This is a genomic window from Polynucleobacter sp. IMCC30063 (assembly GCF_021395235.1).
Classification (GTDB): domain Bacteria; phylum Pseudomonadota; class Gammaproteobacteria; order Burkholderiales; family Burkholderiaceae; genus Polynucleobacter.
The window spans coordinates 1-114,509 of record NZ_JAJVCQ010000001.1 but is presented as its reverse complement, the minus strand read 5'-3'; the positions used below and the strand labels follow the sequence as shown (position 1 = coordinate 114,509).

The following is a 114,509-nucleotide window of genomic DNA, read 5'->3' as shown; positions in this document are numbered from 1 at the left end:
GGGCCAATGATATTCGTCAGGTAGTAGAACGGGTTTTAAAGGCCTTAAGTCATCAGCAGCAAGAAACCCACGATGTCTTGGCTCCAGAAAATGTGTTTAGTGCTGCCATTATTGTGGCGCATGATATCGCACCACATGACATGTTGCGTTTTAAAAATACCCGTTTTTTAGGGTTTGTGACCGACTTAGGAGGTAAAACTTCGCATACCTCAATTGTGGCGCGTAGCCTTGAAATACCAGCAGTCTTGGGCGTTCGGCACGCAAGTGAAATGATTCGGCATGGCGATTGGCTCATCATTGATGGTGAACGCGGGTTTGTGGTGGTGGCGCCAGATGAAGGTTTATTAATCGAGTATCGTGCTCTACAAGCAAAGGCGATCGAAAATAGCCAAGCATTACAAACTTTAAAGTTTTCACGAACGGTTACCGAAGATGGCGTGCCAATTAAATTATTTGCCAATACAGAACTGCCAGAAGATGCAATTCGAGCAATTGAATTGGGCGCCATTGGCATTGGCTTATTTCGGTCTGAATTTCTATTTATGGATCGTAATCAAACTCTACCCGATGAAGAGCAGCAGTATCAAGAGTACCGACGAGTAGTTGATTTAATGCATGGTTTACCAGTCAATATTCGCACCATCGATATTGGGGCAGATAAGCCACTTGGCGATAGCAATGACTTATTGCAAACGGGGACGTCACCACTTGGGTTAAGAGCAATTCGCTGGTCATTGGCTGAGCCAGAAATTTTCCTAGCGCAATTACGCGCGATTTTACGAGCCTCTGCGCATGGCCAGGTACAAATTATGATTCCCATGCTAGCTCATGCCAAAGAAATTCATGAAACATTTCGTTTGATAGAAAAGGCTAAACAACAACTTGTTGCTCGCGGTCAACTCTTTGATCTGCAAATTCAAGTAGGCGCCATGATTGAAATTCCTGCTGCAGCCTTAGCTTTACCCCTCTTTATTCGCTACTTTGATTTTATTTCCATTGGCACGAACGATTTAATTCAATATACCCTTGCGATTGATCGGGCAGACCATGCGGTTGCTCACCTTTATGATCACTTACATCCAGCCGTACTCTATTTACTAACTCATATCATTAAGCAGGCACAACTAGCCAAAATTCCAGTTTCAGTTTGCGGGGAGATGGCCGGTGACCCCGAATTAACCAAGCTCTTACTGGCCATGGGCCTAACTGATTTTTCAATGCATTTTAGTCAACTATTGTTGGTTAAGCGGGAAATTTTGCATGCCAATGTTGGCAAGTTGAAAGCGCATCTTGCTCCCGTTTTAGAGGCTTTAGAGATGGATGAACAAGCCCTGGCCATGGCACAGTTGATGGCAGCTTAGCAAGTCTTTGAGCTAAATTAAATTCGGTAAAACGCACACGGGGCAAGCACCATTTTTACTTACTTGCACTTCGTCAATGCGAGTATTCAAGGCATTCCATAGCAGTAGACGGCCAACTAAAGGCTGACCAAAGCCGATTAATAGTTGGAGCGCTTGAGCGGCCTGCAAGCAACCAATAATGCCAACCAATGGTGAAAAAACACCCATGGTGGCACAGTTAGTTTCGCTTGGATTGCTATCGGGAGGAAAGATACAGGCATAGCAAGGTGACTGGGGATTTTGGAAATCAAAGACGCTAACTTGCGCATCAAAGCCTAAAGCAGAGCCAGAAACTAAGGGTACGTGATGCGCAAAACACGCTTGATTAATTTGTTGGCGCGTAGCGAATTGATCCGTGCAATCGAGCACTACATCAACCTCTGGCAGTATTCGCGCCAGCCAAGATGGAGTTGCTTTTTCAGCATAGGTTTCAATAATTGTGTCGCTATTCAGACGACTTAAAAACGCTTTGCCAGAAGCAACCTTCAGCTTACCAATTTGATCTTGGTTATGCATTACTTGGCGCTGCAGGTTGCTAAGCTCTACCGTATCGGGGTCAATTAAGGAAATGCGGCCAATGCCAGCAGCGACTAAGTAAGGAGCAGCAGCAGAGCCCAGGCCGCCCGCCCCAATTACCAGTACATGCGCTGCCAAGAGTTTTTCTTGGCCCTCAATATCAATTTCTTCTAGTAGAAGGTGGCGCGAATAACGCAGTAACTGCTCGTCGTTCATACTAATAAAGTGGGGGGCTTATTCGAGCTTGGAAGACGAACGAATTACCGATTTGCCATTTAGAAAGGCTAAAGCCTGTTGCAACATAAAATCGTCACTACTACCTAATTCGGTGGGTTTTTTCAATTTATCTTTGTCGCGTTCAGCAGGTGTTTTAGTGGCATTTTTTTCTTCAATGCGTTGCATTTCTTCAAGGCGACGTTTTTCACGATCTTTAATTAAGGCATCCTCTGATGATTGTTTATTGCGCAAATGTTTTTCACTATCTACTTCGCGGGTAATTAAAACATCGTCTGGATCACCATCTTTATTTTGATCAACCGGAATATCGGGCTTAATACCAAAGCCCTGAATTGAGCGACCATTCGGGGTGTAGTAATAAGCCGTGGTAATTTTTAAGGCAGAATCATTGCTTAAGGGACGTACCGTTTGTACCGAACCTTTACCAAAACTAGTCTTGCCAATAATAGTAGCGCGTTTGTAATCTTGTAAAGCACCCGCAACAATTTCTGAAGCGGAAGCTGAGTAAGCATTCACCAATACAACCATGGGTAATTTTTTAAACATCGCAGGCACTGTAGCTAGGGGGTCGGAGGCTTCATTGAGCTTATACGTATCTGGAGTCGCATTAAAAATTTGCTTTGAATCTGCTGCCTGACCTTTGGTTGAAACAATCACTGCACCTGCAGGCAAGAATGCAGCAGCAACCCCTACAGCCCCTTGCAATAGGCCACCACCGTTATTTCGTAAGTCGAGAATTAAGCCTTTTAATTTAGGGTCTTGAATACTCAGTTCAGTTAAGCGTTTAGCTAAATCAGGCACAGTACGCTCTTGAAAGCTGGTGACTCGAACCCAGGCAATATCGTTATCTAAAATTTTAGTTTTAACCGACTGCACTTTAATTTCTGCCCGCGTGATGGTAACTGGAAAAGTACGGTCTTCACTTTTACGAAACACTGTCAAGGTAATTTTGGTGCCAGGTGCGCCACGCATGGTGCGCACCGCTTTATCTAAAGTCATACCGCGCACGGGTTTGTCATCAAGGCGAGTGATTAAATCACCTGCCTGCAGACCAGCACGGGCAGCAGGACTATCTTCAATGGGGTTAAGTACCTTTACCAAACCATCCTCTGAGGTGATTTCAATACCTAGGCCGGCAAATTTGCCGGTAGTTTGCTCTTGCATTTCAGAAAAATCTTTTTTATCCAAATAAGATGAATGCGGATCAAGACTACTAACCATCCCTTTTACGGCATCTGTTAATAGTTGTTTATCTTCAATGGGCTCGACATATTCACGTTTAATTTGTGCAAATACATTTGACAGGGTGCGCAACTCGTCGAGTGGTAAGGCAGTATTTTGTTGAGCAGTTGCCGAGAGCTGAATCGTGGCGGCAATACCTGCGATAAGTCCAATTAGAATAAGGGCAAGATTTTTAAATAAACGGCGCATAGTTTGGTTTAGGAAATCAGTCTAGTAAGAGGCGTGCGGTTGAAATAGAGCATCTATTTTGCTCTACTCTATATAAAAATGTTGTAGTGCTTGCAAGTCATCATTTAGCTCATACACAATCGGCTTGCCATTGGGGATATTGAGCTCCATGATGGCTTCAGCAGATATGTGATCGAGGTGCTTCATTAAGGCGCGGATGCTATTGCCATGAGCAACTAGTAACACCCGTTTGCCCAACTTCAGGGCCGGCGCAATCGATTCATGCCACAAAGGCAAAACCCGTGCAATGGTATCTTGCAGGCACTCGCCCTGTGGAATTTCCTTGGGATCGAGCTTGCGATAACGCACATCGAGATGGGAGCTACGTTCATCTTCGAGCGCTAATAAAGGCGGTCGAGTAGCAAAAGAGCGCCGCCAAATATGCACTTGTTCAGCCCCATATTGGGTTGCGGTTTCAGCTTTATTAAGCCCAGTTAGTGCGCCGTAATGGCGCTCGTTTAGCCGCCAGCTATGCACGGTTGGCAGCCACATCAAATCCATGGCATCTTGTACTTGCCATAAAGTCCGAATGGCGCGGCGTAAAACTGAGGTGTAGGCAATATCAAACTCATAACCTGCCTGCTTTAGCGCATTTCCAGCAGCAAGTGCTTGGTCGATGCCATTAGGGGTTAGGTCAACATCCACCCAGCCAGTAAAACGGTTTTCCAGGTTCCAAGCAGACTCCCCGTGGCGAATAAGGACAAGTTGTTTCATAGAGCCATTCTATAATCAAGCGATGAACTTTTTAATGCAAACCGACAATTTAGCACTTATCGGCGTGATGGCGGCCGCAGGCTTGGCGCTATTGATGCCTACTATCTCGACTTTAATCAGTGGGGTTGGGCTTTCTGTAGCTGAAGCAACCACCTGGATTAATCGGCGTAAGGCGGTAGTACTCGATTTAAGGGCCCCAGCTGATTTTCAGGCGGGGCACCTGCCCAATTCCAAAAGCCTACCCTTTAGCAAGCTTTCAAGCGATCTCGAGCGGCTGAAATTAGATCGTAAATTACCGCTCATCTTGGTATGTCAAAACGGTAATGAATCACGTAGGGCTGCTCAGCAATTGAGAAAAATGGGCTTTGCTGAAGTTGGTTTGCTCGATGGTGGATTAAAAGCCTGGCAAACGGCTAATTTACCTTTAGTCAAGTAAGGAATTAAGGTAAAAGCCATGTCGCCAGTAATCATGTATAGCACTCAAGTTTGCCCATATTGCGTCATGGCGGAAAAGCTATTACAAAAAAAAGGGGTTCATCAATTACAAAAAATTTTGATTGATGTTGACGCTCTGCAACGCGATGAAATGATGTCACGAACCGGTCGACGCACAGTGCCACAAATTTTTATTGGCGAACGACATGTCGGTGGCTATGATGATTTAGTAGCCCTCGATCGAGCTGGCGAACTTGATGACTTATTGAAATAATTAAACAAACGGAATACATAATATGAGCGAACAAAACTCGACTGAACCCTCTTTTCAAATTCAGCGCATTTATTTGAAAGATCTATCGCTTGAACAGCCAAACACCCCCGCAATTTTGTTGGTACAGGCTGAACCACAAATGCAAGTTGAGGTCGATATAGGAATTGCGCGCTTAAGTGATGAGTTATTTGAAGTCATGTTATCGGGCACGATTACGGCTCGCGTAGAAGGCAAGACACTATTTTTAATAGAAGCAAAACAGGCGGGCATTTTTGAATTTAAAAATATTCCCCCTGAGCAAGTTGAGCCGATGTTAGCCATCGCCTGCCCAACCATTTTGTACCCCTATTTACGTTCCAATATTGCCGATATTGTGAGTCGTGCAGGGTTCCAAGCAATTCATTTGGCGGAGATTAATTTTCATGCTATGTACGAGCAACGTTTAGCCCAAACAACTGAAGCGGAAAAAGGCGCTGCTGCGAGTAATGTCGATGCCGAAAAGAGCAAAATTATTCTCCCCAACTAATTCCTTTTGAAGTTAAGCTTATGAAGCTAACTGTCATTGGAGCTGGTGCTTGGGGTACCGCCATCGCTGTGCAAGCGGCCCGATACTTGTCTGCCGGGGCAGTCTGCTTATGGACCAGAAATGCTACCCAGGCTCAGGCTCTTCGTCAGCATCAAGAAAATCGCTCTCACTTGCCTGGGGTCGCATTATCTAAAGCCATTACCATCAGTGATGATTTTGAATCGGCGATACAGCGACTGGGACCAGAGGATTTAATTGTCATTGCTACGCCTATCAGTGGCCTAGCTGAATCAGTGCAGCGCATAGCAGCAATAGCCTCTAGTCCTTTGCAGTTCGTATGGTTATGCAAGGGGCTTGAACCCACAACAGCGTTACTACCGCATCAATTGGTGGCCCGAGAGTTGCAAGTGCATGGACGCGGTATTCCACATACTTATGGATCGTTGACGGGTCCGAGCTTCGCGGGCGAAATGGCCCTAGGTTTGCCTTGCGCTCTTACCATTGCCAGCACATCAAAAAGCTTATGTACTCAGGTGCAAAAGGTATTTCATCACGACCATGTGCGAATTTATGCTAGCGAAGATTTAATTGGTGTTGAGCTTGGTGGCGCAGTAAAAAATGTGATTGCGATTGCAGCGGGTATTGGTGATGGGCTTGGCTTAGGCCTAAATGCCCGTGCAGCATTATTAACGCGTGGTTTAGCCGAAATGATGCGTTTAGTAAAAGCGGCAGGAGGTCAGCCAGAAACTTGCATGGGCCTAACAGGCGTAGGTGATTTAATTTTGACCGCAACAGGTGATTTATCCCGTAATCGGCGAGTCGGTTTGTTGTTAGCTGAAGGAAAATCTTTGCCAGCTATTTTGGCTGAGCTTGGGCACGTAGCAGAAGGTGTTTTATGTGCATCAGCGATTGTAAGCTTGGCTGAGCGCCTTAATGTTGAAATGCCCATTACCAGTAATGTGAGTGACGTATTGTTGGGCAAGCAAACCTTGGCGGTCGCATTGCAAGGGCTGATGGGACGTGATGCCAAACCCGAGCATTGAGTTTTAAATACTGTTTTTAAAGTGTATTTGGCGCCACGCTTCATAAACCACTATGGCTACGGCGTTTGATAGATTGAGGCTGCGACTGTTTGCTTGCATGGGCAAGCAAACCTGATTGTCGACTGGCACGCTAGCTCGAACCTCCGCGCTCACGCCTTTAGTTTCAGAGCCAAAAACAAAATAGTCGTGTGGCAGAAGTTGTGCTTCATAAAACTTACACTGACTTTTGGTGGTCATTAAAAAAAGGCGCTGCAATGGGGGATTGTTCGCGACTAAGAAGGCTGGCCAGTTCGGATAAACGGCTAAGCTAGCGTACTCATGATAATCGAGCCCAGCCCGTCGTAGCTTAGCATCCTCAAGAGGAAAGCCGAGCGGCTCAATGAGGTGTAGATGCGCACCGGTATTAGCGCAAAGACGAATGATATTTCCCGTATTGGGCGGAATTTCAGGCTCAAAGAGCACCACATTAAACATCAGTCAATTGCCTCGGCGTGCGTAATAAAACCCAGTTGCGCACATGATATACGCCATGGTCCTTCAAGACTTTAGCAATTGCATTCAACGTTGATCCCGTAGTCATGACGTCATCGAACACAATAACGGTTTGCCGCGCTAGAAGGTCAGCATAACGGGGTTCAAAATAAAACAAACCATTTAAAGCCTGTTGACGTACCTGCCGGCCAGCAGAGATTTGATTCGATAGGGAATGGCGTCGACGCAAGGCATGCGGCAGCACTTTGAGATGTTTAGGTAAAGTCAAATGTTTGGCAATTTCCCAGCATTGGTTAAAGCCGCGCTCAGCCAATTTTTGACGGCTTAGGGGAACAGGCAAAAGGTAGCAAGGGGGTAATTTATCTAAGTGTAGGGTCATCAAACTATTCCATAGGTGAGCGAGCCCAGTAGCATAGGCAAGCCGTCGCTGGTATTTCAACTGATGCACAGCAGTTTTTAATTGCCCTTCGTATGACGCCAGACAAAAACTCAAGTCAAAAAACGGTGGTGTGACAATGCACTCACGACAACGTTGCCCTTCAGGCGTAGTCGATTTGTCTACTGCTTCGAGTAACTCAATGCCACAACAAAGACAAGCTAATTGCCCCTGCCGTCGCTGCTCTTGCAACTGTTGCATACAGGAGATACAGATTGTTGCTGCCTGCGAGCGATTACACAAAATGCAACAGCTTGGAAGTAAAGCGCTAATTAATCGCTGAAAATGACTCATGGGGCGCTGAGTATACTGAGTACATGACCCATAGCTTAAGATGGCTTTATACCGAAATTGCTTTACGCATGTTCCAGAAAATGGAAATCGTAAAGATTAAGCCCTGCGCTATTTTGATTGCGCCCGATTATCCAGGTGACCATTCCCGTTGGCTGGCGAAACGCTTTCCTGAGGCACGCATTTTTTTTTATAGCCGACCCAATTTATTAGCAATCGAGCGCATTCAATTGCGTTTGACTCGTTGGTTTTTGTCATGGCGAAGTGGTGGCAGTAAGAAGTTGAGCTTAAACCAAGAGGCGAATACGGTCACTTTTGCAGCCGCCCCCAATTCGTGTGAATTAGTTTGGAGTAATTTATGGCTGCATGAACGAAATAATCCTAAAACCATGCTGACTGAATTTTGGCGCCTATTGCGCGAAGGTGGCTTACTTAGTTTGAGTTATTTGGGCCCCGATACTGGTAAGGAATTACGTGCGCTTGACGGTGAGATGAAAACCCAATTAGGCTTTAAATCTCTCCCTAGTGCTTGGGATATGCATGATTTAGGCGATGCTTTAATTGAGCAACGGTTTGCTGATCCAGTGATGGATATGGAGTACCTCGATTTGCAATACGAGTCAGCGCAGTTAATGTTGCACGATGCCTATGCTTTAGGGTTGTTGGCCCACCCCATCAATCTACAAAACTGGCAGGGGAATGAGGCACTTTTACCTAAAAAAATAACTTTAGAAATTATTTATGGACACGCCTGGGTAGTGAATAAGCACCTATCAAAATCCCAGAATCACCAAACGTTTATTAGTCCCGACCAAATTCAAACAAAGAGGGCTAAGGATTAATTTAAATGTGAGCGCTTACTATCAATATAAGATATGTCATCATGTAAGTTAAATCCTACTTGGGCACATTCACGCCGCCTTATTTAAACCTATAATCTAGGGCTTGATAGCAAGATTCAATTGCATTTTTTGCATTAATAAGTGCTATTAGGGGTGTAAATTGTGCAGCACAACAAATAGAGAATGAAATGAATTTATTTGCAAAAGCCTTAAAGGTTTGGTTTTACTTAGGAGCGTTAGTAGCTATCGCTGTAACACCGGTAGTTCAGGCAGCTAATGGTGATATGCCCGGCGGTCCAAAAGTCAATCAACTCGACTTCCCTGCGCCAGCAACCAAAATCATGGCGGAAATTCATTGGCTCAATTGGTTCATGATCGTCATTTGCGCAATTATTTTTGTTGGTGTATTTGGCGTGATGTTCTATTCCATTTTGAAGCACCGTAAATCTAAGGGTGCTAAAGCTGCCTCGTTTCATGAAAGCACTACAGTTGAAATTATTTGGACAGTCATCCCTTTAATTATCGTCATTGCCATGGCCTTGCCTGCTACTAAAACGGTAGTAGCGATGAAAGACACGACCAATTCCGATATCACCATTAAAACCACAGGTTATCAATGGAAGTGGGGCTACGATTACATTAAGGGCGAAGGTGAGGGCATTAGCTTTGTGTCAACTCTCTCGACACCTCGAGCTCAAGTAAATAACCTAGAACCAAAGTCACTGACCTATTTAATGGAAGTGGACAATGAAATGGTGGTGCCGGTCAATAAAAAAATTCGTATTATTACCACTGCAAATGATGTGATTCATGCATGGGCCGTACCCGCATTTGGTGTTAAACAAGATGCCATTCCAGGCTTCGTGCGAGATACCTGGTTTAAAGCGGAAAAAATCGGTACCTTTCGGGGGCAATGCTCTGAGTTATGCGGCGCCCAACATGCCTTTATGCCAATTGTTGTTAAAGTCGTTTCGGCTGAGGACTACAGTAAATGGGTTGATGCTAAGAAAAAAGAAATGGCCGGTAATGCAGACGATCCAACCAAAACCTACACTATGGAAGAGCAAAAAGAACGGGGCGCGAAAGTCTATGCTGCGAACTGTGCTGCCTGTCACCAGGCTAATGGCGCTGGTGCGGGGGCCTTTCCTGCATTGGTCGGTAGCAAAGTAGTGCTGGGCCCTAAAGAGGGCCAATATCAAATTTTGCTGAATGGAAAAAATGCTATGCCCAAGTGGAGCGGGGTGCTATCCGATGGTGAGTTGGCGGCGGTAATGACCTATACGCGCAACACCTGGGGTAATAAATCCGGTGACGTGATACAAACCCAAGATTTTATTACGGCACGTACGGCGAGCAAATAATACCTTCGACCTATTCATTATTAATTTAATCGATCTTAAGAGAGTCATCTATGAGCACTATATCTACTACCCACGATAGCGTCCACGATCATGATCATGCCCACGATCAGCCGCACGGCTGGCGCCGCTGGTTATTTGCAACCAATCATAAAGACATCGGTACGATGTATTTAATTTTTTCATTTGTCAGCTTATTGGCTGGTGGTGTCATGGCCTTAGGCATTCGCTTAGAATTATTCCAGCCGGGTTTACAGTATTTTCGTCCTGAATTTTTTAATCAATTAACAACTATGCACGGTTTGGTCATGGTATTTGGGGCGATTATGCCGGCGTTTGTGGGCTTCGCTAACTGGATGATCCCCTTGCAAATTGGCGCTGCCGATATGGCATTTGCGCGGATGAATAATTTAAGTTTTTGGATTTTGCCAGTTGCAGCATTGTTGCTCTTTGGTTCTTTTTTAGTACCAGGGGGCGCCCCTGCTGGTGGCTGGACTCTCTATGCGCCCTTAAGCTTGCAAATGGGTCCAGGTATGGATATGGCGATTTTTGCCATTCATTTATTGGGCGCATCTTCCATCATGGGTTCAATTAACATTATCGTCACGGTCCTTAATATGCGTGCGCCAGGCATGACGATGATGAAGATGCCGATGTTTTGCTGGACTTGGCTTATTACTGCTTATTTATTAATTGCTGTCATGCCAGTATTGGCGGGGGTAATTACGATGGTCTTAACCGACCGCCATTTTGGTACCACTTTTTTCTCTGCAGTAGGCGGTGGTGATCCAGTGATGTTCCAACATATTTTTTGGTTCTTTGGACATCCTGAGGTTTACATCATGATTTTGCCTGCCTTTGGCATCATTTCAGAAATTGTGCCCGCTTTCTCGCGTAAAACTTTATTTGGTTATAGCTCGATGGTTTATGCCACCTCATCGATTGCGATATTGTCTTTTATCGTTTGGGCGCACCATATGTTTACCACTGGCATGCCAGTTACGGGGCAACTCTTTTTTATGTATGCCACGATGTTAATTGCAGTACCGACGGGCGTGAAAATTTTTAATTGGGTCGCTACGATGTGGCGCGGGTCAATGACATTTGAAACCCCCATGCTTTGGGCAATTGGCTTTATTTTCGTCTTTACGATGGGCGGTTTCACCGGCCTGATTTTGGCAATGGCACCAATCGATATTGGTTTGCAAGACACCTATTACGTGGTGGCCCATTTCCATTACGTCTTAGTAGCTGGATCATTATTTGCCATGTTTGCCGGTTTTTACTTCTGGTGCCCAAAATGGACTGGTCGCATGGCCAATGAGTTTCGCGGCAAAATTCACTTCTGGGGCTCCTTAATTTTTTTCAATCTCACTTTTTTCCCCATGCATTTTTTAGGCTTAGCAGGTATGCCACGGCGTTATGCAGATTACCCCACCCAGTTTGCCGATTTCAATATGATTGCTTCAATCAGTGCGTTAGGCTTTGGGGTGATGCAGGTGTACTTCCTGCTTTTTGTAGTTTTGCCAGCATACCGAGGTCAGGGTGTAAAAGCATCCGATTGCCCTTGGGATGGCGCTAAAGGCTTGGAATGGACGATTCCATCACCTGCACCTTTCCATACTTTTGAAACGCCACCACAGGTTGATTTTGATGCCCCGATGCATCCAAGTAATACGCCTGCCCATGCCCATTAACGATTAAGCCAGATAGAGCAAACTGCGTGAATAAGCCTAATCAAGCTAACCATAACAAGCGCTTGGCCTATATTCTTGCGAGCATTGCCCTAGTCTTTTTCTTGGGAATTGTGTTGAAAAGAGTTGTCTTGGCTTAATTACAGCTCTCGCCCAAATGCCAACCCATCTTCCTAACCTCAATCGTCAAATATTAGTAAAGCTAATATTGGTAGTGGTGTTGATGTTTGGTTTTGGGTATGCCTTGGTGCCAATGTATCAAGCCCTCTGTGAGGTGACGGGTATTAATGTACTAACCAATAAAAACGATTATGGAACGCGCGCTTTTCGGCCCAATAAATCAAGCAACACACAAATCGATTACTCACGCACAATAACCGTAGAATTTGATTCCAATAGTCGCGGCCCTTTTACTTTTAAGCCAATCAAAAATTACCTTGAAGTGCATCCCGGTGAAATGATTCAAATTATGTATGAGGTGGTAAATAATTTTGATCGCCCCATCATGGCGCAAGCGATTCCAAGCTATTCACCCAAAATTGCGACTGAGTACTTTACCAAATTAGAATGTTTTTGTTTTCAACAGCAAACCCTGGGACCGCATCAGGCAAAAGAATTACCAGTAGTATTTGTAGTTGATCGGGGTTTGCCAAGAGATGTTAAAACCATCACCTTGTCCTATACGTTTTTTGAAATTAATGCGGGTCAAAAGGCAGTAGCTCCGCCACCAACCAAGGCGTTAATTTAAGATGAAAAAAAATAGCAGCTTCTGGCAATCGATGCGCGCTGTTTTTTGGGCCTTTCTGGGAGTCCGAAAAAAATCGGGGTTGCAGGAAGATGTAGCGTCTTTAAGTTTTGTCCATATCGTGATTGCAGGGGTTTTGGGGGCCATGATTTTCATGGGTACCCTCCTCTTGATTGTGAGAGCCGTTGTTAGCCATTCTTAATTTTTTTTGATTACCCAGAGAGCAGACCATGTCGTCTAATTCCGTGCCATATTATTTCGTACCCAATCCTTCGCGCTATCCCGTTCTTCTAAGCATTGGTTTGCTTGGTTTTGGCGGCGGTATGGCAGCCTGGGTTAATCAGTCTGCTTGGGCTAGCATGGTGGTCTTAGGCAGCGTTTTATGGGTTTTATTTGTCTTGTATAACTGGTTTGGTGACACCATTGCCGAGTCGAATGCAGGAAAAAATGGCATTAATGTTGACATCTCTTATCGCTGGTCAATGGCCTGGTTTATTTTTTCAGAAATTATGTTTTTTGCGGCTTTCTTTTCGGCCTTATTTTATGCCCGCAATATTAGTCTTCCTTGGTTAGGCGATGTTGAAAGTAAATTACTTTGGCCTGATTTTTCTGCAGTGTGGCCCAATGACGGTCCAGCGGGTTTAATTCCCCAGTTTCAAACGATGGGCCCATGGCCCATTCCAACGATCAATACGGCTTTATTGCTTAGCTCTGGCGTTACGGTAACTTGGGCTCACCATGCGATGCAAGAAGGTAATCGGAAGCAAGCTATTTATTCTCTCTTTGCAACGGTATTACTAGGATTTATTTTCATTGGTTTTCAAGCTTATGAATATATTCACGCTTACCAGGAGCTAGGGCTTAAATTAACTTCCGGCATTTATGGCTCCACGTTTTTTATGCTCACTGGATTTCATGGTTTCCATGTGATGTTAGGCGCGCTGATGCTGGCGGTAGTATTACGCCGCACGATACGAGGAGATTTCACCCCTGAAAATCATTTTGCTTTTGAAGGTGCCTCATGGTACTGGCACTTTGTTGATGTGGTATGGCTCGGGCTATATATCGTCGTGTATTGGATGTAAACCGTTTTAATTACTGCCCAATTTTAATTCCCGTGGCTTGGATATAGCCCAGGGAGTGGGCTAGCCAAATGCCGGCAAAGAGGGCAATGGATAAACCAATGCGCAGCGCTAGCGAGCGAACCATTCTTGCGCTACCTCCCTTGTCTTTCATCATGAAGTATAGGGCTGAGCCTAGGCTCGAGATGATCAGAATAAGAGCAAGTAAGATAATCCATTTCATAATAGAATCCTACCATTGAATATATTTGAGCGTTTAGTAAAGCGGCGCATCGTTGCCACGGTGGCAATGCTTTTTGTAGTCACCTTAGCATGCGCTTTAGGGGCTTGGCAAATGCAACGCGCAGCTCAAAAAACCCAGCTAGCGCTCAATTTGCAATTGCAAGAACAATTACCCGTGCTAGATGCCAGTGCCAAGCACTGGACTCTTGCTGAAGCAAACCACCGCCGGATGCGTGCCTTAGGACGCTTTCTGCCAGACCAAGCAATTTGGCTAGATAATCGTCCACGCCCAAACGGGGGCCAAGCGGCAAACGGACAGTCAGGCTTTTATTTGCTAATGCCAATGCGTTTAGAGGGCGTACAGCAAAATATAGTTTGGATTAATCGGGGTTGGGTGCCACGGAATGCAGTAGAACGCACACAATTACCGCCGGTGCAAACCCCTAGCAATCTGGTGGAAATCGAGGGCACCGTATTTCCTTATGCCGATCGAGTGCTCGATTTAGCTGCCCAGTCTGAAGCTGCAGCCGCCTTACCCAAAGATCAAGTCCGCATTCAGCAAAATCTCGATCTTACCGCCATACAAGCAGAGCAGCAATGGAATCAGCTACCCTTTATTTTGCGGCAAGCAGAGCAAGCACAAAACGATGGTTTAGTGCGCAACTGGGCACCGCAAGCAGCAGGAGTTGAACGCCATTATGCTTATGCTTTTCAGTGGTTTGCCTTAGGCTTATGCGCGTTTCTATTTTGGTTGATTCATGGCTTAATGCAGCAGCGGCAGATCAGTCAAATGAACAAAGGCTCTAGTGAACGATAAGGAATTGTTGATACCGGCAACGCAAGCCGAGTTGCCGGGACCTAATCCGCAGACCCGACGTGGCCGGATTCAAATGATTTTGCTTTTATTGTTTTGTGCGGCACCAGTTATTGCCTCTTATTTAGCCTACTACGTTTTTAAACTAGAGGGTGGAAAAACGAATTTTGGTACCTTTGTTATCCCTCCTCAAGCAGTTAGCTCAGACTGGCTGGGGATTCCCTTAACTGGCAAGTGGACTTTATTAGTAGTTCGTCCAGCAGCAGAGTGTCGAGTCGGTAATGATGCTTGCGTGAAAACCTTATATCTGATGCGCCAAGTTCGCATCGCCTTGAGCAAAGAAAGTTCTCGCCTACGCTTGATATGGGTAGTGAGTGATGACAAACCAGTTGATCCAGAAATTCGACGCGCCTATGATCAAGCTTCGGCAGGCATGCAAATTTTCAACGCACCCACTTCACCAGCCCTTAAAGCGCAATGGGATCAATGGTTAAATCGTGAAAATGCCGGTCAGCAAATTCAACTCATTGACCCCCGAGGCGATAAGATGATGTGGTTTCCTGCGGAAGCATCGCCAGCTGATTTTGCCGCGATTCGAAAGGATTTAGATAAATTATTGCGGCTTAACCATAGCGGCGAAAGTTTACGATGAGTGACACCGTCATCCTTTGCTTAGAGTTAGGATTGATTGCCTTATTTTTTGCCGGCCTACCTGCTGCAATTTTGTTGTACCAGCGTAAATGGGGTCATTTTCAGCGCTTAAATTGGGCCTTGGTTTTTTTAACTTTTGATTTAATTATCTTTGGTGCCTTTACACGCTTAAGTGATTCTGGTTTAGGATGTCCAGATTGGCCTGGGTGTTATGGCACGTCGAACCCTTTGACAGCCTTAGCTGAAATTCGTTTAGCAGAAGCTGCTCATCCTGATGGCCCAGTAACAGTAATAAAAGCCTGGATCGAAATGATTCATCGCTATCTTGCCATGAGCCTAGGGGCACTTATTTTCTTGCAATTATTTTTGGCTTTTCGGCAGCGTCACAATTTAAGTAGCCATGCTATTTACGCTAGTCTTGGCTTGTTATTATTAATCAGCTTGCAAGGAGCATTCGGTGCCTGGACCGTAACCTTTAAATTACAGCCGATTATTGTTACCAGCCATTTAATCTTAGCGCTAATTTTTTTTGGTTCTTTGGTCTGGTATGCACAACAACCTTGGCCTCATTGGCAATGGCAGCAGTCGCGGCGGCACTCCATCATGTCCATGAAACTCATTGTGTTGGGCTTAGTAATACTCTTAACCCAAATTTTTTTAGGGGCTTGGGTTAGTACTAATTATGCGGTCTTAGCCTGCCCCGATTTTCCTCTTTGTAAGGGCGCTTGGCTACCACCCATGGACTGGCAAGGCGGCTTTACTTTTTGGCGCGAGGCAGGTCAGGGTAGTAATGGTACTTATATAACAGCCGAAACCTTAGTTGCGATTCATTGGGCACACCGATGCTTCGCGGTTTTGGCCCTGATTATCTTAAGCTGGGTGGCATGGCAGGGCTGGCATTTAGGGCGTTTACACCAATCGCCCTTGGCTCGGTGGGCGAGCGCTTTATTTATTATTCTCTTAACCCAAATCGGTACAGGCATCTCCAATGTTATTTTTCAATGGCCCTTAGTAGCAGCACTAATGCATACCGCAGGGGCTGCCGGCTTGGTATTGTGTTTAGTGCGGATGAGCTATTGGGCTAGCTGGTCTCCGCGCAACTTGCGTTTAGTAGCAACAGGGTGAGGGCTACTTGAAACCAGTATATAAAATGCCCAAGTGGCGCCAATATTGGGTTTTAACCAAACCTAGGGTGACGCAGTTAGCCGTTTTTTGTGCGGTGATTGGCATGTTTTTAGCAACTCCAGGTATGGTGCCTTACCGCATATTAATTGGCGGCGTAGTTGGCATTTGGTTATTGGCAGGAGCCGCCTTTGCAGTTAATTGCTTAATTGAACAAGTAGTTGATGCCAAAATGCGCCGTACGGCATGGCGCCCCTCTGCCACAGGTGAATTATCCCCTTATCAAATCATTGTCTTTTCAATTTTGCTAGGTTCTTTAGGAATGGTTGTGCTGTGGAATTTCACGAATCCTTTAACCATGTGGCTTACGGTCGCTACTTTTGTGGGTTATGCAGTCATTTACACTTGGCTGTTAAAGCCAGCCACCCCCCAAAATATTGTTATTGGCGGTCTATCCGGTGCAATGCCACCCGCACTGGGGTGGGCCGCAGTAACGAATTCTGTTTCAGCTGAGGCCTGGTTACTCGTATTGATTATTTTTGTTTGGACTCCCCCCCATTTTTGGGCACTTGCGCTGTATCGGCGCGAAGAATATGTACAGTCTGGATTACCAATGCTGCCAGTAACCCATGGCGAACGTTTTACCGTTCTTAATATTTTGTTGTATACCTTGATTCTCCTAGCGGCTACGGTATTGCCTTATTTATATGGCATGAGTGGTTGGGTTTATTTAATTGCGGCGCTCGGATTGGGCGGAATATTTATGGCTTATGCCATAGCGCTATTTGTATCCTATAGTGATGCGCTAGCGAAAAAAACCTTTCGTTATTCGATAACCTATTTAACATTATTATTTGCGGCGTTCCTGGTCGATCACTACATCAATTAAAATTTGTCATGCTTATTTTCTTACGCGCAATAACTCGAATTATTTTATTTTTCTCCTTGGCTTGGGTATTAGCAGCATGCGATTCAAAGCCGACCTTTAAAAATGTCGATATCACGGGTAGTAAGGCATTCGGTACCAATTTCGGCTTAATCGATACTGACGGTAAACTCCGCACACTTGCCGACTTTCAAGGTAAGGCGGTGGTGATGTTTTTTGGTTACACTCACTGCCCTGATGTATGTCCAACGACCTTAATTGAAATGCAAGAAGTGATGAGATTATTGGGTCCGCAAGCGGCTAAAGTGCAAGTGATTTTCGTGACACTTGACCCAGAGCGTGATACGTCTGAGGTATTAAAACAGTATGTACCTGCATTTAATCCAAGCTTTATCGGTTTACGGCCTGCCAATGAAGACGCTTTAAATCGGCTCACCAAAGAATTTAAAATTTACTATAAACGCGTTCCGGGCTTATCCCCAAATACTTACACCATCGATCACACTGCAGGCAGTTATGTCTTTGATCAAAAGGGACAGCTACGGCTTTATATTAAACATGGTCAAGGGCCTGAAGTATTGGCCCAAGATTTAAAGACGATCTTGCAATAGCGTGCGCATTTTTTTTAATGCTGCACCTTCAATTTGACGTACCCGTTCGGCAGAGATGCCATATTCATTTGCAAGCTCATGAAGCGTTTTCGCGCCATTGCCCTCGGCATTAACAGCCAACCAACGCGCTTGCACAATATCCCGACTGCGTTCATCAAGGCCCTGCAAGGCCTTTTCTAGTTTTGGCCCTTGCATGGCATGGGTCTCAGCTTGAGCCATGACGGCAGTGGGTTCATGACGTTCGTCACTAAGCCATTGAATAGGTGCATAAGCTTCATCATCTTTATCGTCGCCATCCAGTGCGACATCGCCACCAGCTAAGCGCATTTCCATTTCTCTGACATCTGCCCCCCGCACGTCAAGGGACTTCGCTAGAGCTTCGATTTCGCTGGGCGACAAGGCATTGAGGGTTGGTTTATTGCTACGTAAATTAAAAAATAATTTACGCTGCGCTTTGGTTGTGGCTAGTTTTACCAAGCGCCAATTTTTCAAAATATATTCGTGGATCTCCGCTTTAATCCAGTAAATGGCATACGATACCAGCCGTGCACCTTGATTAGGATCGTAGCGCTTCACCGCTTTCATCAGCCCCACATTACCTTCCTGAATTAAATCGGCGTGGGGAATACCATAGCCTAAATATTGGCGCGCCACCGAAACCACTAAACGTAGGTGAGATAAGACTAAGCCACGAGCGGCATCCACATTTTCAGTTCGACGGTAGTCTTGGGATAAATGCAGTTCTTCAGCAGCGCTTAACATTGGCAAGCGATTAACGTAACTTATATAGGCATCTAATGTGCCAACACCCAGGGTTGGTAAGGTAGAAAAAGCAGCAAAGTTTGAGCCAACCCGAGGTATGGGTTGCAGCGCTTCACTAATCGGCGTGGTACGTTTTTTATAGTTCATCGTTACTTGAATATAGCCTTCAATAATACTCCATTTTAGCACTCTTGGCAAGCGAGTGCTAGCCTGAAAATATCATGATAAGTACTTGATTTAATTGAATAATTCAGCAGCATAGTGAGCAGCGTTAAAGACCACTAGATCGCCAAGGCTTTCGCCTTTACCAAGCCCTAAGAGGCGGGGTTTTTCTGGGCCTTGCAATAAATGGGCTAAGGCACAAATGACCCCGCCTTTAGCCGTTCCATCTAGCTTCGTAATAATTAAATCGCTTAAGCCCAGCGCAGCATGAAAGGCCTTTACCTGGCTAAGCCCATTTTGACCCGTATTGCCATCCAAAATTAAGAGCGTATGGTGCGGTGCCCCAGGTAAGATTTTACCAATGACCCGTTTAATTTTTTTCAGCTCGGCCATGAGGTGATCTTGAGTTGAAAGTCGTCCGGCCGTATCAATCAGCAGAACGTCAGACTGGCGAGAAAGCGCCGCCTGAATTGCATCATGAGCGACTGCGGCTGCGTCTGCGCCATCTTGGGTAATAACATCAACGTGATTACGCAAACCCCACTCCTGTAATTGCTGACGTGCGGCCGCCCGAAAGGTATCACCAGCCGCCAAGAGAATGGATTTACCTTGGTTTTGAAAGTGATGACACAGTTTGCCAATGGTGGTGGTTTTTCCAGCGCCGTTAACCCCAACAATTAACCAAACTTCAGGATGAGCAATAGACGACGAAGTGAGTAGGGGATTCGAGTTAGGCTCTAAGGTTTTGAGTAGCTCGGCCACCAATTGAATTAATAAAGCTTGAAGTTCGGCTGTAGAAGCCGTTTTTTGTAATTTAGCTGCGCGTCGAAGAGCGACCATCAGGGCTTCAGTGGTAGGCAAGCCCACATCACTTTGCAGCAAGGCTTCTTCCAGGGCCAAAAACCAAGCTTCATCAGGCTGATTTGCTTTGAATAAAGCGCCAAGGGTTTTACGTAAATCAAACATAATCGATACAATCTAAAAGATGCATCTTATCAATTTAATCTCTGGGATCGTGAATTAATCGATGCGCTACCTAGTATCAAAAATTTATTTAGTCTGCATTTTATTCCTGTTTAGCCCATATTCTGTGGCGCAAGCTACGCCCCCCAGTGTAGAAACCCATGAATTTAACTTGAGTAACGGCTTGCGGCTCATTGTGCGCGAAGACCATCGGGCGCCTACCGTAGCTCATATGGTGTGGTATCGCGCAGGCTCAATGGATGAAGTGAATGGTAAAACCGGCGTGGCCCATGTGCTTGAGCACATGATGTTTAAAGGCACAGATAAGGTCAAGACGGGAGAATTTTCCCGTTTAGTTGCAGCGGTAGGCGGTCGTGAAAATGCGTTTACTTCGCTTGATTACACGGCCTATTTTCAACAAGTTGAACAGTCTAAATTAGCGACCGTCATGCAACTTGAGGCAGATCGCATGAGCAATCTCAATTTTGACGATGCCGAATTTAAAAAAGAAATTCAGGTCATTATGGAAGAAAGGCGTTTGCGAACTGAAGACAATGCCAACGCCATTGTGAACGAGACCTTAATGGCTACTGCTTTTATGAGCTCGCCATACCGTCACCCTGTTATTGGCTGGATGAATGATTTAGAAAACATGCAAGCAGTGGATGCGCGCAATTGGTACACCAATTGGTATGCCCCCAATAATGCCATCGTAGTGATTAGTGGTGATGTAGACCCCGCTAAAGTCCGCGTTTTAGCTGAACAGTATTACGGCCAACATCCCGCAAAAACTTTACCCGTACGTAAGCCTCAAATAGAACCGATACAAATTGGCATTAAAAATGTCCTTGTTCAGGCACCGGCCGATACCCCACAGATTACGATGGCATGGAAAGTGCCCCATTTAGACCCCAGTAAGCCCGACCAAATAGAGCCATTTGCCTTAGAGGTTTTAGGGGGAGTATTAGATGGCTATGACAATGCCCGCTTAACTCGTGCCTTAGTAAAACAACAACGTTTGGCAGATGGCGTGGATGCAAGCTACGAATTGATTTCACGCGGTCCGCAGTTATTTCAAATTAGCGCCACTGTAGCAAAAGGAAAAACCATTGCTCAGGTGCAAGTGGGCATTCGACAGGTATTGCAAGAGTTAATTACCCAAGGCGTTACTGAAGCAGAGCTAAAGCGCATTAAAGTACGTATCTTAGCGAATCAAATTTATAAGCGGGACTCGATTTTTGGTCAAGCAATGGAAATTGGCAGCGCAGAAATCGCTGGGGTTTCATGGCGCGAATTAGATAGTTTATTAGCACAGGTTCAAGCGGTTACTTCGGCGCAAGTTCAAGCCGTGGCAAAACGCTACCTCGTGGATGCAGGTTTAACAGTAGCTGTATTAGATCCGCAGGTACGTAAGACTAAATTAGCCAACCCAGTTGGCATGCCAACAGGTAATCTACAAATTGAGAAAAGGGCACAAAGTCAATGAAGTTGATGCTCAAGATCTTCACTCTCATCATCGTGAATGTCCTTATTTTGCTACCCTGCGCATGGGCAACTCCACCAATTGAAACTCTCACCTTAGCTAACAACGCTCGCGCATACTTAATCCAAACTAAAGGGCTGCCAATCATCGATATTGAAGTCACTATCGACGCCGGCGAGCGTTATGATCCAACCAATAAAAAAGGTTTAGCTGCTCTTACGGCTGGCCTATTAAGCCTTGGTGCACAGAGTGGCAAGAGGACATTGAGTGAGGCTGCAATTGCGGATGAAATAGCCGACTTGGGAGCCAGTTTATCAGTCGCAGCGGGTGGTGAAAGGGCTTCACTGCGCATCCGTAGTCTCAGTCGCGCCGACCTGCGTCAACGGGTGGTTGAATTGGGCGCAACGATTTTGGCGCACCCTAGTTTTGAGCCCAACATTGTAGCGCGCGAAAAGCAACGCTTAATTGCTGCGTTATTAGAGGCAGAAACGAAGCCGGAATTTATTCTGGAGCGGCGTTTTAAAAAAGCAGTCTATCGTGACTATCCGCTCGGATCTTTTGCTACACCCCAGTCGATTGAGAAAATTCAAGTGAGTGATCTCAAACAATTTCATCAACTGTTTTATCGCAGTGATCGCATGACAGTTAATTTGGTTGGCGATCTTAGCCCCCTAGAGGCTACGCAAATTGCTCAGGCGCTGATCTTGCAATTGTCACCCACCGGTCCAGCTATCCCAGCTTTACCACTACTGACTGAATCACCTGTCGAGCCAGCCACGGCAAGAGAAACCCAAATTGCCTTCGATGCGCAACAAACGCATATTGCGTTGGGTATGACGGCAGTGCCGCGCAATGATCCCGATTATTTCCCCCTACTTGTTGGGAACTATGTTTTAGGAGGTGGTGGTTTTGTGTCCCGCCTAATGAATGAAGTACGAGAAAAACGCGGCTTAGCTTATAGCGTGTCTAGTTACTTTATTCCGGGCAAGAGCAATGGTATTTTCCAGGCCGGCTTACAAACGCGTAATGATCAGGCTGCCCTCGCTTTGGAAGTGGTGCGTGAGACGATTGCGCGTTTTATTATTGAGGGTCCGAGCCCAGCCGATCTATTAGCAGCAAAAGCAAATTTAAGTAACGGCTTTCCCTTGCGAATTGATAGCAATCGTAAATTGCTCGACAATCTATCGGCAATCACGTGGAATAATTTACCGCTTGATACCTTGGAAACTTGGACGAAACAGCTGGAGTTGGTTACAGTTGAACAAGTTCGTCTAGCGTTTCAAAAACATTTAGCAATGAATCGCATGCAAACAGTTGTAGTTGGGGCGAGCGTCACACCCAAAAAATAAGTGCAAGTGACTGATATAAGGCAATCAATTTGATTAAATCGCCCCGCGCCTTACCGCAGCAAATTAGAATTATTGGCGGAGTTTGGCGCAGTCGCCAAATTAAAGTAATTAGCCAAGCTGGCTTGCGCCCCAGTACTGATCGCTTACGCGAAACCTTATTTAATTGGTTGGGCCAAGATTTAAGTGGCTTGCGTTGCCTCGATGTATTTGCGGGCTCGGGCGCTTTAGGATTTGAGGCGGCGTCGCGCAATGCCGCCCTAGTAGAATTAATTGAAAAACACAAAAACACTTTTTTGAATTTGACGCTCAATCTTCAAAATCTGAATAGTTACCCAGCGGCTGGAAAAGTTACATTACTAGAGGCTGATGGTTTACAGTTTTTAAAAGCCCAAACAACAGCATCTTGGGATTTAATTTTCCTTGACCCCCCTTTTCAAGATTCACAACTGCTCTTGGCTGCCGCCAAAGAGGCTGGACGAGTTTGTCAGTCTGGTCCCCAGGGCGCAATATACATCGAGTGCCCAGTAAGTACCGCTAAAGCGAGTCTCATCTCTGGCCTGCAGAATTGGACTTGTGTCAAAGAGTTAGCTATCGGGCAGACCTTAGCATTGCTGTTTCGGGCCACTTCAGGCTAAACTGCGGTCTACTCATAGAGAGTGAAGTAATAATAAAAGAGGGGGAAGTATGGCAGTCGCTGTTTACCCAGGTACCTTTGATCCTTTCACCCGAGGGCATGAAGATTTAGTCCGTCGCGCTTCGAGTATTTTTGGCGAAGTCATTGTCGGGGTTGCTGATAGTCGCAGCAAAAAGCCTTTTTTTAATCTTGAAGAGCGTATTGCCATTGCCAAAGAGGTTTTAAACCACTATAGCAACGTAAAAATAGTCGGTTTTACAGGCCTGTTAAAAGATTTTGCTCGTGAGCATCAAGCACGGGTCATCGTCCGCGGTTTGCGCGCCGTATCCGATTTTGAATACGAGTTTCAAATGGCTGGTATGAATCGCTATTTATTACCCGATGTCGAAACCCTATTTTTAACGCCCTCCGATCAATATCAATTTATATCAGGCACCTTTGTACGAGAAATTGCTTTGATGGGCGGTGACGTCAGTAAGTTTGTTTTTCCTTCGGTAGAAAAATGGTTAGCGAAAAAATTAGCTGAGCAAAAACCATAAAATAAGACTGACCAATGGCATTAATGATTACCGATGACTGCATTAATTGCGATGTTTGCGAGCCAGAATGCCCAAATGATGCCATTTTTATGGGCCTCGAGATCTATGAAATCAATCCCACAAAGTGCACTGAGTGCGTGGGTCATTTTGATGCCCCTCAGTGTCGGCAAGTCTGTCCAGTAGATTGCATTCCGCTCAATCCCGCTTTTGTCGAGACCCCAGCAAAACTCTTATTGAAGTATCAGCAATTAAGCGCTGTAGTTACTGCAGTTACTGAGATGAATAACGAAAAGGTTAAGCCTTAGCAGCTTGTATGCAATGCTTGAGTCGCATTTTGCATATCACCGTCAAGTATTAATGGAATTACACCTAGGGCCTGATCTAGCGCAGATTCAAGCAAGACCTGCTCTTCTTTGCGAGGTTTTTTTAAAACATAATCAACCACTTCAATAGGCTTGCGCTCACTAGCAAGGTCGCGTGGATGGCCAATGCCAATGCGTAAGCGCCAAAATTTAGCACTACCTAGATGAGCCTGAATATCTTTAAGCCCATTGTGACCACCCGTACCGCCACCAAACTTCAGGCGCGCCACCCCTGGCTTGAGATCAAGCTCATCGTGGACCACTAAAATAGACTCGGCCGCTATTTTGTGAAAATGACAGCATGCGCCAACTGATTGGCCACTTAAATTCATATACGTATTAGGCTCCAGCAGATAGCGTTCAAGCCCCTTGAATTTGGTTTTAGCCACATATCCGAGAAAACGTTTTTCGTACTCTAGGTGAATTTTCAATTGGGCTGCTAAGGATTCGACAAACCAAAAGCCAGCATTATGCCGATCTTTTTCATGCTCCTCGCCTGGGTTGCCCAGACCTATAATTAACTGAATCATGGCGTTAATGTAGCTGAAGCTGGAAAAAATGTCATCGACAGACTTAAAAAAAAAGAAAACCCGCGCTCAGCGGGCTTTCTTGAATGACAGTTTACCTTAAGCCTTTGCGTCTTTATCTTTGTCTTTATCTTTATCTTTAGCCGCATCTGCTGCTGCAGGGGCTGCCTCAGTAGCCACAGCAACGACTGTTTCGGGTTCGGCTTTAACAGTAGGGATACGCGCATTAGCAAGCACAGGATTTTCTTGTTCAATGTGCAAGACCAAGGTTACACCTTTGGGTAAGACCACGTCTTTCGCATGAATTGAATGACCTACTTCAATTTTACTGAGATCAACTTCGATGAACTCAGGTAAGTCGGCTGGCAAGCAGGTAATTTCCAGATCATTAGCAATATGACTAATTACCGCACCACCCAATTTAATTGCGACGGATTCTTCTGCACGCGTAAAGTGCAAGGGAATGCGCATATGAATTTTTTCAGTGGCTGAGACGCGTTGAAAATCAATATGTAAAACAAGTGGTTTGAAGGGATGCATTTGGTAATCGCGGAGCAGGGCTTTTTGAGTCTTTCCCCCAATTTCAATTTCCAAAATAGACGAGTGAAAAGCTTCTTTGCGTAAGGCATGAAATAACGCGTTATGGTCTAGTTCAACCACTTGAGGCGTTTTTTGACCGCCATAAATAATGCCCGGAGTTTTACCGGAGTTGCGTAGGCGGCGGCTCGCACCCGTTCCCTGCACGCTTCTTTCAAAAGCAACGACTTTCATAAGGACTCCCAATGTAGGTTAATTTCCGTTCGCGACCAAACAGAAAAGCCTCAAATTATAGCTTGCTTGGGGTTTGAGAACAATGCCAAGAGCCTGAGCAGACCAAAAATAGCTAAAAGAGCCCTTTATTCAGCAAATAGCGACATCACCGAGTCGCCCTTGCTAATGCGCAGGAGGGTTTCAGCCAAAAGGGGGGCAACACTTAATTGGCGAATTTTCTTAACCTTACTTCCCTCTAAAGTCAGGGGAATGGTATCGGTCACAACGACTTCGTCGAGCTCTGAGGCGGCAATTCGAGCCATGGCGCCACCCGACAAAACAGCATGGGTACAGTAAGCAGTAACCCCCTTAGCGCCCCGCTGTTTAAGGGCTTCAGCGGCTTTACAAAGGGTGCCACCAGTATCAATAATGTCGTCCATGATGACGCAGTGGCGGCCTTCAACCTCACCAATTAGGTGCATTACTTCAGAAACATTGGCCTTGGGCCGGCGTTTATCAATAATGGCTAAGTCACAATCTAGTTGTTTGGCCATCGCACGGGCCCGCACCACCCCACCAATATCGGGAGACACCACCAGTAAATCATCGCCTTTTTTGTGTTGCAGGTCGGCTAGTAAAACGGGAGAGGCGTAAATATTATCAACTGGGATATCGAAGAAACCTTGTATTTGATCAGCATGCAGATCCATGGTTAAAACCCGTTCGATGCCCGCTACCGACTGCAGCATATTGGCCACAATACGCGCTGAAATAGCCACCCGAGCCGAACGTGGACGACGGTCTTGGCGGGCATATCCGAAGTAAGGAATCACTGCGGTTATGCGACTGGCAGATGCACGCTTTAGAGCGTCAATCATGACCATTAATTCCATTAAATTATCGTTTGTTGGCGCGCAAGTAGACTGAATTACAACGACATTTTTACCGCGCACATTTTCTTGAATTTCAACCTGAATTTCTCCGTCGGAAAAGCGTCCTACAAAGGCTTTACCGAGGGAGAGACTTAATTCTTGAGCTACTGCATTCGCTAGAGCAGGGTTGGCATTGCCAGTAAATAAGGTCAAGAAGTCGGAGTTCATAGGGGTAGATTTATTTAGGCTATGCAGTTATTTGGCAGGGGAGGAAGGATTCGAACCTTCGCATGCTGGAATCAAAATCCAGTGCCTTAACCAGCTTGGCGACTCCCCTGTAGTGTGTCATTTTGATGAAATCGCATTGTAAGCGGAATTTTGATTTAAACCCCCCACTACCCGTCCAACCCACCCCTGAGGCAGATGAGCACAAAGATCTGCAGCGCGAGATTGGGCATTGGCATCAGGCAGGGCAACATACACGCTGCTGCCAGAGCCCGACATGCGGGGTTTAGAAAAAGGTAGCATCTGTTCAATCCAATCTAAGGCTTGCTGAACTGCGGGGCAAATTTGTACGGCAACCGCCTGACAATCATTGCCCCATTTATTTTTCAATGCGGGAGAAGCTAAATAGTCATTGATTGTAATCGGGGCATGGTTACGGGTCAATTCAGGCGCCTGGAAAATCGTGCTGGTGGCAATCGATGCGCCAGGAAAAATAACTAAATAGCGTGTCGGTGGTAGTTCTATTTCCTGTAATCGTTCCCCAATACCTTCGACAAAAGCATTTTTTCTAAAGAGAAAAAAGGGCACATCAGCCCCTAGTTGGAGACCTAGTTGCATGAGTGTGGGCAAATCTAAATGTAATTTCCATAAATCGTTTAGGCCCAGCAGAACCGCAGCAGCATCTGATGATCCGCCACCTAGCCCAGCACCCACGGGGATATTTTTTTCTAAGGCAATGCTTACTCCCGCTTTAGTGCCACTAAAATTTTTAATGAGTTCAGCCGCCCTGACAACGAGATTGTGTGCCGCATCGATACCAGGTAGTGAGGTAGAAAGATGAACCTGTTGATCAGCAGCAAGTTTAAGGGTGATTAAATCGCACCAGTCGATCAATTGAAAAACCGATTGCAAAAGATGATAGCCATCATTGCGGCGGCCTACTATATGTAAAAATAAATTGAGCTTCGCCGGCGCAAAAAGTTGTATTGTCTTAGTTGCTGGCATAGTCAAAAACCAGCCGAACCTCAACGGAGCCTAGATTCGTATTGCGAATCATGGTCAGCTTTTCAAGTTTGTTGGGATTTAGCCAATCGTAACTTAAGGTCCACCCATCTTGTTTTATTTGGGTTACCTGTCCGTCACTATTGCGTTCAACACTCGCGCTACTTCCTGGTCTGGCCTGGGCTCGCATCCAGTCAGATAAACCGCGGGCGGGTAGGGCAAGACCCAGTGCATTCAATAATAAAGTATCCGCATCAAACGCTTTGAATATTTCGCCATTGCGCTCAAGCGTAGCTTCGCCAGGGGTAACAGTAATTTTGGCCAGCGCCCCACCAATAGGATTACGAATTTCCAAGACATCGCTTAATTGATTTTGGGTAAGGGTAAAGCCACCCGAGCCTCCTTGATTACGACCTTCTACACTACCTGTTACATTCACTGAGAAGCGTCCATCCCATTGAGCTGATTTAGTTTCATTGTGACTAACCCAATCTGGCTTCAGGCGCGCTAAGGTTTCGCGTAAGGTAGCATTATTCGCATCTAATTTTTCTGCTTGGCGCCACGAGACTTCAGCAGCACTCATTTGTTGCTGGCTCCACTGCACTTCGCCTAAATGGGCAGCAATATCTGCCTCTGGTTTAGTTTGCAGCGCTTGCTGTAATTGCTGGGTTGCTAAAACCGTATTGCCAAGGCGAAAATTAACCCACCCTAGACTATCTAAAATAAAAGCATCATTAGGAGAAAGTTGATGTGCCTTAGTGATGAGGACAAGCGCTTCGGGTAATTTTTGCTTGCGATCGGCTAAGGAGTAACCCAAGGCATTTAAAGCATTAACATCATTCGGATTTTGGCTCAAAATAATTCGCAAGACCTTTTCCATCACTTCGGGGTGACCTGCTTTATCGGCCGCCATGGAGTAAAGGAAAAGAATTTCTTTGTCTTGCGGTAGCGGATTGACTGCAGAAATAATGCTATAAAAAGCCCGCATGGCATTATCTTCATTAGCAGCCTTAGCAAACAGAGGCATGAGACGCTTAATAGTTGTTTCACGATCAGTCGGTTTTTGACTACGTAACAGAGCAATGGTGGGCTGTACGGCGTCAGGCCAGCGCTGGTTAAGCATAAGCAAGGTCACTAACACTTCTTTCGAGTTGCCTGGTGAGGCCCCCGCTAAACTGTCCCAGCTTTCAGCTGCCTCTAAGGCACTGTCAGGAGCGCCCGCAGCCAAAGCAATTTCCATTGCCCGTTGAGCCAAACGGGGGTCGCGGGTTTTGCGCGCTAAGCTTAAGTACGTTTGATACCCCAAGCCAAACTCGCCCCGTTGCACAGCGATTTCAGAGGCCAGTATTTCAAAAATAGCCTGCCCACCATCATTTTCAGCAACTGCTTGAGGGCGCTCATTAAAAGGCTCAGCAAGGACTGGCAGTGCACCACAGCAGTTTAGGCCAAGGGCGAAACTAAGCAATAAAAAAGGTTTCATAACCCCATTCTAATCGCGGAAACTACAATCTATTTATGCCCGAACTACCTGAAGTAGAAGTAACCCGTCTTGGTATCCAAGCCCACCTTGTGGGACGAAGCATCTCTGGCCTCGAAGTGCTTGATGGTCGGCTCCGCTGGCCAGTGATAAAAAATCTGGCTACCATCCTTCGCGGCCAACAAGTTCAAGCGATTGAACGCCGAGGCAAATACTTACTGCTGCGCTTAGATCGGGGTTATTTACTCATCCACTTAGGTATGACAGGTGTATTACGAATTTTGCCCACCCCTGACTTACCTAAACCACATGATCGAGTCATTTTTTATTTGGGCTCTCTCAGTTTGCGTTTACACGATCCCAGAAAATTTGGCGCCGTGATTTGGCATCCAAACAGTAAAGGGCCCGTCGCTTCGAATCCCCTGCTTAGTAAGCTGGGTGTAGAGCCACTGTCAGCAGACTTTGCTGGCGCAGCCGCAGCAGACCTGTTGTACCAAGCTTCGCGGGGTAGAACAATCGCAGTGAAGCAATTTTTGTTGGCTGGACAAGCCGTAGTGGGGGTAGGCAATATTTACTGTTCGGAAAGCCTATTTGAAGCCGGTATTCATCCTGCTAAAGCAGCTGGACGATTAACTCGCCCAAATTGTGTACGTTTAGCTATGGCCATTCGCGCGGTCTTAACGCGGGCCATTAAAGCAGGGGGGAGCTCATTGCGCGATTTTGTTAATAGCGCGGGTGAGCCAGGGCACTTTATGATGCAAACCAAAGTATATGATCGCCGTGATCTGCCCTGTAGGGTATGTCAAACCCCAATTCGTCAAATAGTGCAAAGTCAACGTTCAACCTACTACTGCCCAGTGTGCCAAAAACGCTAAATCGAGATCAGTTTGCAACAGTACTGTTGCGCTGGCATCAACAAGATGGTCGCGCCGGGTTGCCTTGGCAAAATTTACACGATCCTTACGCTATCTGGGTCTCTGAAATTATGTTGCAACAAACACAAGTCAGCACTGTGCTTGAACGTTATCCTAAGCTCATGCAGCGCTTTCCCACAGTTCAGGCGCTAGCTGCTGCCCCCTTAGATGAAGTATTGGCAGAATGGAGTGGATTGGGTTACTACAGTCGTGCACGTAATTTGCATGCTTGCGCAAAGCAAATAGAGCAGGATTATGGCGGGCAGTTTCCTCGCCAATTAGCGCAATTAGAAAAATTAGCAGGCATTGGTAGGTCAACCGCAGGTGCGATTGCTGCATTTGCATTTAATCTGCGTACGCCAATCTTAGATGCAAATGTGAAGCGGATTTTAGCAAGGTTATTTGGCGTTGCAGGTGCGGTACAAAGCAAGGCAGTTAGCGAGCAATTGTGGCAATTAGCCCAAACGCTCTTGCCACATGAGGCGAAATTCATGCCACGCTATACACAGGCTTTAATGGATTTTGGTGCCACATGGTGTACTGCGCGACAACCGATTTGTTTAAGCCAAAAAAATAGTCAAGAAAAAAAATGTCCATTCGAAAGTAGTTGTATTGCCAAACAACATAATCAAGTACTTGAGTTACCCAAGAAACTAGTCAAGAAAAAATCACCTGCATTTAACTGTGTGATGCTCATCATTCAAGCCCAAGAGCAGATTTTATTGCAACGTCGGCCAACCGAGGGTATCTGGGGTGGCTTATGGTCTTTACCTGAATCGAGTTGGCAAAAAATAACGCTAGATAGTGTTGTGCAGACGCCAAAAATAAAAAAAAATATTAGCACCAAAAAATTGCTGCAAATGATTTTTTCATCAGGCCACGTTGCAGAAAAAGTATTAGACCAATTGATTAAATTAAGTACTAAGCCAGTAGCAGGCTTAGTACTCAAGCATGTGTTTACCCATCGGGTATTGTGGATTCAGTCTTGGCGTATTCAATTGAGCAAGCCCATAGCCATAGCGGGAACAGATTACGCTTGGTTTAGGCTGAACGAACTAGATGCACTTGGCTTGCCGCAAGCAATCCGCCTTATTTTTCAGGATTGGAATCTAATTCGCGATGCCGATAAAGCAAATGAATAGGTAAGGTGCTGACTGCATTTTTTTCTAGGGCTTGGCCCAGTCGATTGATTAAGTAAACCGAGCGATGTTGTCCACCAGTGCAGCCAATGGCAATAGTTAAGTAACTACGACCATCAGCGATGTAATGGGGCAACCAATTTTGCACAAAGCGAATAATGTCATCGGCCATTGCATTGACTTCCGGAATTGCGCTTAAAAAGCGTTTAACTAGTTCATCCCTACCCGTTAAGGGGCGCAGTATTTTGTCGTAGTACGGGTTAGGAAGACAGCGCACATCAAAGACCAGGTCAGCTTCACCAGGCAAGCCTTTTTTAAAGCCAAATGATTCAAGGATGACGGTTAAACCCACTGGTTTATCCTTAATCAAATCTTGAATCCAAGAGCGCAGTGTATGGGCGGGCAGATTGCTGGTATCGATACTATGCGCTTCCTTACTAAGGGGTTCAAGTAGCTTGCGCTCGAGTTCTAGGGCCTCAATTAAGGTGCTTGCTAATGTCTGTTCAGAGTTAGCGCCCGCTTTAACTGAAAGGGGATGGCGGCGTCTGGTCTCAGAAAAACGCTGCACTAAGGTATTCGTATCAGCATTAATAAAAAGGACGCGTACTTGATGGTTAGCTTGTAATTGTTTAAGCAGTTGCGGTAATTGGGCAATCGAATCACCACGACGAGCATCAATGGCAACTGCAACCCGCTCCCTTTTTTCAGTTTCTAGGGTCGCAATTAAAGCTTCTAATAAAGATACCGGTAAATTATCAATACAGTCGTAACCAGCATCTTCGAAGGCTCGCAAAGCAACAGATTTACCAGAACCCGAAATACCCGTAATTAGGTGAATTTGCATTTTAAAGTAAACGCCCTTGCAGCTTACTATTTTCTGCGTCAGCGTTCATTTGGCTCCGCTGCCGTTCGATAAATTCTTTGAGGGTATCAATACCGCGTAATTGCAAAATAGTATTGCGCACCGCAGCTTCAACTAAAACAGCTAAATTACGGCCAGCAGCAACCTGAATTTTAACTGTACGAATTGGCACATCGAGTACGTTAATATGCTGAGCGTCAATGGGTAAGCGCTCAAACTCTCCGTCTGAGCGACGCACGAGTTGAACGATTAAACGTAATTTCAGTCGCCGCCGAACCGCTGTTTCGCCAAAAATAGTGCGAATATCGAGCAAACCAAGACCGCGTACCTCCAACAAATCGCGTAAAATAATCGGGCATCGACCTTCGATGTAATCGGGGCCAAGCCTTGAAAAGTCAACGGCATCATCAGCAACTAAACCATGGCCACGGGAAATTAACTCGAGCCCTAATTCGCTTTTACCAAGACCCGATTCACCCATAATTAAGACGCCCAAACCTAGGATATCCATAAAGACACCATGCATGGTAATGCGGGGCGCGCCGATTTTGCTTAAGTAAGTACGCAAATTATCAATTACTGTTGCAGCAGAAACAGGGGTAGAAAATAGGGGGGTTGAAGAGCGCTGACAATACAGTTGTAGGTCGGGATCGGCCTCTTGACCATCGGCCACAATTACGCATGGGGGGTCTTTTGAAAGCATGCTAGCGAGCTGCATATGCCGTTGTTCTGGTGCTAGAGCAGCATGATAGGCAACTTCTTGAGTACCAAAAATCTGAATGCGACTAGGGTGGATGAGATTTAAGTGACCCACTAAGTCTGAGGAAGCAGAGGCGGCTAAGACAGCCTCGGACGGAAATTTACGCTCAGCACCTTCTAGACCACCAACCCAGGAGAGTTTTAAATCACCCACATTGTCATCAAAAATTTGTTGGGCGCTTAAGCTTTCAAGCAGTAATGACTGCGTCATAATTTAGGTCTTCCAATGGCATAGTAATTGGCACACTTTTTCAGGGTCAATTTCATTTTCTAATGCGACACGTGCCTTTGGGTCAGAGAGTACTTGAGCAATTGCAGAAAGTATTTCGAGGTGCTCTTGAGTAGCTTTTTCTGGCACCAAGAGAAAAACTAAAATACTCACCGGCAATTGATCTGGTGCGGCAAAATCAATTGGCGTTGCCACTTTAATGAAGGCTGCGCAAGGATGCTTAAGGCCTTTGACTCGACCATGGGGAATCGCTACCCCAGCACCTAGGCCAGTGGAGCCTAGTTGTTCGCGCGCATTCAAAAAACTACAGACTGTGTCAGCTGAAATGGGCTTGAGTTGTTCAGCAAATAAAGCGGCAGCAGCCGCAAATACCTCGCTCTTATTTTTAGCGGGGCTGTTAAGCGCAATACAGTTTGTAGTAAATAGGGGGCTGAGAACATTCATTCAAAAGGCTTTTCGTGCTGGTAGTCTTGGTGCTTTTCTTTATATTTCATTACTTGTCGTTCTAATTTGTCCACCACATTATCCATCGCATGGTATAGATCTTCGTGATGTGCTTGAGCAAACAGTTCTTTCCCTTTCAGATGCAACGTGATTTCAGCAGTTTGGCGCAGATTTTTCTCTTTAGCATTATCGATCATTAAAAATGCTGAGGCATCAATTACCTGATCAAAGTGCTTGAGAATTTTTTGCACTCCATTTTCAAGATGCATCCGAATTCCAGGTGTAATTTCAAGATGACGACTATTAATTTTTAGATTCATGAGCAAGTCCTCGATTATTTAAAGTCGGTTGTTGTCGCGACGAAACTCTAGGTTAGCAGTGATTCGAAGCAATTCCAAGGGTTTTACAATTTTTTCATTACATGCGGAAATTTTCACCCAAATAGACCCGCCTAACGGCATCGTTTTGAATAATCTCATCGGGCTTACCGGCTGCCAAGACGCTACCCTCACTAATAATATAAGCATGGTCGCAAATACCAAGGGTTTCACGCACGTTATGATCGGTAATCAGAACACCAATTTGGCGGTCTCTTAGAAAGCGCACAATGCGCTGAATTTCTCCAACCGCAATAGGGTCTACCCCAGCAAATGGTTCGTCGAGCAAAATAAACTTTGGCTGAGAGGCGAGGGCGCGCGCAATTTCAACTCGTCTGCGTTCACCGCCTGAAAGCGATAAAGCCGGGTTGTCGCGTAAATGGCTTATCTGGAGCTCATCCAGTAATTCATCGAGGCGCTGGCGAATTTCTTTTTTACCGAGCGCTTTGCCCCCTTGAACTTGCAGTTCAAGAACCGCTTGAATATTTTCGGCCACTGTTAGCTTGCGAAAAACGGAAGCCTCTTGCGGCAAATACGATAAGCCCATTCGCGCCCTCTCATGAATAGGTAAATGACTAATTTCCTTGCCATTAAGCTGAATCGTGCCATCATCAAATGGTACTAATCCGACAATCATATAAAAGGAAGTCGTTTTGCCGGCGCCATTGGGGCCAAGTAAACCGACCACCTCACCGCTTTTAACTTCAATAGTGACATCGCGTACAACTGCCCGTGAACCATATTTTTTTTGTAAATGCTGCGCTATCAGAATGGCTGGCAGATTACTAGCGGGAGAAGGGGATTTCATTTGATCGGAGTCTTACGGCGTGGCGACAAAATAGCCCGCGCTAGGGGGGGTGAGCTTAGCAGGGAAGCATCTGTAGTAGGGGGAATCACTAGATAGCGTTGCTGTTGATCATCGTACTGAATTTTCCAGCCAGATAAGTTATCAAGGGTTTGCATATTTAATAAACGCTTAAAGTTTGCCTCACCAATTAAGGTTAATACTTCATTTTTATTATCGTACAAAATTTCTTTACCACGTCCCTGCATAAATTCTTCTGCAGGGCCTTCACGTCGCTCGCGAATGCTGGCAACAAGCTCAGGCGTACCTTGAATTTGAATTGCTTGATAGCCCTCGGGGTCGATTTGAATCACACTATCTGCACCTGTAATCACAATACTGCCTTTAACCAACAAAATATCGCCTTTTAAGATGTAACGTTGGTCTACATCATCCACAGATACCGAATCAGCATTAAGAATTAAGGCTTTATCTCGATCCGCTTTTTCTGCGATCGCAAATGAAGAAAAAAAACCGTAGCAAAGACTTAGCAGGATGAAAAAAACACCATATTGTTTATTTCTCATTTCAGCGTTGACCCTGCTGTTCTCGCTCAATACGACCTTGTACTTTGCCAAATAAAGTCATGGTTTGAGTCACATTATTAAAGCTGCCTCCTTCATTTGAAGTCAAAATGGAGAGACCTTGCTCAAGGGTTAAGGGGTAGCGAGTGTTAATCAGATCTTCATTAATGAGCACTTGAAAATAATTAGATAGCGCAATCATTTGCGATGCCGCTTTTTGAGTTTCGAGGGCGGGTTGAGCAGGACGAAAAATTTCTGCGTTTCCAGACAAATCGAGGATCGAAATATCGCCATCTAAGTGACCTACATTCGCTTGCACGGTAACTGGTACTTTTGGGGGTTGAAAGGAACGCATGCGTGGTGCCGTAATATCAATGGTGGCATCGTCTTCATAGTGAATTAATTGTTTACCGATGACCCGATTTTTTGTTTCGCCTAATTCATTTAAGGTTGAGAGCGCGCCATTGGTAATAGTGTAATCAGGCACATGCAAACGCGCAGGAGCGCTAGCAGGTAGCGTAGCGGGGCTATTTTTTTCAACTAACCAATAGGTTGCGAGGGTCAGGCCTAACATTAATACCAGCGGCGTGAGGCCCAACAGCGTGCGCAAAATACCCATTTTGACCCGCTGTAAATTCCATTCCATCATCTACTTACCAGCCTTCTTTAGCAGGGCTTCGTAGCGATTTTGGGCTTGTAAAATGAGATCACATAGCTCCCGTACAGCGCCATAACCACCGGCTCGTTCAGTAATTAAATGGGCCTGTTGTTTAACGCCAGCATGGGCCGAGGCTGGGCAAGCAATCAGGCCTGCCTGATGCATCATTGGCAAATCAGGCCAATCGTCACCCATTACTGCTATATGATCGCGTTCGAGATTGAGCGTGGTTAATAGTTGCTCGAGGGCGATAGTTTTTTGAGTTACACCCATAAAAAGATGGGCGATACCGAGCTCAGCACAACGAGCGCTCACAATGGGAGAGCTTCTGCCAGTAATTACTGCACAGGGAATACCGCATTGTTGTAATAGCTTAATTCCCAACCCATCTTGAATATCAAAAGCTTTGGCTATTTCTTGGCCATCGGCTCCTAAATAAATTTGCCCATTCGTAAGCACGCCATCCACATCTAATACGAGTAGTTTGATGTGCGTCGCCCGCTCCCAAGCTTGGGGAAAGCGACTCAATGCATTGCTAACCGGCGTATTAAAAGCGTTAGACATAAATAGAAAAAAATTCAATTACCCTGATCACGGCGGCTTAAATTACCTTTGCAGCAAATAAATCATGCAAATTAAGCGCGCCCAATAAACTGCCATCTGGGGCAGTCACCACCAAATGATTAATGCGAAATTTTTCCATCATCTCAATGGCCTCTTCTGCTAAAAGCTCAGGGGGGATGGTATGGGGTTGATTAGTAATCGCGGCTTGCAAAGAAATACCGCTTAAGTCGATTGACTTTTCAAGTAAACGACGCACATCACCATCGGTAAAAATACCAACAATTTTTTGTTGGTGATTCAAGACAATAACCATACCCATTTGTTTAGCGCTCATCTCGAGTAAGGCTTCTGGCAGAGTGGCATCAATGTTAATTTGGGGAGTTTGATTCAGGGGTCGCATGACTTCGCTAACATAGCTAAATTGTTTTCTGCCTAAGCGCCCACCAGGATGGGAGCGAATAAATTCTTCCGCTTGAAAACCCTTAATATCAAGTAAAGCTACAGCTAGGGCATCCCCCATTGCTAAAGCTGCCGTTGTACTGCTGGTAGGCGCTAAATTGAGAGGGCAGGCTTCTTTTGCTACGCTCGTATCTAAATGTGCATCAGCCAACTGTGCTAATGAGGAATTCGGGGCGCCGGTGAGGGCAATGAGTTTTGCCCCAGTGCGTTTAATGATGGGCAGAATCGTAAGCAATTCATTCGTTTCGCCGGAATTAGATAGCGCTACAAAAACATCATCGCGGGTCACCATTCCTAAATCGCCATGGCTAGCTTCAGCAGGGTGCACAAAAAAAGCGGGTGAACCGGTAGAGGCAAAGGTAGCTGCAATTTTACGGGCAATATGACCCGATTTCCCAATACCCGAGACCACAATGCGTCCCTTACAGTCGTGTAGCAATTCAACTGCTCGAATGAGGGTTTCAGCATTTGCGCCTTCTAGGCGGTCGCGCATGGCCTGCAAGGCTTCGGCTTCGATGGTGAGGGTATCACGGGCCAGCATTAGGGTTCGGTCACGGGTCTTCGCTATCATGGGATCAGTATATGCCGTCAGTCCTTCAATTAACGCTCATTTTGTTAGGCTCTGGAGTAGCCGGGGTCCTTATTTTCCGCTATTTTGGTTTACCACCAATTTTGGGCTATTTATCCATTGGTATTTTAATTGGTCCCAATGCCTTGGCAGTGGCCAATGATTCGGCAACGGTAAAGTATTTAGCCGAGTTTGGCGTGGTTTTTTTGATGTTTTCCATTGGACTGGAATTTAATTTACATAAATTAAAGGCCATGCGGACGATCGTTTTTGGCTTGGGTGGCAGTCAAGTCATTATGACGATGCTCTTGGCCGTGCCGGCGAGCTTCTTAATCAGTTCGTTTTATCCCTTATCTTGGCATGCTTCAATTGCGCTTGGTGGCGCATTAGCGATGTCTTCGACCGCTATTGTGACTAAATTACTAGCCGACCGTGCAGAGTTAGAAATGGAGCATGGCCGCAATGTGATTGGCATTTTATTGTTTCAAGATTTGGCAGTGGTTTTTCTCTTAATTTTATTACCATCGCTGGGTAAAAACCCCCATGACTTATTCGAAGCATTATCGCTAACCGCAATCAAGCTAACAATAGCGTTAGTGTTGATATTTTTTATTGGCCAAACTCTAATGAGTCGCTGGTTTAAATTAGTGGCGCGTTTACGTTCGCAAGAACTGTTTATGCTCAATTTACTTTTAATTGTTTTGGGAATGTCAGCGTTAACAGCCTATTTTGGTTTGTCATTAGCCTTAGGCGCTTTTTTAGCGGGAATGTTAATTTCAGAAACACCCTATCGTCACCAAGTTGAAGATGATATTAAGCCATTTCGCGATGTTCTTTTAGGCCTATTTTTTATTTCTATTGGGATGTTATTAGATTTGCAAGTGCTGGTTGTTCAGTGGCATCTGGTATTGCTTTTATTGATAGCCCCCTTAGCTTTGAAGTTTATAGTGATTACTGTTTTAGCGCGCCTGTATGGTTCCAGCCCTGGGGTTGCCATCCGCACGGGTTTATGTTTGGCGCAAGCGGGAGAATTTGGCTTTGTGTTGCTAACTCAAATTGACGGCTTAGATTTAATTGACCCGCTACTGAGTCAAGCGGTGCTGGCGGCGATGCTGTTGTCAATGCTAGGGGCGCCTTTTTTAATTCAATTTAGTGAGCGGCTTGCAATGCGCTTTGCGAGTACAGAGTGGCTTTTGCAGTCGCTTGCCATCACGCGTGTAGCTGCACAAAGTATGCGCAATGATCAACATGTGCTTATTTGTGGTTTTGGGCGCTCGGGCCAAAGTTTGGCACGTTTATTGGATCAGGAAAAAATTCCTTATCTGGCCTTAGATCTCGATCCCGATCGTATTGCCGAAGCTGTATCAGCTGGAGATCGAGTGGTCTATGGAGATGCGAGCCGTGAAAACTATTTAGTTGCAGCAGGTTTAGTAAGGGCAAAGGCTGTGGTAATTACCTTCGCCGATACGATAGCGAGTTTAAAGGTACTGCATCAGGTTGAAAAACTGCGGCCTGGAATGACAGTCTTAGTTCGCACTACCGACGATGCGGATTTGGGAAAATTACAAGCCGCAGGAGCCACTGAAGTAATCCCCGAGTTAATCGAGGGCAGCCTCATGTTAGCTTCACATGTCTTACTCATTATGGGGGTGCCAATGCGCAAGGTGGTTAGAACAATTACGGCAGCTCGTGAAGCGCGTTATAGCTTATTGCGGGGATATTTTCGGGGCTCTACTGACGAGGATTTTAGTGAAAACGAAGCTTGGCGCTTACATACCGTCACGCTGATGCCCGGCGCACTGAGTATAGGCAAGACTTTGGCAGAGCTACATTTTGAGTTAGATGGCATTACAGTGCAAGCAGTCAGACGGAAGCTGATGGGCGCTGATTACACCAAGCTAGACCTCAAGCCCGACTTACACTTACAAGCGAACGATATTTTAGTTTTATCGGGTAATTCTGAAGCGCTTGAAATAGCCGAAGCTAAGCTTATTTAGACTACTTAATGGCTTCGGCAAAGGTCTCAACTGCCGCTTTAGATTTATTCTTGTTAAGCGGCGCAGTCTTACGCGGTGTTTTGGGTTCTTGGCCTTTTTTTAATAAAGGCGCTAAATATTGACCTGTAAAGCTGGCCGCGTTTTGGGCTACCTCTTCAGGTGTGCCCGACGCAATAATTTGTCCACCGCCTGCCCCGCCTTTAGGACCTAAATCAATAATCCAATCAGCGGTTTTAATCACATCTAAATTGTGTTCTATTACCACGATGGTATTTCCCTGTTTTTTTAGCGTATGAATGACCGTCAGTAATAGTTGGATGTCATGAAAATGAAGTCCCGTAGTGGGCTCATCTAAAATATAAAGTGTTCTGCCCGTATCCCGCTTGGAAAGCTCAAGTGACAATTTGACGCGTTGTGCTTCTCCGCCCGATAAAGTTGTAGCACTTTGACCTAGCTTCACATAACCTAAACCAACATCGAGCAAGGTTTTTAATTTACGCTTAACTACAGGAACAGCGGCAAAAAATTCATGGGCTTGTTCAATTGTCATTGACAGTACCTCATGAATATTTTTGCCTTTATAGCGAATATCTAGGGTCTCGCGGTTATAACGCTTACCATGACAAACGTCGCAGGGCACATAGACATCGGGTAAAAAATGCATTTCTACTTTTAAAACGCCATCACCCTCGCAAGTTTCGCAGCGTCCACCTTTCACATTAAAAGAAAAGCGACCTGCTTCATAGCCGCGCTCACGGGCCGCAGGCACCCCAGCAAACAACTCTCGAATGGGGGTGAAAAGACCAGTATAGGTAGCAGGGTTAGAACGCGGAGTTCGCCCAATGGGCGATTGATCAACGCTAATAACTTTATCAAAATGATCTAGCCCTTCAATGCCATCATGGGCTGCAGGCTCTGCACTTGAGCCATATAAATGCTGCGCAACTGCGAAGTGCAAGGTATCGTTAATCAGGGTTGATTTACCAGAGCCCGATACTCCGGTAACACAAGTCATCAAACCTATTGGAATAGAAGCATTAACCGCTTGTAGGTTGTTACCACGAGCACCTAAAATGGTGAGAAAGCGCTCGCCTACTGGAATGCGTTTATCTGGTACCTCGATGCGTTCACGCCCGGCTAAATAATCGCCAGTTAGCGAAGCGGGATTATTTTCAACATCAGTTGGGGTACCAATTGCCACGACTTGCCCGCCATGCACCCCAGCGCCTGGACCAATATCTATAACATAGTCAGCTGAGCGAATCATATCTTCATCATGCTCAACCACTAAAACACTATTACCTAAATCACGCAAATGCTTCAAGGTGGTAATTAAACGATCGTTATCACGTTGATGCAAACCAATGGAAGGTTCATCTAGTACATACATTACCCCAGTCAAGCCAGAACCAATTTGTGAAGCCAAACGAATTCGCTGAGCCTCTCCGCCAGACAGCGTATCAGCGCTGCGCTCAAGCGAAAGGTAGTCGAGTCCTACATCATTTAAGAAGCGTAAGCGGGAGCCAATTTCTTTAACAATTTTGTCAGCAATTTCTTTTTTAGCGCCTTTGAGTGCTAGGTTTTCAAAATAGTCTTTAGCTTCGCGAAGTGGCAGGGCACTAATTTCATAAATTGCGCGCGCTTGTTGCCCATCACCCACTTTCACAAAGCGTGCTTCACGACGTAAGCGAGTGCCATTGCAATCGGGACAAGAGCATATATTTTGATAGCGCGCAAGCTCTTCACGCACGGTCATTGAATCGGTTTCGCGATAGCGTCTTTCAAAGTTTGCCACAATTCCCTCAAAGGCATGTTCGCGCACACTTAACTTGCCGCGTTCATTTAAATATTCAAAGGGAATTTGAATTTCTCCGGAACCAAATAAAATCAGCTCTTGGGCTTTTTTAGGCAAATTTTCAAACGGTTTTTCAAGATCAAAGTTTGCATGCTTAGCGAGGGCTTGTAACAGTTTGAAATAAAATTGATTCCGACGGTCCCACCCTTTAATTGCACCCGATGCCAGCGATAAATCAGGATGTGCCACAATTCTTTTAGGATCAAAAAAGGAAATATGGCCGAGGCCGTCACAGGTAGGGCATGCCCCCATAGGATTATTAAAGGAGAATAAACGCGGCTCCAATTCTTGTAACGAGTAGGCGCAAATCGGGCAGGCAAATTTACTGGAAAAAATAGTTGTTTCACCCGTATCCATATTCACGACCATCGCTTTACCCTCAGCTAAGCGCAAGGCCGTTTCAAAAGATTCCGCTAGACGTTGCTGAATATCAGGGCGAACTTTAATTCGATCAACAACAACTTCAATTGAATGTTTGTCATGCTTTTTTAACTTAGGCAGTAGATCAACTTCAAAAATTTCCGCTTTGGCCGTATTGGTCGTGCCACCACCAGAGCGAACCCGAAAACGTACAAAACCTTGGGCCTGTAAGTCTTGAAACAGATCAACAAATTCACCTTTACGTTCGCTCACAACGGGCGCTAAGATCATTAACTTGGTATCTTCCGGCATGGCTAAAACGGTATCAACCATTTGCGAAACACTTTGGGCGGCAAGCGCTAAATTGTGATCAGGACAATGGGGCGTGCCAGCACGGGCAAACAAGAGGCGGAGGTAATCATGAATTTCAGTTACGGTACCCACGGTAGAGCGGGGGTTATGGCTAGTGGCTTTTTGCTCAATTGAAATTGCTGGCGATAAGCCCTCAATGACATCAACGTCTGGTTTTTCCATTAACTGTAAAAATTGCCGCGCATAGGCCGATAGCGACTCGACATAGCGGCGCTGACCTTCGGCATAAAGCGTATCAAATGCCAGTGAGCTTTTGCCCGAGCCAGACAAGCCAGTAAGGACTACCAGTTTTTCTCGGGGTATATCCAGGTTGATATTTTTGAGGTTGTGCGTGCGTGCGCCGCGGATCTTGATTTCAGTATTCATGTTTTTTTAGCGTAACTTGTTAATATAGCTCTTTCTCATGAATCCTTCAGAACTTCGCTCCACTCTCGCTTTAGCAGGCATTTTTGGCCTGCGGATGCTGGGCCTATTCCTTATCTTGCCGGTCTTTAGCCTGCATGCCCGCGATTTACCGGGGGGCGAGCATGCCTTTTGGGTCGGCCTATCTTTAGGCATGTTTAATATTGTTCAGGCGTTTTTTCACATTCCCTTAGGCGCCTTATCCGACCGCATTGGACGCAAGCCGGTAGTCGTTTGGGGGTTAGCCTTATTTGTGGTTGGGGCCATCATCGCTTCAAGTCACGATGATTTGCTCTGGATTGGTATTGGCCGCGGCATTATGGGCGCTGGAGCCATTTCGGCTGCTATTTCTGCTTGGGTGGCAGACCTCACCCGCGAGCAAGTAAGAACCGTGGCAATGGCGATAGTGGGTGGCAGTATCGCCTTGTCGTTTGCGCTATCACTGGTCATTGCTGCGCCAATTTATCGACTCATCAATTTAAATGGCATGTTTATGCTCTTAGCAGTAATGGGTTTTATCGCTATATTGGTGGCCCTCTTCGTCGTGCCAAGCACCCCTGTCAAGCCACCTTCACAGCCAGTTCCCTTAATAAAAATATTTCTCCGACCTGAATTAGCGCGGCTTAATATCGGTGTCTTTATTCTCAATGCAACGCAAGTGGCCATGTTTTTTGTAGTTCCACGCCTTTTAGTGCAGGCAGGCTTTCCACTAGCAAATCACTGGTTGGTGTATTTGCCAGTGGTGCTCATTTCATTTATCTTAATCGCACCTTTATTAATTTACGGAGAAAAGAAACAGTGTTTACGCCTTTCAGTTTTACTCAGTATTGGGTTTTTGTTGGTATCCCAATTTATCTTTATTGAGGCCGCCACCGTTTTAATGATTGCCATTGCCTTGCTCACCTATTTTGTGGGTTTTAATTTACTGGAAGCATTGCAGCCCGCCTTAGTGTCTAGGTGGGCCAAAGAATCGAAAGGCGCTGCTTTAGGAATTTATAACACCACGCAGTCGATTGGTTTATTTGCTGGTGCAGCTATTGGCGGATGGATTACGGAACACCATGGTGAGCACGCAGTTTTTATTTTGGGTGGGGCCCTCTTAATCGGCTGGCTTATAATTGCATGGCCGATGCAAGAGCCGCCTGCGAAACCTAAAAAATCGCCTCTAGGCTCGGTTCCATCCAGTTCTTAAGCAGACATTTGCTGGTTTTACTATTAGCACAGCGGTATTTTATTGATGTTCAGTGAGCTGTAATTTTATAAATTCATTTTCTTCGGGAGACAACATGGCTTCGGTAAATAAGGTCATCATCGTAGGTAACGTTGGGCGCGATCCAGAAACACGTTACTTGCCCAGTGGCGACGCAGTAACCAATATTTCAGTAGCAACTTCAGATCGTTACAAAGATAAACAAACTGGCGAAATGAAAGAAACTACCGAATGGCATCGGGTGGCTTTTTTCGGTAAGTTAGCCGAGATTGCGGGCCAGTATTTAAAAAAAGGTTCGCAAGTATATGTTGAGGGTAGTTTACGCACGCGTAAATGGACCGATCAAAGTGGTCAAGAAAAATACTCCACAGAAATTCGAGCTGAAACCATGCAAATGTTAGGCTCTAAAATGTCTGGTGCGAGTAGCGAAGGAAGTGATAACGCGCCTCGTACTAAACCGAGTGATGCTGGCGCTAACCCAGCAGCCTCGGCAGGGGCACTTGGTGCAATGGACGACGATATTCCGTTTTAAGAATGAGCCCTACTGCCTGGCATGCCGAACATTGGCTGGCCAGGCAGCATTGTAATCAGCACGAAATGGGTTAATGTCTAAACCACCGCGGCGGGTATAGCGCGCAAAAACTGCTAATTTTTCTGGCGCGCAGCGCTCTTTAATGGCACAAAAAATAGTCTCTACGCAGTCCTCATGAAACTCCCCTAGCTGGCGAAAGCCAATGAGGTAGCGCAATAAACCTGCTTCGTTTATAGGCCTGCCAAAATACCGGATTTGAATGCTAGCCCAGTCTGGTTGTCCGGTTACTGGGCAGTTCGATTTCAGTAGATGAGAAACTAGGCATTGTTCAATTGGTGCCGCAGTAATATCGGCACTGAGTAGCGCTGCATCAGCAGCAAGCGAATGGTCAACATCAAGATCAAGTCGATCCAGTAAATCGCCTGTTAATTCATGAATACCATGAGTAGCAGCTTCTTCAGGCTTAATAATACGAACTTGTACTGGCGCTTCTGTAACTAGTGATAAATCAGTTTGAAGTTGCAGGCCCAGCTCTTCTGCCGAATTAAAGCGCTCATTATTTAAGCTATTTAAGTAAAGCTTAAATGATTTAGATTCAACCATCTTGGGTGAATCTGCAGGAAAAATAAATTCCGCTAAAGCAACTTGTGGTTTGCCTTTAGCATTAAGCCAGCTTAATTCATAGGCATTCCAAATATCAACGCCAAAAAAAGGCAGCGTTTTCTGAGTGGGCTGCAACAATTTAGCCCGTTGTGTTGCGCGGTCAATTGGAAACAGTAAGCCAGGATCATAGTGAGTGGGGTAAGCTGTTTGCTGCCCAAGTTGAGGTCTTAAATTAATTAAAGCCATAAAAATAAAAAGAATAAATAGTAAGAAGGTTAACTTGAGCGCAGAACCATTTCATTGGTCTTTTTGGGAATAAAAAAGAGCCACCAAATGCTGAATAAAACCGAAATAACACCCCAGAGAATATAAAGCGTTTGATGATAATGAATGTTAGGAAAGCCAACAATCCATTGTCTGAATAGCGGACTAAATTCAGGAGTGTACCAACACAAAAATTGTAAAGCAGCATTATTTTCTAAACAGCTTGCTAGGTCGCGCACACTAAATAGAAAACCTTGGATACAAACCCAAAAACTCCACAATATCGTTGACAGCAGAACTAGGCGAGTTTTGAAAGAGAGCTCAGCTAAACAAACTCCATAAGCTAAAAGTAAAGAGGCGGGGATACAGGCGAGTAAAAAAAACCGAGGTCCCCAAAAAAAACCACCATACCAAGACCACCAGTTAGCGTAAATTAATATCATGCCAAAAACAAAAACTAATAGTGCATCGATGAGTAAAAATAATTTTTGGTCGGCGCTGGTGTGCGGTTTTATAAAAAACCTAAGAAAAATTGCTGGGATAAAAAATAGCAAGCCCTTGCCAAAAGAAAATAGAATTGAGATAAATCCTAAAACAAAGGGGTAACTAAAACCTGCTTTTCCAGAATACGGCAATATCGTGACAGTGCCTTGATCTGCCACGAGATAGGGTGAAGCAAAGATGGCGCCAGACTTGACATAGTTTTCAAAGATGATTGCACTAGCTGGCATTAGGATGATGAAGAGATAAAGGGGTTTGCGTAACTTTAGGGCTAAAAAAATGAGCGATAAAACAAGTGCAGGCAAGGTTGCTGGTGTTTGCACTACGCCAATACTCAATAAAACTACTGCTAAAAAAAGCCGCTCTTTTAAGAGCGCAATGATTCCTAATGTAATTGCGCTAGCAGTCAGTGTCTCACCATAGTAAGTCATGATGTGATTGGGGAACATGGAGGTAGCAAGCATAAAAATAGCGACAAAAAATTGCATTGTGCGAGTTGGCATTGCGCGCACGAGAAATAATAAAAGCAGGCAAAAAATAAGCGGATTGAACCAGGCGGTAGTAAGCTTCGCTTTTTCAAAAAAAGCGCCTACCCAATAGAGCGGGAAGGAGATGATGGCATGAATAGTAGAGAACTTACTCGTTGGAGATTGCCCGTTAATCAATGCCAGTAAATCATTAAATCGATCTACGCCATCTCCATCAATAGCTGGGTGCAGGCATTTATAAAGAAGAAATAAGCCCAAAAAAATCCACAGGGCCATTAATTTATTGCTGTCAAATCGAATGTGCCAGCGCGCCATTGCTTGTCGTTTTCTAGTTTTGGCGATTCGCAATACCCGAAACTACGTGCCCAGTCGGCGCTACTGTAGCTGCGGCTTGGCAGTGGCCCGTTTGGTCATCAAAAAAGAAATCAGGCTCGAATTCGCGCAAGAAATCACTTTTTGATAAGCCACCCAAAAACATGGCTTCATCAACTTCTATGCCCCAATCCATCAAAGTTCTAATTGCTCGTTCGTGAGCTGGTGCAGACCGAGCAGTAACCAGGGCGGTACGAATCCGCATGCCCTTTTCACCCGATTGGTTTTGTAAGCGGTGGAGCGCCTCTAGCAAAGGTTTAAAAGGACCCGGTGGTAAAGGCACAGACACTTTTTTACTCTCATGGTCAACAAAAGCCTCTAAGCCCTTATTTTGAAATATCTGTTCGGCTTCATCAGAAAATAAAACAGCATCGCCGTCAAAGGCAATACGAATTTCATCGGGATGTGATTCAGCGCTGGTATTGGATTCCGGATAGACTCGAGCTGCTGGAAAGCCCGCATCAATTGTGGCCCGCACATCTTCTTCATTAGCGGATAAAAATAAATTGGCATGCAGTGAGCGTAAGTAATGATAAGGCGGGCGCCCGCGGGTAAAAACCCCCCGCTCTAAATGTAAGCCATGGTGGACTGCTGAACGGAATACCCGTAAACCACTGACGGGATCATTACGCGAGAGGATAACGACTTCTACTCGCTGTTCCTCACCTGAATTAAAAGCCAATAATTTTTTTACAAGGGGGAAGGCGACACCGGTGCGCGCAGGAATTGACAGCCTCTCCAATTGCAGTTTCATGTACGCACTGTCATCGCTTGACTCAAACAGATTATTCTCCTCCTCAAAATCAAACAAGGCGCGCGATGAAATGGCCACGACTAATTTTCCGGAGAGACTGTAGGCCATCTTATTTTAAAAAGAGTTGATAGGCTGGATTTTTACTTTCGTTCCAATGGGGATATCCCAAAGTGATGAGAAAGTCTTGGAATGCTTTTTGATCTGTTTTTGGTACTTGAATACCGACCAAAATCCGGCCATAGTCGGCCCCATGGTTACGGTAGTGAAACAAACTAATATTCCAATTGGGTGCCATGCTGGTTAAAAACCGCATCAGCGCCCCCGGTCTTTCGGGAAACTCAAAGCGATAGAGGAGTTCATCTTTAGCTAAGGGTGAGTGGCCCCCGACCATATGACGTAAGTGTGATTTTGCTAATTCATCATGGGTCAGATCAATGGTAGAAAAGCCTGCCTGATTAAAGTGTTTGGCAATCGCCGTACTATCTTGCGCCTTTAAAGTAGAAATACCAACAAATATATGCGCCTCACGTTGATCAGCAATGCGGTAATTAAATTCGGTTACATTACGCTTACCTAAAAGTTCACAAAAACGCTTAAACGAGCCGCGTTCTTCAGGGATGGTGACAGCAAAAACAGCTTCACGAAATTCTCCAACATCGGCGCGTTCAGCAACAAAGCGCAAGCGACTAAAATTCATATTTGCGCCACAAGCAATTGCCACAAACGTTTTCTTTTTAATTTTCTTGTGGATGACATATTTTTTTAATCCTGCAATCGCTAAGGCGCCTGCAGGCTCAAGAATGCTGCGGGTATCACTAAATACATCATTAATGGCGGCGCAAATTTCATCGGTATCTACAGTCACAATTTCATCCACTACTCGTTGGCAAATCCGAAATGTTTCTTTACCCACCAGTTTTACGGCTGTGCCGTCCGAAAATAGACCAACCTCTTTTAGTTCCACGCGTTTGCCTGCTTTGAGAGAGCGTCTCATCGCATCTGAATCTAGCGCCTGGACGCCGATAATTTTGGTCTTAGGACTCACGGCTTTGGCGTATTCCCCAATACCTGAAATTAAACCCCCGCCGCCAATGGCAACAAATATGGCATCAATTGGGCTTTGGCATTGTTGAAAAATTTCTTGGGCAATCGTTCCTTGGCCTGCAATTACATCAGGATCATCAAAAGGATGCACAAAAGTAAGCCCACGTTTTTTTTCTAGTAACTGGGCATGGGCGTAAGCATCGCTATACGAGTCGCCGCATAAAATCAACTCAACCCAAGATTTGCCATGGGCTTTAACTGCATCAATCTTAACGTTTGGCGTGGTGATGGGCATCACAATCACGGCTTTACATTTCATTTTGGCGGCAGCTAAAGCAACTCCTTGGGCATGATTACCAGCCGAAGCAGCAATGACGCCCCGTTTTAGTGCAGCAGGGGGTAAATGGGCCATTTTGTTGTAGGCCCCGCGTAATTTAAAGGAAAAAACGCTTTGATTATCTTCACGTTTCAGCAAAACTCGATTTCCGAGGCGTTGCGATAGCTGGGGTGCGAAATCGAGCTCAGTTTCACGAGCGACATCGTAGACCTTGGCGGCGAGAATTTTTTTTAGGTAGTTGGTTGCCATCTAATGAGCGTACCACGGATGGGTCTTAAGCCCTTATTTTGGAAGGGGTTACTGCTTTTCACTAAATACTGTCAGGATCGGCTCTGGCTCAATTAAAATAACTATTTATTCAAGTTTGTCCCATGAATGCTCCCCTCGGACTTAATCAGATACTCGCTGCTGAAACTGATTTACCCCGTTTGCGCGAAATACCCTACAACTACACCTCATTTTCTGATCGTGAGGTCGTCATTCGTCTATTGGGTGAGCAAGCTTGGCAGGCCTTAACAGAATTACGCGCTAGTCGACGCACAGGGCGCTCTGCCCGAATGTTGTTTGAGGTTTTGGGCGATATTTGGGTTGTACAACGCAATCCCTTTTTGCAAGACGATTTATTAGATAACGCTAAACGGCGCCAACTATTAGTGGATGCCTTGTGGCATCGCTTAAAGGAAGTAGAAAAACGCGTGACTGCCGATTCGGCCGAACAAGTTAGTATTTTGTTAAATGCCGCGCGGGGTGCAGTTGAGCGCTTTGAAGCTGAATTTATTACGGTTGCCGAACTGCGCAAGAAAGCGCAAAAAATATTTAGTCGGTTTACGGCTAATGACAATATTACGTTTGATGGTATCTCGCGGGTCGCGCACGTAACCGATGCTACCGATTGGCGGGTGGAATATCCCTTTGTAGTGTTGAAGCCCGATTCCGAAGCCGAAATACCTAATTTAGTCAAAGCCTGCATTGAATTAGGCCTCACCATTATTCCCCGTGGGGGCGGTACCGGCTATACCGGCGGAGCAATTCCGTTGTACGCCATGTCGGCAGTTATCAACACTGAAAAGTTAGAGCAGATTGGCTTAGTTAATTCAGTAAGCTTGCCTGGGCTCAGTACCTCAACCCCAACCATCTTTACTGGCGCCGGAGTAATTACCCGACGAGTAGCCGATGCAGCCGAGCAGGCTGGCTTGGTATTTGCAGTTGATCCAACTTCCGCTGACGCTAGTTGCATTGGCGGTAATATTGCCATGAATGCTGGAGGTAAAAAGGCCGTACTCTGGGGTACGGCATTAGATAATTTAGCCAGCTGGCGTATGGTAGATCCCCAAGGCAATTGGCTTGAAGTGAGACGCCTTGACAATAATCTGGGCAAAATTCATGAGGTTGAGTTAGCTCGGTTTGAGTTGACCTGGTCAGATGGGTCGGATGCCCCAGGCAAAAAAATTCTGCGCAGTGAGTTACTTGAGGTTGCCGGAAAACGGTTTCGCAAGACGGGTCTTGGCAAAGATGTAACCGATAAATTTTTAGCAGGCTTACCAGGCATTCAGAAAGAGGGTTGTGATGGTTTAATTACTAGTGCTACCTGGATACTTCATCAAATGCCGCAATTTATGCGCACAGTTTGCTTAGAATTTTTTGGGCCTGCCCGTGAAGCTATTCCCAGTATCGTCGAAATTAAAGCTTACATTGATCAGTTAAGTAGCCAAGGGGGCCCCATTTTGGCTGGCTTAGAACACCTCGATGATCGGTACTTAAAAGCAGTTGGCTACGCTACCAAATCTAAGCGCCATGGCTTACCCAAGATGGTTTTAATCGGTGATATTGCGGGTAATGATGAAGCTGCAGTGGCCGCTGCCACTAGCGAAGTCGTACGCATGGCTAATTTACGGGTGGGCGAAGGATTTGTCGCCGTTAGTCCCGAGGCACGAAAGAAGTTTTGGCTTGATCGCGCCCGTACTGCAGCGATTGCTCGTCATACCAATGCGTTTAAGATTAATGAGGATGTGGTAATTCCCCTGCCACGCATGGGCGAGTACACCGATGGTATTGAGCGTCTTAATATCGAACTTTCGCTTAAAAATAAACTGCAATTACTCGATGCTTTAGAGCACTATATAAAAAAAGAAAATTTGCCCTTAGGTAAAGAAGAAGATGAATTTGCAATACCTAGCGCAGAATTATTTGGCGATCGTCTTGAGCAAGCCAGCGATTTAATTGCCAACGTGCGGGCTCGATGGGCTTTGTGGTTGAGTGAGATCGAAAAATATTTTCCGCAATTACAAACCTATCAACTCCGTGCCTCATGGAAAACTGAAGTCAAGGCCGAACTAGAGACTATTTTTAGCGGGCTGGCATTTGAACCAATTAGACAAGAAATTATCGCTATTCATCAACGCATTTTGCGTAAACGCGTTTTTATTGCTTTACACATGCATGCGGGTGATGGCAATGTGCACACGAATATTCCAGTGAACTCCGATGATTATGAGATGTTGCAAGATGGCCATCTTGCTGTCGCTCGGATTATGGCTTTAGCCCGATCATTAGATGGGGTCATCTCTGGAGAGCACGGTATTGGTATTACTAAGCTTGAATATCTCACCGATCTAGAGCTGCAGGATTTTCGCGCCTACAAAAATACAGTCGATCCCAATGGGCATTTCAACAAAGGAAAATTAATGCCCCATGCCGATTTATCTCAGGCCTATACACCTAGTTTTGGATTGATGGGACATGAATCGATCATCATGCAGCAAAGTGATATTGGTGCCATTGCTGACAGTATTAAAGATTGCTTACGTTGTGGAAAATGTAAGCCCGTGTGTGCCACGCACGTACCGCGCGCAAATTTGTTTTATAGTCCCCGCGATAAAATTTTAGCAACCTCATTATTAATTGAAGCTTTTTTATATGAGGAGCAAACACGCCGTGGTATTTCTATTCGCCATTGGGATATGTTTGACGATGTTGCCGCTCATTGCACGGTTTGTCATAAGTGCTTAACGCCTTGTCCGGTGAAAATTGATTTTGGTAATGTGACCATGAATATGCGGAACTTACTGCGTAAAATGGGGCAACAACGTTTTAATGCAGGCACTACTGCCTCGATGTTTTTTCTCAATGCTACTGATCCCGAGACTATTCGCTTAGCCCGCAAGAGCATGATCGAGTGGGGCTATCGCCTGCAACGCATGGGTAATACCCTGCTCAGCAAATGGGCCGGTAAGCAAACGCTACATCCACCTGCAACACTAGGTAAGCCGGCTATTAAAGAGCAAATTATTTTCTTTGTTAATAAAAAAATGCCGGGCAATTTGCCCAAGAAAACAGCGCGCGCTTTGCTCGATATTGAAGATGCGAATTACGTGCCGATTATTCGTGACCCCGTAACGACTACGGCCGATACTGAGGCGGTATTTTATTTTCCAGGTTGCGGTTCAGAACGGCTTTTTTCACAAGTTGGCTTAGCGACCCAAGCCATGTTATGGAATGTTGGCGTGCAAACCGTTTTGCCCCCAGGCTATTTGTGTTGTGGCTACCCACAAAGAGGAACTGGCGACTTTGCGCGCGCTGACCAAATGATTACCGATAATCGCGTTTTATTTCATCGGGTGGCTAACACCTTAAATTATTTAGACATCAAAACAGTAGTTGTTTCCTGTGGCACTTGTTATGACCAATTGGCGGGTTATCAATTCGACTCAATCTTTCCAGGCTGTCGCATTATTGATATTCATGAATATTTATTAGAAAAAGGCGTGCATTTAACGGGGGTCACTGGCGTTCAGTATATGTATCACGATCCCTGCCATTCGCCGATGAAGCTCCAAGACCCATTAAAGACTGTAAATGAATTAATTCAAACTGAAAGTGGCGAGTTAATTCAGAAAAATGAGCGTTGTTGCGGTGAATCGGGCACCTTGGCCATTACTCGTCCTGATATTGCTACGCAAGTGCGGTTTCGCAAACAAATCGAGATGGAAAAGGGCGCCAAGGCCCTGCAGGAGAATTTCACAGGCACAGTCAAGGTTTTAACCAGTTGCCCCTCTTGCCTGCAGGGGTTATCACGCTTTGATGCAGACAGTGACACCAAAGCAGATTACATTGTGGTAGAGATGGCTGAACGTTTACTAGGGCACAATTGGATGCAAGACTATGTGACAAAAGCTAATCTGGGCGGTATTGAAAGGGTATTGGTTTAATGATTCCAACAAATGTGGTGTTGCATCAACAATCGAAGGTCTTAGAACTCGCCTATGAAGGCGGCAAGACCTTTTGTCTGCCGTTTGAGTTTTTGCGGGTTTTATCACCCTCTGCCGAAGTGAGAGGGCACGGCCCTGGCCAAGAAACACTACAAACAGGCAAGCGGGCGATACTAATTAGTAAGATTGAGCCGGTCGGCCATTATGCCCTCAAGTTTACTTTTTCCGATGGTCACGATTCTGGTTTATATGCTTGGGATTTCCTCTTTCATTTGGCCGAGAATCAAGAAGCCTTATGGGCAGAACATTTGCAAAAATTGGCTGATGCTGGCATTGACCGAGATACCCCAATGGGTCAAAAAGGCCATAGCTGTAGCCACTAATTGCTAAGCACTAATAACCTTATTAATAACGATGTTTACTTCTTAACTACCAAGTCATGACAAAAACCCACTTTGGTTTTGAAGACGTTGAGGAGGCTGAAAAAGCGACGAAGGTTGCTCAAGTGTTTCATTCGGTGGCGAATAAATATGACCTAATGAATGACTTCATGTCATTTGGATTACATCGGGTGTGGAAAAAATGGGCTATTACTTGTGCGCAGGTGAAGCCTGGACAAGTTGTTTTAGATATTGCTGGGGGCACCGGCGATTTGGCTGCCGCCTTTGCCCGTGCGGCTCAGTGGGGAAATAATCCCTCTGCCGAAGTTTGGCTTAGCGATATCAACGCCTCGATGCTGGGTACAGGACGCGATCGATTGCTAGATCAAGGATTAATGCTGCCCTGTGTGCAATTTGATGCTGAAGCCATTCCTTTTCCCAGCAACCATTTTGACGTCTTAAGCGTCGCCTTTGGCCTACGTAATATGACCCATAAAGAAGTGGCCTTAAGTGAAATGCTCAGGGTGATTAAGCCAGGGGGTAAGGTGCTAGTGCTGGAATTTTCACAACCTGATCGTTTCCTGCAACCGTTGTATGATGTTTATTCTTTTAAGGTCTTACCTTGGCTGGGCGAGAAAATTGCCAAAGATGCCGCTAGTTATCGTTATTTAGCTGAATCCATTCGCATGCATCCTGATGCAAAGACGTTAAAAGCCATGATGTTAGGCTTGGGTTTTGATGAGGTTGATACACACAGGTTGAGCGGAGGTATTGTCGCTTTACATATTGGGGTGAAATATTAGAACCCCTAGTTTATTAAAGGAGAAATTAACATGAAAATGCAAAATCTAAAATTGATTTTTGGCAGTTTGGTTTTACTCTTTGCTTTTATTGGGCAAGTTGATGCAGCCCGTTTAGGCGGGGGCAAAAGTATGGGACGTACCCCAACTGCGCCAATGCAACGCCAAGCTACCCCAGCACCGGTAGCCAAGCCTCCACAAGCCGCACCAGCACCAACCCCAGCAACTGCACCGGCAGCAGCGCCTAGTCGCTTTGGCGGATTTGGTGGAATACTGGGCGGTTTAGCAGCAGGACTTGGTTTAGGTTATTTATTTTCACATTTAGGCATGGGTGACATGGGCTCAGGTATCGCCTCCTTAATTACCGGTGTGTTAATTGCCTTTTTAATTGGTATGGTGGCGCTATTTATTCTGCGTCGCTTTGTACCTGCTTTTTCTAAAACCAATGTTGCGCCTGTTGACGGCGGTATGCAAAGAGCTAGCTATGGAGCAACTCCTCGTCAGCAAGAGCCTACTTTTGCGCCGGTTGCAAGTGCGCCAGTGGTCGAGGCGCCTCTCGATATGCCCCCTGGTTTCGATGAGCATGGTTTTTTGGAGAATGCCAAACAATACTTTATTAAATTACAAAAAGCCTGGGATGTTGGCGATTTAAATTCTTTACGAGAATTTGCTACACCAGAAATGTATGCAACGCTGCAACAAGATTTACAGGCTCGCTTTGAAGCCTCAAACCAAACCGATGTTGTTACCTTAGAGGCGCGTCTTTTGGGAATAGAAACTACAGCGGGTAGCTATCTATGCAGCGTACAGTTTTCAGGCTTAATTCGCGAACAGGTTGGCGCTCCAGCAAATTCATTTTCCGAAATTTGGAATTTATCGAAGCCAGTAGAAGGGCCTGGAGGTTGGGTTTTGGCGGGAATTCAGCAAGTTATTTAATCATGGAAAAGTGGGCTTTTAGGCCTTCAATTTGGAGCGCAAAAGCACTATCTAAGGCTATTAATCACGTCCTCAGTAAAGAGTCTTGGGCGCGCGCCGAGTTAGCAAGCCATGCTGGTAAGCAAATTCAACTGAGCTTACCAGTGGCGCAGGTGGCCTTCATGATTGACGATGTAGGTTATGTTGAGGCGCTTGATGCAACTGCGGTCTTAGACAATTGCAATTTAATCTTAAGTATTTCCCCTGGCGTGTTAGCAGAGGTACTTGCTACGCAGGGCGAGCTTCGTGAAAAAGCCTTTAAAGCCGTGAAAATAACTGGCGATGCCGACTTAGCGCAACTAATTGGACGCTTAGCGGGTCAATTGCGCTGGGAATATGAAGATGATTTAGCGCGCTTCATCGGTGATGCGCCCGCTCATTTTCTGGTGAAGCAAGTAAAACGCTTACATGAGGCAGGACAATCTGCAAGGCGTGACTTAATGGGGAACGTAGTTGAGTATCTCAGCGAAGAAAAGCAGGTACTTATTAAGCAAGCAGATTTTGCACTACATAAGTCTGCGGTCAATGAAACCCGCGATGCACTCGAGCGCTTAGAAAAGCGTATTCACCGTTTACAGCAAGGGACTGCGTAAATAGTGAGCCGCATTGTTCGTTTAAGTAAAATATTTTTTACTGCTTGGCGCTTTGGCTTACTGCCGCTCTTGCGCGATAGCCTTAAACCAGGGCTTCGCCGTTCTTTGTTAAGTGTTTTATGCTGGTTCTCGCCCAACACTTTGCCGCGCGGCGAACGCATTCGTTTGACTCTCGAAGCACTAGGACCCATTTTTGTTAAATTTGGGCAGGTACTTTCTACGCGCCGTGATCTCTTGCCAGAAGATATTGCCGATGAATTAGCTAAATTACAAGATCAAGTACCGCCATTCTCAAACGCCAAATCGCGTGAAATTATTGAGTTGGCATTAGGGAGTCCAATTGAAGATGTGTTTCTTAGTTTTGATGCCACTCCCGTAGCGAGTGCATCAGTAGCACAGGTTCATTTTGGGGTTTTGCGTGGCAATGAACAGCATCCCGAGTGGCGTGATTATTTAGTCGCAGTGAAGGTATTACGCCCTGAAATATTACCGATCATTGAAGGTGACATTGCCTTAATGTACGACCTGGCTAAGCTAGTTGAGCGTAGCTCAGAAGACGGTCGGCGTTTAAAGCCCCGCGAAGTAGTGGCTGAATTTGACACGTATTTACATGATGAGCTTGACCTCATGCGCGAAGCGGCAAATGCAAGTCAGCTACGCCGATATTTTGCTGATTCTGATAAGTTAATGATTCCTGAAATGGTCTGGGATCTCTGTCATACCAACGTCATGGTGATGGAGCGGATGCATGGTATTTCGATTGGCAGAATGGATGAGTTACGTGCTGCGGGTGTCGATTTCAAAAAATTAGCGGTTGATGGTGTCGAAATATTTTTTACTCAAGTCTTTCAGTATGGGTTTTTCCATGCCGATATGCATCCAGGCAATATTCTCATTAGTCTTGAGCCCGATACATTCGGGCGTTACATTTCACTTGATTTTGGAATTGTCGGCACCTTAAGCCAGTTTGATAAAAATTATTTAGCACAAAATTTTTTAGCCTTCTTTAACCGCGACTATCGCCGCGTAGCAGAACTGCACGTTGAATCGGGGTGGGTGCCAAGCGAAACCCGCATTGAAGATTTAGAGGGTGCGGTGAGAGCGGTGTGTGAACCCTATTTTGATCGACCCCTCAAAGAAATTTCTTTAGGTATTGTGTTGATGCGCTTATTTCAAACATCACGACGCTTTAAAGTTGAAATTCAACCGCAGTTAACCCTTTTACAAAAAACCCTCTTAAATGTTGAGGGTTTGGGTCGCCAACTTGACCCAGACCTTGATTTATGGAAAACCGCAAAACCAATCTTAGAAAAATGGGTTAGTCGGCAGCTGGGTTGGCGTGGGCTCCTCGAGGGTCTCAAGGAAGAGGCGCCAAATTGGGCTAAGCTACTACCAACCTTGCCGCGCTTAATAGCTGAAAGTCTGGCGCAGCGCCCCCAACAAGACCGTAGCTTAGAACTCGAGGTGCTCAAGACCATATTAGATGAGGAGCGTCGCACCCGGCGTTTGCTAGCTGGCGCCTTGCTTTTCTTGGGTGGTTTTCTGGTCGGCGCCTTCCTGATAGCCTTGCAGTTACATTAATCTCCCGTTGCCGCTTCCAAACCGTTAAAATCATGGGTTGGGCATATTAATCAGATGAAAAAATACTTTATAGCTGGAATATTGGTGTGGGTGCCGATTGCGGTTACCGTTTGGGTAATCACATGGGGTCTCGGGCTGTTGGATGGCGTGTTTGGCTCAGTCATGCACGTTATTATTGCGGTTTTTCCGCGTCAATTTACCGCTGATCTCGAATACTTCCGTGCTTTGCCAGGGGTTGGTGTAGCCATCGTCGTGTTGGTTATTATCATCACGGGTCTCATGGCCATTAGTTTCGCAGGCCAATGGTGGGTGCGGTTTTGGGATAAACAGATGACCCGTATTCCCATTGTGCGCTCCATTTATCCTAGTGTTAAGCAAGTTTCATCAACCTTATTTTCAGGTAGCGGACAAGCATTTCGTAAGGCCTTATTAATTCATTATCCACATGCCAATTCCTGGGCAGTAGCATTCCAAATTGGCTCGCCTACCGAAGAGATACAAAATAAACTCGGCGGCGATTATGTCAACGTATTTTTACCTACCACCCCAAACCCAACCTCTGGTTTTTTTATGATCCTCCCCCGTAGTGAAGTCATTGAATTAGATATGAATGTTGAAGAAGCGCTCAAATACATCGTGTCAATGGGAACAGTACCTCCAATTGCTGCTAGTGCATTAAGCACAACACAGCTATCAAAGCCCTCTGCTTCATAGGAAATAAGTATGTCGATGCGAAGTCACACCTGCGGCCAAGTTACCGATGCTCTTATCGGCCAAGAAGTCACACTGGCTGGCTGGGTTAATCGCCGCCGCGATCATGGAGGGGTCATTTTTATTGATTTACGGGACCATCAAGGGTTTGTGCAGGTCGTTTGCGACCCCGATAGACCAGAGATGTTTAAGCTGGCTGAGCAAGTACGGAATGAGTTTTGTATTCAAATTATTGGTAAAGTACGAGCACGACCAGCTGGTACCGAAAATCTCGATTTAGCCAGCGGTAAAGTTGAAGTACTTTGTCATCGATTGCATATTTTGAATGCCTCTGTAACTCCACCTTTTTTGCTGGACGATGAAAACCTTTCTGAAACCACCCGTTTAACCCACCGCGTTTTAGATTTACGTCGTCCGCAGATGCAAAAGAATTTACGTTTACGTTACCAAGTTGCAATGGAAACGCGGCGCTATCTTGACGCTGCAGGTTTTATCGACATAGAAACTCCCATGCTGACCAAGAGCACACCTGAAGGCGCACGTGATTATTTGGTGCCGTCACGAGTTCACGATGGGCAATTTTTTGCTTTACCCCAATCTCCGCAACTATTTAAACAATTACTCATGGTGGCGGGTTTTGATCGCTATTATCAAATTACTAAATGTTTTCGGGATGAAGATTTACGCGCTGATCGCCAGCCTGAATTCACCCAGATTGATTGCGAAACTGCGTTTTTAAATGAAATAGAAATTCGCGAATTATTTGAAAAAATGATTCATCATATTTTTAAAGCCGTGATGCAAGTCGAGCTGCCCAAGCCTTTTCCCGTCATGCCGTATGCCGAGGGCATGGCTCGTTATGGTTCGGATAAACCTGATTTACGAATTGCGCTAGAGTTTACCGAGCTGACCGATGTCATGAAAGATGTCGATTTCAAGGTATTTTCTAGCGCTGCCAACCAAGCAGAGGGCCGCGTTGTCGCTTTATGTGTGCCAGGTGGAGCCCAAATAAGTCGGAGTGAAATTGATGATTACACCCAGTTTGTGACCATTTATGGCGCCAAGGGTTTGGCGTGGATTAAGGTGAACTCACGTGCGGAAGGCCGCAATGGTTTGCAATCGCCGATTGTAAAAAATTTACACGATGCAGCAATTAACGAAATTTTAAGTCGCACTAATGCACAAGATGGCGACATCATTTTCTTTGGCGCTGATAAAGCCAAAATAGTAAATGATGCGATTGGCAATTTGCGTTTACGAATTGGCCATTCTGCTTGGGGTAAAGAGCACGGTTTATTTACTGAAGGATGGAAGCCGCTCTGGATAGTTGACTTCCCTATGTTTGATTATGATGAAGGTGATGCTCGGTGGGTTGCTTGTCATCACCCTTTTACCAGCCCTAAAGATGAGCATCTATCTCTTCTCGATAGTAATCCAGGCCAATGTTTAGCCAAAGCCTACGATATGGTGTTAAATGGCAGTGAAATCGGTGGCGGTTCAGTGCGTATTCACCAAGAGGCAGTCCAAAGCCAAGTTTTTCGGGCCTTAAAAATTGGCCCAGAAGAGGCTCAGTCTAAGTTTGGTTTCTTGCTCGATGCCCTGCAGTATGGTGCGCCACCCCATGGTGGTATTGCCTTCGGCCTCGATCGTATTGTCACAATGATGACTGGTGCTGAGTCGATTCGCGATGTTATTGCTTTCCCTAAAACACAACGCGCTCAATGCTTACTTACTCAGGCTCCTAGCGCGGTTGATGAACGGCAGTTACGTGAATTACATATTCGCTTACGTCAGGTAAGCCCAGCGGGTTAACTTGAAAATACCAATTTCAGTATTGGTAGTTATTTACGATACCAGTGGCGCTGTTTTGCTAATTGAGCGCGCTGATCGTCAGGCGTTTTGGCAGTCGGTAACTGGCAGCCTCGATCATTTACATGAGCCATTAAAAACCGCAGCCGAGCGTGAAGTATTTGAAGAAACGGGAATTCAAGTGGCATTGTTAAACCCAACGGCATTACAAGATATGCATCACCAGGTTGAATATGAAATTTATCCACAATGGCGCCATCGTTACGCTGCTGGGGTTACACGCAATACAGAACATTGGTTTGCGCTTTTAGTTCCCCAAGCTAGCAAAATTACTCTGGCGCCTGATGAGCACATTGCCTACGAATGGCTGCCGCCCGAATTGGCTGCGTCTAAATGTTTTTCAGAGAGCAATCGTTTGGCCATTGAGACCTTATTTAAGCTATCCAATTGTGGTTAAGATAAGCGGATGAGACCAGCATCCCACCATCCAACGGACACACCTCCAGCAAACGCAAAGGGTGCTAGTGCAAAGCGCAGTGATTGGCGCGCCATCCGCGATTTATTACCTTACCTTTTAGAGCATAAGACCCGCGTTATCTTGGCTTTACTCTGTATGGTTGCAGCTAAATTTGCTAACTTGGGCATTCCCATTTTAATGAAGAGTTTAATTGATACGCTCAATATCAAAATTAGCACACCTCAAGCTGTATTAGCCGTCCCCCTAGCACTAATTATTGCTTATGGGCTATTACGGTTTTCTGCAGCTTTATTTAATGAATTAAGAGAGGGATTGTTCGCCCGGGTCACTCAAAATGCCGTACGTAAAGTAGCCTTGCAGGTCTTTGAGCACTTGCATGGGTTGGCTTTAAGCTTTCATTTGGCGAGACAAACCGGAGGGGTTAGTCGCGATATTGAGCGCGGTACGCGCGGTATTCAATCCTTAATTTCTTATTCCTTGTACAGCATTTTGCCTACGCTGATTGAGTTTGCTTTGGTGCTAGGATATTTTGCCTATAGCTATAACTATTGGTTTGCCGCGATAACATTAGTCGCCCTTGTTTTCTATATTAGCTTTACTGTCATGGTTACCGAATGGCGTACCCAATTTCGTCGCACCATGAACAAAATGGATTCGCGCGCTAATCAGAAAGCGATTGATTCGCTACTCAATTTTGAAACAGTTAAATATTTTGGTAACGAGCGCTTTGAGGCCCGCCGTTACGATGAAAATTTATTGCGTTATCAAACTGCAGCAATTCAATCGCAAAAATCGTTAGCCATACTTAACTTAGGTCAACAAAGTATTATTGGCGTTGGCTTAGTGCTTATTTTGTGGCGCGCTACATTAGGCGTTATTGATGGCACGATGACTTTAGGCGATTTAGTTTTAGTCAATACCTTGATGATTCAGCTCTACATCCCACTCAATTTCTTGGGTGTTATCTATCGTGAAATTAAACAAGCGCTCACAGATATGGATCGCATGTTTTCTTTACTGGAGACTGAAAAAGAAATCGCTGATATTCCAGGCGCGAAACCACTCGTAATCAATAACTATGCAACCGGTCCAAAAGTGCAATTTGAGCATGTTTCATTTAGCTATGAGGCGCGGCGAGAAATTTTGCATGATGTGAGCTTTACGATTCCTGCGGGCACCATCACGGCAATTGTTGGTCAAAGTGGTGCTGGTAAAAGTACGATAGCGCGGCTGCTATTTCGTTTCTATGATGTGCAGGCCGGCAAAATTCTAATTGATGGCCAAAATATTCAGTTAGTCCAGCAAACCAGTTTACGGAAAGCCATTGGTATCGTGCCGCAAGATACCGTTTTATTTAATGACACCATTGCCTATAATATTGCCTATGGCAGACCTGATGCAAGTATTACTGAGGTTCGTGATGCTGCTCGCGCCGCTCAAATTGATAGCTTAATCGAACGATTGCCTGATGGTTTTGAAACGCAGGTTGGCGAGCGCGGCTTAAAGTTGTCGGGCGGTGAAAAACAACGTGTAGCGATTGCACGCACCTTACTTAAACAGCCAGCCATGTTGCTATTCGATGAGGCGACGTCGGCGCTAGATTCTAAAACTGAGCGCGCCCTTCAAGAAGAGATGTTAGGGTTGGCGCGCAATCGTACGACTTTAATTATTGCCCATCGTCTTTCTACTATCGTGCATGCCGATCAAATTTTAGTGATGGATCAAGGACGTATTATTGAGCGCGGTACTCATCTTGAATTAGTTGAGTTCAACGGCAAATATGCGGAAATGTGGCAAATGCAAGAGCGCAGTGAAAATGCCGTACAAGATCACTAACTGAGCACATCAGCTAGTCATTGTTTAGAATTAGCTCATGATTAACAATACCCAAGCTATTTTGCAGCAAGCCTTTGCGGCTGCCTTACAACTAGCAGAACCACGCCATATCATGGCCGCTTGTTTAAAGCAGATTTTTCCTGCTGGTACAGAGCCGCAAGGCCGCTGCTTAGTGGTGGGCGCAGGCAAAGCAAGTGCTGCTATGGCAAGCGCCTTAGAGACTTACGCTGCATCAAGCTGGCCAAAGGCCAAGCTCGAGGGCTTAGTTTTAACGCGGTATGGTCATCGTGCGCCAACCCAAGCGATCCGCATCGTTGAAGCAGGTCACCCAGTGCCTGATCAAGCAGGTATGGATGGGGCAATTGAAATTCTACAGCGCGTGCAAGAACTGCAGGCCGGTGAGACACTCATCGTGCTGGTTTCGGGTGGCGGCTCGAGCCTTCTGACTTTACCCCAAACTGGTATCAGCATGGCCGATATGCGCCAAACCACTGAAGCCTTGTTACGGAGTGGCGCACCTATCGAAGAGATGAATATTGTGCGCAAACATCTTTCCGCCATTTTGGGTGGAAACTTAGCCCGTAGTGCGATGGCGCGCGGTGCACGGGTAGAGGCTTTATTAATTTCCGACGTCACTGGCGACCATCCTGCAGATATTGCCAGCGGACCTTGTGCAGCCGATTACTCTAGCTATGACAATGCGCTAGCCATTTTGGTTAAATACAATTTGAATGCGCGCAATTTACCGGCAAGTGTTTTACAACATTTGCAAGCTGGGAGCGAAGGGAAAATTCCTGAAACTTTAAAAGAAGCAGATTTAGTTGGGGCGCCAGTCCGTAATCATGTAATTGCAACTGCGCGCCAAAGCTTGCAAGCCGCTGCCAACTTCATCGCCAGTCAAGGCTATAACCCCATTATTTTAGGAGACACGGTTACTGGTGAAGCACATGATGTGGCTTTAGTTCATGCAGCTATTGCCCGCGAAATTATCCAGCATCAACAATGGGCCAAGTTGCCCGTAGCGCTTATTTCTGGGGGTGAATGTACTGTCACTATTCCGGCCGAGATGAAAGGTCGTGGTGGTCGTTGCAGTGAATTTCTTCTCGCCCTCTTGGCAGCGACGAGCGACTTACCCCATATCGCTGCTTTAGCAGCAGATACCGATGGCATTGATGGGAGCGAATCGAATGCTGGCGCTTGGTTTACGCCCGAGGTTCGCAAGCTGGCGAAAGAGCGGAACTTAAGTCCCACAGTATTTTTAATGAAACACGATTGTTATGGTTTTTTTGCAGAATTGAATGCTTTAGTCGATACTGGTCCTACACTGACTAACGTCAATGATTTCCGCATTATTTTGCTGGGGAAAAATTAAAGCCATGTCACTCAATTCGCTCGCCTCTATTAGTATGGTGAAACCAGACGACTGGCATTTACATATTCGCGATGGAGTGGTACTTAAAGACGTGTTATCGCATACCGTAAAGCAATTTGCGCGGGCAGTGATCATGCCTAATTTGCAACCGCCAATTACGACGGTAGCGCTAGCCCAAGCTTATCGTGAGCGCATCGAGTTGCAATTACAGCAACTAGCTACAAATCAATTTACACCGTTAATGACTTTGTACCTAACCGACAATACCGCGGCGACAGAGGTGCAAAAGGCCAAAGATGCGGGCATCGTAGGTATCAAGCTATATCCTGCTGGCGCCACCACCAATAGTGATTCTGGGGTGAGCAATTTAAAGCACTGCAGTGCAGTTCTTGAGGCAATGCAAAAAGCGAACTTGCCTTTATTAATTCACGGAGAAACGACTGACCCAAGCATTGACGTATTTGATCGCGAAGCAGTTTTTATTGATCGCGTTCTTGAGCCATTGCGGCGGGATTTTCCAGAATTGCGCATTGTCTTCGAGCACATAACTACATTGCAAGCGGCGCAGTATGTGCGCGATGCGCATACGGCGAATAAAAATATCTTGGGCGCTACTATTACCCCTCAACATTTACTGATGAACCGCAACGCTATTTTTTCTGGTGGTATTCGACCCCATCATTATTGTTTGCCAGTTTTAAAGCGAGAAGAACATCGTTTAGCATTGCTTGAAGTGGCTACGAGTGGAAATGCCCGTTTCTTTTTGGGAACCGATAGTGCACCCCATCCGAAGGGTTTAAAAGAAAATGCTTGTGGTTGTGCTGGGTGTTTTAGTGCTTTTAATGCCTTGGGTTTATATGCTGAAGCCTTTGAATCGCTTGGGCGGCTTGATCGGCTTGAAGCATTTGCCAGTTTTTATGGCGCCGATTTTTACGGTTTGCCGCGGAATACCGAAATCATTCGCTTACAAAAGCAGGCGCAGCTAGTGCCAACTGAACTACCTTTGGGTGATACCACCATCGTGCCATTGCGGGCAGGTGAAAGCATTGCGTGGTCGCTCACATAAGCGCTCTTATCCGCCCCAAGCTGAATTTACAATCTCATTTTTAAACTAAATTCTGGCGACTGCGTTAGACTTCAAGCGCAGAGTCAATTAGGCAATCGCCGCCTCTTTTAAGGAGGGGGAGGAAAGTCCGGACTCCATAGGGAAAGGTGTTGGCTAACAGCCATCCACGGCGACGTGCGGAATAGGGCCACAGAGACGAGCGTATTTAGTTACGGTGAAACGCGGTAACCTCCACCTGGAGCAATCCCAAGTAAGCAGACGATGAGGCGTCCCGCTGAGTCTGCGGGTAGGGAGCTTGAGCCGTCAGGTAACTGCCGGCCTAGAGGAATGATTGCCCCTAAATGAAAGTTTAGGCGACAGAATCCGGCTTATCGATTGACTCTGCACCTTCTCTCCATATAAATATGTTAGTGTGCGTTCACTTTATAAAAAAGTTAATTAAAACAGTAACTTATAGTTTTATTTCATTTAAAATCCGTGCAGCACATTTATAAGACTAGGGTAAACCCAAATAATTCTTGCAATGCACCATTACGCCAGATAGAATGAATTCATTGTGCGGTTTTTCCTTGTTTTCAAAAGGGGAATTACCGTCACTCCCAGTGTCTCCTCCACCCAAACAAAGGTGGATTTCAGCCCAGGACCTAGTCCTGGGCCTTTTTTTAGGTTAGAATTCAAGGCTTTACTAAATTATCGATCTAGCCAGCGGTAATGGTTTTACCAGTTAAGGTGCATAAAAACTGCGAGCCTGCAAACATAAGCAGGGCCAAGGTGAATGTAGTTTAGTTGGGGTAATAATGGCTATAACAATTAAAGAAAATCATGAAAACTTTTTCCGCAAAACCCGCTGAGGTAAAGCGTGACTGGTTCGTGATTGACGCTACGGACAAAGTCCTCGGTCGTGTCGCCAGTGAAGTGGCACTCCGTCTACGCGGCAAGCACAAACCCGAATTTACCCCCCACGTTGATACCGGCGATTTTATCGTCGTCATTAACTCTGCCAAGCTACGCGTTACCGGTACTAAGGGCTTAAACAAAATTTATTACCGTCATAGCGGATACCCAGGTGGTATTAGCTCGACTAACTTTGACAAAATGCAAGAGCGTTTTCCAGGTCGTGCATTAGAAAAAGCGGTTAAAGGTATGTTACCTAAAGGCCCACTCGGCTACGCCATGATTAAGAAATTGAAGGTGTACGGCGACGCCGATCATCCACATTCGGCTCAACAGCCTAAAGCGCTAGAGATCTAAGGACCCCATATGGCAACGAATTACGGAAATTGGAATTACGGTACTGGGCGTCGCAAGAGCTCAGTTGCACGTGTATTTATTAAATCAGGCAAAGGCGACATTATCGTTAATGGTAAGCCCATTGATGCTTATTTTGCACGTGAAACTTCGCGCATGATTGCGCGTCAACCATTGGCTTTAACTAGCCATCTCACTACTTTTGATATTAAAGTGAATGTCCATGGTGGTGGCGAAACAGGCCAAGCTGGTGCAGTGCGCCACGGTGTTACTCGGGCTTTAATTGATTACGATAATGCTTTAAAACCGACCTTATCAAAGGCTGGTTTAGTCACTCGTGATGCACGTGAAGTGGAGCGTAAAAAGGTTGGTTTACATGGCGCGCGTCGCCGTAAACAGTTTAGTAAGCGTTAATTTCATTCAAACTGTTTTCGACAGGGTCGCGCAAGCGGCCCTTTTTGTTTTTACAATACGCATATAGAGTGGGGTAATGAGGAGAAGGTCATGATTAAAGTTGGCATTGTGGGCGGAACGGGCTATACCGGCGTGGAGTTGTTGCGGCTATTGGCGCAGCATCCCCAGGTTCAGATTGAAGCAATTACATCGCGTAGCGAAGCCGGCATGTCTGTTGCAGAGATGTTCCCCTCTTTGCGGGGGAAGCTAGATTTAGTATTTACAACCCCAGACGCCGCTAATCTAAAAAAATGTGATGCAGTATTTTTTGCTACACCGCATGGCGTGGCTATGTCACAAGCTAAAGAACTATTAGCGGCTGGTGTAAAGATTTTAGATTTAGCCGCCGATTTTCGTTTAAAAGATCCTGCCGAATTTGCGCAATGGTATGGCATGCCGCATGCTTGCCCCGAAATCTTGGCCGAAGCGGTATATGGCTTACCTGAAATCAATCGGGCAGCAATTCAACAAGCACGAGTGATTGGTTTAGCAGGGTGCTATCCAACTTCAGTGCAATTGGGTTTAGCCCCTTTATTAGCGCCAAGTAATAATCAAGCGGGCGCCTTGGTCGATACCGAACATATTATTGCCGATGCAAAATCGGGCACTTCTGGTGCTGGTAGAAAAGCAGAAATTGGTACTTTGCTCGCCGAAGCTAGTGATAATTTTAAGGCTTATGCAGTCAAGGGCCATCGCCATCTACCAGAAATTACCCAAGGCTTGAAAGCGATTGCGGGTCATGAACAAATCGCCCTTACTTTTGTACCGCACTTAACCCCCATGATTCGGGGTATTCATGCAACTATTTATGCGCGTTTAACAGCGCGTGGGATGACCCAAGATTATCAGCAACTCTACGAAAATTATTATCGTGACGAGCCCTTTGTCGATGTTATGCCTGCGGGAAGCCATCCTGAAACCCGTTCAGTACGGGGTAGCAATAACATCAGAATAGCGCTTCATCGCCCAGCAAATGGCGATACTTTGGTAATTTTGGTGGTCGAAGATAACTTAGTAAAAGGGGCCTCGGGGCAGGGGGTGCAATGTCTCAATTTAATGTTCGGTTTACCTGAAACGATGGGTTTAGAGCAAATTGCCCTATTGCCATAAGGGGATATTGTTAGATCATTACAGTTTTATTGGCCTCAGTAAGCGCTTTGCTTTTAAGCACCACTTGTGCAGACTCGGGATTTAAAGCCTAAAATGAGCTATTGTCTTTTGACTAAGGAGTTTTGTTATGACACAACCATCCGTTACTACTGATACTGCTATTGATGCCACTGTTGCTGGTGCCGCGGCTGTTGCCACCATTGCCAGCACTCTAGATTCATCGGAGCCACCAACCCCACTTATTTTTACCGATAGTGCTGCAGCTAAGGTAGCTGATCTCATTGCTGAAGAAGGTAATAATGAACTAAAGTTGCGCGTGTTTGTTCAGGGCGGCGGCTGCTCCGGTTTTCAATACGGCTTCACGTTTGATGATGCAGTCAATGAAGACGATACTCAATTTGAAAAAAATGGTGTGACCTTATTGGTAGACTCAATGAGTTTTCAATATTTGGTGGGCGCAGAAATTGATTACAAAGAAGATATTAATGGTTCACAGTTTGTGATTAAAAACCCCAATGCAACGACTACCTGTGGCTGCGGCTCGTCATTCTCAGCCTAACTTTTACACATTTATTTAGGGTAATAGGCGCCTAGTACACGGGGTCCTGTTGCACCTGTTACGGCCGGCAGATTTGCTGGCCGTTTGTTTATGTGAGCCCAAGCTAGCCAAGCAAAAGCTAAGCCTTCAACCCATTGCGGCTGAACTCCATGGTCAACGCTTAAGTCAATCGCTAAAGAGTGTCCCAACACTTCTACTGCATTTGCGCGTAGTAAGGAAATTAAAGCCGTGTTATTGGCACCTCCGCCACAAATGATGAGGCGCTCTATCTGGGGAAAATAGTGTTTTAGGGTGTTGGATACGGTAGCGCAGGTGAGCGCCATTAACGTTGCCTGCACGTCTTCGGGCTTGCGCTTTTGGCCCATCAAATGGTATTCAAGCCAAGCTAAGTGAAAGTAATCTCGTCCAGTACTTTTGGGTGGCGCTTGTTGAAAATAAGGTTCGCGAATCATGGCTTGGAGTAATGTGGTGTCACATCTGCCACTTGCTCCCCACGCACCACCCTCATCAAAGGGCTTACCTAGACTAGTTTGTATCCAGCTATCAAGTAATAGGTTGGCAGGCCCAGTATCAAAACCCATGACTGAACCTCCTGCTTTTGGTAAGAGGGTTACATTAGCAATACCACCAAGATTGAGGACTACCCGATTTTCGGTAGTTGAGTTAAATTGCTGCGCATGAAAGGCGGGCACTAAAGGTGCACCTTGCCCCCCAGCAGCTAAATCACGTTGGCGAAAATCGGCGACGACAGCAATACCCGATTTTTCTGCCAATAATGCCGCATTGAGAGTTTGGTGCGTATAAGCATGACCATTTAGCAGGCTTGGCTGGTGACGAATTGTTTGGCCATGCGCACCAATTGCAATAATATCTTGTGCTTGCAGTTGTGCTTTAGTAAGCAATGTTTCTAGCACTTGAGCATAGGCCAGCGCTAAATCATTTGCAGCTAAATGCTCGCGATGGATTTCATTAACGCCCGCACTTTGTAATTCAAATAGCATTTGCCTAAGGGCTGGGGCAAAAGGGGCGCTGACACACTCAAGCGGCTGGGTTTGGCCATCTGCAGCAATTTTGGCCAAGACTGCGTCAACACCATCTAAGCTCGTGCCCGACATGATGCCCACATAAAAGGCTGCTGGTGTGGCGATGGCTAATCCCTCCATTTGATGGTTTTTCAGCCTATTCCTAAGAGATGCGACAATGACATGGATTCATTTTAGACAATGACAAGGCAACTTACTCACACGCCCATTTAATTCAGTATGACGGCTAAAAACCAGCAAAACAACTTCCCTTTGACTCCGGCTGTATTTACAGCGCTAGAAGTGACCAAACGCGGCTGCGACGAGCTGTTAGTTGAGGCCGACTGGCTGACTAAGTTAGCTCGCAGCCAAGCCACTGGGCAGCCCTTACGGATTAAATTAGGGCTTGACCCCACCGCCCCAGATATTCATTTAGGGCATACAGTGGTATTAAACAAACTGCGTCAATTACAAGATTTAGGCCATACCGTAATTTTCTTAATTGGCGATTTCACCAGCATGATTGGTGACCCCTCGGGCCGCAATTCAACCCGCCCACCATTAACCGCTGAGGCTATTGCAGAAAATGCCCAGACTTATTACAAGCAAGCGAGTATGGTTCTAGATGCGGATAAAACCGAGGTCCGTTACAACAGCGAGTGGTGTGACCCACTAGGCGCGCGCGGCATGATTCAATTAGCGGCAAAATATACTGTGGCGCGTATGCTTGAGCGTGATGATTTTACGAAACGGTATAAGAGTGGCACACCAATCTCGGTCCATGAATTTTTATATCCCTTAATGCAAGGCTATGACTCAGTAGCCTTGAAAAGTGATTTAGAGCTTGGGGGCACCGATCAAAAATTTAATTTACTAGTAGGCCGTGAATTACAACGTGAGTATGGCCAAGAACCCCAGTGCATCTTAACGATGCCCTTGCTGGTTGGGCTTGATGGCGTTGAAAAAATGAGTAAGTCTAAAAATAACTATGTCGGTATTAGTGAGTCAGCGAATGAAATGTTTGGCAAGCTCATGAGTATTTCGGATGAGTTAATGTGGGATTACTATTTACTTTTATCATTTCGTCCCGTAGCGGAAATTGATTTAATGAAACAAGAAGTTGCTGCGGGCCGTAACCCGCGCGACTGTAAAGTGCTACTCGCACAAGAAATAGTAAGTCGTTTTCATTCAAGCCAAGCAGCCGATAAAGCCCTCGAAGATTTTAATCATCGCGCTAAGGGAGGGGTGCCCGACGATATCCCCGAGCTAGCCCTCCAAGGCGCCCCCTTGGGCCTTGCAGCCCTTTTAAAAATGGCTGGTTTAGCGCCATCGACCACCGAAGCAAATCGCAATATTGAACAAAACGGCGTGAAGATTGATGGTGTGGTGATTAGCGATAAAACGATAAAACTCGAAGCTGGAAATTATATTGTGCAGCTTGGGAAGCGCCGCTTTGCAAAAGTAACGCTCACTAAATAAATTACTAACTCAGTAAATCGAGATTAGCCGAATTATTTGGCGGTGTTAAACCAAAGTGCTCATAAGCTAACCGCGTTGCAATACGGCCACGCGAGGTACGCTGTAAGTAACCCTGCTGAATTAAATAAGGCTCTAAAACATCTTCGATCGTATCGCGTTCTTCGCCAATGGCCGCCGCTAAATTATCGATTCCTACTGGGCCACCATCAAATTTATACAAAACGGCTTCTAATAATTTGCGATCCATCACGTCAAAACCACTAGGATCAACATCTAACATGAGTAGGGCAGCATCGGCAATTGCTTTGGTAATGATGCCGCTACCTTTTACTTCGGCAAAATCACGCACCCTGCGCAAGAGGCGGTTAGCAACCCGTGGCGTACCCCTAGCCCGCTGAGCAATTTCAACCGAGCCTGCCGGATCAATTTTCGCTTTGAGTAAATTGGCCGAACGTTCAATAATGCGGGTTAATTCTTCAGTGGTGTAGAACTCCAGTCGCGCGACAATACCAAAGCGATCGCGTAAGGGGTTGGTTAACATCCCTGCACGGGTGGTTGCGCCAATTAAGGTAAAGGGTTTTAGCTCTAATTTCACACTGCGCGCCGCAGGGCCTTCGCCAATCATAATATCGAGGGTGTAATCTTCTAAGGCTGGATACAAAATTTCTTCAACAATGGGCGAAAGGCGATGAATCTCATCAATGAATAAGACATCATTAGTTTCGAGATTGGTTAATAAAGCAGCTAGGTCGCCAGGCCGATCAAGTACTGGCCCACTAGTTTGGCGTAAGTTGACCCCTAGTTCACGGGCAATAATATGCGCTAAGGTTGTTTTTCCAAGCCCAGGCGGGCCAAAGAGTAAAACATGATCAAGCGCTTCTTGGCGCGCGCGGGTGGCGGTAATGAAAATTTCAAGTTGTTCGCGGGCTTTGGTTTGGCCGACATACTCATCAAGTTGTTTGGGACGGAGAGCCCTTTCAAATAGGGCTTCAGAATTACCAGCTGCGCTGACAATGCGCTCTATCCCACCATCTTCGGGTTCTGCACTTAAGTCATCAGTATGGATTGCCATGCTAGCAGTGTATTCGTTTGCGAGAAATTAAATTTTAGAAAGTGATTTTAGGCCTAAGCGAATGCCCTCAGAAACCGAGGTATCAGGCGGTATTTGCTTAAGAGCAAAGAGAGCCTCTTTTTCGGAATAACCTAAGGAGAGAAGCGCTTGTAGTACTTCGCTATTAGCTAGGGTAATCGAAGAACTGCTAGCACCATCGACACCGATGCCTAAATCGGGCCCCAACTTTCCTTTTAGTTCAAGCAGCAGGCGCTCTGCGGTTTTTTTGCCGATACCGGGCACTTGGGTTAAGCGAATTGTTTCTTGAGCAGCAATGGCTTGTACTAACTCGTTCACACTCATACCAGAAAGCAGGGCTAAAGCGGTGCGCGAACCCACCCCGCTTATTTTAATTAAAGCCCGAAAGGCCATGCGCTCATTTTCAGTGGCAAAACCAAACAGCTGTTGCGCATCTTCGCGAACCTGAAAGTGCGTTAATAAGGTGACCATTTGATTGAGCTTGGGTAAACCATACAGGGTGCTCATTGGTACATCAATTTCATAGCCCACACCTTGGCAGTCGACTAAAAGCCGCGGCGGATGAATTGCAATCAGAGTTCCGTAAATTCGACCAATCATAGACAGCCATTATCCTTTGAAGTGATGGGCAGCACAAATTGCCACCCCTAAGGCATCAGAGGCATCTGTTCCAGGCGCGCGATTGAGGCGTAATAAGCGTTTAATCATGTCTTGTATTTGGGCTTTTGCAGCACGACCCGTACCAACAATTGATTGCTTTACACGTAAGGCACTGTACTCTGCAACGGGTAGTTTTGCCGCCACTAGGGCAGCAATTACAGCGCCACGGGCTTGCCCCAACATCAAAGTCGAGCGGGGATTAACATTCAAAAAGACCTCTTCAATTGCTGCGGCCTCGGGATGGTATTGGTCTAAAACTTCTGTAATGCCCACATAAAGGGTGCCTAGTCTTTCAGGTAAGCCCTTACTAGGATCGCCGCTTTGAATCGTCCCTGATGCTACATAGCGCAATTGTTGTCCATCAACATCAATAATCCCAAATCCAGTTGTACGTAAGCCTGGGTCGATACCGATCCAACGCATCGGCTTAGTGACGGAAATGGCGAACGCCAGTAAAGACCATGGCAATGCCTGTTTCATTCGCAGCCGCAATAATTTCCTCATCACGCATGCTGCCACCCGGCTGAATGACACTAGTTGCACCTGCCGCAACTACTACATCAAGGCCGTCGCGAAATGGAAAAAAAGCATCGCTAGCCACGACTGAGCCAATTAAACTTAAGCCTGCATGTTCGGCTTTAATTTTGGCAATACGGGCTGAGTCAACGCGACTCATTTGACCCGCACCGATGCCTAAAGACATGCCATTACCGCAATACACAATAGCATTGGACTTCACAAATTTAGCAATACGCCAAGCAAATAATAAATCGTCTAATTCTGCTGCGCTGGGCTGGCGTTGGGTAACAACCTTAAATTCAGTAGGCGAACAATTTTTTGTATCAGTAGTTTGTACTAAAAGGCCACCCCCAACTCGTTTAAAATCATACGTATTAGTAGCATTTGCCAGTGGAATTTCTAGTAAGCGCACATTTTCTTTGCTAGCAAAGACCGCTTTTGCTTCAGCCGTAAAGCTCGGGGCAATTAGCACTTCAACAAATTGCTTAGCAATTACCGCAGCAGCTGCGCCATCACAAACCGTATTTAGGGCAATGATGCCACCAAAGGCTGAGCTTGGATCTGTTTGCCAAGCTTTTTGATAAGCCTCAAGCGCGCTTGCACCCAGCGCAACTCCGCACGGATTAGCATGTTTAACAATTACACAAGCGATCGAATTAGTATCCAAGTGGTTTTGTGCTGGTAGAAAACTTTTGACACATTCCCATGCTGCATCAGCATCGGCAATATTGTTGTATGACAAGGCTTTGCCCTGTATTTGCTGATAATTCGCTAAAGCACCGGGAATTGGATTGATATCGCGATAAAAAGCAGCCGCTTGATGGGGGTTTTCGCCGTAACGCATCTCTTGCACTTTTTCAAAGGCTAAATGTAAGGTATTGGGGAAAAGCGAGCGTTGCTGATGATCGAGGCGGTCGTCTAAAGCAGATAAGTAGTTCGCGATCGCGCCATCATACTGTGCTGTATGAGCAAACACTTTTTTAGCTAAGCGTAAATTAGTAGCATAAGAAACAGAGTTGCGCTGTTGACGCATTTCAGTCAACACGCCTTCATAATCATCGGGAGAAATTAATACAGTTACATCTTGGTGATTTTTTGCTGCCGCTCGCAACATTGCAGGACCGCCAATATCGATATTTTCTACTGCCTCAGCAAAATCACAAGTTTCTTTTGCAACGGTGGCATTAAATGGATATAAATTAATAACCAAGAGATCAATCGTTTGAATGCCATGTTTTTGCAGCGCTGCCATGTGCTCAACAGAATCGCGCCTTGCTAGTAAACCCCCATGGACCATTGGGTGTAGAGTTTTCACTCGACCATCGAGCATTTCTGGAAACTGCGTTAAAGCAGCTACTTCAATCACTGATATGTTGTTTTCGGCCAATAATTTTGCCGTCCCACCAGTTGAAATTAACTTGACGCCAAGCTCATGCAGGGCCTTAGCTAAAGGCACAATGCCCGTTTTATCGGAGACTGAAAGTAGGGCGGTTTGAATCATTGTGAATAGTTTAAATGGGCTTATTTAATTAAATGGTATTGCCGTAATTTTTTATGTAGGGTATTCCGATTCAGACCAAGGTATTGGGCAGCTAGCGATTGATTCTGCTTAGCATGGTGCATGACTACTTCAAGCAGGGGTTTTTCAACTACATTTAAGACCATCTGATAGACATCGTTGGGTGCTGTACCTTTGAGATCGTCTAGATAAGTTTGGAGGTGGGTTTGTACGCAGACAGCAATGGGATTTTTATTAGGCATAGTTAAAATATTAAGCAGCTTCAAGAAATAATAGATGATTAGAGTGCACTTGCATTTCTGCAAAAAAATCATTGACCATGGCTAATTGGGTACGACAATCATCAGCGGTATTCATGCGTTGCCGAAAAACGTGTGAGTTACGCAAGCCTTTGCAATACCAACCAATGTGTTTGCGCGCAGTTCGTAAGCCAGTATATTCGCCATAAAAAGCATAATGATCAAGCAAATGATCATTCATGATTTGTTGAATTTCAGTAATTTGGGGCGGAGGTAGGAGGGTGCCGGTTTTGAGATAGTGCTCGATTTCACGAAAAATCCAAGGCCGACCTTGTGCGGCACGTCCAATCATGATGGCATCCGCTTTAGTCTGTTTTAAAACTGCCAGGGCTTTTTCTGGACTATCAATATCGCCATTGGCAACGATCGGAATTCCGACTTGATTTTTTACTGCAGTAATTTGATCATACTCTGCAGAGCCGTGAAATAGATCGGCTCGAGTTCGTCCATGAATAGTTAAGACACTAATACCAGCAGATTCAGCAATGCGGGCAATAGCGAGCGCATTTTTGTGATCACGATCCCAGCCGGTACGAATTTTTAAACTCACTGGCACAGCATCAGGACCAACACCAACTGCTTGAATCACAGCATCAAGTATTTTTCCAACGAGAATTTCATTCTTCATCAGCGCCGAGCCAGCCGCGACGTTACAAACCTTTTTAGCGGGACATCCCATATTGATGTCAATAATTTGCGCCCCTTGAGCAACATTAATACGGGCAGCTGCTGCCATCGTGAGCGGGTCAGCGCCAGCAATTTGCACAGCAATAGGCGCAAACTCACCCACATGATTCGCGCGTCGTTGGGTTTTTTCGCTGTTCCACAAGGTTACATTCGAGGCAATCATTTCTGATACAGCGTAGCCAGCACCCAGTTTTTTGCACAACTGTCTAAAAGGACGATCGGTTACGCCCGCCATTGGGGCAACAAAAAGTTGATTGCTTAATTCGTGGGTACCAATTTTCATGAAATGACTTGAGCTAAAAGCAGTAAGTAGGCAGTTACTTTAGCATAGTGTGCGAGTTAACTGCTTAAATTTTAAGCAGCAAAAAAGAATGGCGGGTCGACCCTCTTTTAGCGCCGCCCAAACATCATTTGGCGCGCCAAACTTGTTTTTAGTGGCGGGAGCCATTGCAAAGCGGATAAGGCTAAACCGCGAGTGAAGACGACTGGCAAGAATTGAGAGGTAAAAACACGTGCAAGAAAATCGGTAATACCAATTGTGGTTTTGCGGTCAGCATTGCGCGTGCGGGCATAGTCTTGTAATAAGGCAGCTACCGAATTAGCTGAGCCCAAGTGCGTTGGGCGAGAAAAAAACCAAGCTAATTTTTCGGCTAACAAGTAGGCATCACGCAAACCTAAATTGAGACCTTGACCCGCTACTGGATGTAGTGTTTGTGCAGCATTACCAATCCATACCGAATGATCAACCGCAACTTCTTTACGATAATTTAAGCCGAGTTCATAAAGGCGACGTTCACGTACGCTAATGAAATGACCCAAGCGGCTACCGAATTGGCGTTGCAGGGCGGCTAAAAAATCAGGTTCATTGAGTTCTAGACGCTGTTGTGCAGTACTGGGCGTACTGCACCAAACTAAATTCAAGAAATGCTCACCCGCATGACTTGGAAGTAAGGCCAGCGGACCTTCAGGAGTAAAGCGTTCCCAAGCCTGATGGGCTTGTGGTTGATCTACTTCAACTAATCCAACAAGGGCGCTTTGATCGTAACTGCGACCTGCTTCAATCCACTCCTGTTGATTAAATAAGCCACCTTCGGCATGCACCACGCAAGCACTCTCTGCCGACTCGACTTGACTTGCTAGGTCAGGCGTTTCATTGCTGTGTATCCAAGAAAAGTGCGGGCTAGATGGTTGTAGCTTGCGTAAGGCCTGACGTAATGCAAGGTGAATATCGCGATAGCGCGCAATATGACCGAGCGCATCTTGATGTAATTCTTCACGAGTCATGATGGCGCGACCAAAGCGACCCGCTTGCGAGACGTGGATGCGATGAATTTCAGGGCAATTGGTTGGCCAAGCATGAATCGTCTCAAGTAATAATTTACTACCGTGGGAAAGCGCAATGCCACGAGTATCACTACGTTTATCACCATTTTCTAGCGCTTCATCAGTACGCGGATTACGATCAATTAATGCTAATTTTAAAGTTGGTAATTGTTGAAGGCACCAAGCGGCACAAGCCAGGCCAACAGGCCCACCACCTTGAATCACTACATCCCAAGTTAGGGAATTCAAATTTGATTTCACTCAGACTCACGCATCGTGCGTTCAATTTCGTTTGCAAGTACCGGCACACCCCGAGAAATTAAATCGCAACCCTGTGCTGTAATGACCGCGTCATCTTCAATCCGAATACCGATATTCCAAAACGCTTCAGGCACAGTGGCAGAAGGACGAATATATAAACCAGGCTCAACGGTAATGACCATTCCTGCTTGTAGCTTGCGCCAAGGTTTATCTTGCTTATTTTGCGTAAGATCTTCGCTAGGCTCACGATAAGAGCCGACATCATGAACATCCATGCCTAACCAATGGCTGGTGCGATGCATATAAAAAGGCTTATAAGCAGCAAGCTCAAGGGCATTGTCAAGTGATCCAACTTCACTTAATGCAATGAGTTTTTCGTCAATTAAACCTTGGGTTAGAACGCGCAAAGCAGCTTCGTGTGGTTGTATAAAAGTATTGCCGACAAGAGCAGCAGCAATTGCTGCTGCTTGGGCTGTCTGGGTAATGTCATACAAAGCCCTTTGTGGACCAGAAAAAACTCCATTGACCGGAAAGGTACGGGTGATATCGGATGCATAGCCATCTAATTCACAGCCTGCATCAATCAAGCAAAGCTCGCCATTACGCAATTCTGTCGCGCCGGCACGGTAATGTAAGACGCAGGCATTTGCTCCCGTAGCCACAATGCTGTTATAGGCAACGCTTTGCGCGCCGCTATGGCGAAATTCATGTAATAACTCAGCTTCAATTTGGTATTCGTACATACCGGCGCGACACTTTTGCATTGCCCGCAAGTGGGCTCTTGCAGAAATTGCCGCCGCTTGGCGCATGGTGGCAATTTCATCGACGCTTTTAAGCAGACGCATTTCATGTACCAAAGCCTCAATGTCATGTAACTGGGATGGCGCATTGACTCCCGCCCGTGCCTGTTGGCGCACCTGTTCAATCCAATAGCGCACCCGACGATCATTTTCAGCACTATTCGCTAAGCGGGTATATAAGGCAGTTTGATCGGCAATTAATTCGGGCAGCTTGGTATCAAGAGCTTGATTGGCGTGGGCAAAATCAACCCCCAGTTTTTCAGGTGCTGCCTCGGGCCCTAAACGCCAACCATCCCAAATTTCTCGCTCGGGGTCTTTAGGTCGACAAAATAAATGGGTTTCAAGTTGAGTCCCGCTCACGTTTAAGGCCAAAGTAGCACCAGGCTCATCAAAGCCAGTGAGGTAGAAAAAATCACTGTCATGGCGGTACGGATAATCGCTATCCCGATTACGAAAGGCCTCTGGCGCAGTCGCAATTAAGGCTAAGCCACCACCGGTGTGTTGGCGCATTAGTTCGGCGAGACGGGCGCGTCGAGCTGCATAAATGCTCGGGTTAAAGGAGGTATGAAGTTGGCTCATGATTTATTTGGAACCCTGATTTAGCTCGTTCAGGCGGGCAGGGCTCCCTACATCGTGCCATGAACCCAAATATTTTTCACCGGTCACTTGGTTTTGTGCCATGGCGGCTACTAGTAAAGGTGCTAATTTAGCCTTTTCACCTCGTATTAAACCTTTAAATAGGTCGCGATGGTAAATGCCAAGACCTGAGAAAGTTAAGCGCTCAGCCGGCTGACCTAATTGGCTTTCTTTAGCCTCTCCCGCCAAGGTTTTAAGCTCCTCTGCCCACACTTTACCCCTTTGTAGATAAAAATCGCCAGTAGGATGTTGGCTAGGATTGGGGACCAGAATGAGGTGAGCCAATTGCTGTTCATGCGCTAAGCGCATGGTCTTTATAAAAGCTAATAACTGCGCTAGTGGAAAGCCAGGGCAAAAAACATCGCCATTCATCACAATAAAATAATCTGCAGGAGCCAAAATGGGTAAAGCCTGGCAAATGCCCCCCGCTGTTTCAAGGGCTTCCTCTTCGGGCGAATAATCAATGTGTAAACCAAAGTCTGCACCTGTACCCAGTGCAGCGCTAATTTTTTCACCCAACCAGGCAAGATTAATAACAACCCGTTCGATGCCAGAATTCTGCAAAGTTTCGAGATGCCAAGTTAATAATGATTTACCTTGAACCTCGAGGAGGGGTTTTGGTAAGACATCAGTTAACGGACGCATTCGCTCACCGCGACCAGCAGCGAGCAATAAACAAGGAATTGGTGGATCCATAGAGCCAATATTAACCATTAGTGCAGCGCTGCAAGAAGATGCGCAAGGGGCTTAAATTCGATATATCGATTGGCAACATTTTGCGCATAGTGCAACACCAGCGGAATATCTTTTAGGTAAGCATTTTTTCCATCGCGATAATTTAGGCGGGCAAAAATGCCTAAAATTTTTAAGTGACGTTGTAAGCCCATCCATTCAAAGTCACGAAAAAAATCCCCAAAGTCTGGTGGCACCGCTAAGCCAACCTCTCGTGCAGTTTCCCAGTAAAAAATCATCCAATCAAGCACTTTTTCATCTGGCCATTGAATATAAGCATCGCGTAAAAGTGAAGTTAAGTCGTAAGTAATAGGCCCATAAACCGCATCTTGAAAATCTAAAATTCCGGGGCTGTGATGCGGCGAGAGCATTAAATTGCGTGAATGATAGTCACGATGGACGAAGACCTTGCTTTGCGCTAAATTATTTTTTATGAGGAGATTAAAGCAAGCACTTAATTGGTCTTGCTGTTTAGAATTGAAATTCATTTGTAGATGACGCAGCAAATACCACTCGGGAAATAAATCGAGTTCGCGTTGCAAAAGTTCGCTATCGTAATTTGGCAAGATATTTGCTTGGCTAGCTAATTGCAATTGCACTAAGGCTGTGATTGCCTCGCGATACAGTTTGTCAGCATTGTTTGGTGTCAGCGCATCTAAATACGTGGTGCTGCCCAAATCGCTGAGTAAGAGAAAGCCAGCTGGTGAATTTTCAGCCAAAATTTGGGGTACATTTAATTGGGCCTCGGCAAATAAACGCGCTACTCTAATAAAGGGTTCAATGGATTCTTTATCGGGTGGCGCATCCATCACAATCAGAGTTGGATAATTGGCCTTTGTAGACCGAATGCGGAAGTAGCGGCGAAAGCTAGCATCTGCCGAAGCTGGCGCCAAAGAGTCCAGATCGAGCTGCCAGGGGATGGCTAAAGCCCCTAGCCATTGGCCTAGTGCAGATAAGCGAGAGTCAAGCATGGTCGGTTCGTATAATAAGTCGAGTCTAGATTTATGAGTCATTATCGCCGTCGCGCCGGCCTTTGCGCCCCCGTTCATTTTGCACCCAGCGTACGATTGATTTTGGGTGCGACTTTATTACGTTTGGCAGCCGAAACCATGGCCCAAACTGCGGTCATTCCACCCCCTGCTGCTACCCCAACAGTAACTACTTTATTTCCCGATAAAGGCTATCAAAAGGGCTTGAAATTTGATGATCAATTGCGCCTTGGCAAACCCATTCCCGATGATCAAGCGCTAACTTTTACGGCTAGCGATGCGATCGATGGAGTAGTCGAGCGCGAAATGAAATTGCAGGGGCGGGCACAAATTCGTCGCGGCGGAACCGTAATGAAAGCTGATCAAATTACGTATGATCCCGATTCCGACACAGCCAACTTAATTGGCAATGTAGAGTTAGTCAAAGATTCTGCTGTTTTCATGGGGCCCAAAGCGCGGTTGCGCGTAGACGCTCGCGAGGGTGGGATGGAGGATCTGACATATGAGTTTCGTGATAGCCGCGTCCGCGGGCGGGCGAAAAAATTAACCGTAGCGTCTGCCGACACCTATCAATTAGAACAACCCATTTACACCACCTGCGCACCAGATAATCTCGATTGGTATTTCAGTGCTAGTCAACTTGATCTAGATCAAGAGCAGCGCACTATGACGGTTAAAGATGGGGTAATGCGATTTTTTGATGTACCAATGCTGTATCTGCCTTACATTAGTTTGCCTACATCAAATCAACGTCGCTCTGGATTTTTAGCGCCTGTCGCTGGCTATAGCACTACCAATGGCATCGATGTAACCGAGCCTTACTATATGGACATTGCGCCGAATCGTGACTTATTAATTTTGCCTCGCTATATGAGTAATCGCGGTCTGCAGTTGGGTGGGAATTTACGTTACCTAGAACCAAAATATACTGGCGCTTTACAAGCCGATATTCTGAATGATCGGCTAACTAACTCCTTACGTTGGAAATATGACTTACAACATCGCGAGGCAATTTTGCCAGGATGGAATGCCTACGCTAATGTGGCTAAAGTTTCTGACAACACCTATCCAATTGATTTTTCACGCTCAATCGCAGCAGCCGTATCAACGCAATTTCGCCAAGAGATTGGCACGAGCTTCGCGATGCCGGGAAATAGTGCATTAACGGGTTGGAATTTCACGGCCCGCACTTTAACTTTTCAAACTTTACAGCCTGATCCCGCGAGCATTGTAGGCGCGCCATATAATATTTTGCCTGAAATAAAAGCCTCGTATATTAAAAATAACTTTTTAAATTTACCTACTACTGGAACATTTAAAGGGCCCGATGCATATTTCAATGCCGATTTCACGCGCTTTCAATACAACATAGCTGGCAATTTAGCCGGTACAGCGCCTGGCCCTTATAGTGATGCTTCGCGTAGCGTAATAAAGGGGGGCATTAGTGCTTCACAAACTACGCCTGGATATTACCTTACCCCCAAGATCTTTTTTCAGGCAAATAATTACAGCGCAGTTTCTTCAACCCCAGGCGCTGCCCCAGCACAAGGTTTTATTATTCCCACTATTACCCTAGATAGTGGCATGGCATTTGAGCGAGAAGCCACAGAATTAAAGGGGTTTTTTGGTCGAGACATGTTATTAACAGTAGAGCCTCGCGCTTATTATGTTTACACCCCTTATGTGAACCAAAGCAATGTGCCTAACTTTGATACAGGCGACCAAGGTTTTGGTATTTCACAAATATTTGCCCCCAATACGTTTATTGGTAATGACCGCGTATCCGATGCCAATAAAGCCACTTTGGGTATAACCAGTCGTTTACTGGACGCCCAAACTGGGGCAGAGCGAGCCACTGTCATAGTAGCTCAGCAACAGCAATTTCAGGGGCAAAAAGTGTCAACCTCAACCACCGTGCAAAATCCTTCCACCTATTCTGATACTTTAGGTGCAGGTACGGTGCGCTTACCCGGAAACTTTAATCTTGATCTATTTGGGCAATTCAATACCCAGCTTAGCCGCTTTGTGCAATCAAGCGTTGGGGCAGGGTGGAACCCAACGCCTGGACGCTTAATTAACTTTGGATATCGTAATGTCTGGACGGTGCCGGTGCCGGGCGTTTCTGCTGGGGCCACGACCACTGACCAATATAGCGCTTATGGGCAATGGCCCATAACCAAGCATGTTTCGCTAATGGGACGTTGGGGGTATGATGCCCTTGCTAGTAAAACCCTCAATACCATGGCGGCAGTAGAATACGACCAAGATTGTTGGGCTATTCGCATGGCATATTCACAAGTATTAACCAATGCGGCCACGAATACCCAAATTTTATTCCAACTAGAATTTAAAGGTTTTGGCGGTATTGGTAACAACCCAGTTGACATCATGAAACTAAATATTCCCGGATATAAACCGGCACCTCAGGCCTTGCCACCATCCTCTTTTGAAAACTATAAGTGATTGTAAAGACCTATTTATTACCGCTCTTGTATCGACTTGCATTCAGCACATTGATGGCTGGATGCGGTTTGGCTTTTGCGCAAAATAGTACTAAAACCAGCCCGCCTCCTGGGGCTAATAAAGTAGTCGCAGCAAGCCCTACTCCTACTAGTAAAGTGCGTAATTTAGATGGCGTAGCAGCAATTGTGAATACTGGCTATATCACGCGTAAGGATATTGATGATCGGGTCATTGAGATTGAGGCTCAAATGATTAAGAGCGGTAAAAAACCACCTGATCCAGTCACTTTTCGTAAAGAGGTTTTAGAACGTCTCATCGTTGAAAAAATTATGCTTCAAGAGGCAGAAAGTACGGGAATTATTATTTCCGACAAAGAGCTCGATGCGATCATTGGCAAAATTGCCGCACAAAATAAACTTACCGTCGCCGAGTTTCGGGAAAAAGTTATTCAAAATGGGATGAGCTTGAAACAATACCGCGATATTTTGCGCAGCGATGTAGTGTTAGCGCGTTTACGCGATCGTGAAGTAGAGGGGCAAATTAAAATTTCTGATGCTGAAGTGGATAATTATATTATCGAGCGTATGCAAGTGATGGCGGCAGCAGCAAACTCTCCCCCCGCACAAAATCAAGAGCCTATAAAGCCAGGTTCTGGCCCCGAAGAAATTGATGTGGCACAGATTTTTATTCCGGTCGATCCCAGCGCTGGGCTTGGAGCCCAAACCGAGGCCCGAAAAAAAGCCGAGACTATTTTGAAAACTGCGCGCGGAGATATCGATTTTATGAAGCTTGGCGCTCAAGCAGCAAAAGAAGATTCGAAGATTAAATTTCAAGAGCTAGGTTATCGAACCCCAGACCGATTGCCACAAATTTTTTATGAATCAGTCCGTAATTTAGGTTCAGGACAAGTGGCAACTGCTGTACTTAAAAGCCCTGCTGGTTTTCATATTTTAAAAGTTTTAGACCGCCGTTCTTTATCTGAACGCCCCCCAATAAACACCACAGCAGTTACCAGTAGTGAGTCTGCTAATGCGGAACCTACCGCCCCGCAAAATATCATGGTGACCCAAACTTTGGCTCGTCATATTTTAGCTCGTCCTCGAGCAGGTTTTAGCGATGCCGATGCTGAAAGAAAGTTGAATGGTTTTCGTGAACAGATAAAAGCGAAGACAGGTGACTTTGGTGAGCTAGCAAAAAAGTTTTCTGAAGACGGCTCGGCTGCTAACGGCGGCTTATTGGGATGGATGGGGCCTGGCGATTTAGTGCCTGAATTTGAACAAGCCATGAACCGTTTACAAATTGGAGAGGTTAGTAGCCCAGTTAAAAGTCAATTTGGTTGGCACTTAATTCAAGTGGTCGAGCGACGAGAAGCGCAGCTAACAGTAGATAAACAACGTCAATTTGCCAAAGCGGCACTACGTGAACGGAAGATTGAGCAAGCATATCAAGATTGGGTGCGCCAACTTCGCGATAACGCTACAGTGAAATTAATTAATACCGATAATGTCGCTGCCCCTTGAGCTTGTCATTACTACGGGCGAGCCTGCTGGCATCGGCCCAGAAATTGCTTTAGCAGCAGCCAAACAATTTCTCCAAGAAAATGATGCGGTAAGTATTACCTTATTAGGTGACCCTAGTTTATTTAAAGCGATTGAGCAAAAAAAACCGCTGCCTTGGTCGGAACAATTACGATTAGAGCCAATCTCTTTAAAAACGCCAGCTAGCGCAGGTCAACTAAATCCAGAAAATGCACCGTATGTTTTGAGCATGTTAGATCATGCACTAGCAGGTTGTTTGTCAGGGCGTTTTGGGGCCATGATTACTGCGCCGATACAAAAAAGTATCCTCAATCAAGCGGGCATCCCTTTTTCTGGACATACCGAGTATTTAGCCCAACAGTGCCATTGTTCACAAGTGGTGATGATGCTATGTGCGAATATACCAGCAGGCATCTTGGGTCTGGCAAGGTCAAATCCATTACGTGTGGCTTTAGCAACGACGCATTTACCAATACAGGAAGTCCCTGCAGCTCTTCATCGAGAGACCTTAGTAAAAACAATAGATATTTTGCAGCAGGATTTACAGACTTGGTTTGCAATCGAACAACCACGCATTGCCGTAGCCGGCTTAAATCCACATGCTGGCGAGGGCGGGTATTTGGGGCAGGAAGAAATCACTATTATTGCTCCGGCTATTTTGGCGGCCCAACAAAAAGGAATTGCGGTTACGGGGCCGATTCCAGCTGATGCCTTATTTAACCCACGTAATTTATCTGCATATGATGTTTTTTTAGCGATGTATCACGATCAAGGTCTTGCACCATTTAAATTTGCAGCCTTTGGCAGTGGCGTTAATGTTACTTTAGGCTTGCCAATCATCCGTACTTCAGTAGATCACGGTACTGCACTTAATCTGGCTGGGCAAGGTTTGGCTGATGCTAGCAGTATGCTAGAGGCTTTGCGTTTAGCGTTTCAATTAGCTCAGCAGCGCGCGCAGAATAAATCTCATGCATCACGCCCGTAAGCGTTTCGGCCAAAATTTTTTAAAAGATGACGGGGTTATCCATGCCATTATCAACATCATCAACCCGAGTGCCGATGCACAGATCATAGAAGTTGGACCGGGCTTGGGGGCGCTAACCTTGCCGCTACTAAACCAAGTTGACCACTTAGATTTACTGGAAATCGACCGTGATTTAGTCGCCTATTGGCGGGCAAAAAACATACCAGGAATTGAAATTATCGAAGGCGACGCACTAAAGTTTGATTTTGTGAATTGGGCTAAACATTCGAATTCAAAGACCAAGGAAAATAGCCAAGAAAAAACGCTGCCTCAAAGCAGACCTCGTCTGATTGTCGGTAATTTACCTTACAACATATCATCACCCTTATTGTTTCATTTGCTTTCAGTGGCCCCCTTCATCAATGAACAAGTATTTATGTTGCAGGCTGAAGTCGTTGCCCGCATGGTAGCAGTAGACGGTGGTGCAGACTTTAGTCGACTATCGGTCATGCTGCAAGCGCGTTACCACCTGGAGCAAGTCTTAGCAGTACCGCCCACTGCTTTTGAGCCTCAACCTAAGGTGAATTCAGCTGTTGTCCGCATGATTCCACGGCAGCAATTTTCTTTAAATCAAGATGAATGGCGGGCTTTAGAAAAAATCGTTGCGGCGGCATTTTCGCAGCGCCGCAAGATGTTACGTACTAATTTACAGAGTTATAGCGAACGCTTGGCTTTAAGTGACTCAGATCTCAAACTCCGCGCTCAAGATATACCCGTAGCTCAATATATCGAGTGGGCTTGCCGTTTAGTGCAGACTTAATAAAAGCAATGCCTTAACAGCAGCCTTTATTTTGTATAAGCGCTCGGATCAATTTTGAGCATTTCCGCTTCAATCCAATTTTCAACTTCTGTATTGAGTTGCTCTCCCGTTTTGCCAGCAGAGGAAATCAACGGCCCAATTGAAATCGTCACTAAACCTGGATACTTTAAAAAACTATTACGTGGCCATACTCGACCACTATTGTGGGCTACTGGAATAACACTTGCATTGGTCGCAACCGCTAGCCGTGCGCCACCTTTCCGATAGGGACGGTGTGAACCAGTAGGAGTGCGAGTACCCTCAGGGAAGATTAAAATCCAATTACCATCACGGAGGCGTTGACGTCCCTGGTTAGCGACTGAAATGGCTGCAGTTTCGCGATTAGAGCGATTGATATGAATCATATTCAACATGCCCAGAGCCCATCCAAAAAAAGGTAGCCAGAGCAATTCGCGTTTAAAGACAAAACATAAATGCTTTGGAAAAATAGCAATAAAAGCGATTGTTTCAAAAGCAGATTGATGCTTACTTAAAACAACAACGGGTAAATCGCGGGAGTTTGTTACGTGCTCCATTCCTTTAATTTGATAACGAATACCACAAAGATGTTCTAGCACCACTAAAACAATTTTGTTCCACCGACTAACAAATTGATAACGCTTATAAACCGGCATAAAGGGAAAAATAATGACGCATAAGCCGCCAAAAAAAAGCGTAAAGAGCAGCAGAAAAATAAAAAACGCGCTTGATTTAAGCCAAATCACGCTAAATCCTTAAGTGTTCGTGAGTAAAGGCGAGTAAGTTTTCATAGACTGCTGTATTCGCAGGCAGCCCACCGGTAGCCAAGGTCAAGTTACCTTTACCAGTTAGGACTAAATTTAGTTGGGCTCCTAAGGTACTTGCAGGTAACAAATCACGTAGCGAATCACCTACAACAGGTATGTCGGCCAGCACAGGCTCGTTAGCGCCAGGACGATAACGCGCAGCTATTTCTAGATACATGCCGGGCAATGGTTTACGGCAGTTGCAATGATCGGCGTCAACGTGAGGGCAGAAGAAAATACTATCAATCCTACCGCCTAGTGGAGTAAGCAGATCAGCCATTTTCTGATGCATTACTTGCAAGTCTTGGAGGGTATAAAAGCCGCGGCCAATACCCGACTGATTGGTGGCAATAACAATGCGGTAACCAGCTTGAGTAAGTAGGGCTAAGGCTTCAAGACTTCCTGGAAGGGGCTCCCATTCTTGCGCAGATTTAACGTAGTCATCGCGATCGACATTAATCACACCATCACGATCGAGGATAATTAATTTAGGAGCGTGCTGGTTCATGCCAATTTACCGAGATCGGCAACCAAATTCATTTTTTGATGCAATTGTTGTAATAAGGCCAAGCGATTATCTCGCAGCTCTGGCTGCGGATCCATCACCATCACATCAGCAAAAAATTGATCAATGGGTTGCGCCAGAGAAACTAAAATTTGTAAGCAAGCAACAAATTCTCCGGCCTGATAAGCCAAATCGAGATTGGTATGGATGGCTTCTAGGCTTTTTGCAAGCACAATTTCTGCAGGTAGAACGAGTAGTTTTGGCGCGTAATTAGTTGGTATCGGCGTATGGGTTTTCTTGAGGATATGACTAATGCGTTTATTAGCTGCAGCTAGTTGAGCAGCCTCAGGTAAAGCATTAAATTGGCGCAAAGCTTGTAAACGCGTAATAACATCATTGAAATAAGGTGGCATTTGACTTAAGACGGCGTCAATTTCAGGGGCAGTAAAAGCCTCTCCAAGCCCTACCTGATCACGCAAATAGGCAGGAAAGCGATCCGCAATAAATTGATAAATTTCACTGGTATTCGCTTTTTGCGCTACCTCAGTTTGCTTAAATTGACTGCGGGCAAAATCAATCTGGATTGGCAGATTAATTACTAAATTCTTTTCTACTAATAAACGGCAAATACCAAGCGCATTGCGTCTTAAGGCATAAGGATCTTTATCGCCAGTAGGCGCAAGTCCAATACCCCAAATACCGACTAATGTCTCTAGTTTGTCAGCAAAGGCTAAAACGGTACCAGTTAATGAGCGGGGTAGTGAGTCGCCTGCAAAACGGGGTTGGTAGTGTTCGCCACAAGCAGCTGCTACCTCGGCAACCTCACCATCAAGCGCTGCATAATAGCGGCCCATAATGCCCTGTAGTTCGGGAAATTCCCCAACCATGTCAGTAAGTAAATCGGCCTTAGCAATTTCTGCAGCTCGACTAAGCCATTCTGTATTAATAGCTAGACCCTGACGATTCAAGTCTGCGGCAATCTGGAGGGCAATTGCTTGTACCCTGCGCATGCGCTCGAGTTGGCTACCAAGCTGGTTTTGATAAACCACTTTATTCAGGTCATCGAGGCGAGAATGCAGAGAGCGCTTTTGATCTTGTTTGTAAAAGAAGCGCGCATCTGCTAAGCGGGGGCGTATGACGCGCTCATTGCCGGCAATAATCGCGCTGGGATCAACGGTTTCAATATTAGAAACAATTAAAAAGCGATTACGTAATTTTCCTTGTTGATCCGTTAAGGCAAAATATTTTTGATTGGTCTGCATTGTCAAAATAAGGCACTCTTGCGGAATTTCCAAAAATTCAGGATCGAATTGACAGCAATAAACTACTGGCCACTCTACAAGAGCAGTTACTTCATCAAGTAGTGCATCCGGCATCAACACCAGATCATCGCCAGCCGCCTGAGTAAGGCCCTGTTGAATTAAGGTACGACGACGTACGAAATTGGCGACAACCTTGCCTTGGGTTTCAAGGACACGTTCATAATCGTCAGCAGCCGTTAGTTTTAGCGCTCCGCTAGAAAGAAAGCGATGTCCTTCGGTTAGCTGGTCTGCGGTAATGCCAAGTGCCTCTAGGTGCAAGGGCACTTTACCGTGCAGAGCAAGAATCCGGTGAACTGGTCTAGCAAAAGCCACATCTTTTAAGTCCCCATTTTTTTGGGCGACTTGGTAATGCATCATTTTCGCAATAGGAAGTTGTTGCAAAGCAGATTCAAACGCTAGTTGTAGGGTAGGCGTAAGTTGCGCACCAGTTGCCTGTAGATTTAAAAAGAGTGTTTCATTTTTACCTTCGCCAGACCGCTCTAAGGTGTTGAGATCGATATCAGCAGAACCCAGCGAAGCCAATTTTTTTAAGAGCGGCGCAGTGGGCTTGCCGGCACTATCAAAAGCGATACTAGTTGGCAATATTTTTTCCCGTACAGCATAGTCAGAGGCTTGATTAAGCACGCCATTAATTTGCACTGCTAAGCGACGGGGACTGGCAAAGCTAATAGGCTTTGAGTCTGCGCTTAATAGCTGGGCCTTTTTTAGTGAGTTAAAAATAGCACTAGTAAAAGCATCACTCAGTTTAGATAAGGATTTTGGTGGCAACTCTTCTGTAAATACTTCCAAAATTAAGGTTGCGTTTGGCTCTAACATCATTTTGCGTTCGTGTGAACCATTGGAAAACCAAGCTTTTCGCGAGCCTCAAAATAGGCTTGCGCAACTGCGCGTGATAAATTGCGAATACGGCCAATATAAGTAGCTCGTTCAGTTACAGAAATGGCGCCACGGGCATCTAAAAGATTAAAAGTATGTGCGGCTTTCAAAACCATTTCATATGCAGGCAGGGCAAGCGGTACTGCAATGAGGCGCTTAGCTTCATTTTCATAGTTAGCAAAATGGCTAAACAGTAATTCGGTATTGGCGTGTTCGAAGTTATAGGCGGATTGCTCTACTTCATTTTGATGGTACACATCACCGTAACTTAGGCCCTTAGTCCAGACTAAATCAAATACATTGGCACAATTTTGGATATACATGGCTAAGCGCTCAATGCCATAAGTAATTTCGCCTAATACGGGTTTGCAGTCAAGGCCACCCACTTGCTGAAAATACGTGAATTGGGTTACTTCCATGCCATTTAGCCAAACCTCCCAACCTAAACCCCAAGATCCCAAGGTGGGATTTTCCCAATCATCCTCAACAAAGCGCACATCATTTTTTTGTAAATCAAGCCCCAAGGCTTTTAAGGAGCCCAAATATAAATCTAAAATATTGTCAGGAGCTGGCTTTAGAACTACTTGAAATTGATAGTAGTGCTGTAGACGATTTGGATTTTCACCATAGCGTCCATCCTTTGGTCGGCGTGATGGTTGAACGTAAGCTGCCTTCCACGGCTCAGGCCCAATTGCACGCAGAAAGGTGGCCGTATGGGAAGTACCCGCGCCAACCTCGAGGTCGATCGGTTGCAACAAGGCGCAGCCTTGCTGATCCCAGTATTCCTGGAGTTGAAGAATAATTTGCTGAAAAGTAAGCATTAAAAAGTAAGCATCATCGACCTAGCTAAGGCCTTGATTTTAACCGCCCGAGACAACTTAGCTAAGAAAGTCGCCGTTTTAACTTGCAACTTAGTCCAAAAAGAATCAAGACACCACAAAATGCCAATATTGGCAGGTCTCCCCATAGTACATAAGGGGTTTTACCCGAGTAAGCCTGTACTTCCATCTGGAGTTCAGCACGGGTAAATTGCGGTAACTGAGCGAGCACACGGCCATCAGCCCCAATAATGGCAGTAATCCCAGTATTGGTTGCACGAATGCTAGGAAGCCCCGTTTCTAAGGAGCGAAGTTGGGATAAACGCAGTTGCTGGGTTGGTGCTTGTGAATGCCCAAACCAGACTAAATTGGTCATGTTAACTAGGAGATTAATTGGCGCAGTGGCATTTCTCAGTCGGGCAGCAAGTTCTCCGCCAAAGACATCTTCATAGCAAATCGTAATCGCAGCGCCCAGCGGTTTTGAATTTGTAGGCTGGATTAAAAACGGTGGCTGATTAACTGCGCCACGACCAAAATTACTCAAGGGAATTTTAAATTCATCGACAAACCATTGAAAACCAGGCGGAATAAATTCACCGAATGGAACTAGATGCGATTTATCGTAGACATAGCTGGGCCGATCTTGACTTAAGCCCAGCGCTCGATTTGTAAATAAGACTTTATTATTTTCGCCGTCAATTTGCCCCACAACACCAATTAACACTTGACTCGCACTAGCCTGAGCAAATGCTTGCAATTGTGTGATGGCGCCAGCTGGTAATTGGGATTCTGGCCAAGGAAAAGCAGTTTCAGGAATGACAATTAAATTAGCCGACTTTTCCTCAATTAAAGTTAGATACAGTTGAATCTGCCTCATGATCGCAGGCGGATTAAATTGCTGACTTTGGGCAAAGTTACCTTGCAGTAGCCTCACTGAAATTGGCTTTTCATAGGCTTGTGTGAAATGCCCAATTCCGAATACCTGACACAATAAAACTCCACTAACAACCATGCCACTCACTTTCCATGGCGCAAGACGTAATTGGGCAATTAGATAGGAAAGCCAAAATACTGCAAAGGTACAAGCGAGCCCCCCAAACCAAGGAGCGATTACCGCAAAAGGACCATTGACTTGGGTTTCAGCAAAACCACTCCAAGGGAAGCCGGTCAATAATGAGCCACGCAGGTATTCCAGCAAAGTCCAAGAACTAGCAAATAGCAGGGCATTGAGCAAGATTGCAAGGGAAGTTTTTTTTGCCGCCTGGCTAATGCAATGAGCCAGTAGCAGAGCCATGCCAAAGAAAAGACTCAGGTAACTCGATAGGGCAAAGACACCAAAGCCCGCTAGCAGCCAACTTAAGCCTCCAACATCATGCAAGCTAATATAAATCCACCATAGGCTACAAACAAAATACGCTAAACCGAAACCCATACCGAGAATGAAAAATGTGCGTTTTTGTTGAAGCCGAAAGTAAGCCAGTAAATACCAAAAAATACTGAGGGCTAAAATTTGCCACCAACCCCCATAGGAAGCTTCAGCGAGCAAGGCAGTGGCAATACCACTTCCTACCGCACACAGTAGCGCACGCAACAGGCTAGAGTTAATCAATTAAGTCTCGGATGGTAGGCGGCGGGCAATAAGAATATGAATTTGCCGTGAATCTGCCCGTTGAATTTCAAATTCAATACCTGCGATTTGGACTTTCTCACCCAATTTAGGTACTCGTCCTAAATGTTGCGAAATAAAACCTGCAATCGTTTCAATATTTTCCAAATGAAAATGAGACCCTAAGGCTGCATTCACTTGCTCTAACTCAGTAATGCCTTTAATGCGTAATGCCTCATTATCGAGCTGAATAATATTATCCGCATCTTCATCCACATCAAACTCATCTTCAATATCACCCACAATTTGTTCAAGGACATCTTCGATCGTAATAATGCCAGCAATACCTCCGTACTCATCAACTACAACAGCAAGATGATTGCGGTTATCACGAAAATCGCGCAATAAAACACTTAGACGCTTTGATTCAGGAATAAAAACGGCGGGGCGCAGCCAGTCGCGTAATTGAAAATCGGCATCGGCAGAGTAGCGTAAAAGGTCTTTAGCTAACAAAATGCCAATGACTTTATCGCGACTGCCTTCAAACACAGGATAACGTGAGTGGGCCGCAGCAATCACTTCAGTAATAATTTGAGATATAGGGAGGTTGACATCAATCCAGTCTAGCTGTGCTCGCGGAACAAGAATATCGCGGGCACATAATTCCCCCACTTGAAAAACACCTTCAATCATTGCTAGGGCATCAGCATTAATGAGGCCCTCTAATTGCGCTTCGCGTAAGGTATTAATGAGGTCGCGGCGCTGCTCAGCTGGCGAGCTCGGTTCAGGACTAAGAAACTCGCTTAAGCGTTCGAGCAGGGTTTTTTGGATTTCAGGCATAGACCAATTATCTAATAAGGGTTAGGATAGCCGAGCATTTTGAGGGATTGAACTTCTAAAGCCTCCATTTTTTTCGCCGCTGGCGATTTTTCATGGTCAAAACCGCGGGCATGCAGACAACCATGTAGTACTAAATGGGCTAAATGCGCTTCTGGCGATTTATTTTGCGCGCGTGCTTCGGCAAGAACGACAGGCCAGCAAATAACAATATCGGCGTGGAGCGGTAGGGTCCCTGTAGCTTTGCTTTCAACTTCGCTATAAATAAAAGTCAGCACATTAGTAGATTTATCGCGTTGTCGAAAATGGTAATTTAGTGCCTTACTTTCAGCTTGATTGATAAAGCGTATAGTTAGTTCGCCCTGTAAATTACTCAGCCCCATTAAAATCCAGCGGCGCATTTTTTTCTGCCCAACTAGGGATAGAACTTTTTCCTCGAGGCTTGCGCTGGCAAATTGGAAATTAATTTTAGGTAATTTCAGCATAAACTATTTCACCGCGCAGGGTATGGGTTAATACTTCCGTAATGCGCACGGTTTGTATTGAGCCAAGCCATTTTTGCAGATCATGCGCGGGCGCGGGAATGTGAATGACCCGATTATTTTCGGCGCGACCCTGTAAATTTATCCCGTCTTTTGCCAGACCTTCAATTAAAACGGTTTCTTCGTTGCCCAACATATTTTGACTAATGATTTTTGCTTGTGAATCAATTAGGGCTAATAATTGATGTAAACGCTGTAACTTAACTTCATGCGGCGTTTCATCGGGTAGGTTTGCCGCAGGTGTGCCAGGGCGAGGACTAAAAATAAAACAGAAGCTATTATCAAACTGTAATTCTTCGACCATTTGCAATAATTTTTCAAAGTCAGCTTCAGTTTCACCAGGAAAGCCGACAATGAAGTCACTCGATAAAGTCAGATTCGGTCTGACCGCACGCATGCGGCGAATAATGCTTTTGAATTCAAGCGCAGTGTAACCCCGTTTCATGGCCGATAAAATCCGATCAGACGCATGTTGTACAGGCAGATGCAGATGGCTAACAAGTTGCGGGATATGGGAATAGACATCAATTAGGCGCTGACTAAATTCTTTGGGATGACTAGTAGTAAAACGAATGCGCTCAACCCCAGGAATTTCAGCCACATACTCAATTAACAGGGCAAAATCAGCTAAAGAACTTGAGTCGCTTAGCTTGCCTTGATAGGCATTCACATTTTGCCCAAGAAGCACAATTTCTTTTACACCTTGTGCGGCTAGGCCGGCAATTTCAACTAGTACATCATCTAATGGGCGTGAGACCTCTTCGCCACGGGTGTAAGGTACTACGCAGTAGCTGCAATACTTCGAGCAGCCTTCCATAATAGAAACATAGGCAGACCCCCGAGTTTGACGTGAAATAGGTAAGTGATCAAATTTTTCAATTTCAGGAAAAGAAATATCAACTTGTGAGGCACCGGTAAGAAGACGCTTCGCTAACAAGTCGGGAAGGCGATGCAAGGTTTGCGGTCCAAACACAACATCAACATGTGGGGCCCGATTAATAATTTGTTGCCCCTCTTGGCTAGCCACACAACCGCCAACGCCGATTAATAATTGGGGTTTGGTTTTTTTGAGTTCACGTAGTCGACCTAAATCAGAAAATACCTTATCTTGGGCTTTCTCCCGAATAGAGCAGGTATTGAGCAACACCACATCGGCTTGTTCTAAATCTAAGGTCGTTTCCATACCTGCAGATGCATGGAGGATATCGGCCATCTTGCTCGAGTCATACTCGTTCATTTGACAACCAAAAGTTTTGATATAAAGCTTTTTCATATGCCGTTCTCAGGTTTATAGCTGGGGGCGAAGCTCGGATTTTAAGGGAAATACCCCAAACAAGCTAGAGCAAGCGGTAAGCCGCAATGGCAACTAGTGTTGGCGGTAAGGCGGCTAGCAAAAGATAAGTAGCTGAAACCGCTGCATTCGGGAAGTAGTTCCGCAGGATTGCGATACCTGCAGGATTAGGTGCATTGGCAATAACGGTTAAACCACCTCCTGCTACCGCGCCACCAACTAAGGCAAGTTTGAACTCAGCTGAAGTACCGGTTACAAGCGACCCTAAATAGGTGAGAGCAGCATTATCAGTAATCGCTGTTAAAGCTAGGCTGCCATAAAAAACTGCACTAGGGCTCATTTGGGTTAGAAGGGGTTGTAGCCACCATGCTTGTAATTTGCCTAAGACCACAAGACCAGCTAAAAAAAATCCAACCAATAAGGCTTCGCGCAAAATTAATGGGCTCTGGTGTTTTGGGTATGCAACCGTATAGCCAATGAAAAATAATAAGAGCCAAATAAAAAGCACGGGATCATGGGCTACTGCCACTATTGCACAGAGAAATAATAAATGAATAAAGGTAACGCTAATGGGCGTTCGCTTGTGGGCATGGCTAGCCTGCTGCGCTTGTTGTAAGCGCGCTACTTCAAGGAGGACTAAATTTTTACGAAAGAGGACGCTCACTATTAATGAATTAAGCAAGATAGCAAGACATGATTTAAGGCCAAAGTTGCTCAACATGAAAGCGTTATCCCATTGCCAAGTATTCGCCACCATTAATACGGGCGGTGCAGCAAAATTAGTGAGGGTACCGCCAATCGAGATATTGACAAATAAAACCCCTAAAGTACCAAACATAAATGGAATAGAGGGCTGATGTCGATACACTAAATCACGCAAGAGAAAAGCGGCAAGCGTCATCGCGGCAGGTTCGGTAATTAAGGACCCCAATAATGGCGTAATACTGAGGGTTAAAAAATACAGGGCGGTACTTTGCTCCGTGCGCACTAAGCGATGGGCCCCATGGCTTAGCCAATTTAAAATTTGCGTTGCAAACTCGAGTATGGGTTTGCTGCCAGCAACGACCATAATGGCAAAAACAAACATAGGTTCAGTATAATTTCGCTCATTCAAGTATTGCTTTGCACTCGCAAAACCATCAATTGCCCAAATAAATAGAATTAATACGGCTGCCCATAGTCCAAAGACAATTTCAACTTCGCCAAGCATATGAAGCAAGCCAGAATGCCGCTTAGAATGGGCCGCTAATTTTTCAAAATAGGCGGTACAAAATGTGTGAGTCACTGCAATGACAAAAAGGACACTAGCACCTAGTTCGGTCGGGGTAAAGTTCATGATGGGATCTTATCAGCTGCAAATGTAAAAAAAAGAATTCGTCTAATACCCTTAAAAAAGAAGTAAAAACCCCTGGAATTTCATGAATTTTAGGTATTTTTAGCAATTATTAAGGATTGGCACCTTGAAATGGGCTAGCAAAACCCCATATATGGTGTAGAGAAAAAGACCTGTGTCGCTAATATACAAAATTTTTAAACGCAATTAAGGATAAAGAGTAATGACCCAAGTTCAAAAAGAGACCTTAGGCTTTCAGGCAGAGGTTAAACAACTATTGCAATTAATGATTCACTCTTTGTATTCCAACAAAGAAATCTTTTTGCGCGAACTCATTTCTAATGCCTCCGATGCAGCTGATAAATTACGCTATGAGGCAATGACACATGCTGATTGGTATGAAGATCAACCCGAATTAAAAATCAAAATTACTTTTGATAAGGTAGCTCGTACTATTACCATTACCGATAATGGTATTGGCATGAGCCGTGAAGAAGTCATTTCTAATTTAGGCACAATTGCAAAATCGGGCACGAAAGAATTTTTCTCCAAACTCTCAGGTGATCAGCAAAAAGATGCCGCTTTAATTGGCCAATTTGGGGTTGGTTTTTATTCGGCTTTTATTGTGGCTGATCGCATTACGGTAGAAACCCGGCGGGCGGGCTTGCCAGCTAGTGATGGTGTGCGTTGGGAATCAGATGGATCAGGTGAATTTACAGTAGAAACGATCGATCGCCCAGAACGCGGCACAGCTATTACCTTGCATCTGCGTGATGGCGAAGATGAGCTACTAACGACTTATGCCCTGAAGACTATTGTGCGGCGGTACTCCGATCATATTTCTTTGCCAATTGAAATGCGCAAAGAGGAGTGGGATGAAGAAAAAAAAGCCCAAGTATTGAAAGATGAATTCGAAAGCATTAATCAAGCTAGCGCTTTATGGGCAAGACCAAAGTCTGAAGTTAGCGTCGAACAATATGATGAATTTTATAAAAATTTGTCGCATGATTATGAAAATCCTTTGTGCTATTCACATAATCGAGTAGAGGGGCGTAGTGAATTTACGCAATTGTTATTTATTCCTGCACATGCGCCATTTGATTTATGGGATCGCAATAAACGTGGCGGCATTAAGCTCTACGTTAAGCGGGTATTCATTATGGATGACGCTGAACAATTAATTCCCACCTACTTACGTTTTGTAACAGGCGTCATTGATACGGCCGATTTACCTTTAAATGTGTCACGTGAAATTTTACAAGAATCACGTGATGTTAAAGTGATTCGTGAAAGCTCAACTAAGCGTGTGCTTGGTATGTTAGAAGACTTGGCTAATAGCGCTGATGAAACGAACCGTGAAAAATACCGCACCTTCTGGAATGCCTTTGGTCAAGCGTTAAAAGAGGGGGTTGGAGAGGATCAAACCAATCAAGAACGCATCGTAAAATTATTGCGTTTTGCTAGTACCCATTCCGATTTACCTGAGCAAACCGTTTCTTTAGCCGATTATGTAGCGCGCATGAAGCCAGGGCAAGAAAAAATATATTACGTTACTGGCGATTCATTTAATGCGGCAAAAAATAGCCCCCATTTAGAAATCTTTCGTAAAAAAGGCGTCGAAGTGTTGTTGTTGTGCGACCGGGTAGATGAATGGATGCTTTCATTTTTAACGGAGTTTGAAGGTAAGGGGCTTTTATCGGTGGCTAAGGGTGATCTCGATTTGGGCGAGCTAACTGATAAACCAGAAAAGGCTGCACAAGAGGCTACCGAAAAGGAATTTAAGGATCTACTCGAGCGGATGAAAAAAATCTTGGCAGATAAAGCAAAAGATGTGCGTATTACCTTTCGTTTAACTGACTCCCCTGCATGTTTAGTAGTTGATGAGCATGAATTATCAGGTAATTTACTGCGCATGTTGAAAGCCGCAGGGCAACAAGCGCCGGAAACAAAACCAATTTTAGAAATCAATCCTGAACATCCCCTGTTGCGCAAGCTAAAGTATGATGACCAACAGTTTGATGAGTGGGCTCATCTCTTATTTGATCAGGCATTGTTGGCTGAGGGTGGTCAGTTAAATGATCCTGCAGGTTTTGTGAAGCGCATGAACCACATGCTTTTAAGCTAGGCCTTAACTGGAGCTCAGATGAATAAAGTCATTTCGCAGTTTGGTTTGGAACCAATGCAGCAACAAATTAGTGCTGGTGAACATCAATTTGTAGCGGATGTGAGCGTCAAGCTGGGTGGCGCCAATTCGGGGCCATCACCCCATGAGCTTTTGGCCGCGGCTTTGGGTGCCTGCACTGGAATTACTTTAAAAATGTACGCACAAAGAAAAGCTTGGCCTTTGAGTAATGCTATTGTCTCTGTTGATATCAATCGCGCCAATCAAATTGAGCAGTTTGAGCGCACCATTGAACTCATTGGTAATTTGGATGCAGAGCAGCGGGCACGGCTATTAGAAATAGCCAATAAGTGCCCAGTGCATCTTGCTTTAGCGGGGCAGATTCAAATTTCCACCCAATTACTCAACGCATAGCAGATTATTTAGAGGTAGAGCTAGAGCCTGAGCTTGCCTTTTGACCCGCACTATAACCTTGGTTGTACTGAGCCTGTTTTTCTGCTGCCTTATCTTTTTCGTATTTATCATATACATAGCCGCCAGCTGCACCAACGGCAGCGCCACCTACTGCGCCCCAAATTGCTGCGCCGCCTAAAGCTGCTGTCCCAATTGCACCGGCAGCAGCACCAATGGCGCCTCCAGATAAAGTACTTTGCTGCGAGCTGTTCATGTTTGAGCAGCCCGTAGTTACCAGGCCAGTAGTTGCAAAGATACTAGTAATGGCGATTAATTTTTTCATCGTATGCATAGTGTTATTCCTTCAGAATGGTCTTAATAATTAAGCGGGGCAAGGGAAGCGCTCAGCTAAATAGCGCAAAGCACTATCGGCCGCAGGGCTACTAAGTAGTGCAGGTTTGCCTTCGGCCCATTTAACAAAGTCGCTAATCACAGTATCTCGCGTGGGGCCTGGCTGTTTGACGCAAATAAAGGGTTTGGCGATGCTGGGATGTCGAGTAACTAAATACGTATCGTAAAGACCTGTTGCATAGCCCAAGCAAAAACTGCGTGACTCGCTACTGGCTGGACTTTTGCAGCTAGTAATAAATTCTTGGGTACTGAGCACTGCGACCTTTTCTTGGGCATATACAACAGTAATAAATGGACTTGCCAAGCCCAAGGCGATAAGTGAAAGTAGGAATTGTTTTTTCATATGTGGCCCCTTGATCGGTTATGAAATAATCGTAAATGTAAATTCTACTCAATTTAATAAATCAATAAGGAATTATGGCTATTTTTGAACTCGACGGTATTCAACCCCAAGTGGGAGAGGGGGCTTGGGTTGCTGAAAGCGCTGAAGTTATTGGTAACGTACATTTGGGCCGAAATGCGAATATTTGGCCCCAAGTTGTAATTCGGGGCGATAACGAACTAGTTGAAATTGGCGAAGAGGTCAATATTCAAGATGCATCGGTTTTGCATTCAGACCCAGGCTTTCCTTTGAGTCTCGAGAAACGGGTTTCGATTGGCCATCGGGTGATGCTTCATGGCTGCAAAATTGGCGAAGGCAGTTTAATTGGCATTGGGGCAGTTATTTTAAATGGCGCCAAAATCGGTAAGCATTGTTTAGTGGGTGCGGGCTCTTTAGTGACAGAAGGTAAGGAATTTCCAGATGGGTCGATGATTTTGGGCTCGCCAGCGAAGGCAGTAAAGTCGTTATCGCCTGAACAATTAGCACGACTCGAATACATTTCCAGTCATTACGTACAAAATGCGCAGCGCTTTAAAAAAGGCCTGAAACGAATTGGCTAAGCAATTGGGGACAAAGTTGCTACATAAATCATAGCGATCTTTGATCTGCATCAAGCTCAAACGAGCTTATTACCATATTATATTCGTCATCTTTATTGGATTGCCCTCAACTGTAAATAATTTTGGACAAAAAAAAGACAAAAGAAATTGGTAAATACCAAAAAACCGAATTACTCGGGAAAACCCCAACCCTTTTACATTGGGAGTTACCCTAGTTAGCATAAAAAAAGCCGTAATACATAGCATAATCATTCCGTTATATCAAACGCATGAAATTATTGGAGAGAAAAATGGCAATAGCAAAAGCAGCACCAATTTCCGCGGGAGATCGCAAAGTTATTTTTGCTTCTTCGCTGGGCACAGTCTTCGAGTGGTACGACTTCTACTTGTATGGCTCACTAGCTGCCATTATTGCTAAGCAATTTTTTAGTGGCCTAGATGAAGGATCGGCATTTATTTTTGCATTGCTGGCTTTTGCTGCTGGTTTTATTGTGCGTCCTTTTGGTGCTTTGGTGTTTGGGCGCTTGGGCGACTTAATTGGTAGAAAGTACACCTTTTTAGTAACGATCGTCATCATGGGATCAGCCACCTTTATCGTAGGTCTATTGCCAAATTACGCGACGATTGGCATTGCAGCACCAGTACTTCTAATTAGCCTACGCATTCTGCAGGGCTTAGCTTTGGGTGGTGAATATGGCGGCGCAGCCACATATGTTGCCGAACATGCACCACGAAATAAGCGGGGGGCCTATACGGCTTGGATTCAAACGACCGCTACGCTCGGACTGTTTTTATCATTGTTAGTCATTTTGGCTACGCGTGAATTCACGGGCCCTGATTTTGATGTATGGGGCTGGAGAGTGCCTTTCCTTGTATCGATCTTTTTGTTGGGTATTTCGGTGTGGATTCGCTTGTCGATGGCTGAATCACCTGCGTTTAAGAAAATGAAGGAAGAGAACAAGCTTTCCAAATCGCCGTTAGCTGAATCCTTTACTGAGTGGAAAAACCTCAAGATCGTAATCTTGGCTTTATTCGGTTTGGTTGCTGGCCAGGCTGTAGTTTGGTATTGCGGCATGTTCTATGAGTTGTTTTTCCTTACCCAGGTTCTGAAAGTCGATGGGAAAACCGCTAATTTAATGGTTGCAGGCGCATTAATATTGGGCACCCCGTTTTTCATAGTATTTGGTTCGTGGTCTGACAAAATTGGCCGCAAGCCAATCATTATGGCTGGACTGTTACTGGCAGTTATCACATATATACCCAATACGCCAGTGTCGGTATTTAATGGCCTCACCCACTTTGCTAACCCTACATTAGAGAAAGCAATGGCAACTTCACCTGCCTCAATTACAGTTGATCCTGCAGAGTGCTCATTCCAATTTAATCCAACAGGTACGGTTAAGTTCACCAGTTCTTGCGATATTGCTAAGCAGGTGATGGCAACTAACTCAGCAAGTTACACTACTATTCCATCAGCCCCAGGAACGGTGGCGCAGGTGAAGATTGGTGAAACTGTCATTGATGGCTATGCCGCCAAGGGAATGGCTCCAGCCGATGCGAAGGCAGCGGATGCAAAATTCAAAAAAGATATTCGTAGTGCTTTAGATGCCGCTGGTTACCCTGCGAAAGCAAATCCTGCGGATATCAATGTGCCAATGGTGGTCTTGCTGTTGGTTTACTTGGTTATCCTGGTAACAATGGTGTATGGTCCAATTGCTGCTGCTTTAGTTGAAATGTTCCCAACCCGTATTCGTTACACTTCAATGTCATTGCCGTATCACATTGGTAATGGTTGGTTTGGTGGTCTCTTGCCAACTATTTCGTTTGCTTTAGTAGCCCAAAACGGCAATATTTATTACGGCCTTTGGTATCCCATTATTGTGGCCTCTGCTACTTTAGTGATCGGCGTTCTTTTTGTAAAAGAAACAAAAGATATCGATATTTATGCTCGTGACTAGGGTATTGAACTAGTTAAGTAAAAAACCCGATTGCCAAAAACAATCGGGTTTTTTCTTTTGGCACAGCCGTAAATAAACTACCTATTAATGAGTAGTTTATTTTGCTGCGCAATTGAAATCTCCCGCGGGCCTGGCGTTACATCAATTGAATTACCAGCACTGATTAAGCCAGGTTTTAGTACCCGCAAATACCAACCAGAATAAGCATTTTTCAGCATGGCCTTAGCTGCGCCGTTAAACCCCAGCTTGGCATTGAATTTAAAGCAGGGTTCGCGTAACTTCACTACCGCAAGTTCAGCAGCCCCAATGCGCCAGCGATCACCGATATATACGTCTGCTTCAAGCAGGCCAGTAATGGTTAGATTTTCTCCGAGCTCACCATGGCTTAAAGCAATTGTTTGTTGGCACTCTTGGCCTAAGAGCGTATTCCAAAAATCATAATGCTCACTAGGGTAGGCATAAACCGCTTTTTCGATGCCACCATGCACTGTAAGGTCAGCTTGTTCATCGCCATCAAGCCCTAGCACCCCAAGCAAAATAGGCTTTGGGTTAGCGATTTGGCTAACTGGTATCTTATTAATCGCTGAGGGCACCACTGTAAATTCGGGGTGATGTACCCCAGGTAATGGAGCCACTTTGCCAATTGAGATGGTGAGAATACGCAAGAGTAAGCCTCCATTAAAAGTAGTTTTATTTTAACTTTGATAAACTTAAAAGGCTTAATCTCTTGGTAGACTACGATAACCAAAAGAAATAGACCATTATTGAAAAGGACGTAACGTTATGCAATCCTTACTGCGCATGCTGACCTTGTTAATTTCCTTAATAATCTGTGCCCCTGTAATAGCAGCGCCACTCATCGTTGCTAAAGAAGCGGCCTTACCTCCAGCAGCCGGCGTTCTTGCCACCCGTGGTATTTCGCGTGGGCCTTCAGTCAAAATGGCTTCGCCTGAGCCAGATGTTGCAGTCAGTTCGCCGCTCGATTTTAAGGTCGTATTTGAAGCGCGTGGTGGTGAAAAAATTGATCCGAACTCAGTAAAAGTCATTTATATGAAGTCACCTTTTGTTGATTTAACCCCGCGTTTAAAAAATGCTATCTCAGCAAACGGCATTGATTTTCCAAAAGCAGAAGTACCCCCAGGCACCCACACTATTCGTATTACTGTTAAAGACACCGAAGGCAGAGAAACTAACTCAGTGCAAACCTTGGTGGTTAATAAGTAATGCAATGCCCTTATTGCCTTTCTGAAGTTGCTGAAGAGGCATTTGTATGTAAAGTTTGTACTCGCGATTTATACCTCTTTAAGCCCATGATGGCTAAGGTTGCTGAATTAGAAAAGCAACTTGAAGAGATGCCAAATCAGAAAGCTTACGAAGAGCGGATTGCAAAATTAGAGGGATTACTACAAGAGAGTGAGAGTGCAGCACTGTCAAGGCGGGGCTTTAGGGAAATTTTTTTCGATACAGTGATCTTTATTTTCATCCCACTTCTATTGTTATTAGCGGCGCATGCATTAATAACGGTAGTGTTTGACACCAAGATGTTATATCTCCGCATTATTTCAATTTGCTTGCCATTACCTTTTGGTTACTTTCTCTTTAAGCGGGTGCATCACCATATTTTTCCTTGGTTTTTAGCAATCCTTTTTCTAGCTATTGCATCGGTTATTGGCATGAGTGGGATTACCAGCCTGGTCGATAAATCACCCATTTGGCCGCAAAATCTTTTTGAATGGCGTGAATCATTAGCGTATTCCGCAAGTATTGCATTTAGTTTTTTAACTGGCATGCTGATTGGTAAGATCACCTACACGAGTAAAAAAAGTAAATCAGCCGCGGAGAACCCTTGGGTAATGGCAGTTGTAGGGGCGCTGGGAGAAGATAAGCTCTCGCCCGAAGCCTTAAAGCATTTAGTGAAAAATCTGCATAAATATGCTGGGATGGCATTTGCAGCAGTATCAACTTCTGTTTCAGTCTATACGGGTCTAAAGGATTTTCTCTAATTTAAAAATATAAAGATGTAAGGGTTGCAATGATCAAAATAATTATTGGCATCACTCTTTTGCCACTAGTTATACAAGTGATTGAAGAGCGCAATATTCAATAGTTGGCAGCCCCATTACCTAAATAGAGCGCGCGCATAAAATTATGAAATGGTTTTTCACTCTTCATAAATTATTGAGAATATTTATTTTTTTTGTTTTTGTTGCAAGCATTCACAGTGCTAATGGTCAAATTGATGCCAAGCAGATAGGTATCGTGGTAATGCATGGTAGCGGCGGAAAGCCAACGGGATATGTATACGATTTGGCAACTGCATTGGAAGGCAAGGGCTATCTGGTAACAAACCTAGAGATGCCTTGGTCTGGAAGAAGGGCGGCTGATGTAACGGCAGAGGTAGGTTTAGAGGAATTAGGCCAGGCGATTACGCAATTACAAAAAAAGGGAGCTAAGGCGATCTTTTTAGCAGGACATAGTTTTGGAGGTACTTTCGCGCTTTATTACGCCGGTGTAAATTTAGTGGATGGAGTTATTGCAATTGCACCCGGTGGGGTCGATTCTGATTTTTACCAAAGCAAAATTGCCAATTCCCTCAATCATGCCCGTCAATTAATTGCTGAGGGCCGCGGCGATCAGAAAGAAAATTTTGCTAATTATGAAAATTCAAGGGGAGACTATACGACCTTGACCCCAGCTAAAGCCTATGTTTCTTGGTATAGCAAAGATAGTGTGATGAATGCTACTCAAGCCTTTAAGCAGCTACGACCCGACGTGCCAGTGCTATACATTGTGCCCACCAATGATTACCCTTTCCTTAGGCGCGCTAAAGCAGCGCGCTGGACCCAATTGCCACCCAACCCTAAAAATGAATTATATGAGCCCATTGCCAGTCATTTAGAGGCGCCAACCGTGTCGATTAATGAAATAATTAGATGGATTAATATGATCGTTACAGATAAAAATTAGAATAATATAGGTCGCAAAAAAGGAGACAAAGTGAAGCTAATGGGACTGGGGCCTCAATTGCGTTTTAATATCGTCATTGTGCTGACGATCTTGGGATGTCATTTATCCGTTAATGCCCAAACTACGCTTAATGTTGCGTCTGATGAGTCCGTTAACACCGAAAATATTAAGGCACCCCCACGTGATGTTAAAGATATTTTACGTGCACTAGAACAAAGTAAGCCCGATTTAGCAACGGTAGCAAAAAATAAAGAAATTATTGCTAAGCCATTACCAAATACACAAGACAAAGAAGAATTAAACCGTTTTTACTCTCAGCAGGCAGAGGCCTATCAAGATTTAGGACTAATGAGTAAGGCAATTCAGGCCGCTCAGCGAGCGGCAAATGATTACCCATCGAAAAATCCTAGACTGTATGTTGGAGATTTAACGCATTTAAGTGTTCTTGAGGGGCTAGGTGGAAAGTTAACTACGGCAATTTCTACTATGGAAAAAGCCATGGCTTATCAGAAGCAAACTTTACCAAAACTGATGGGCATCCGAATGACTATGGGAAGGTTATTGGTTAACTATTATGCTACAGTAGGCAACTTTCCGGCTGCTCAAGAAACTTTAGATGAGCTAGATAATAATATCAAGCGCCTCAAGACCTTTTCGCGCTCATATGGAGAGATAGGAAGTTATTGGGAATCACAATTTGAGAGCGCCCGCGGTATTTATTTTAGTCATCAGGGTCAGTGGGTCGAGAGCGAACGCGCGCTGCGTAAAGCCATTCATTTACTTGAGCAAAACTATAGCAAGGTCAATAACATAGTAGTCAAAGCAGAAGATTCTGAAAACGCTACTCGAGAAGTTGCAGATGCAAGTAATAGCCCACGTGGTTATATTACACAAATTATTCAACGGCAAATTAATTTAGCTTTTGTACTGAGGCAGCAAAGAAAGTTAATTGATGCAGAGTATTACGCCAGAAAAGCGCTTACTTTTGCATTAGAAAAATTTGGGCGTAATTCTGCAGATGCGGGTCGCGCTTTAGCAAGCTTAGCTACGATCATTGACGAGCAAGGACGCTCAGCAGAAGCAGTATTACTTGCCCAGGCAGCCCTAAACTCCGCCAGAGAGGCAGGGGCTCCAGATGATTCTATCGTCCTCGTTAAAGCAAGAGAAGCACTAGGCTCGGCATTAGTTGCTGATGGCAAATATGCTCAAGCAGATACTGTTTTTAACGAAATGGTAGTGGGCATTAAGCGCGATCCCGATTTAGCTAAAAATTACCGTAGTGGTGACTTAGACTGGGTTCTAGCCTTACTAAAAACAGGTAAGGCTAGCCAAGCGGCACAGATGACTGCTGAGATATTGCGTCAGTTTGAGGCGGCAGGAATAAAAAATTCTGCGCGAGTCGCTTTAGTACGCGCATTTGAGGCAACTGCATTACAAGCTCAGGGCAAATGGAGTGAAGCAAATTCGTTATATAAAAATGCTATACCCGCGCTCCTTGACCAATCACGTAATGATGCTGAAAACGATACTAGTAGTATGAAGCAGTTGCAACGGATGAATTTTATTTTAGAAAATTACCTAGCTGAATTAGCGCACATCTATAAAACTGAGCCAGCACAGGCTAGTTCGGCAGCTGCTGAAGCATTTCAAATTGCCGATATTGCCCGGGGCAGTGGCGTACAAAGAGCGCTCACCGCAAGTGCAGCGCGAGCTAGCATTAAAGATCCCCAATTAGCACAATTGGCGCGGCAAGAGCAGGATTTGCAGCGTCGCATTAATACTTTGTCGGAACTGCTTACCGGCTTATTATCTGCAGCCCCCGATCAACAGTTACCTGCTGTCCAAGTGCAAATTCGGACAGACATCGATAAATTTAAAATACAGCGCGAGAATTTAAAGAAGGAAATTGAAAAACGTTTCCCTGAATATGCTGAACTAGTTGAGCCAAAGCCTGCAACAATTGCGGGTACGCAGCGCTTATTACGGGCTGATGAGGTCTTAGTTTCTTGGTATTTTGCAGAAAACGTAGGCTATGTTTGGTCTATTAGTAAAGATACATCTCCCCAGTTTGTGCAAATACCTCTAGGCAGGGCGCAAATGGCTAAAGAAATTACCCAATTGCGCAAAGCCCTCGATCCCGGAGTGGCTACCATTGATGAAATCCCTGCATTCGATATTGCCCTAGCGTATCAGTTGTATCAACAAATTTTGGCCCCCGTTGAATCTAGCTTAAAGGGTAAAAAAGTGATGCTAGTTGTACCGCATGCTGAATTAGGCCAATTACCGCTTGCATTACTTGTTACCAAAGCAACGGCCCAACCCAGTAAAGCTGGCGTGCCATTTGCAGGTTACAAGGCGATTCCTTGGTTAAGTCGGGATATTGCCATTGCACAAATTCCCTCGGTTACCGCCTTAGCAGCTTTGCGTAATTTACCCGCAGGAAGTGATAGTCGTAAAAATTTTATCGGCTTTGGCGATCCATACTTTAGTATGGCGCAAGAAAAAAGTGCCAAGAAGAATATCGCGCCAACCCAACTTGCCACGCGAGGAGCGCCATTAAAATTACGTAGCGCGCCCAAAACTACTGGGGTCAGCTCAGCCGAGCTATCGCTCTTACCTAGACTACCCGATACTAGTCAAGAAATTGAAGAGGTCGGTAAGGTATTAGGTGCAGAACCTGGTGATATTTTTCTTCATCAGCAAGCAACGCTTAAGCAAGTTACGACGATGGATTTATCAAATCGTAAAGTAGTGATGTTTTCTACCCATGGCTTGGTGCCGGGTGAGCTCAATGGCTTAACGCAACCCGCACTGGCACTTTCTTCACCTGAAGTAACGGGCGATAAAGATGATGGTCTCTTGACAATGGATAAAGTGATTGCCTTAAAACTCAATGCCGATTGGGTGGTTTTATCCGCTTGTAATACTGCTGCTGGAGAGGGTTCGGGTAGTGAGGCCGTTTCAGGCTTAGGCAGAGCTTTCTTTTTTGCAGGCGCTAAAGCATTACTAGTATCTAATTGGCCAGTAGATTCTGTCGCATCACGGCAATTGATGACAGATTTATTTAAACGCCAACAACAAACTCAGGGTCTTATCAAGTCAGAGGCATTACGTCAAGCCATGTTGGCACAAATTGATTTAGGTGGTGTTAAAGAGGGAGCAACGATGAAGTACAGTTACGCCCATCCTTTATTTTGGGCGCCATTTGTCGTGGTGGGCGATTAGTTAGCCCAAGAAGGCGCTTAATAAATAAAGCGCATCATATAAGTCAGCATAAGAGGTAATACTAGTAAGCCTAGTAAACTCATAATCCAAGCGCGATTGGGCGCAGGAAAAAGCGCTTCTAATTTAAGAATGCCAAATTGCATCAACAAACCCATCCCATAAAGTATTAGCGGCAATAGCCAGCCTTTGGCAATTCCTAAAATAAGAAGATAGGCGACACCAATGAGCGCCTCAATTACGACATAACTGGGAAAGAGGTATTTAAAGAAAAGCGCTAAGTCGCGCGCCAGCTTTCTTCCTCGCTTATCACCTAGGCGAGCAACTAAATCATTTTCTGCAATTCTTTCGGGTATGCCCTGATGATAATTTTTAAGCGCATAACCCAGTTGCTGCGCCATAAAGCAATAGCAAACTAAATACGAAATGAGTAGTTCAAAAGAAAAATTCGGCATAATGGCGATACTATAATTTATAAAGCAGATTCATCAAAAGTAAGCTAACTAAGATGAGCTTCTGTGAGCCCTAAGAGAAGAGACAAATGCCAATTAAAAATATTATTCCTAATTTGCTCGGCCTAGGAAGTTTGCTTATTTTATTTGTCTTGGGTAGGACCTTAAATGTGCCAATCATCCTGCAAATTTTTAAGCAAGTTGACCAGTTAACCGGCAATATCATTTTGGTTATTATCGCCATAGCCATTGGCATCTTCATGAAAGATTATTGGTATGTCCTTGGGGCAACTCTTGTTGCGACCCTCGTTACGCTGCTAGTGCCTGCAGTCCCTGAATTACTAAACACAACGCAGGAATATATATATGCGTTTATGTTAGTAATTCTAGGATTTTCTTCGATCTCTAATTTTTCACGCCAGTATCGTTAACGACGCAATAAGTTCAAGTTTATTTTTTAGCTTCAGCAGCTGGTGTAGCGGCAGGAACAGCGGCAGGTTGAGCCTCTTTTTTTGCCTCTTCGATATGAGTAGCTTCAGCGCCATGCTTCTCGCCACCCATGTCAATATTACCGTCGCCTTTCATCATAAGCCAGCCAGTAAGTCCAATTAAAATAAGTACAACGATGATGATTGTGCGGTTGCTCATCTGATTCCCCTGAATATTAATATATTGATTAATTTTTAAGCTTAAAAAAGCCTTATAATTTAATGTAAGCTTTCATTATAGTATTAATTAATAAGCTAATTGCCTTATATTAAATAATAATATCTAATATAATTTTTATAACATTTACCTTAGCGCTTAAAAAGCCATGGAGTATCAAAAATGAATTTACGTAAATATATTAATGCCTTTTTTCTTGGCTGCGCAGTAATCAGCACCAGCGTAATGGCTGCAGATGCGGCAAAACCGCCTTCTGGTTCGGTGACTATTAATGAAACTCAGTTTGCCCTGATCGTAGGTGGTAGTACAGGCGGCGGTGTCTTGACCTATAAAGGCAAGCAATATCCATTCAAAATAACAGGTATTAGCTTGGGTGCAAACATTGGCGTCTCTAAACTTTCCGCAGTTGGTGAAGTGTATGACTTAAACGATATTTCTAAATTTGCAGGCACCTTTACAAAATTAGATGGCAGTATTACTTTGGGCGGTGGCGTTGGCGGCTCTGTATTAAAGAATGAAAATGGCGTGATCATGCGCTTAACCAGCACTTCGCAAGGCATTCAGTTGAATTTAAGTGCGAGCGGTGTGTCGGTGAAGTTGGATAAATAATTTAATTTATTGAGCTAGAGATTTAGTGGCCATCCGCACGGCCGCTAAATCCCATAAAGCCGAGCCACATGATTTAAAGAGTGTCGGTTTATGAGGATCAATTGATTTTTTCTTCGAGACAAGTTCACCTAAAGTTGGGTAATCAGCCGGAGCTAATTTTGCTAGCAATAAGTCACCCCCTTCATGACTTACTTCAGGGGTATCGCAGATGATGTTGCCGTACATAGCGAAGCGCTGACAAATATCTGCCGATATTTCGGCTAAATGCGCTTTGAATGAGCCAATTGCAGTAATAAACAAGCTATCAAAATCCAAGTTTTGCAAATGCAATAGCACTAGCTCGTGTGCTGGCGTGCAAGTTGCAATGTTTTGAATCGATGCAGGATAAGGCGCTTTAGGTGGTAAATAGTGTGCATCAATACCTAACTTTTTAGCGTACTCAACTAGGGCAACTGCCGAAGCCATGCTTTTTGACTGCACCCAAACCCGTTGGGTGCTAAAAAGGATATGAAAAGCCTCCAAATGATTTTTACCCTGTACACCTGCTCCAATGATAAGTAAGTCACCGTCAGGATTTGGTGCTGCGAGTTGTGCAGCTAAAGCAGAGACAGCAGCCGTGCGTTGAGCGGTAATGAGAGCGCCATCGAGCGTAGCCAGTACAGCTCCGGAAGCCGCATCAAAAACCAAGATCTCTCCTTGGATGGCAGGTAGGCCTTTAGTAAGATTAAGCGGGCAAACCGAAATCGATTTGACGGCGGCTATATCGGGTCCGGCAATTGGCATCACCAATAGAACGCCATCATCTTTTAGGGGCAAAGCATGGCGGGGCGGCTTCTGAATTAATCCTTGAGAATCATCAATTAAAACTAATTGAATTTCAGTAAGAAGTTGATGCCAAGAAGTGCTTGCTTGCGTCATCAAGCTAATCTTAGCTCATGATGCCAATTTGCCATGGTACAAATTCATACTTACCTAAGTCAAGTAATTCACTCTTAGACTCCTCGCCTGAGGCAGTACGTAAAAAAAGTTCAAAAATACGTTGACCCATTTCTTGAACCGAGGCGGTGCCATCCAAAATTTCACCGCAATTAATATCCATGTCTTCAGTTAGTTTGTTATACATCGGCGTATTGGTTGCTAATTTTAAGCAGGGCGCAGGTCTTGAGCCAAACATCGAGCCACGACCTGTTGTAAAAGCAATCAGGTTAGCCCCACCAGCAATTTGACCAGTTGCTGACACCGGATCAAAACCGGGGGTATCCATAAAAACAAAGCCCTTTGTGGTTACGGGTTCGGCATATTTATACACTTCCATCAAGGGTCCGGTACCACCTTTCATCGACGAGCCAAGTGATTTTTCAAAGATATTGGCAAGCCCGCCAATTTGATTGCCTGGACTTACTTTGCCATTAATTTGTACATCACGACCAGGTGAGTATTCATCTTTCCACCAGCGAATTCGTTCAATGAGTTTTTCCCCAACAGCCTGGCTAACAGCGCGTCGCGTTAAGGTATGTTCAACCCCATAAATTTCTGGAGTTTCTGAGAGAATGCCAGTACCACCATGACGGGCCAAGATGTCTACTGCCGCCCCCAAGGCGGGATTAGCCGTAATTGACGAAAAGCCATCAGACCCACCACACTGTAAGCCAACACTTAAATGACTTGCCGAAACTGTTTGCCGATTAAACTGATTTGCTGCCGGTAGCAGGGCTTTCACAGCTTCAATACCTGCCTCAATGGTTTTTCTTGTGCCACCACTTTCTTGCATGATGAAAGTATGTAGGGTAGAGCCCTCATGTAAATCTTCTTGTTCCATTAAACCTTTTAATTGGTTGCGTTCACACCCAAGGCCAATTACCAATGCTGCAGCTAAGTTCGGATGGCGTGCATAACCCGCCATAGTGCGGCGTAATAGTTGCATGGGCTCCCCAGACATTTCCATGCCGCAGCCAATCGAATGACTAAAAGCAGCCACGCCATCCACATTTGGATACTCCGCAAGACGTTCGGGAGTAAACCATTCAGCAATTTTATTGACTACCGTTGCTGAACAATTAACCGTTGCCAGAATACCAATGTAATTGCGCGTTCCCACTTTGCCATTGGCACGGACATACCCTTGAAAAGTTGCGCGCTCAGCTTCAGGCAGCAGAGCGATAGGTTGATATTCACTCGCGTAGGCGTAGTCACGATCAAATTCTTTAAAATCGGTATTGTGACTGTGTACCATCGTACCTGCTTCAATATCGGTATTGGCAAAGCCAACGGTTACGTTATATTTGAGGATGGGCTCACCCTTGAGAATTTTTTTGGCCGCTATTTTGTAACCCGCAGGTACTTGGCTACGGCTAGTAAAGTCTTCGCTTGGCACAGCAGTGCCAATGCCAATATCAACTCGCGCAACAACGACATTATCATGTGGGTGTAGCCGAATAATGGGCCCAATGAGCCGCTTTTCAGACATTTCTATCATGTACAGACCTCTTTAAAATGCAACTTAATACAGCGCTAATTAATCGATTTTAATACCTGCATCTTTTACTACACGGCGCCAATTGATAATGCTGTCTCGAATGTATTTACTATATTCCTCAGGCGTGCCGCCAACCACATTAAAACCAAGCTCAGTAAGGCGTGTACGAATCTCAGGCATTTGCAGTACTTTATTCATTTCCTGATTTATCTTCAGAATAATGTCGCGCGGTGTAGCTGCTGGTGCCAGCACGCCCCAGTATGAACTAGCTTGACTAACCGCAGCTAAACCTACTTCACTAAAAGTAGGCACATTCGGTAAAGCGGGTGAGCGGGTATAGCCAGTGACCGCAAGGGCGCGCAGTTGACCGTTATCAATAAAGGCTTTGCTAGAGCTAATGTTAGTAAAAGTTGCCGCAACCTGACCCGCAACCGTATCTGTTACTGCTGGTCCCGCCCCCTTATATGGAGCATGAATCATATCGATTCCTGCAGTAAGTTTAAATAATTCACCGGTGAGATGTGAGGAGGTGCCCGCTCCAGCAGAAGCATAAGCTAAGGCGCCATTTTTCGTTTTTGCAAGCGCAATTAATTCACTAACAGTTTTTGCTGGTACAGCCGAATTGACGACGAGTGCACTCGCTCCCGAGGTCAGCAAAATGACAGCAGTAAGATCCTTAATACTGTCATAGGGTATTTTTTGTAAGAGCGCAGGATTTGAAGTAAAGGCAGTGTCAACAACCACAAAAGTGTAGCCATCGGGCTGGCTGCGCACGACCATTTCCGTGCCAATTGTGCTGCCCGAGCCAGGGCGATTTTCCAGAATAATTTGCTGACCTAATAATTCAGTCAGCTTGGGCGCAATGATGCGCATTTGCATATCTGTGCCCCCGCCGGGCGCAAATGGGATGACAAACTTTATAGGCCTATCGGGATAGGCAGCTAATGCCATACCCCCATGCAAAGCCCCAAGCGCAATCAGGCTTAAAAGAAGTTGTCGATAAATACTACTGAAACCTATTGAATGCATGATTGCTCCCTATTTTTACGTTCAATTTACCTGATTGCTGCGGGCAATACTAAATAAGCGTGGATTTAGACGTCATTATCGCGATCATTTATAATTATCAGTTCGGCGAATTAGCTCAGCTGGTTAGAGCGACGGAATCATAATCCGCAGGTCCGGGGTTCAAATCCCTGATTCGCCACCAAACAAACGTAGTAAGTAAAAGGGTTAGCGGGCGATTTGCTCCTAGCCCTTTTTTCTTTTTTATCACTACACACCTACTACACACTTTTTGACTAAAAACTCGTTAAGCTATATGCTGTAAGCCTCGCGAGGAAAAATGTCACCTAGAAAAGAATCCACTCACAGCATTATAGAAGGCGAACTTTTAATCGCATTGCGTGAGCGTAGTAGCGTCTGGCAGTGCCGTTACAGGGTAGACGGCGTATGGCAACGAACGACTACGGGTGAGCGTGACATCAAGAAAGCCAAGGAAACGGCTAAAAAGCTCTATTTAGAGGCTCAGATACGCAAAGAAAATAACTACACACCTATTACGAGGAAATTTAGGGATGTGGCTAGGTCTGTAGTTAAAAGGCTGGAAAAAGAGATTGAGGCTGGACAAGGAAAAGCCAGCAATAAGGATTACATCATTGCCATAGATAGATATCTCATCCCCATCTTAGGCAAGTACAAGATAGATAGCATTGATTACGTAGCCTTGGCGAAGCTAGATAAGGCTCGTATTACAAAAATGCGTAAGGAGCCCACCAAGAGTACCTTACTGACTCATAACGCCGCTTTGAATAGAGTCTTTGATTTGGCGATTGAAAAAGGCTACATGACGCAAAGCAGTAGACCTGAGCTAAAAGCAAAAGGCAAGAGGAGTGAACGTCGTATTGAATTTACTGAGGCAGAGGTCAGGGCAATACGAGGTAGCTTTGAAAAATGGATTGAGATTGCTAGAGCAGATTCAAAAGCAGTAAGAGCATTGCTTAGAGACTATGTTGAAGTCTTGCTTGATACAGGGGCGCGCCCCGGTAAGGAGTTATTGGATCTTAAGTGGGCACAGATAGAGTTTTCTATTGATCCTATTTTGGTTGGGAAAACGGAAGCAAAACCAACAGAGGATAACCAGCATGGTGAGGACATAGAGGCGTATGACTGGCAACGTACAGTCATTCTAAATATCCAATCAGGCAAGACAGGTAAACGTAAAGCAATTGGTAGAGCGGCAACTGTAGAGGCTTTGACTCGTATAGCTGATCGCAATTACAAGCTAAACCTTCCGCAAGCAATTGAAGAGAAGCCAAAAGAATTTATCTTTAGATATAAAGAATTTTTAAGTAAGAGGCGAGGCAACTTGGAAAAGGAAGAGCCTAAGCTGGTTGCGCCAACCAGTTTCGTGAAACTCTTTAATGAATATTTAAAGTCTCATGGGTTGTTGGTAGACCCAATTACAGGGAAAGAGCGTCAGCCTTATAGCTTACGTCACACCTATGCCACATTGATGCTTACTCATGACAAAGTTTCGGCACACACATTGGCAAAGCAGATGGGCACAAGTATTTCCATGATTGAAAAGCATTACAGTCATCTAGATGCTGTTAAGGCTATCCATCAGTTGCGTGGTGAAGAGAGTAGGCAACTTATTAAGGCAGATTTGGGTGTGGATAAAAAATACGAGTACAGAGGTATTGAGAAAAAAAAGAAAAAATAGTTAATTTTTAATTACCTAACTTTGGATACTGACTCATTGTTTTAATGAGGTGGGGAATTAGTCTTGGTGGAATGATGGCTGGTATTTTCGAATCCTTTTCATACAGAGGGTGTCCCATATTTTGTGTAAACGGGGTTCGTTTACTACAGAGGGATTCTCTCCTCATACTTAATACTAAACTGATTTAATGCACCCTTCCAATCTCTGATGGGCATACTCCACTTTTGGCTGA

At 45.2% G+C, this 114,509-nt stretch carries 113 protein-coding genes, 2 tRNA genes, 1 other RNA gene and 1 pseudogene (1 of these 117 running past the window's edge); 61 read left to right on the top strand and 56 right to left on the bottom strand.

Features of this window, described 5'->3' with window-relative positions; all coding sequences use genetic code 11:
* Positions 1-1,361, top strand: partial view of a phosphoenolpyruvate--protein phosphotransferase gene (ptsP, locus tag LZG75_RS00585; RefSeq protein WP_233924473.1) — the 3' portion only. Its footprint begins 385 nt before the window's first position; only the last 1,361 of its 1,746 coding nucleotides appear in the window; its start codon lies off the left edge, out of view; it ends in the stop codon at positions 1,359-1,361.
* Between the two features lie 12 nt (positions 1,362-1,373).
* Here the strand turns inward: ptsP and LZG75_RS00580 are convergent, their stop codons facing one another.
* The 3 genes from LZG75_RS00580 to gpmA all read right to left on the bottom strand — a co-directional run bounded on the left by LZG75_RS00580 (position 1,374) and on the right by gpmA (position 4,337).
* Entirely contained in the window at positions 1,374-2,132 is a 759-nt protein-coding gene (locus LZG75_RS00580) for a molybdopterin-synthase adenylyltransferase MoeB (RefSeq protein WP_233934759.1), read from the bottom strand.
* A gap of 18 nt (positions 2,133-2,150) precedes the next feature.
* Positions 2,151-3,584, bottom strand: a complete 1,434-nt coding sequence (locus LZG75_RS00575; RefSeq protein WP_233924475.1) for a S41 family peptidase — start codon at positions 3,582-3,584, stop codon at positions 2,151-2,153.
* 63 nt (positions 3,585-3,647) lie between these two features.
* The gene (gene gpmA, locus LZG75_RS00570) at positions 3,648-4,337 is read right to left on the bottom strand and encodes a 2,3-diphosphoglycerate-dependent phosphoglycerate mutase (protein ID WP_233934758.1); all 690 of its coding nucleotides are present in this window, start codon (positions 4,335-4,337) and stop codon (positions 3,648-3,650) included.
* A gap of 22 nt (positions 4,338-4,359) precedes the next feature.
* On the opposite strand from gpmA, the gene LZG75_RS00565 reads away from it, so the two are divergent.
* Genes LZG75_RS00565 through LZG75_RS00550 form a run of 4 tightly spaced genes read left to right on the top strand, consistent with a single transcriptional unit; the run spans position 4,360 to position 6,615 of the window.
* Positions 4,360-4,773, top strand: coding sequence for a rhodanese-like domain-containing protein (locus tag LZG75_RS00565; protein WP_233924478.1), 414 nt, complete (start codon positions 4,360-4,362; stop codon positions 4,771-4,773).
* 18 nt (positions 4,774-4,791) lie between these two features.
* A complete protein-coding gene (grxC, locus tag LZG75_RS00560) occupies positions 4,792-5,046 on the top strand; it encodes a glutaredoxin 3 (protein ID WP_233924480.1) in 255 nt (84 codons plus the stop codon).
* 22 nt (positions 5,047-5,068) lie between these two features.
* Positions 5,069-5,572, top strand: coding sequence for a protein-export chaperone SecB (gene secB / locus LZG75_RS00555; RefSeq protein WP_233924481.1), 504 nt, complete (start codon positions 5,069-5,071; stop codon positions 5,570-5,572).
* Between the two features lie 20 nt (positions 5,573-5,592).
* Positions 5,593-6,615 (top strand): NAD(P)H-dependent glycerol-3-phosphate dehydrogenase, encoded by a 1,023-nt coding sequence (locus LZG75_RS00550; protein ID WP_233934757.1) that lies wholly within the window; start codon positions 5,593-5,595, stop codon positions 6,613-6,615.
* 3 nt (positions 6,616-6,618) lie between these two features.
* Here the strand turns inward: LZG75_RS00550 and LZG75_RS00545 are convergent, their stop codons facing one another.
* Positions 6,619-7,089 carry a tRNA (cytidine(34)-2'-O)-methyltransferase gene (locus LZG75_RS00545; protein WP_233924485.1) on the bottom strand — a complete coding sequence of 157 codons (471 nt, stop codon included), beginning with the start codon at positions 7,087-7,089 and terminating at the stop codon, positions 6,619-6,621.
* Positions 7,082-7,837 (bottom strand): ComF family protein, encoded by a 756-nt coding sequence (locus LZG75_RS00540; protein WP_233934756.1) that lies wholly within the window; start codon positions 7,835-7,837, stop codon positions 7,082-7,084. Before LZG75_RS00540 ends, LZG75_RS00545 begins: the two co-directional genes overlap by 8 nt.
* 23 nt (positions 7,838-7,860) lie before the next feature.
* On the opposite strand from LZG75_RS00540, the gene LZG75_RS00535 reads away from it, so the two are divergent.
* The 7 genes from LZG75_RS00535 (at position 7,861) to LZG75_RS00505 (ending at position 13,558) form a co-directional block, all read left to right on the top strand.
* A complete protein-coding gene (locus tag LZG75_RS00535) occupies positions 7,861-8,676 on the top strand; it encodes a class I SAM-dependent methyltransferase (protein WP_233934755.1) in 816 nt (271 codons plus the stop codon).
* A 284-nt stretch (positions 8,677-8,960) separates the two neighbouring features.
* A complete protein-coding gene (gene coxB, locus LZG75_RS00530) occupies positions 8,961-10,037 on the top strand; it encodes a cytochrome c oxidase subunit II (RefSeq protein ID WP_233924664.1) in 1,077 nt (358 codons plus the stop codon).
* Positions 10,038-10,087: 50 nt separating this feature from the next.
* The gene (gene ctaD / locus LZG75_RS00525; RefSeq protein WP_233934754.1) at positions 10,088-11,731 is read left to right on the top strand and encodes a cytochrome c oxidase subunit I; all 1,644 of its coding nucleotides are present in this window, start codon (positions 10,088-10,090) and stop codon (positions 11,729-11,731) included.
* Between the two features lie 26 nt (positions 11,732-11,757).
* Positions 11,758-11,868 (top strand): cytochrome oxidase small assembly protein, encoded by a 111-nt coding sequence (locus LZG75_RS00520; RefSeq protein WP_233924491.1) that lies wholly within the window; start codon positions 11,758-11,760, stop codon positions 11,866-11,868.
* A 17-nt stretch (positions 11,869-11,885) separates the two neighbouring features.
* Positions 11,886-12,476 carry a cytochrome c oxidase assembly protein gene (locus tag LZG75_RS00515; protein ID WP_233924492.1) on the top strand — a complete coding sequence of 197 codons (591 nt, stop codon included), beginning with the start codon at positions 11,886-11,888 and terminating at the stop codon, positions 12,474-12,476.
* 1 nt (position 12,477) lies between these two features.
* Entirely contained in the window at positions 12,478-12,675 is a 198-nt protein-coding gene (locus LZG75_RS00510; protein ID WP_233924493.1) for a DUF2970 domain-containing protein, read from the top strand.
* Between the two features lie 28 nt (positions 12,676-12,703).
* Positions 12,704-13,558, top strand: a complete 855-nt coding sequence (locus LZG75_RS00505; RefSeq protein ID WP_233934753.1) for a cytochrome c oxidase subunit 3 — start codon at positions 12,704-12,706, stop codon at positions 13,556-13,558.
* A gap of 10 nt (positions 13,559-13,568) precedes the next feature.
* On the opposite strand, the gene LZG75_RS00500 is transcribed toward LZG75_RS00505, so the two are convergent.
* Positions 13,569-13,778 carry a twin transmembrane helix small protein gene (locus LZG75_RS00500; protein WP_233934752.1) on the bottom strand — a complete coding sequence of 70 codons (210 nt, stop codon included), beginning with the start codon at positions 13,776-13,778 and terminating at the stop codon, positions 13,569-13,571.
* Positions 13,779-13,793: 15 nt separating this feature from the next.
* Between LZG75_RS00500 and LZG75_RS00495 the strand changes: the two genes are divergently transcribed.
* Genes LZG75_RS00495 through LZG75_RS00475 form a run of 5 tightly spaced genes read left to right on the top strand, consistent with a single transcriptional unit; the run spans position 13,794 to position 17,861 of the window.
* Positions 13,794-14,594, top strand: coding sequence for an SURF1 family protein (locus tag LZG75_RS00495; RefSeq protein WP_233934751.1), 801 nt, complete (start codon positions 13,794-13,796; stop codon positions 14,592-14,594).
* Complete coding sequence (locus tag LZG75_RS00490; protein WP_233934750.1) at positions 14,584-15,243, top strand: hypothetical protein; 660 nt, start codon at positions 14,584-14,586, stop codon at positions 15,241-15,243. Before LZG75_RS00495 ends, LZG75_RS00490 begins: the two co-directional genes overlap by 11 nt.
* A complete protein-coding gene (locus LZG75_RS00485) occupies positions 15,240-16,367 on the top strand; it encodes a heme A synthase (protein WP_233934749.1) in 1,128 nt (375 codons plus the stop codon). Before LZG75_RS00490 ends, LZG75_RS00485 begins: the two co-directional genes overlap by 4 nt.
* Positions 16,368-16,392: 25 nt before the next feature.
* Positions 16,393-17,253: a heme o synthase gene (cyoE, locus tag LZG75_RS00480; protein ID WP_233924499.1), complete on the top strand. Its 861-nt coding sequence runs from the start codon at positions 16,393-16,395 to the stop codon at positions 17,251-17,253.
* 8 nt (positions 17,254-17,261) lie between these two features.
* Positions 17,262-17,861: an SCO family protein gene (locus LZG75_RS00475; RefSeq protein WP_233924501.1), complete on the top strand. Its 600-nt coding sequence runs from the start codon at positions 17,262-17,264 to the stop codon at positions 17,859-17,861.
* Here the strand turns inward: LZG75_RS00475 and rpoH are convergent.
* The gene (gene rpoH / locus LZG75_RS00470) at positions 17,841-18,770 is read right to left on the bottom strand and encodes an RNA polymerase sigma factor RpoH (protein ID WP_233934748.1); all 930 of its coding nucleotides are present in this window, start codon (positions 18,768-18,770) and stop codon (positions 17,841-17,843) included. The genes LZG75_RS00475 and rpoH overlap by 21 nt on opposite strands.
* 90 nt (positions 18,771-18,860) lie before the next feature.
* Entirely contained in the window at positions 18,861-19,751 is an 891-nt protein-coding gene (ftsY, locus tag LZG75_RS00465; protein WP_233924503.1) for a signal recognition particle-docking protein FtsY, read from the bottom strand.
* Positions 19,752-19,875: 124 nt separating this feature from the next.
* On the opposite strand from ftsY, the gene LZG75_RS00460 reads away from it, so the two are divergent.
* The 5 genes from LZG75_RS00460 to LZG75_RS00440 are packed head-to-tail and all read left to right on the top strand — an operon-like array spanning position 19,876 to position 24,058.
* Entirely contained in the window at positions 19,876-21,234 is a 1,359-nt protein-coding gene (locus LZG75_RS00460; protein ID WP_233934747.1) for a pitrilysin family protein, read from the top strand.
* The gene (locus LZG75_RS00455) at positions 21,231-22,580 is read left to right on the top strand and encodes a pitrilysin family protein (RefSeq protein ID WP_233934746.1); all 1,350 of its coding nucleotides are present in this window, start codon (positions 21,231-21,233) and stop codon (positions 22,578-22,580) included. The genes LZG75_RS00460 and LZG75_RS00455 overlap by 4 nt, the downstream gene beginning before the upstream one ends.
* Before the next feature lie 29 nt (positions 22,581-22,609).
* Complete coding sequence (gene rsmD / locus LZG75_RS00450; protein WP_233934745.1) at positions 22,610-23,215, top strand: 16S rRNA (guanine(966)-N(2))-methyltransferase RsmD; 606 nt, start codon at positions 22,610-22,612, stop codon at positions 23,213-23,215.
* 49 nt (positions 23,216-23,264) lie between these two features.
* Positions 23,265-23,753 (top strand): pantetheine-phosphate adenylyltransferase, encoded by a 489-nt coding sequence (gene coaD, locus LZG75_RS00445; RefSeq protein ID WP_233924507.1) that lies wholly within the window; start codon positions 23,265-23,267, stop codon positions 23,751-23,753.
* A 14-nt stretch (positions 23,754-23,767) separates the two neighbouring features.
* Entirely contained in the window at positions 23,768-24,058 is a 291-nt protein-coding gene (locus LZG75_RS00440) for a YfhL family 4Fe-4S dicluster ferredoxin (RefSeq protein ID WP_233934744.1), read from the top strand.
* Here LZG75_RS00440 and pth read toward each other — a convergent pair.
* From pth to LZG75_RS00410, 6 genes are all read right to left on the bottom strand, one after another.
* A complete protein-coding gene (gene pth / locus LZG75_RS00435; RefSeq protein WP_233924509.1) occupies positions 24,055-24,645 on the bottom strand; it encodes an aminoacyl-tRNA hydrolase in 591 nt (196 codons plus the stop codon). The two genes, LZG75_RS00440 and pth, sit on opposite strands and share 4 nt — an antisense overlap.
* Positions 24,646-24,741: 96 nt before the next feature.
* Positions 24,742-25,413, bottom strand: a complete 672-nt coding sequence (locus tag LZG75_RS00430; RefSeq protein ID WP_233934743.1) for a 50S ribosomal protein L25/general stress protein Ctc — start codon at positions 25,411-25,413, stop codon at positions 24,742-24,744.
* A 125-nt stretch (positions 25,414-25,538) separates the two neighbouring features.
* Positions 25,539-26,492 (bottom strand): ribose-phosphate pyrophosphokinase, encoded by a 954-nt coding sequence (locus tag LZG75_RS00425; protein ID WP_233934742.1) that lies wholly within the window; start codon positions 26,490-26,492, stop codon positions 25,539-25,541.
* A gap of 32 nt (positions 26,493-26,524) precedes the next feature.
* A tRNA-Gln gene (locus LZG75_RS00420) sits at positions 26,525-26,601 on the bottom strand.
* An 8-nt stretch (positions 26,602-26,609) separates the two neighbouring features.
* Positions 26,610-27,494 (bottom strand): 4-(cytidine 5'-diphospho)-2-C-methyl-D-erythritol kinase, encoded by an 885-nt coding sequence (ispE, locus tag LZG75_RS00415; RefSeq protein ID WP_233934741.1) that lies wholly within the window; start codon positions 27,492-27,494, stop codon positions 26,610-26,612.
* The gene (locus LZG75_RS00410) at positions 27,481-28,971 is read right to left on the bottom strand and encodes an outer membrane lipoprotein LolB (RefSeq protein WP_233934740.1); all 1,491 of its coding nucleotides are present in this window, start codon (positions 28,969-28,971) and stop codon (positions 27,481-27,483) included. The genes ispE and LZG75_RS00410 overlap by 14 nt, the downstream gene beginning before the upstream one ends.
* A 35-nt stretch (positions 28,972-29,006) precedes the next feature.
* Here LZG75_RS00410 and mutM point away from each other — a divergent pair, with 35 nt between their 5' ends.
* Positions 29,007-29,843 (top strand): bifunctional DNA-formamidopyrimidine glycosylase/DNA-(apurinic or apyrimidinic site) lyase, encoded by an 837-nt coding sequence (gene mutM, locus LZG75_RS00405; protein WP_233924516.1) that lies wholly within the window; start codon positions 29,007-29,009, stop codon positions 29,841-29,843.
* A complete protein-coding gene (gene mutY, locus LZG75_RS00400) occupies positions 29,828-31,024 on the top strand; it encodes an A/G-specific adenine glycosylase (RefSeq protein WP_233934739.1) in 1,197 nt (398 codons plus the stop codon). Before mutM ends, mutY begins: the two co-directional genes overlap by 16 nt.
* Here mutY and rapZ read toward each other — a convergent pair.
* From rapZ to LZG75_RS00355, 9 genes are all read right to left on the bottom strand, one after another.
* A complete protein-coding gene (gene rapZ, locus LZG75_RS00395; RefSeq protein ID WP_233934738.1) occupies positions 30,972-31,865 on the bottom strand; it encodes an RNase adapter RapZ in 894 nt (297 codons plus the stop codon). The two genes, mutY and rapZ, sit on opposite strands and share 53 nt — an antisense overlap.
* A 1-nt stretch (position 31,866) precedes the next feature.
* On the bottom strand, positions 31,867-32,853 hold the full coding sequence (gene hprK, locus LZG75_RS00390; RefSeq protein WP_233924519.1) for an HPr(Ser) kinase/phosphatase: 987 nt from the start codon (positions 32,851-32,853) through the stop codon (positions 31,867-31,869).
* A 3-nt stretch (positions 32,854-32,856) separates the two neighbouring features.
* Positions 32,857-33,315, bottom strand: a complete 459-nt coding sequence (locus LZG75_RS00385) for a PTS sugar transporter subunit IIA (protein WP_233934737.1) — start codon at positions 33,313-33,315, stop codon at positions 32,857-32,859.
* Positions 33,312-33,635 (bottom strand): ribosome hibernation-promoting factor, HPF/YfiA family, encoded by a 324-nt coding sequence (hpf, locus tag LZG75_RS00380; protein WP_233924522.1) that lies wholly within the window; start codon positions 33,633-33,635, stop codon positions 33,312-33,314. Before hpf ends, LZG75_RS00385 begins: the two co-directional genes overlap by 4 nt.
* A 97-nt stretch (positions 33,636-33,732) precedes the next feature.
* Entirely contained in the window at positions 33,733-34,500 is a 768-nt protein-coding gene (gene lptB, locus LZG75_RS00375) for an LPS export ABC transporter ATP-binding protein (protein ID WP_233934736.1), read from the bottom strand.
* Positions 34,497-35,063, bottom strand: a complete 567-nt coding sequence (locus LZG75_RS00370; RefSeq protein ID WP_233934735.1) for an LptA/OstA family protein — start codon at positions 35,061-35,063, stop codon at positions 34,497-34,499. The genes lptB and LZG75_RS00370 overlap by 4 nt, the downstream gene beginning before the upstream one ends.
* Before the next feature lies 1 nt (position 35,064).
* Positions 35,065-35,706: an LPS export ABC transporter periplasmic protein LptC gene (gene lptC / locus LZG75_RS00365; protein ID WP_233934734.1), complete on the bottom strand. Its 642-nt coding sequence runs from the start codon at positions 35,704-35,706 to the stop codon at positions 35,065-35,067.
* 3 nt (positions 35,707-35,709) lie between these two features.
* The gene (locus LZG75_RS00360; protein ID WP_233924526.1) at positions 35,710-36,282 is read right to left on the bottom strand and encodes an HAD family hydrolase; all 573 of its coding nucleotides are present in this window, start codon (positions 36,280-36,282) and stop codon (positions 35,710-35,712) included.
* A gap of 37 nt (positions 36,283-36,319) precedes the next feature.
* Entirely contained in the window at positions 36,320-37,312 is a 993-nt protein-coding gene (locus LZG75_RS00355; RefSeq protein WP_233924527.1) for an SIS domain-containing protein, read from the bottom strand.
* A gap of 11 nt (positions 37,313-37,323) precedes the next feature.
* On the opposite strand from LZG75_RS00355, the gene LZG75_RS00350 reads away from it, so the two are divergent.
* Complete coding sequence (locus LZG75_RS00350) at positions 37,324-39,306, top strand: monovalent cation:proton antiporter family protein (RefSeq protein ID WP_233934733.1); 1,983 nt, start codon at positions 37,324-37,326, stop codon at positions 39,304-39,306.
* Position 39,307: 1 nt separating this feature from the next.
* Here the strand turns inward: LZG75_RS00350 and uvrA are convergent, their stop codons facing one another.
* Complete coding sequence (uvrA, locus tag LZG75_RS00345; RefSeq protein WP_233924529.1) at positions 39,308-42,259, bottom strand: excinuclease ABC subunit UvrA; 2,952 nt, start codon at positions 42,257-42,259, stop codon at positions 39,308-39,310.
* A 37-nt stretch (positions 42,260-42,296) separates the two neighbouring features.
* Here uvrA and LZG75_RS00340 point away from each other — a divergent pair, with 37 nt between their 5' ends.
* Positions 42,297-43,487 (top strand): MFS transporter, encoded by a 1,191-nt coding sequence (locus LZG75_RS00340; RefSeq protein ID WP_233924530.1) that lies wholly within the window; start codon positions 42,297-42,299, stop codon positions 43,485-43,487.
* Positions 43,488-43,581: 94 nt separating this feature from the next.
* The gene (gene ssb, locus LZG75_RS00335) at positions 43,582-44,037 is read left to right on the top strand and encodes a single-stranded DNA-binding protein (protein ID WP_233924531.1); all 456 of its coding nucleotides are present in this window, start codon (positions 43,582-43,584) and stop codon (positions 44,035-44,037) included.
* Between the two features lie 9 nt (positions 44,038-44,046).
* Here the strand turns inward: ssb and queF are convergent, their stop codons facing one another.
* The 4 genes from queF to ilvA are packed head-to-tail and all read right to left on the bottom strand — an operon-like array spanning position 44,047 to position 48,649.
* Positions 44,047-44,886 carry an NADPH-dependent 7-cyano-7-deazaguanine reductase QueF gene (gene queF / locus LZG75_RS00330; RefSeq protein ID WP_233924532.1) on the bottom strand — a complete coding sequence of 280 codons (840 nt, stop codon included), beginning with the start codon at positions 44,884-44,886 and terminating at the stop codon, positions 44,047-44,049.
* Positions 44,887-44,915: 29 nt separating this feature from the next.
* The gene (locus LZG75_RS00325) at positions 44,916-46,169 is read right to left on the bottom strand and encodes a hypothetical protein (RefSeq protein WP_233934732.1); all 1,254 of its coding nucleotides are present in this window, start codon (positions 46,167-46,169) and stop codon (positions 44,916-44,918) included.
* Between the two features lie 52 nt (positions 46,170-46,221).
* Entirely contained in the window at positions 46,222-47,127 is a 906-nt protein-coding gene (locus LZG75_RS00320) for a 5'-nucleotidase (protein ID WP_233924534.1), read from the bottom strand.
* 1 nt (position 47,128) lies between these two features.
* Complete coding sequence (gene ilvA, locus LZG75_RS00315; protein ID WP_233934731.1) at positions 47,129-48,649, bottom strand: threonine ammonia-lyase, biosynthetic; 1,521 nt, start codon at positions 48,647-48,649, stop codon at positions 47,129-47,131.
* 122 nt (positions 48,650-48,771) lie between these two features.
* On the opposite strand from ilvA, the gene LZG75_RS00310 reads away from it, so the two are divergent.
* From LZG75_RS00310 to erpA, 17 genes are all read left to right on the top strand, one after another.
* Positions 48,772-52,608 carry an FAD/FMN-binding oxidoreductase gene (locus tag LZG75_RS00310; protein WP_233934730.1) on the top strand — a complete coding sequence of 1,279 codons (3,837 nt, stop codon included), beginning with the start codon at positions 48,772-48,774 and terminating at the stop codon, positions 52,606-52,608.
* A complete protein-coding gene (locus LZG75_RS00305; RefSeq protein ID WP_233934729.1) occupies positions 52,608-52,991 on the top strand; it encodes a gamma-butyrobetaine hydroxylase-like domain-containing protein in 384 nt (127 codons plus the stop codon). The genes LZG75_RS00310 and LZG75_RS00305 overlap by 1 nt, the downstream gene beginning before the upstream one ends.
* Before the next feature lie 56 nt (positions 52,992-53,047).
* Entirely contained in the window at positions 53,048-53,791 is a 744-nt protein-coding gene (gene ubiE, locus LZG75_RS00300; protein WP_233924538.1) for a bifunctional demethylmenaquinone methyltransferase/2-methoxy-6-polyprenyl-1,4-benzoquinol methylase UbiE, read from the top strand.
* Between the two features lie 30 nt (positions 53,792-53,821).
* Entirely contained in the window at positions 53,822-54,724 is a 903-nt protein-coding gene (locus LZG75_RS00295; protein WP_233934728.1) for a Tim44 domain-containing protein, read from the top strand.
* A gap of 2 nt (positions 54,725-54,726) precedes the next feature.
* Positions 54,727-55,356 carry an SCP2 domain-containing protein gene (locus tag LZG75_RS00290; protein ID WP_233934727.1) on the top strand — a complete coding sequence of 210 codons (630 nt, stop codon included), beginning with the start codon at positions 54,727-54,729 and terminating at the stop codon, positions 55,354-55,356.
* A gap of 3 nt (positions 55,357-55,359) precedes the next feature.
* Entirely contained in the window at positions 55,360-56,937 is a 1,578-nt protein-coding gene (gene ubiB / locus LZG75_RS00285) for a ubiquinone biosynthesis regulatory protein kinase UbiB (RefSeq protein ID WP_233934726.1), read from the top strand.
* Between the two features lie 54 nt (positions 56,938-56,991).
* On the top strand, positions 56,992-57,651 hold the full coding sequence (locus LZG75_RS00280; RefSeq protein ID WP_233934725.1) for a DUF502 domain-containing protein: 660 nt from the start codon (positions 56,992-56,994) through the stop codon (positions 57,649-57,651).
* Positions 57,652-57,660: 9 nt separating this feature from the next.
* Positions 57,661-59,460: an aspartate--tRNA ligase gene (aspS, locus tag LZG75_RS00275; RefSeq protein WP_233934724.1), complete on the top strand. Its 1,800-nt coding sequence runs from the start codon at positions 57,661-57,663 to the stop codon at positions 59,458-59,460.
* Position 59,461: 1 nt separating this feature from the next.
* The gene (nudB, locus tag LZG75_RS00270) at positions 59,462-59,914 is read left to right on the top strand and encodes a dihydroneopterin triphosphate diphosphatase (RefSeq protein WP_233924547.1); all 453 of its coding nucleotides are present in this window, start codon (positions 59,462-59,464) and stop codon (positions 59,912-59,914) included.
* Between the two features lie 9 nt (positions 59,915-59,923).
* The gene (locus tag LZG75_RS00265; RefSeq protein ID WP_233934723.1) at positions 59,924-61,771 is read left to right on the top strand and encodes an ABC transporter ATP-binding protein/permease; all 1,848 of its coding nucleotides are present in this window, start codon (positions 59,924-59,926) and stop codon (positions 61,769-61,771) included.
* A gap of 37 nt (positions 61,772-61,808) precedes the next feature.
* Positions 61,809-63,143 carry a glycerate kinase gene (locus LZG75_RS00260; protein WP_233924549.1) on the top strand — a complete coding sequence of 445 codons (1,335 nt, stop codon included), beginning with the start codon at positions 61,809-61,811 and terminating at the stop codon, positions 63,141-63,143.
* A 4-nt stretch (positions 63,144-63,147) separates the two neighbouring features.
* On the top strand, positions 63,148-64,209 hold the full coding sequence (pyrC, locus tag LZG75_RS00255) for a dihydroorotase (RefSeq protein ID WP_233934722.1): 1,062 nt from the start codon (positions 63,148-63,150) through the stop codon (positions 64,207-64,209).
* Between the two features lie 79 nt (positions 64,210-64,288).
* Positions 64,289-64,596: RNase P RNA component class A (gene rnpB / locus LZG75_RS00250), an RNA gene on the top strand.
* Between the two features lie 435 nt (positions 64,597-65,031).
* On the top strand, positions 65,032-65,460 hold the full coding sequence (gene rplM, locus LZG75_RS00245) for a 50S ribosomal protein L13 (protein WP_233924550.1): 429 nt from the start codon (positions 65,032-65,034) through the stop codon (positions 65,458-65,460).
* Positions 65,461-65,469: 9 nt separating this feature from the next.
* Entirely contained in the window at positions 65,470-65,871 is a 402-nt protein-coding gene (rpsI, locus tag LZG75_RS00240; protein ID WP_233924551.1) for a 30S ribosomal protein S9, read from the top strand.
* 90 nt (positions 65,872-65,961) lie between these two features.
* A complete protein-coding gene (argC, locus tag LZG75_RS00235) occupies positions 65,962-67,020 on the top strand; it encodes an N-acetyl-gamma-glutamyl-phosphate reductase (protein WP_233924552.1) in 1,059 nt (352 codons plus the stop codon).
* A gap of 127 nt (positions 67,021-67,147) precedes the next feature.
* Positions 67,148-67,579, top strand: a complete 432-nt coding sequence (erpA, locus tag LZG75_RS00230) for an iron-sulfur cluster insertion protein ErpA (RefSeq protein WP_233924553.1) — start codon at positions 67,148-67,150, stop codon at positions 67,577-67,579.
* 11 nt (positions 67,580-67,590) lie between these two features.
* Here erpA and LZG75_RS00225 read toward each other — a convergent pair whose 3' ends face one another.
* The gene (locus tag LZG75_RS00225) at positions 67,591-68,742 is read right to left on the bottom strand and encodes an anhydro-N-acetylmuramic acid kinase (RefSeq protein ID WP_233924555.1); all 1,152 of its coding nucleotides are present in this window, start codon (positions 68,740-68,742) and stop codon (positions 67,591-67,593) included.
* Between the two features lie 99 nt (positions 68,743-68,841).
* Here LZG75_RS00225 and tyrS point away from each other — a divergent pair, with 99 nt between their 5' ends.
* Positions 68,842-70,080 carry a tyrosine--tRNA ligase gene (tyrS, locus tag LZG75_RS00220; RefSeq protein ID WP_233924557.1) on the top strand — a complete coding sequence of 413 codons (1,239 nt, stop codon included), beginning with the start codon at positions 68,842-68,844 and terminating at the stop codon, positions 70,078-70,080.
* Positions 70,081-70,084: 4 nt separating this feature from the next.
* Here the strand turns inward: tyrS and ruvB are convergent, their stop codons facing one another.
* The 10 genes and pseudogenes from ruvB to LZG75_RS00170 all read right to left on the bottom strand — a co-directional run bounded on the left by ruvB (position 70,085) and on the right by LZG75_RS00170 (position 79,577).
* Positions 70,085-71,152 carry a Holliday junction branch migration DNA helicase RuvB gene (ruvB, locus tag LZG75_RS00215; RefSeq protein WP_233934721.1) on the bottom strand — a complete coding sequence of 356 codons (1,068 nt, stop codon included), beginning with the start codon at positions 71,150-71,152 and terminating at the stop codon, positions 70,085-70,087.
* 27 nt (positions 71,153-71,179) lie between these two features.
* Positions 71,180-71,770: a Holliday junction branch migration protein RuvA gene (gene ruvA / locus LZG75_RS00210; protein ID WP_233934720.1), complete on the bottom strand. Its 591-nt coding sequence runs from the start codon at positions 71,768-71,770 to the stop codon at positions 71,180-71,182.
* A 24-nt stretch (positions 71,771-71,794) separates the two neighbouring features.
* Positions 71,795-72,253: pseudogene (gene ruvC, locus LZG75_RS00205) on the bottom strand (crossover junction endodeoxyribonuclease RuvC); the annotation flags it as partial.
* Between the two features lie 4 nt (positions 72,254-72,257).
* A complete protein-coding gene (gene purH / locus LZG75_RS00200) occupies positions 72,258-73,850 on the bottom strand; it encodes a bifunctional phosphoribosylaminoimidazolecarboxamide formyltransferase/IMP cyclohydrolase (protein WP_233934719.1) in 1,593 nt (530 codons plus the stop codon).
* 20 nt (positions 73,851-73,870) lie between these two features.
* Positions 73,871-74,110 carry a helix-turn-helix domain-containing protein gene (locus LZG75_RS00195; RefSeq protein WP_233924562.1) on the bottom strand — a complete coding sequence of 80 codons (240 nt, stop codon included), beginning with the start codon at positions 74,108-74,110 and terminating at the stop codon, positions 73,871-73,873.
* 10 nt (positions 74,111-74,120) lie between these two features.
* Complete coding sequence (gene dusB / locus LZG75_RS00190; RefSeq protein ID WP_233934718.1) at positions 74,121-75,137, bottom strand: tRNA dihydrouridine synthase DusB; 1,017 nt, start codon at positions 75,135-75,137, stop codon at positions 74,121-74,123.
* Between the two features lie 107 nt (positions 75,138-75,244).
* A complete protein-coding gene (locus tag LZG75_RS00185; protein WP_233934717.1) occupies positions 75,245-76,438 on the bottom strand; it encodes an FAD-dependent monooxygenase in 1,194 nt (397 codons plus the stop codon).
* Positions 76,435-77,817, bottom strand: coding sequence for an aminopeptidase P N-terminal domain-containing protein (locus LZG75_RS00180; protein WP_233934716.1), 1,383 nt, complete (start codon positions 77,815-77,817; stop codon positions 76,435-76,437). The genes LZG75_RS00185 and LZG75_RS00180 overlap by 4 nt, the downstream gene beginning before the upstream one ends.
* A gap of 3 nt (positions 77,818-77,820) precedes the next feature.
* Positions 77,821-78,588 carry an N-acetylmuramate alpha-1-phosphate uridylyltransferase MurU gene (gene murU, locus LZG75_RS00175; protein WP_233934715.1) on the bottom strand — a complete coding sequence of 256 codons (768 nt, stop codon included), beginning with the start codon at positions 78,586-78,588 and terminating at the stop codon, positions 77,821-77,823.
* Positions 78,588-79,577, bottom strand: coding sequence for an aminoglycoside phosphotransferase family protein (locus LZG75_RS00170; RefSeq protein ID WP_233924668.1), 990 nt, complete (start codon positions 79,575-79,577; stop codon positions 78,588-78,590). The genes murU and LZG75_RS00170 overlap by 1 nt, the downstream gene beginning before the upstream one ends.
* Before the next feature lie 33 nt (positions 79,578-79,610).
* On the opposite strand from LZG75_RS00170, the gene LZG75_RS00165 reads away from it, so the two are divergent.
* From LZG75_RS00165 to rsmA, 4 genes are read left to right on the top strand one after another with little or no spacing between them, the layout of a single operon-like run.
* On the top strand, positions 79,611-82,058 hold the full coding sequence (locus tag LZG75_RS00165) for an LPS-assembly protein LptD (RefSeq protein ID WP_233934714.1): 2,448 nt from the start codon (positions 79,611-79,613) through the stop codon (positions 82,056-82,058).
* On the top strand, positions 82,055-83,578 hold the full coding sequence (locus tag LZG75_RS00160; protein ID WP_233934713.1) for a peptidylprolyl isomerase: 1,524 nt from the start codon (positions 82,055-82,057) through the stop codon (positions 83,576-83,578). Before LZG75_RS00165 ends, LZG75_RS00160 begins: the two co-directional genes overlap by 4 nt.
* Entirely contained in the window at positions 83,562-84,581 is a 1,020-nt protein-coding gene (gene pdxA / locus LZG75_RS00155; protein WP_233934712.1) for a 4-hydroxythreonine-4-phosphate dehydrogenase PdxA, read from the top strand. Before LZG75_RS00160 ends, pdxA begins: the two co-directional genes overlap by 17 nt.
* Positions 84,565-85,380, top strand: a complete 816-nt coding sequence (gene rsmA, locus LZG75_RS00150; protein ID WP_233924569.1) for a 16S rRNA (adenine(1518)-N(6)/adenine(1519)-N(6))-dimethyltransferase RsmA — start codon at positions 84,565-84,567, stop codon at positions 85,378-85,380. Before pdxA ends, rsmA begins: the two co-directional genes overlap by 17 nt.
* Before the next feature lie 26 nt (positions 85,381-85,406).
* Here rsmA and LZG75_RS00145 read toward each other — a convergent pair whose 3' ends face one another.
* The 9 genes from LZG75_RS00145 to LZG75_RS00105 all read right to left on the bottom strand — a co-directional run bounded on the left by LZG75_RS00145 (position 85,407) and on the right by LZG75_RS00105 (position 95,337).
* A complete protein-coding gene (locus tag LZG75_RS00145; protein ID WP_233924570.1) occupies positions 85,407-86,144 on the bottom strand; it encodes a lysophospholipid acyltransferase family protein in 738 nt (245 codons plus the stop codon).
* A 1-nt stretch (position 86,145) separates the two neighbouring features.
* Positions 86,146-86,712: a D-glycero-beta-D-manno-heptose 1,7-bisphosphate 7-phosphatase gene (gene gmhB, locus LZG75_RS00140; protein ID WP_233924571.1), complete on the bottom strand. Its 567-nt coding sequence runs from the start codon at positions 86,710-86,712 to the stop codon at positions 86,146-86,148.
* Entirely contained in the window at positions 86,709-88,850 is a 2,142-nt protein-coding gene (gene glyS, locus LZG75_RS00135) for a glycine--tRNA ligase subunit beta (protein ID WP_370635203.1), read from the bottom strand. The genes gmhB and glyS overlap by 4 nt, the downstream gene beginning before the upstream one ends.
* Positions 88,847-89,728, bottom strand: a complete 882-nt coding sequence (glyQ, locus tag LZG75_RS00130; RefSeq protein WP_233924574.1) for a glycine--tRNA ligase subunit alpha — start codon at positions 89,726-89,728, stop codon at positions 88,847-88,849. Before glyQ ends, glyS begins: the two co-directional genes overlap by 4 nt.
* A 61-nt stretch (positions 89,729-89,789) precedes the next feature.
* Positions 89,790-91,334, bottom strand: a complete 1,545-nt coding sequence (gene lnt, locus LZG75_RS00125) for an apolipoprotein N-acyltransferase (protein ID WP_233934711.1) — start codon at positions 91,332-91,334, stop codon at positions 89,790-89,792.
* The gene (locus LZG75_RS00120; RefSeq protein ID WP_233934710.1) at positions 91,335-92,171 is read right to left on the bottom strand and encodes an HlyC/CorC family transporter; all 837 of its coding nucleotides are present in this window, start codon (positions 92,169-92,171) and stop codon (positions 91,335-91,337) included.
* Positions 92,172-92,182: 11 nt separating this feature from the next.
* Positions 92,183-92,653: an rRNA maturation RNase YbeY gene (ybeY, locus tag LZG75_RS00115; protein WP_233924580.1), complete on the bottom strand. Its 471-nt coding sequence runs from the start codon at positions 92,651-92,653 to the stop codon at positions 92,183-92,185.
* A complete protein-coding gene (gene miaB, locus LZG75_RS00110; protein ID WP_233924582.1) occupies positions 92,637-93,983 on the bottom strand; it encodes a tRNA (N6-isopentenyl adenosine(37)-C2)-methylthiotransferase MiaB in 1,347 nt (448 codons plus the stop codon). Before miaB ends, ybeY begins: the two co-directional genes overlap by 17 nt.
* A 64-nt stretch (positions 93,984-94,047) precedes the next feature.
* On the bottom strand, positions 94,048-95,337 hold the full coding sequence (locus tag LZG75_RS00105; RefSeq protein WP_233924583.1) for a putative Na+/H+ antiporter: 1,290 nt from the start codon (positions 95,335-95,337) through the stop codon (positions 94,048-94,050).
* A gap of 220 nt (positions 95,338-95,557) precedes the next feature.
* On the opposite strand from LZG75_RS00105, the gene htpG reads away from it, so the two are divergent.
* Together htpG and LZG75_RS00095 are read left to right on the top strand one after the other, a co-directional pair.
* On the top strand, positions 95,558-97,459 hold the full coding sequence (gene htpG / locus LZG75_RS00100; protein WP_233934709.1) for a molecular chaperone HtpG: 1,902 nt from the start codon (positions 95,558-95,560) through the stop codon (positions 97,457-97,459).
* Positions 97,460-97,477: 18 nt separating this feature from the next.
* Entirely contained in the window at positions 97,478-97,870 is a 393-nt protein-coding gene (locus LZG75_RS00095) for an OsmC family protein (protein WP_233924585.1), read from the top strand.
* A 4-nt stretch (positions 97,871-97,874) separates the two neighbouring features.
* On the opposite strand, the gene LZG75_RS00090 is transcribed toward LZG75_RS00095, so the two are convergent.
* Entirely contained in the window at positions 97,875-98,201 is a 327-nt protein-coding gene (locus LZG75_RS00090; protein ID WP_233924586.1) for a glycine zipper domain-containing protein, read from the bottom strand.
* Positions 98,202-98,231: 30 nt separating this feature from the next.
* Positions 98,232-98,603 (bottom strand): Rap1a/Tai family immunity protein, encoded by a 372-nt coding sequence (locus tag LZG75_RS00085; RefSeq protein WP_233934708.1) that lies wholly within the window; start codon positions 98,601-98,603, stop codon positions 98,232-98,234.
* A 74-nt stretch (positions 98,604-98,677) separates the two neighbouring features.
* Here LZG75_RS00085 and LZG75_RS00080 point away from each other — a divergent pair, with 74 nt between their 5' ends.
* Together LZG75_RS00080 and LZG75_RS00075 are read left to right on the top strand one after the other, a co-directional pair.
* Positions 98,678-99,202 (top strand): gamma carbonic anhydrase family protein, encoded by a 525-nt coding sequence (locus tag LZG75_RS00080; RefSeq protein ID WP_233934707.1) that lies wholly within the window; start codon positions 98,678-98,680, stop codon positions 99,200-99,202.
* 290 nt (positions 99,203-99,492) lie between these two features.
* Positions 99,493-101,160, top strand: coding sequence for an MFS transporter (locus LZG75_RS00075; protein ID WP_233934706.1), 1,668 nt, complete (start codon positions 99,493-99,495; stop codon positions 101,158-101,160).
* A gap of 77 nt (positions 101,161-101,237) precedes the next feature.
* On the opposite strand, the gene LZG75_RS00070 is transcribed toward LZG75_RS00075, so the two are convergent.
* Positions 101,238-101,825: an MOSC domain-containing protein gene (locus LZG75_RS00070; protein ID WP_233934705.1), complete on the bottom strand. Its 588-nt coding sequence runs from the start codon at positions 101,823-101,825 to the stop codon at positions 101,238-101,240.
* A gap of 118 nt (positions 101,826-101,943) precedes the next feature.
* Between LZG75_RS00070 and LZG75_RS00065 the strand changes: the two genes are divergently transcribed.
* The 4 genes from LZG75_RS00065 to LZG75_RS00050 all read left to right on the top strand — a co-directional run bounded on the left by LZG75_RS00065 (position 101,944) and on the right by LZG75_RS00050 (position 107,352).
* Positions 101,944-102,384, top strand: coding sequence for a hypothetical protein (locus LZG75_RS00065; RefSeq protein ID WP_233924592.1), 441 nt, complete (start codon positions 101,944-101,946; stop codon positions 102,382-102,384).
* Positions 102,384-103,163: a hypothetical protein gene (locus tag LZG75_RS00060; protein WP_233924593.1), complete on the top strand. Its 780-nt coding sequence runs from the start codon at positions 102,384-102,386 to the stop codon at positions 103,161-103,163. The genes LZG75_RS00065 and LZG75_RS00060 overlap by 1 nt, the downstream gene beginning before the upstream one ends.
* A 145-nt stretch (positions 103,164-103,308) precedes the next feature.
* On the top strand, positions 103,309-104,127 hold the full coding sequence (locus LZG75_RS00055) for an alpha/beta hydrolase (protein WP_233934704.1): 819 nt from the start codon (positions 103,309-103,311) through the stop codon (positions 104,125-104,127).
* 39 nt (positions 104,128-104,166) lie between these two features.
* The gene (locus tag LZG75_RS00050; RefSeq protein WP_233934703.1) at positions 104,167-107,352 is read left to right on the top strand and encodes a CHAT domain-containing protein; all 3,186 of its coding nucleotides are present in this window, start codon (positions 104,167-104,169) and stop codon (positions 107,350-107,352) included.
* Positions 107,353-107,369: 17 nt separating this feature from the next.
* On the opposite strand, the gene LZG75_RS00045 is transcribed toward LZG75_RS00050, so the two are convergent.
* Positions 107,370-107,804, bottom strand: coding sequence for a hypothetical protein (locus LZG75_RS00045; RefSeq protein WP_233934702.1), 435 nt, complete (start codon positions 107,802-107,804; stop codon positions 107,370-107,372).
* Between the two features lie 86 nt (positions 107,805-107,890).
* Between LZG75_RS00045 and LZG75_RS00040 the strand changes: the two genes are divergently transcribed.
* On the top strand, positions 107,891-108,232 hold the full coding sequence (locus LZG75_RS00040) for a hypothetical protein (RefSeq protein WP_233934701.1): 342 nt from the start codon (positions 107,891-107,893) through the stop codon (positions 108,230-108,232).
* 19 nt (positions 108,233-108,251) lie between these two features.
* On the opposite strand, the gene LZG75_RS00035 is transcribed toward LZG75_RS00040, so the two are convergent.
* Entirely contained in the window at positions 108,252-108,449 is a 198-nt protein-coding gene (locus tag LZG75_RS00035) for a hypothetical protein (protein ID WP_233934700.1), read from the bottom strand.
* A gap of 180 nt (positions 108,450-108,629) precedes the next feature.
* Between LZG75_RS00035 and LZG75_RS00030 the strand changes: the two genes are divergently transcribed.
* Positions 108,630-109,076 (top strand): EipA family protein, encoded by a 447-nt coding sequence (locus LZG75_RS00030; protein ID WP_233924598.1) that lies wholly within the window; start codon positions 108,630-108,632, stop codon positions 109,074-109,076.
* Between the two features lie 6 nt (positions 109,077-109,082).
* Here LZG75_RS00030 and LZG75_RS00025 read toward each other — a convergent pair whose 3' ends face one another.
* The 3 genes from LZG75_RS00025 to LZG75_RS00015 are packed head-to-tail and all read right to left on the bottom strand — an operon-like array spanning position 109,083 to position 112,581.
* Complete coding sequence (locus LZG75_RS00025) at positions 109,083-109,994, bottom strand: delta(1)-pyrroline-2-carboxylate reductase family protein (RefSeq protein ID WP_233934699.1); 912 nt, start codon at positions 109,992-109,994, stop codon at positions 109,083-109,085.
* A gap of 10 nt (positions 109,995-110,004) precedes the next feature.
* A complete protein-coding gene (locus LZG75_RS00020) occupies positions 110,005-111,552 on the bottom strand; it encodes a UxaA family hydrolase (protein ID WP_233934698.1) in 1,548 nt (515 codons plus the stop codon).
* A 39-nt stretch (positions 111,553-111,591) separates the two neighbouring features.
* Positions 111,592-112,581: a tripartite tricarboxylate transporter substrate binding protein gene (locus LZG75_RS00015; protein WP_233934697.1), complete on the bottom strand. Its 990-nt coding sequence runs from the start codon at positions 112,579-112,581 to the stop codon at positions 111,592-111,594.
* A gap of 104 nt (positions 112,582-112,685) precedes the next feature.
* Between LZG75_RS00015 and LZG75_RS00010 the strand changes: the two genes are divergently transcribed.
* A tRNA-Met gene (locus LZG75_RS00010) sits at positions 112,686-112,762 on the top strand.
* 135 nt (positions 112,763-112,897) lie between these two features.
* A complete protein-coding gene (gene xerC / locus LZG75_RS00005) occupies positions 112,898-114,277 on the top strand; it encodes a tyrosine recombinase XerC (RefSeq protein ID WP_233934696.1) in 1,380 nt (459 codons plus the stop codon).
* The last annotated feature ends 232 nt before the right edge of the window (positions 114,278-114,509 follow it).

Excerpts from the sequence above, each read along its gene's own strand:
- LZG75_RS00580 (WP_233934759.1), bottom strand. The coding sequence starts at position 2,132 with ATGAACGACGAGCAGTTACTGCGTTATTCGCGCCACCTTCTACTAGAA.
- LZG75_RS00575 (WP_233924475.1), bottom strand. The coding sequence starts at position 3,584 with ATGCGCCGTTTATTTAAAAATCTTGCCCTTATTCTAATTGGACTTATC.
- gpmA (WP_233934758.1), bottom strand. The coding sequence starts at position 4,337 with ATGAAACAACTTGTCCTTATTCGCCACGGGGAGTCTGCTTGGAACCTG.
- LZG75_RS00565 (WP_233924478.1), top strand. The coding sequence starts at position 4,360 with ATGAACTTTTTAATGCAAACCGACAATTTAGCACTTATCGGCGTGATG.
- grxC (WP_233924480.1), top strand. The coding sequence starts at position 4,792 with ATGTCGCCAGTAATCATGTATAGCACTCAAGTTTGCCCATATTGCGTC.
- secB (WP_233924481.1), top strand. The coding sequence starts at position 5,069 with ATGAGCGAACAAAACTCGACTGAACCCTCTTTTCAAATTCAGCGCATT.
- LZG75_RS00550 (WP_233934757.1), top strand. The coding sequence starts at position 5,593 with ATGAAGCTAACTGTCATTGGAGCTGGTGCTTGGGGTACCGCCATCGCT.
- LZG75_RS00545 (WP_233924485.1), bottom strand. The coding sequence starts at position 7,089 with ATGTTTAATGTGGTGCTCTTTGAGCCTGAAATTCCGCCCAATACGGGA.
- LZG75_RS00540 (WP_233934756.1), bottom strand. The coding sequence starts at position 7,837 with ATGAGTCATTTTCAGCGATTAATTAGCGCTTTACTTCCAAGCTGTTGC.
- LZG75_RS00535 (WP_233934755.1), top strand. The coding sequence starts at position 7,861 with ATGACCCATAGCTTAAGATGGCTTTATACCGAAATTGCTTTACGCATG.
- coxB (WP_233924664.1), top strand. The coding sequence starts at position 8,961 with ATGCCCGGCGGTCCAAAAGTCAATCAACTCGACTTCCCTGCGCCAGCA.
- ctaD (WP_233934754.1), top strand. The coding sequence starts at position 10,088 with ATGAGCACTATATCTACTACCCACGATAGCGTCCACGATCATGATCAT.
- LZG75_RS00515 (WP_233924492.1), top strand. The coding sequence starts at position 11,886 with ATGCCAACCCATCTTCCTAACCTCAATCGTCAAATATTAGTAAAGCTA.
- LZG75_RS00510 (WP_233924493.1), top strand. The coding sequence starts at position 12,478 with ATGAAAAAAAATAGCAGCTTCTGGCAATCGATGCGCGCTGTTTTTTGG.
- LZG75_RS00505 (WP_233934753.1), top strand. The coding sequence starts at position 12,704 with ATGTCGTCTAATTCCGTGCCATATTATTTCGTACCCAATCCTTCGCGC.
- LZG75_RS00500 (WP_233934752.1), bottom strand. The coding sequence starts at position 13,778 with ATGAAATGGATTATCTTACTTGCTCTTATTCTGATCATCTCGAGCCTA.
- LZG75_RS00485 (WP_233934749.1), top strand. The coding sequence starts at position 15,240 with ATGAGTGACACCGTCATCCTTTGCTTAGAGTTAGGATTGATTGCCTTA.
- cyoE (WP_233924499.1), top strand. The coding sequence starts at position 16,393 with ATGCCCAAGTGGCGCCAATATTGGGTTTTAACCAAACCTAGGGTGACG.
- LZG75_RS00475 (WP_233924501.1), top strand. The coding sequence starts at position 17,262 with ATGCTTATTTTCTTACGCGCAATAACTCGAATTATTTTATTTTTCTCC.
- rpoH (WP_233934748.1), bottom strand. The coding sequence starts at position 18,770 with ATGAACTATAAAAAACGTACCACGCCGATTAGTGAAGCGCTGCAACCC.
- ftsY (WP_233924503.1), bottom strand. The coding sequence starts at position 19,751 with ATGTTTGATTTACGTAAAACCCTTGGCGCTTTATTCAAAGCAAATCAG.
- LZG75_RS00455 (WP_233934746.1), top strand. The coding sequence starts at position 21,231 with ATGAAGTTGATGCTCAAGATCTTCACTCTCATCATCGTGAATGTCCTT.
- coaD (WP_233924507.1), top strand. The coding sequence starts at position 23,265 with ATGGCAGTCGCTGTTTACCCAGGTACCTTTGATCCTTTCACCCGAGGG.
- LZG75_RS00440 (WP_233934744.1), top strand. The coding sequence starts at position 23,768 with ATGGCATTAATGATTACCGATGACTGCATTAATTGCGATGTTTGCGAG.
- pth (WP_233924509.1), bottom strand. The coding sequence starts at position 24,645 with ATGATTCAGTTAATTATAGGTCTGGGCAACCCAGGCGAGGAGCATGAA.
- LZG75_RS00430 (WP_233934743.1), bottom strand. The coding sequence starts at position 25,413 with ATGAAAGTCGTTGCTTTTGAAAGAAGCGTGCAGGGAACGGGTGCGAGC.
- LZG75_RS00425 (WP_233934742.1), bottom strand. The coding sequence starts at position 26,492 with ATGAACTCCGACTTCTTGACCTTATTTACTGGCAATGCCAACCCTGCT.
- ispE (WP_233934741.1), bottom strand. The coding sequence starts at position 27,494 with ATGCCAGCAACTAAGACAATACAACTTTTTGCGCCGGCGAAGCTCAAT.
- LZG75_RS00410 (WP_233934740.1), bottom strand. The coding sequence starts at position 28,971 with ATGAAACCTTTTTTATTGCTTAGTTTCGCCCTTGGCCTAAACTGCTGT.
- mutM (WP_233924516.1), top strand. The coding sequence starts at position 29,007 with ATGCCCGAACTACCTGAAGTAGAAGTAACCCGTCTTGGTATCCAAGCC.
- rapZ (WP_233934738.1), bottom strand. The coding sequence starts at position 31,865 with ATGCAAATTCACCTAATTACGGGTATTTCGGGTTCTGGTAAATCTGTT.
- hprK (WP_233924519.1), bottom strand. The coding sequence starts at position 32,853 with ATGACGCAGTCATTACTGCTTGAAAGCTTAAGCGCCCAACAAATTTTT.
- LZG75_RS00385 (WP_233934737.1), bottom strand. The coding sequence starts at position 33,315 with ATGAATGTTCTCAGCCCCCTATTTACTACAAACTGTATTGCGCTTAAC.
- hpf (WP_233924522.1), bottom strand. The coding sequence starts at position 33,635 with ATGAATCTAAAAATTAATAGTCGTCATCTTGAAATTACACCTGGAATT.
- lptB (WP_233934736.1), bottom strand. The coding sequence starts at position 34,500 with ATGAAATCCCCTTCTCCCGCTAGTAATCTGCCAGCCATTCTGATAGCG.
- LZG75_RS00370 (WP_233934735.1), bottom strand. The coding sequence starts at position 35,063 with ATGAGAAATAAACAATATGGTGTTTTTTTCATCCTGCTAAGTCTTTGC.
- lptC (WP_233934734.1), bottom strand. The coding sequence starts at position 35,706 with ATGGAATGGAATTTACAGCGGGTCAAAATGGGTATTTTGCGCACGCTG.
- LZG75_RS00360 (WP_233924526.1), bottom strand. The coding sequence starts at position 36,282 with ATGTCTAACGCTTTTAATACGCCGGTTAGCAATGCATTGAGTCGCTTT.
- LZG75_RS00355 (WP_233924527.1), bottom strand. The coding sequence starts at position 37,312 with ATGATAGCGAAGACCCGTGACCGAACCCTAATGCTGGCCCGTGATACC.
- LZG75_RS00350 (WP_233934733.1), top strand. The coding sequence starts at position 37,324 with ATGCCGTCAGTCCTTCAATTAACGCTCATTTTGTTAGGCTCTGGAGTA.
- uvrA (WP_233924529.1), bottom strand. The coding sequence starts at position 42,259 with ATGAATACTGAAATCAAGATCCGCGGCGCACGCACGCACAACCTCAAA.
- LZG75_RS00340 (WP_233924530.1), top strand. The coding sequence starts at position 42,297 with ATGAATCCTTCAGAACTTCGCTCCACTCTCGCTTTAGCAGGCATTTTT.
- ssb (WP_233924531.1), top strand. The coding sequence starts at position 43,582 with ATGGCTTCGGTAAATAAGGTCATCATCGTAGGTAACGTTGGGCGCGAT.
- queF (WP_233924532.1), bottom strand. The coding sequence starts at position 44,886 with ATGGCTTTAATTAATTTAAGACCTCAACTTGGGCAGCAAACAGCTTAC.
- LZG75_RS00325 (WP_233934732.1), bottom strand. The coding sequence starts at position 46,169 with ATGGCCCTGTGGATTTTTTTGGGCTTATTTCTTCTTTATAAATGCCTG.
- LZG75_RS00320 (WP_233924534.1), bottom strand. The coding sequence starts at position 47,127 with ATGGCCTACAGTCTCTCCGGAAAATTAGTCGTGGCCATTTCATCGCGC.
- ilvA (WP_233934731.1), bottom strand. The coding sequence starts at position 48,649 with ATGGCAACCAACTACCTAAAAAAAATTCTCGCCGCCAAGGTCTACGAT.
- LZG75_RS00310 (WP_233934730.1), top strand. The coding sequence starts at position 48,772 with ATGAATGCTCCCCTCGGACTTAATCAGATACTCGCTGCTGAAACTGAT.
- LZG75_RS00305 (WP_233934729.1), top strand. The coding sequence starts at position 52,608 with ATGATTCCAACAAATGTGGTGTTGCATCAACAATCGAAGGTCTTAGAA.
- ubiE (WP_233924538.1), top strand. The coding sequence starts at position 53,048 with ATGACAAAAACCCACTTTGGTTTTGAAGACGTTGAGGAGGCTGAAAAA.
- LZG75_RS00295 (WP_233934728.1), top strand. The coding sequence starts at position 53,822 with ATGAAAATGCAAAATCTAAAATTGATTTTTGGCAGTTTGGTTTTACTC.
- LZG75_RS00290 (WP_233934727.1), top strand. The coding sequence starts at position 54,727 with ATGGAAAAGTGGGCTTTTAGGCCTTCAATTTGGAGCGCAAAAGCACTA.
- LZG75_RS00280 (WP_233934725.1), top strand. The coding sequence starts at position 56,992 with ATGAAAAAATACTTTATAGCTGGAATATTGGTGTGGGTGCCGATTGCG.
- aspS (WP_233934724.1), top strand. The coding sequence starts at position 57,661 with ATGTCGATGCGAAGTCACACCTGCGGCCAAGTTACCGATGCTCTTATC.
- LZG75_RS00265 (WP_233934723.1), top strand. The coding sequence starts at position 59,924 with ATGAGACCAGCATCCCACCATCCAACGGACACACCTCCAGCAAACGCA.
- LZG75_RS00260 (WP_233924549.1), top strand. The coding sequence starts at position 61,809 with ATGATTAACAATACCCAAGCTATTTTGCAGCAAGCCTTTGCGGCTGCC.
- pyrC (WP_233934722.1), top strand. The coding sequence starts at position 63,148 with ATGTCACTCAATTCGCTCGCCTCTATTAGTATGGTGAAACCAGACGAC.
- rplM (WP_233924550.1), top strand. The coding sequence starts at position 65,032 with ATGAAAACTTTTTCCGCAAAACCCGCTGAGGTAAAGCGTGACTGGTTC.
- rpsI (WP_233924551.1), top strand. The coding sequence starts at position 65,470 with ATGGCAACGAATTACGGAAATTGGAATTACGGTACTGGGCGTCGCAAG.
- argC (WP_233924552.1), top strand. The coding sequence starts at position 65,962 with ATGATTAAAGTTGGCATTGTGGGCGGAACGGGCTATACCGGCGTGGAG.
- erpA (WP_233924553.1), top strand. The coding sequence starts at position 67,148 with ATGACACAACCATCCGTTACTACTGATACTGCTATTGATGCCACTGTT.
- LZG75_RS00225 (WP_233924555.1), bottom strand. The coding sequence starts at position 68,742 with ATGGAGGGATTAGCCATCGCCACACCAGCAGCCTTTTATGTGGGCATC.
- tyrS (WP_233924557.1), top strand. The coding sequence starts at position 68,842 with ATGACGGCTAAAAACCAGCAAAACAACTTCCCTTTGACTCCGGCTGTA.
- ruvB (WP_233934721.1), bottom strand. The coding sequence starts at position 71,152 with ATGGCAATCCATACTGATGACTTAAGTGCAGAACCCGAAGATGGTGGG.
- ruvA (WP_233934720.1), bottom strand. The coding sequence starts at position 71,770 with ATGATTGGTCGAATTTACGGAACTCTGATTGCAATTCATCCGCCGCGG.
- purH (WP_233934719.1), bottom strand. The coding sequence starts at position 73,850 with ATGATTCAAACCGCCCTACTTTCAGTCTCCGATAAAACGGGCATTGTG.
- LZG75_RS00195 (WP_233924562.1), bottom strand. The coding sequence starts at position 74,110 with ATGCCTAATAAAAATCCCATTGCTGTCTGCGTACAAACCCACCTCCAA.
- dusB (WP_233934718.1), bottom strand. The coding sequence starts at position 75,137 with ATGAAAATTGGTACCCACGAATTAAGCAATCAACTTTTTGTTGCCCCA.
- LZG75_RS00180 (WP_233934716.1), bottom strand. The coding sequence starts at position 77,817 with ATGAGCCAACTTCATACCTCCTTTAACCCGAGCATTTATGCAGCTCGA.
- murU (WP_233934715.1), bottom strand. The coding sequence starts at position 78,588 with ATGGTTAATATTGGCTCTATGGATCCACCAATTCCTTGTTTATTGCTC.
- LZG75_RS00170 (WP_233924668.1), bottom strand. The coding sequence starts at position 79,577 with ATGCTTGACTCTCGCTTATCTGCACTAGGCCAATGGCTAGGGGCTTTA.
- LZG75_RS00165 (WP_233934714.1), top strand. The coding sequence starts at position 79,611 with ATGAGTCATTATCGCCGTCGCGCCGGCCTTTGCGCCCCCGTTCATTTT.
- pdxA (WP_233934712.1), top strand. The coding sequence starts at position 83,562 with ATGTCGCTGCCCCTTGAGCTTGTCATTACTACGGGCGAGCCTGCTGGC.
- rsmA (WP_233924569.1), top strand. The coding sequence starts at position 84,565 with ATGCATCACGCCCGTAAGCGTTTCGGCCAAAATTTTTTAAAAGATGAC.
- gmhB (WP_233924571.1), bottom strand. The coding sequence starts at position 86,712 with ATGAACCAGCACGCTCCTAAATTAATTATCCTCGATCGTGATGGTGTG.
- glyS (WP_370635203.1), bottom strand. The coding sequence starts at position 88,850 with ATGATGTTAGAGCCAAACGCAACCTTAATTTTGGAAGTATTTACAGAA.
- glyQ (WP_233924574.1), bottom strand. The coding sequence starts at position 89,728 with ATGCTTACTTTTCAGCAAATTATTCTTCAACTCCAGGAATACTGGGAT.
- LZG75_RS00120 (WP_233934710.1), bottom strand. The coding sequence starts at position 92,171 with ATGCCTGAAATCCAAAAAACCCTGCTCGAACGCTTAAGCGAGTTTCTT.
- ybeY (WP_233924580.1), bottom strand. The coding sequence starts at position 92,653 with ATGCTGAAATTACCTAAAATTAATTTCCAATTTGCCAGCGCAAGCCTC.
- miaB (WP_233924582.1), bottom strand. The coding sequence starts at position 93,983 with ATGAAAAAGCTTTATATCAAAACTTTTGGTTGTCAAATGAACGAGTAT.
- LZG75_RS00105 (WP_233924583.1), bottom strand. The coding sequence starts at position 95,337 with ATGAACTTTACCCCGACCGAACTAGGTGCTAGTGTCCTTTTTGTCATT.
- htpG (WP_233934709.1), top strand. The coding sequence starts at position 95,558 with ATGACCCAAGTTCAAAAAGAGACCTTAGGCTTTCAGGCAGAGGTTAAA.
- LZG75_RS00095 (WP_233924585.1), top strand. The coding sequence starts at position 97,478 with ATGAATAAAGTCATTTCGCAGTTTGGTTTGGAACCAATGCAGCAACAA.
- LZG75_RS00090 (WP_233924586.1), bottom strand. The coding sequence starts at position 98,201 with ATGCATACGATGAAAAAATTAATCGCCATTACTAGTATCTTTGCAACT.
- LZG75_RS00085 (WP_233934708.1), bottom strand. The coding sequence starts at position 98,603 with ATGAAAAAACAATTCCTACTTTCACTTATCGCCTTGGGCTTGGCAAGT.
- LZG75_RS00080 (WP_233934707.1), top strand. The coding sequence starts at position 98,678 with ATGGCTATTTTTGAACTCGACGGTATTCAACCCCAAGTGGGAGAGGGG.
- LZG75_RS00075 (WP_233934706.1), top strand. The coding sequence starts at position 99,493 with ATGGCAATAGCAAAAGCAGCACCAATTTCCGCGGGAGATCGCAAAGTT.
- LZG75_RS00065 (WP_233924592.1), top strand. The coding sequence starts at position 101,944 with ATGCAATCCTTACTGCGCATGCTGACCTTGTTAATTTCCTTAATAATC.
- LZG75_RS00060 (WP_233924593.1), top strand. The coding sequence starts at position 102,384 with ATGCAATGCCCTTATTGCCTTTCTGAAGTTGCTGAAGAGGCATTTGTA.
- LZG75_RS00055 (WP_233934704.1), top strand. The coding sequence starts at position 103,309 with ATGAAATGGTTTTTCACTCTTCATAAATTATTGAGAATATTTATTTTT.
- LZG75_RS00050 (WP_233934703.1), top strand. The coding sequence starts at position 104,167 with ATGGGACTGGGGCCTCAATTGCGTTTTAATATCGTCATTGTGCTGACG.
- LZG75_RS00045 (WP_233934702.1), bottom strand. The coding sequence starts at position 107,804 with ATGCCGAATTTTTCTTTTGAACTACTCATTTCGTATTTAGTTTGCTAT.
- LZG75_RS00040 (WP_233934701.1), top strand. The coding sequence starts at position 107,891 with ATGCCAATTAAAAATATTATTCCTAATTTGCTCGGCCTAGGAAGTTTG.
- LZG75_RS00035 (WP_233934700.1), bottom strand. The coding sequence starts at position 108,449 with ATGAGCAACCGCACAATCATCATCGTTGTACTTATTTTAATTGGACTT.
- LZG75_RS00030 (WP_233924598.1), top strand. The coding sequence starts at position 108,630 with ATGAATTTACGTAAATATATTAATGCCTTTTTTCTTGGCTGCGCAGTA.
- LZG75_RS00025 (WP_233934699.1), bottom strand. The coding sequence starts at position 109,994 with ATGACGCAAGCAAGCACTTCTTGGCATCAACTTCTTACTGAAATTCAA.
- LZG75_RS00020 (WP_233934698.1), bottom strand. The coding sequence starts at position 111,552 with ATGATAGAAATGTCTGAAAAGCGGCTCATTGGGCCCATTATTCGGCTA.
- LZG75_RS00015 (WP_233934697.1), bottom strand. The coding sequence starts at position 112,581 with ATGCATTCAATAGGTTTCAGTAGTATTTATCGACAACTTCTTTTAAGC.
- xerC (WP_233934696.1), top strand. The coding sequence starts at position 112,898 with ATGTCACCTAGAAAAGAATCCACTCACAGCATTATAGAAGGCGAACTT.